This window comes from Allobosea sp. Root381, assembly GCF_001429395.1.
GTDB lineage: Bacteria > Pseudomonadota > Alphaproteobacteria > Rhizobiales > Beijerinckiaceae > Allobosea.
The window spans coordinates 1-110,736 of the sequence record NZ_LMJT01000001.1 but is presented as its reverse complement, the minus strand read 5'-3'; the positions used below and the strand labels follow the sequence as shown (position 1 = coordinate 110,736).

At 67.1% G+C, this 110,736-nt stretch carries 109 protein-coding genes, 3 tRNA genes, 1 pseudogene and 1 riboswitch (1 of these 114 only partly in view); of the genes and pseudogenes, 56 read left to right on the top strand and 57 right to left on the bottom strand.

Annotated elements, in window-relative coordinates; all coding sequences use genetic code 11:
* On the bottom strand, positions 1-291 hold the 5' portion of the coding sequence (locus ASE63_RS00555) for a glucan biosynthesis protein (RefSeq protein WP_082609533.1). Its footprint begins 1,317 nt before the window's first position; the window shows 291 of its 1,608 coding nt (coding positions 1-291); it begins with the start codon at positions 289-291; its stop codon lies beyond the left edge, outside the window.
* A 796-nt stretch (positions 292-1,087) separates the two neighbouring features.
* On the opposite strand from ASE63_RS00555, the gene ASE63_RS00550 reads away from it, so the two are divergent.
* The 4 genes from ASE63_RS00550 (at position 1,088) to ASE63_RS00535 (ending at position 3,610) form a co-directional block, all read left to right on the top strand.
* Entirely contained in the window at positions 1,088-1,459 is a 372-nt protein-coding gene (locus ASE63_RS00550; protein ID WP_056794961.1) for a metalloregulator ArsR/SmtB family transcription factor, read from the top strand.
* A gap of 27 nt (positions 1,460-1,486) precedes the next feature.
* Positions 1,487-1,927 (top strand): SRPBCC domain-containing protein, encoded by a 441-nt coding sequence (locus ASE63_RS00545; protein ID WP_082609532.1) that lies wholly within the window; start codon positions 1,487-1,489, stop codon positions 1,925-1,927.
* 119 nt (positions 1,928-2,046) lie between these two features.
* Positions 2,047-2,799: a thioredoxin family protein gene (locus ASE63_RS00540; RefSeq protein ID WP_056794956.1), complete on the top strand. Its 753-nt coding sequence runs from the start codon at positions 2,047-2,049 to the stop codon at positions 2,797-2,799.
* A gap of 100 nt (positions 2,800-2,899) precedes the next feature.
* The gene (locus tag ASE63_RS00535) at positions 2,900-3,610 is read left to right on the top strand and encodes a DUF1428 domain-containing protein (RefSeq protein ID WP_056794953.1); all 711 of its coding nucleotides are present in this window, start codon (positions 2,900-2,902) and stop codon (positions 3,608-3,610) included.
* 117 nt (positions 3,611-3,727) lie between these two features.
* Here ASE63_RS00535 and ASE63_RS00530 read toward each other — a convergent pair whose 3' ends face one another.
* Positions 3,728-4,969, bottom strand: coding sequence for an SMP-30/gluconolactonase/LRE family protein (locus tag ASE63_RS00530; protein WP_056794951.1), 1,242 nt, complete (start codon positions 4,967-4,969; stop codon positions 3,728-3,730).
* Positions 4,970-5,275: 306 nt separating this feature from the next.
* Here ASE63_RS00530 and ASE63_RS00525 point away from each other — a divergent pair, with 306 nt between their 5' ends.
* Complete coding sequence (locus tag ASE63_RS00525) at positions 5,276-6,109, top strand: sulfite exporter TauE/SafE family protein (RefSeq protein ID WP_056794948.1); 834 nt, start codon at positions 5,276-5,278, stop codon at positions 6,107-6,109.
* Positions 6,110-6,147: 38 nt separating this feature from the next.
* On the opposite strand, the gene ASE63_RS00520 is transcribed toward ASE63_RS00525, so the two are convergent.
* The gene (locus tag ASE63_RS00520; protein ID WP_056794945.1) at positions 6,148-6,336 is read right to left on the bottom strand and encodes a DUF1289 domain-containing protein; all 189 of its coding nucleotides are present in this window, start codon (positions 6,334-6,336) and stop codon (positions 6,148-6,150) included.
* Positions 6,333-7,199, bottom strand: a complete 867-nt coding sequence (locus tag ASE63_RS00515; RefSeq protein WP_082609531.1) for an adenosylcobinamide-GDP ribazoletransferase — start codon at positions 7,197-7,199, stop codon at positions 6,333-6,335. The genes ASE63_RS00520 and ASE63_RS00515 overlap by 4 nt, the downstream gene beginning before the upstream one ends.
* 96 nt (positions 7,200-7,295) lie before the next feature.
* Here ASE63_RS00515 and cobT point away from each other — a divergent pair, with 96 nt between their 5' ends.
* Both cobT and ASE63_RS00505 read left to right on the top strand, forming a co-directional pair.
* Positions 7,296-8,315 (top strand): nicotinate-nucleotide--dimethylbenzimidazole phosphoribosyltransferase, encoded by a 1,020-nt coding sequence (cobT, locus tag ASE63_RS00510; protein WP_056794943.1) that lies wholly within the window; start codon positions 7,296-7,298, stop codon positions 8,313-8,315.
* A gap of 138 nt (positions 8,316-8,453) precedes the next feature.
* Positions 8,454-9,122, top strand: a complete 669-nt coding sequence (locus tag ASE63_RS00505) for a hypothetical protein (RefSeq protein ID WP_056794941.1) — start codon at positions 8,454-8,456, stop codon at positions 9,120-9,122.
* 13 nt (positions 9,123-9,135) lie between these two features.
* On the opposite strand, the gene ASE63_RS00500 is transcribed toward ASE63_RS00505, so the two are convergent.
* Positions 9,136-10,653: a HAMP domain-containing sensor histidine kinase gene (locus ASE63_RS00500; RefSeq protein ID WP_056794938.1), complete on the bottom strand. Its 1,518-nt coding sequence runs from the start codon at positions 10,651-10,653 to the stop codon at positions 9,136-9,138.
* An 87-nt stretch (positions 10,654-10,740) separates the two neighbouring features.
* On the opposite strand from ASE63_RS00500, the gene ASE63_RS00495 reads away from it, so the two are divergent.
* The 5 genes from ASE63_RS00495 to ASE63_RS00475 all read left to right on the top strand — a co-directional run bounded on the left by ASE63_RS00495 (position 10,741) and on the right by ASE63_RS00475 (position 13,611).
* Positions 10,741-11,292, top strand: coding sequence for a thermonuclease family protein (locus tag ASE63_RS00495; protein ID WP_082609530.1), 552 nt, complete (start codon positions 10,741-10,743; stop codon positions 11,290-11,292).
* A gap of 156 nt (positions 11,293-11,448) precedes the next feature.
* On the top strand, positions 11,449-12,060 hold the full coding sequence (locus ASE63_RS00490) for a glutathione S-transferase (RefSeq protein ID WP_056794936.1): 612 nt from the start codon (positions 11,449-11,451) through the stop codon (positions 12,058-12,060).
* On the top strand, positions 12,060-12,530 hold the full coding sequence (locus tag ASE63_RS00485; RefSeq protein ID WP_056794933.1) for a hypothetical protein: 471 nt from the start codon (positions 12,060-12,062) through the stop codon (positions 12,528-12,530). The genes ASE63_RS00490 and ASE63_RS00485 overlap by 1 nt, the downstream gene beginning before the upstream one ends.
* Positions 12,531-12,556: 26 nt before the next feature.
* Positions 12,557-12,988: a hypothetical protein gene (locus ASE63_RS00480; RefSeq protein ID WP_056794930.1), complete on the top strand. Its 432-nt coding sequence runs from the start codon at positions 12,557-12,559 to the stop codon at positions 12,986-12,988.
* The gene (locus ASE63_RS00475) at positions 12,985-13,611 is read left to right on the top strand and encodes a uracil-DNA glycosylase family protein (RefSeq protein WP_056794927.1); all 627 of its coding nucleotides are present in this window, start codon (positions 12,985-12,987) and stop codon (positions 13,609-13,611) included. Before ASE63_RS00480 ends, ASE63_RS00475 begins: the two co-directional genes overlap by 4 nt.
* A gap of 23 nt (positions 13,612-13,634) precedes the next feature.
* Here ASE63_RS00475 and ASE63_RS00470 read toward each other — a convergent pair whose 3' ends face one another.
* The 3 genes from ASE63_RS00470 to ASE63_RS00460 form a co-directional block, all read right to left on the bottom strand.
* Positions 13,635-14,021, bottom strand: coding sequence for a hypothetical protein (locus tag ASE63_RS00470; RefSeq protein ID WP_056794925.1), 387 nt, complete (start codon positions 14,019-14,021; stop codon positions 13,635-13,637).
* Between the two features lie 207 nt (positions 14,022-14,228).
* Positions 14,229-15,314, bottom strand: a complete 1,086-nt coding sequence (locus ASE63_RS00465) for a TRAP transporter substrate-binding protein (RefSeq protein WP_056796467.1) — start codon at positions 15,312-15,314, stop codon at positions 14,229-14,231.
* A gap of 237 nt (positions 15,315-15,551) precedes the next feature.
* Complete coding sequence (locus tag ASE63_RS00460; protein WP_056794922.1) at positions 15,552-16,232, bottom strand: hypothetical protein; 681 nt, start codon at positions 16,230-16,232, stop codon at positions 15,552-15,554.
* Positions 16,233-16,516: 284 nt separating this feature from the next.
* Here ASE63_RS00460 and ASE63_RS00455 point away from each other — a divergent pair, with 284 nt between their 5' ends.
* The 4 genes from ASE63_RS00455 to ASE63_RS00440 all read left to right on the top strand — a co-directional run bounded on the left by ASE63_RS00455 (position 16,517) and on the right by ASE63_RS00440 (position 20,214).
* Positions 16,517-17,746 carry an MFS transporter gene (locus ASE63_RS00455; RefSeq protein ID WP_056794921.1) on the top strand — a complete coding sequence of 410 codons (1,230 nt, stop codon included), beginning with the start codon at positions 16,517-16,519 and terminating at the stop codon, positions 17,744-17,746.
* 163 nt (positions 17,747-17,909) lie between these two features.
* Positions 17,910-18,683 carry a transporter substrate-binding domain-containing protein gene (locus ASE63_RS00450; RefSeq protein ID WP_056794918.1) on the top strand — a complete coding sequence of 258 codons (774 nt, stop codon included), beginning with the start codon at positions 17,910-17,912 and terminating at the stop codon, positions 18,681-18,683.
* A gap of 89 nt (positions 18,684-18,772) precedes the next feature.
* A complete protein-coding gene (locus ASE63_RS00445) occupies positions 18,773-19,501 on the top strand; it encodes an ABC transporter permease subunit (RefSeq protein WP_056794916.1) in 729 nt (242 codons plus the stop codon).
* Positions 19,498-20,214, top strand: a complete 717-nt coding sequence (locus ASE63_RS00440; protein ID WP_056794914.1) for an ABC transporter permease — start codon at positions 19,498-19,500, stop codon at positions 20,212-20,214. Before ASE63_RS00445 ends, ASE63_RS00440 begins: the two co-directional genes overlap by 4 nt.
* An 8-nt stretch (positions 20,215-20,222) precedes the next feature.
* Here ASE63_RS00440 and map read toward each other — a convergent pair whose 3' ends face one another.
* Entirely contained in the window at positions 20,223-20,972 is a 750-nt protein-coding gene (gene map / locus ASE63_RS00435; RefSeq protein ID WP_056794912.1) for a type I methionyl aminopeptidase, read from the bottom strand.
* Positions 20,973-21,053: 81 nt separating this feature from the next.
* Here map and ASE63_RS00430 point away from each other — a divergent pair, with 81 nt between their 5' ends.
* Positions 21,054-21,965, top strand: a complete 912-nt coding sequence (locus ASE63_RS00430; protein ID WP_280137428.1) for an NAD(P)-dependent oxidoreductase — start codon at positions 21,054-21,056, stop codon at positions 21,963-21,965.
* Between the two features lie 30 nt (positions 21,966-21,995).
* Here the strand turns inward: ASE63_RS00430 and ASE63_RS00425 are convergent, their stop codons facing one another.
* Genes ASE63_RS00425 through solA form a run of 3 tightly spaced genes read right to left on the bottom strand, consistent with a single transcriptional unit; the run spans position 21,996 to position 25,242 of the window.
* The gene (locus ASE63_RS00425; RefSeq protein ID WP_056794909.1) at positions 21,996-23,183 is read right to left on the bottom strand and encodes a multidrug effflux MFS transporter; all 1,188 of its coding nucleotides are present in this window, start codon (positions 23,181-23,183) and stop codon (positions 21,996-21,998) included.
* On the bottom strand, positions 23,180-24,082 hold the full coding sequence (locus tag ASE63_RS00420; protein ID WP_056794906.1) for a DMT family transporter: 903 nt from the start codon (positions 24,080-24,082) through the stop codon (positions 23,180-23,182). Before ASE63_RS00420 ends, ASE63_RS00425 begins: the two co-directional genes overlap by 4 nt.
* Positions 24,083-24,102: 20 nt before the next feature.
* On the bottom strand, positions 24,103-25,242 hold the full coding sequence (solA, locus tag ASE63_RS00415) for an N-methyl-L-tryptophan oxidase (protein ID WP_056794902.1): 1,140 nt from the start codon (positions 25,240-25,242) through the stop codon (positions 24,103-24,105).
* A gap of 274 nt (positions 25,243-25,516) precedes the next feature.
* On the opposite strand from solA, the gene ASE63_RS00410 reads away from it, so the two are divergent.
* On the top strand, positions 25,517-27,217 hold the full coding sequence (locus ASE63_RS00410) for a methyl-accepting chemotaxis protein (protein ID WP_162261698.1): 1,701 nt from the start codon (positions 25,517-25,519) through the stop codon (positions 27,215-27,217).
* Between the two features lie 9 nt (positions 27,218-27,226).
* On the opposite strand, the gene ASE63_RS00405 is transcribed toward ASE63_RS00410, so the two are convergent.
* The 4 genes from ASE63_RS00405 to moaA all read right to left on the bottom strand — a co-directional run bounded on the left by ASE63_RS00405 (position 27,227) and on the right by moaA (position 31,197).
* Entirely contained in the window at positions 27,227-27,991 is a 765-nt protein-coding gene (locus ASE63_RS00405) for a hypothetical protein (RefSeq protein ID WP_056794898.1), read from the bottom strand.
* 39 nt (positions 27,992-28,030) lie between these two features.
* Positions 28,031-29,491, bottom strand: a complete 1,461-nt coding sequence (locus tag ASE63_RS00400; RefSeq protein ID WP_056794894.1) for a hypothetical protein — start codon at positions 29,489-29,491, stop codon at positions 28,031-28,033.
* Positions 29,481-30,056, bottom strand: a complete 576-nt coding sequence (locus tag ASE63_RS00395) for a hypothetical protein (protein ID WP_156410128.1) — start codon at positions 30,054-30,056, stop codon at positions 29,481-29,483. Before ASE63_RS00395 ends, ASE63_RS00400 begins: the two co-directional genes overlap by 11 nt.
* A gap of 127 nt (positions 30,057-30,183) precedes the next feature.
* Complete coding sequence (gene moaA, locus ASE63_RS00390; protein WP_244491260.1) at positions 30,184-31,197, bottom strand: GTP 3',8-cyclase MoaA; 1,014 nt, start codon at positions 31,195-31,197, stop codon at positions 30,184-30,186.
* 184 nt (positions 31,198-31,381) lie between these two features.
* Here moaA and ASE63_RS00385 point away from each other — a divergent pair, with 184 nt between their 5' ends.
* On the top strand, positions 31,382-31,750 hold the full coding sequence (locus tag ASE63_RS00385; RefSeq protein ID WP_056794889.1) for a DUF971 domain-containing protein: 369 nt from the start codon (positions 31,382-31,384) through the stop codon (positions 31,748-31,750).
* Positions 31,751-31,775: 25 nt separating this feature from the next.
* Here the strand turns inward: ASE63_RS00385 and ASE63_RS00380 are convergent, their stop codons facing one another.
* The 9 genes from ASE63_RS00380 to cyoA form a co-directional block, all read right to left on the bottom strand.
* Positions 31,776-32,180 carry an AtzH-like domain-containing protein gene (locus ASE63_RS00380; RefSeq protein WP_082609529.1) on the bottom strand — a complete coding sequence of 135 codons (405 nt, stop codon included), beginning with the start codon at positions 32,178-32,180 and terminating at the stop codon, positions 31,776-31,778.
* Complete coding sequence (locus tag ASE63_RS00375; protein WP_082609611.1) at positions 32,177-33,349, bottom strand: amidase; 1,173 nt, start codon at positions 33,347-33,349, stop codon at positions 32,177-32,179. The genes ASE63_RS00380 and ASE63_RS00375 overlap by 4 nt, the downstream gene beginning before the upstream one ends.
* A gap of 128 nt (positions 33,350-33,477) precedes the next feature.
* Positions 33,478-34,119, bottom strand: a complete 642-nt coding sequence (locus ASE63_RS00370; protein ID WP_244491233.1) for a L,D-transpeptidase — start codon at positions 34,117-34,119, stop codon at positions 33,478-33,480.
* A 242-nt stretch (positions 34,120-34,361) separates the two neighbouring features.
* Positions 34,362-34,598, bottom strand: a complete 237-nt coding sequence (locus ASE63_RS00365; protein WP_156410127.1) for a hypothetical protein — start codon at positions 34,596-34,598, stop codon at positions 34,362-34,364.
* 154 nt (positions 34,599-34,752) lie between these two features.
* Positions 34,753-35,472: an SURF1 family protein gene (locus tag ASE63_RS00360; RefSeq protein ID WP_244491259.1), complete on the bottom strand. Its 720-nt coding sequence runs from the start codon at positions 35,470-35,472 to the stop codon at positions 34,753-34,755.
* A 32-nt stretch (positions 35,473-35,504) separates the two neighbouring features.
* A complete protein-coding gene (gene cyoD, locus ASE63_RS00355) occupies positions 35,505-35,888 on the bottom strand; it encodes a cytochrome o ubiquinol oxidase subunit IV (RefSeq protein WP_056794876.1) in 384 nt (127 codons plus the stop codon).
* Positions 35,885-36,517 (bottom strand): cytochrome o ubiquinol oxidase subunit III, encoded by a 633-nt coding sequence (gene cyoC, locus ASE63_RS00350; RefSeq protein WP_056794873.1) that lies wholly within the window; start codon positions 36,515-36,517, stop codon positions 35,885-35,887. Before cyoC ends, cyoD begins: the two co-directional genes overlap by 4 nt.
* A 5-nt stretch (positions 36,518-36,522) precedes the next feature.
* Positions 36,523-38,502, bottom strand: coding sequence for a cytochrome o ubiquinol oxidase subunit I (cyoB, locus tag ASE63_RS00345; protein ID WP_156410163.1), 1,980 nt, complete (start codon positions 38,500-38,502; stop codon positions 36,523-36,525).
* Between the two features lie 40 nt (positions 38,503-38,542).
* Positions 38,543-39,715, bottom strand: a complete 1,173-nt coding sequence (gene cyoA, locus ASE63_RS00340) for a ubiquinol oxidase subunit II (RefSeq protein ID WP_056796453.1) — start codon at positions 39,713-39,715, stop codon at positions 38,543-38,545.
* Between the two features lie 182 nt (positions 39,716-39,897).
* Here cyoA and ASE63_RS00335 point away from each other — a divergent pair, with 182 nt between their 5' ends.
* Positions 39,898-41,220, top strand: coding sequence for an MFS transporter (locus tag ASE63_RS00335; RefSeq protein ID WP_056794866.1), 1,323 nt, complete (start codon positions 39,898-39,900; stop codon positions 41,218-41,220).
* A 132-nt stretch (positions 41,221-41,352) separates the two neighbouring features.
* Here the strand turns inward: ASE63_RS00335 and ASE63_RS28685 are convergent, their stop codons facing one another.
* The 3 genes from ASE63_RS28685 to gph all read right to left on the bottom strand — a co-directional run bounded on the left by ASE63_RS28685 (position 41,353) and on the right by gph (position 42,637).
* Entirely contained in the window at positions 41,353-41,484 is a 132-nt protein-coding gene (locus tag ASE63_RS28685) for a hypothetical protein (RefSeq protein WP_280137427.1), read from the bottom strand.
* 327 nt (positions 41,485-41,811) lie between these two features.
* Positions 41,812-41,886: transfer RNA gene (locus ASE63_RS00330), tRNA-Val, on the bottom strand.
* Positions 41,887-41,923: 37 nt separating this feature from the next.
* Complete coding sequence (gene gph / locus ASE63_RS00325; protein ID WP_056794863.1) at positions 41,924-42,637, bottom strand: phosphoglycolate phosphatase; 714 nt, start codon at positions 42,635-42,637, stop codon at positions 41,924-41,926.
* 219 nt (positions 42,638-42,856) lie between these two features.
* Between gph and ASE63_RS00320 the strand changes: the two genes are divergently transcribed.
* From ASE63_RS00320 to ASE63_RS00285, 8 genes are all read left to right on the top strand, one after another.
* The gene (locus ASE63_RS00320) at positions 42,857-43,207 is read left to right on the top strand and encodes a hypothetical protein (protein ID WP_244491258.1); all 351 of its coding nucleotides are present in this window, start codon (positions 42,857-42,859) and stop codon (positions 43,205-43,207) included.
* Between the two features lie 126 nt (positions 43,208-43,333).
* Positions 43,334-44,785 carry an NAD-dependent succinate-semialdehyde dehydrogenase gene (locus ASE63_RS00315; RefSeq protein WP_056794858.1) on the top strand — a complete coding sequence of 484 codons (1,452 nt, stop codon included), beginning with the start codon at positions 43,334-43,336 and terminating at the stop codon, positions 44,783-44,785.
* Complete coding sequence (gene rpiA / locus ASE63_RS00310) at positions 44,782-45,483, top strand: ribose-5-phosphate isomerase RpiA (RefSeq protein WP_056794856.1); 702 nt, start codon at positions 44,782-44,784, stop codon at positions 45,481-45,483. Before ASE63_RS00315 ends, rpiA begins: the two co-directional genes overlap by 4 nt.
* A gap of 108 nt (positions 45,484-45,591) precedes the next feature.
* On the top strand, positions 45,592-47,112 hold the full coding sequence (locus tag ASE63_RS00305; RefSeq protein ID WP_056794853.1) for an ATP-binding protein: 1,521 nt from the start codon (positions 45,592-45,594) through the stop codon (positions 47,110-47,112).
* Positions 47,105-47,848, top strand: coding sequence for a response regulator (locus tag ASE63_RS00300; protein WP_056794851.1), 744 nt, complete (start codon positions 47,105-47,107; stop codon positions 47,846-47,848). The genes ASE63_RS00305 and ASE63_RS00300 overlap by 8 nt, the downstream gene beginning before the upstream one ends.
* Positions 47,849-48,012: 164 nt before the next feature.
* On the top strand, positions 48,013-48,540 hold the full coding sequence (locus tag ASE63_RS00295; RefSeq protein WP_200962515.1) for a TRAP transporter small permease subunit: 528 nt from the start codon (positions 48,013-48,015) through the stop codon (positions 48,538-48,540).
* A complete protein-coding gene (locus ASE63_RS00290; RefSeq protein WP_056794848.1) occupies positions 48,537-49,967 on the top strand; it encodes a TRAP transporter large permease subunit in 1,431 nt (476 codons plus the stop codon). The genes ASE63_RS00295 and ASE63_RS00290 overlap by 4 nt, the downstream gene beginning before the upstream one ends.
* A gap of 287 nt (positions 49,968-50,254) precedes the next feature.
* Positions 50,255-50,770 (top strand): DUF2059 domain-containing protein, encoded by a 516-nt coding sequence (locus ASE63_RS00285; protein ID WP_162261697.1) that lies wholly within the window; start codon positions 50,255-50,257, stop codon positions 50,768-50,770.
* 76 nt (positions 50,771-50,846) lie between these two features.
* Here ASE63_RS00285 and ASE63_RS00280 read toward each other — a convergent pair whose 3' ends face one another.
* A complete protein-coding gene (locus ASE63_RS00280; protein ID WP_056794842.1) occupies positions 50,847-52,271 on the bottom strand; it encodes an APC family permease in 1,425 nt (474 codons plus the stop codon).
* Positions 52,272-52,380: 109 nt separating this feature from the next.
* Positions 52,381-53,325 carry a 2-hydroxyacid dehydrogenase gene (locus tag ASE63_RS00275; protein WP_056794839.1) on the bottom strand — a complete coding sequence of 315 codons (945 nt, stop codon included), beginning with the start codon at positions 53,323-53,325 and terminating at the stop codon, positions 52,381-52,383.
* A 199-nt stretch (positions 53,326-53,524) separates the two neighbouring features.
* Between ASE63_RS00275 and ASE63_RS00270 the strand changes: the two genes are divergently transcribed.
* Positions 53,525-54,559 carry an aldehyde reductase gene (locus ASE63_RS00270; RefSeq protein ID WP_056794836.1) on the top strand — a complete coding sequence of 345 codons (1,035 nt, stop codon included), beginning with the start codon at positions 53,525-53,527 and terminating at the stop codon, positions 54,557-54,559.
* 60 nt (positions 54,560-54,619) lie between these two features.
* Here the strand turns inward: ASE63_RS00270 and ASE63_RS00265 are convergent, their stop codons facing one another.
* The 3 genes from ASE63_RS00265 to ASE63_RS00255 form a co-directional block, all read right to left on the bottom strand.
* The gene (locus ASE63_RS00265) at positions 54,620-56,119 is read right to left on the bottom strand and encodes a tripartite tricarboxylate transporter permease (RefSeq protein ID WP_056794832.1); all 1,500 of its coding nucleotides are present in this window, start codon (positions 56,117-56,119) and stop codon (positions 54,620-54,622) included.
* Positions 56,120-56,131: 12 nt separating this feature from the next.
* The gene (locus ASE63_RS00260) at positions 56,132-56,611 is read right to left on the bottom strand and encodes a tripartite tricarboxylate transporter TctB family protein (protein WP_056796446.1); all 480 of its coding nucleotides are present in this window, start codon (positions 56,609-56,611) and stop codon (positions 56,132-56,134) included.
* Between the two features lie 98 nt (positions 56,612-56,709).
* Positions 56,710-57,579, bottom strand: a complete 870-nt coding sequence (locus ASE63_RS00255; RefSeq protein ID WP_244491257.1) for a tripartite tricarboxylate transporter substrate binding protein — start codon at positions 57,577-57,579, stop codon at positions 56,710-56,712.
* A 315-nt stretch (positions 57,580-57,894) separates the two neighbouring features.
* Here ASE63_RS00255 and ASE63_RS00250 point away from each other — a divergent pair, with 315 nt between their 5' ends.
* Entirely contained in the window at positions 57,895-59,166 is a 1,272-nt protein-coding gene (locus tag ASE63_RS00250; RefSeq protein WP_156410124.1) for an O-antigen ligase family protein, read from the top strand.
* 9 nt (positions 59,167-59,175) lie between these two features.
* A complete protein-coding gene (gene gor / locus ASE63_RS00245; RefSeq protein WP_056794823.1) occupies positions 59,176-60,543 on the top strand; it encodes a glutathione-disulfide reductase in 1,368 nt (455 codons plus the stop codon).
* Positions 60,544-60,638: 95 nt separating this feature from the next.
* On the opposite strand, the gene ASE63_RS00240 is transcribed toward gor, so the two are convergent.
* Both ASE63_RS00240 and ASE63_RS00235 read right to left on the bottom strand, forming a co-directional pair.
* Positions 60,639-61,367, bottom strand: coding sequence for a class I SAM-dependent methyltransferase (locus tag ASE63_RS00240; protein ID WP_056794822.1), 729 nt, complete (start codon positions 61,365-61,367; stop codon positions 60,639-60,641).
* A 109-nt stretch (positions 61,368-61,476) separates the two neighbouring features.
* Positions 61,477-61,866 (bottom strand): RidA family protein, encoded by a 390-nt coding sequence (locus ASE63_RS00235; protein ID WP_056794818.1) that lies wholly within the window; start codon positions 61,864-61,866, stop codon positions 61,477-61,479.
* A gap of 252 nt (positions 61,867-62,118) precedes the next feature.
* Here ASE63_RS00235 and ASE63_RS00230 point away from each other — a divergent pair, with 252 nt between their 5' ends.
* On the top strand, positions 62,119-63,504 hold the full coding sequence (locus tag ASE63_RS00230) for a 3-deoxy-7-phosphoheptulonate synthase class II (RefSeq protein ID WP_056794815.1): 1,386 nt from the start codon (positions 62,119-62,121) through the stop codon (positions 63,502-63,504).
* Positions 63,505-63,582: 78 nt separating this feature from the next.
* Here the strand turns inward: ASE63_RS00230 and ASE63_RS00225 are convergent, their stop codons facing one another.
* Positions 63,583-64,452 carry an outer membrane beta-barrel protein gene (locus tag ASE63_RS00225; RefSeq protein ID WP_056794814.1) on the bottom strand — a complete coding sequence of 290 codons (870 nt, stop codon included), beginning with the start codon at positions 64,450-64,452 and terminating at the stop codon, positions 63,583-63,585.
* A gap of 135 nt (positions 64,453-64,587) precedes the next feature.
* Between ASE63_RS00225 and ASE63_RS00220 the strand changes: the two genes are divergently transcribed.
* Positions 64,588-66,288 carry a nitrilase-related carbon-nitrogen hydrolase gene (locus ASE63_RS00220; RefSeq protein WP_056794811.1) on the top strand — a complete coding sequence of 567 codons (1,701 nt, stop codon included), beginning with the start codon at positions 64,588-64,590 and terminating at the stop codon, positions 66,286-66,288.
* 50 nt (positions 66,289-66,338) lie between these two features.
* Positions 66,339-67,679, top strand: coding sequence for a glutamate--tRNA ligase (gltX, locus tag ASE63_RS00215; RefSeq protein ID WP_056794808.1), 1,341 nt, complete (start codon positions 66,339-66,341; stop codon positions 67,677-67,679).
* A gap of 32 nt (positions 67,680-67,711) precedes the next feature.
* Here the strand turns inward: gltX and ASE63_RS00210 are convergent, their stop codons facing one another.
* Entirely contained in the window at positions 67,712-68,827 is a 1,116-nt protein-coding gene (locus ASE63_RS00210; RefSeq protein ID WP_162261696.1) for a DUF2865 domain-containing protein, read from the bottom strand.
* Between the two features lie 408 nt (positions 68,828-69,235).
* Here ASE63_RS00210 and ASE63_RS00205 point away from each other — a divergent pair, with 408 nt between their 5' ends.
* Positions 69,236-70,186, top strand: a complete 951-nt coding sequence (locus ASE63_RS00205; protein ID WP_056796443.1) for a phosphoribosylaminoimidazolesuccinocarboxamide synthase — start codon at positions 69,236-69,238, stop codon at positions 70,184-70,186.
* A gap of 9 nt (positions 70,187-70,195) precedes the next feature.
* On the opposite strand, the gene ASE63_RS00200 is transcribed toward ASE63_RS00205, so the two are convergent.
* Positions 70,196-70,684 (bottom strand): MarR family winged helix-turn-helix transcriptional regulator, encoded by a 489-nt coding sequence (locus ASE63_RS00200; protein WP_056794803.1) that lies wholly within the window; start codon positions 70,682-70,684, stop codon positions 70,196-70,198.
* 31 nt (positions 70,685-70,715) lie between these two features.
* Entirely contained in the window at positions 70,716-71,801 is a 1,086-nt protein-coding gene (gene dctP / locus ASE63_RS00195; RefSeq protein ID WP_056794800.1) for a TRAP transporter substrate-binding protein DctP, read from the bottom strand.
* A 63-nt stretch (positions 71,802-71,864) separates the two neighbouring features.
* Here dctP and ASE63_RS00190 point away from each other — a divergent pair, with 63 nt between their 5' ends.
* The 3 genes from ASE63_RS00190 (at position 71,865) to ASE63_RS00180 (ending at position 73,963) form a co-directional block, all read left to right on the top strand.
* A complete protein-coding gene (locus ASE63_RS00190) occupies positions 71,865-72,704 on the top strand; it encodes a fumarylacetoacetate hydrolase family protein (protein ID WP_056794797.1) in 840 nt (279 codons plus the stop codon).
* Positions 72,705-72,836: 132 nt separating this feature from the next.
* Entirely contained in the window at positions 72,837-73,370 is a 534-nt protein-coding gene (locus ASE63_RS00185; protein WP_056794794.1) for a hypothetical protein, read from the top strand.
* Between the two features lie 74 nt (positions 73,371-73,444).
* The gene (locus tag ASE63_RS00180; RefSeq protein ID WP_056794793.1) at positions 73,445-73,963 is read left to right on the top strand and encodes a CreA family protein; all 519 of its coding nucleotides are present in this window, start codon (positions 73,445-73,447) and stop codon (positions 73,961-73,963) included.
* A gap of 9 nt (positions 73,964-73,972) precedes the next feature.
* On the opposite strand, the gene ASE63_RS00175 is transcribed toward ASE63_RS00180, so the two are convergent.
* On the bottom strand, positions 73,973-74,308 hold the full coding sequence (locus tag ASE63_RS00175) for a hypothetical protein (RefSeq protein WP_056794790.1): 336 nt from the start codon (positions 74,306-74,308) through the stop codon (positions 73,973-73,975).
* A gap of 326 nt (positions 74,309-74,634) precedes the next feature.
* Between ASE63_RS00175 and cysS the strand changes: the two genes are divergently transcribed.
* The 4 genes from cysS to cimA all read left to right on the top strand — a co-directional run bounded on the left by cysS (position 74,635) and on the right by cimA (position 78,570).
* Complete coding sequence (cysS, locus tag ASE63_RS00170; RefSeq protein ID WP_056794787.1) at positions 74,635-76,095, top strand: cysteine--tRNA ligase; 1,461 nt, start codon at positions 74,635-74,637, stop codon at positions 76,093-76,095.
* Positions 76,092-76,475: a nucleotidyltransferase domain-containing protein gene (locus ASE63_RS00165; RefSeq protein ID WP_056794785.1), complete on the top strand. Its 384-nt coding sequence runs from the start codon at positions 76,092-76,094 to the stop codon at positions 76,473-76,475. Before cysS ends, ASE63_RS00165 begins: the two co-directional genes overlap by 4 nt.
* Complete coding sequence (locus tag ASE63_RS00160) at positions 76,472-76,855, top strand: HEPN domain-containing protein (protein ID WP_082609523.1); 384 nt, start codon at positions 76,472-76,474, stop codon at positions 76,853-76,855. The genes ASE63_RS00165 and ASE63_RS00160 overlap by 4 nt, the downstream gene beginning before the upstream one ends.
* A 116-nt stretch (positions 76,856-76,971) precedes the next feature.
* On the top strand, positions 76,972-78,570 hold the full coding sequence (cimA, locus tag ASE63_RS00155; RefSeq protein ID WP_056794781.1) for a citramalate synthase: 1,599 nt from the start codon (positions 76,972-76,974) through the stop codon (positions 78,568-78,570).
* A 115-nt stretch (positions 78,571-78,685) separates the two neighbouring features.
* Here the strand turns inward: cimA and ASE63_RS00150 are convergent, their stop codons facing one another.
* Positions 78,686-79,033, bottom strand: coding sequence for a hypothetical protein (locus ASE63_RS00150; protein ID WP_056794778.1), 348 nt, complete (start codon positions 79,031-79,033; stop codon positions 78,686-78,688).
* Positions 79,034-79,198: 165 nt separating this feature from the next.
* Here ASE63_RS00150 and ASE63_RS00145 point away from each other — a divergent pair, with 165 nt between their 5' ends.
* The 4 genes from ASE63_RS00145 (at position 79,199) to ASE63_RS00130 (ending at position 83,699) form a co-directional block, all read left to right on the top strand.
* Complete coding sequence (locus tag ASE63_RS00145) at positions 79,199-81,112, top strand: ABC transporter ATP-binding protein/permease (RefSeq protein ID WP_200962506.1); 1,914 nt, start codon at positions 79,199-79,201, stop codon at positions 81,110-81,112.
* 139 nt (positions 81,113-81,251) lie between these two features.
* A complete protein-coding gene (locus ASE63_RS00140; RefSeq protein WP_056794775.1) occupies positions 81,252-81,740 on the top strand; it encodes a hypothetical protein in 489 nt (162 codons plus the stop codon).
* Between the two features lie 190 nt (positions 81,741-81,930).
* On the top strand, positions 81,931-82,632 hold the full coding sequence (locus ASE63_RS00135) for a phosphatidylserine decarboxylase (protein ID WP_056794772.1): 702 nt from the start codon (positions 81,931-81,933) through the stop codon (positions 82,630-82,632).
* Positions 82,633-82,862: 230 nt separating this feature from the next.
* Positions 82,863-83,699 carry a phosphatidylcholine/phosphatidylserine synthase gene (locus ASE63_RS00130; protein WP_056794769.1) on the top strand — a complete coding sequence of 279 codons (837 nt, stop codon included), beginning with the start codon at positions 82,863-82,865 and terminating at the stop codon, positions 83,697-83,699.
* Positions 83,700-83,883: 184 nt separating this feature from the next.
* On the opposite strand, the gene ASE63_RS00125 is transcribed toward ASE63_RS00130, so the two are convergent.
* Positions 83,884-84,267 (bottom strand): hypothetical protein, encoded by a 384-nt coding sequence (locus ASE63_RS00125; protein ID WP_056794767.1) that lies wholly within the window; start codon positions 84,265-84,267, stop codon positions 83,884-83,886.
* A gap of 331 nt (positions 84,268-84,598) precedes the next feature.
* Between ASE63_RS00125 and ASE63_RS00120 the strand changes: the two genes are divergently transcribed.
* The 4 genes from ASE63_RS00120 (at position 84,599) to ASE63_RS00105 (ending at position 86,811) form a co-directional block, all read left to right on the top strand.
* Entirely contained in the window at positions 84,599-85,207 is a 609-nt protein-coding gene (locus ASE63_RS00120) for a Maf-like protein (protein ID WP_056794764.1), read from the top strand.
* Positions 85,208-85,424: 217 nt separating this feature from the next.
* Positions 85,425-86,246: a glucose 1-dehydrogenase gene (locus tag ASE63_RS00115; protein ID WP_056794762.1), complete on the top strand. Its 822-nt coding sequence runs from the start codon at positions 85,425-85,427 to the stop codon at positions 86,244-86,246.
* Entirely contained in the window at positions 86,218-86,448 is a 231-nt protein-coding gene (gene yacG, locus ASE63_RS00110) for a DNA gyrase inhibitor YacG (protein WP_056794760.1), read from the top strand. Before ASE63_RS00115 ends, yacG begins: the two co-directional genes overlap by 29 nt.
* Positions 86,449-86,526: 78 nt before the next feature.
* Positions 86,527-86,811, top strand: a complete 285-nt coding sequence (locus ASE63_RS00105; protein ID WP_156410123.1) for a hypothetical protein — start codon at positions 86,527-86,529, stop codon at positions 86,809-86,811.
* 198 nt (positions 86,812-87,009) lie between these two features.
* On the opposite strand, the gene ASE63_RS00100 is transcribed toward ASE63_RS00105, so the two are convergent.
* Positions 87,010-87,675, bottom strand: a complete 666-nt coding sequence (locus ASE63_RS00100) for a CatB-related O-acetyltransferase (RefSeq protein ID WP_056794753.1) — start codon at positions 87,673-87,675, stop codon at positions 87,010-87,012.
* Positions 87,676-88,017: 342 nt separating this feature from the next.
* On the opposite strand from ASE63_RS00100, the gene ASE63_RS00095 reads away from it, so the two are divergent.
* Both ASE63_RS00095 and ASE63_RS00090 read left to right on the top strand, forming a co-directional pair.
* The gene (locus ASE63_RS00095) at positions 88,018-88,803 is read left to right on the top strand and encodes an ABC transporter permease (protein WP_056794751.1); all 786 of its coding nucleotides are present in this window, start codon (positions 88,018-88,020) and stop codon (positions 88,801-88,803) included.
* A gap of 173 nt (positions 88,804-88,976) precedes the next feature.
* Positions 88,977-89,663 (top strand): capsular polysaccharide synthesis protein, encoded by a 687-nt coding sequence (locus ASE63_RS00090; protein WP_056794748.1) that lies wholly within the window; start codon positions 88,977-88,979, stop codon positions 89,661-89,663.
* A gap of 356 nt (positions 89,664-90,019) precedes the next feature.
* On the opposite strand, the gene ASE63_RS00085 is transcribed toward ASE63_RS00090, so the two are convergent.
* Positions 90,020-90,811, bottom strand: a complete 792-nt coding sequence (locus ASE63_RS00085) for a class I SAM-dependent methyltransferase (RefSeq protein ID WP_156410121.1) — start codon at positions 90,809-90,811, stop codon at positions 90,020-90,022.
* Positions 90,812-91,114: 303 nt separating this feature from the next.
* Positions 91,115-91,190: transfer RNA gene (locus ASE63_RS00080), tRNA-Phe, on the bottom strand.
* Positions 91,191-91,379: 189 nt separating this feature from the next.
* On the opposite strand from ASE63_RS00080, the gene ASE63_RS00075 reads away from it, so the two are divergent.
* Positions 91,380-91,470: transfer RNA gene (locus tag ASE63_RS00075), tRNA-Ser, on the top strand.
* A gap of 538 nt (positions 91,471-92,008) precedes the next feature.
* On the opposite strand, the gene ASE63_RS00070 is transcribed toward ASE63_RS00075, so the two are convergent.
* The 6 genes from ASE63_RS00070 to phnA are packed head-to-tail and all read right to left on the bottom strand — an operon-like array spanning position 92,009 to position 99,677.
* Positions 92,009-93,673 carry an ABC transporter ATP-binding protein gene (locus ASE63_RS00070; RefSeq protein ID WP_082609518.1) on the bottom strand — a complete coding sequence of 555 codons (1,665 nt, stop codon included), beginning with the start codon at positions 93,671-93,673 and terminating at the stop codon, positions 92,009-92,011.
* Positions 93,673-94,581, bottom strand: a complete 909-nt coding sequence (locus ASE63_RS00065; protein ID WP_056794743.1) for an ABC transporter permease — start codon at positions 94,579-94,581, stop codon at positions 93,673-93,675. The genes ASE63_RS00070 and ASE63_RS00065 overlap by 1 nt, the downstream gene beginning before the upstream one ends.
* 11 nt (positions 94,582-94,592) lie before the next feature.
* Positions 94,593-95,534, bottom strand: coding sequence for an ABC transporter permease (locus ASE63_RS00060; protein WP_082609517.1), 942 nt, complete (start codon positions 95,532-95,534; stop codon positions 94,593-94,595).
* A gap of 20 nt (positions 95,535-95,554) precedes the next feature.
* Entirely contained in the window at positions 95,555-97,105 is a 1,551-nt protein-coding gene (locus tag ASE63_RS00055) for an ABC transporter substrate-binding protein (RefSeq protein WP_056794741.1), read from the bottom strand.
* 28 nt (positions 97,106-97,133) lie between these two features.
* On the bottom strand, positions 97,134-98,414 hold the full coding sequence (locus tag ASE63_RS00050) for an alkaline phosphatase family protein (RefSeq protein WP_056794739.1): 1,281 nt from the start codon (positions 98,412-98,414) through the stop codon (positions 97,134-97,136).
* A 3-nt stretch (positions 98,415-98,417) separates the two neighbouring features.
* Positions 98,418-99,677, bottom strand: coding sequence for a phosphonoacetate hydrolase (phnA, locus tag ASE63_RS00045; protein WP_056794736.1), 1,260 nt, complete (start codon positions 99,675-99,677; stop codon positions 98,418-98,420).
* A 111-nt stretch (positions 99,678-99,788) separates the two neighbouring features.
* Here phnA and ASE63_RS00040 point away from each other — a divergent pair, with 111 nt between their 5' ends.
* Both ASE63_RS00040 and metE read left to right on the top strand, forming a co-directional pair.
* Positions 99,789-100,655: a LysR substrate-binding domain-containing protein gene (locus ASE63_RS00040; protein WP_082609516.1), complete on the top strand. Its 867-nt coding sequence runs from the start codon at positions 99,789-99,791 to the stop codon at positions 100,653-100,655.
* A gap of 165 nt (positions 100,656-100,820) precedes the next feature.
* Positions 100,821-101,025: riboswitch (cobalamin riboswitch) on the top strand.
* Between the two features lie 110 nt (positions 101,026-101,135).
* Positions 101,136-103,481, top strand: a complete 2,346-nt coding sequence (gene metE, locus ASE63_RS00035) for a 5-methyltetrahydropteroyltriglutamate--homocysteine S-methyltransferase (protein WP_056794730.1) — start codon at positions 101,136-101,138, stop codon at positions 103,479-103,481.
* 203 nt (positions 103,482-103,684) lie between these two features.
* Here metE and ASE63_RS00030 read toward each other — a convergent pair whose 3' ends face one another.
* Positions 103,685-104,671: a saccharopine dehydrogenase NADP-binding domain-containing protein gene (locus ASE63_RS00030; protein ID WP_348271329.1), complete on the bottom strand. Its 987-nt coding sequence runs from the start codon at positions 104,669-104,671 to the stop codon at positions 103,685-103,687.
* A gap of 142 nt (positions 104,672-104,813) precedes the next feature.
* On the opposite strand from ASE63_RS00030, the gene ASE63_RS00025 reads away from it, so the two are divergent.
* Positions 104,814-105,440: a TetR/AcrR family transcriptional regulator gene (locus ASE63_RS00025; RefSeq protein ID WP_056794725.1), complete on the top strand. Its 627-nt coding sequence runs from the start codon at positions 104,814-104,816 to the stop codon at positions 105,438-105,440.
* 60 nt (positions 105,441-105,500) lie between these two features.
* On the opposite strand, the gene ggt is transcribed toward ASE63_RS00025, so the two are convergent.
* The 5 genes and pseudogenes from ggt to ASE63_RS00005 all read right to left on the bottom strand — a co-directional run.
* Positions 105,501-107,120, bottom strand: coding sequence for a gamma-glutamyltransferase (gene ggt / locus ASE63_RS00020; RefSeq protein ID WP_056794722.1), 1,620 nt, complete (start codon positions 107,118-107,120; stop codon positions 105,501-105,503).
* 99 nt (positions 107,121-107,219) lie between these two features.
* Positions 107,220-107,402 (bottom strand): annotated as a pseudogene (locus tag ASE63_RS28160) (peptide ABC transporter ATP-binding protein); the annotation flags it as partial.
* Position 107,403: 1 nt separating this feature from the next.
* A partial coding sequence (locus ASE63_RS00015; protein WP_244491232.1) for an ABC transporter ATP-binding protein occupies positions 107,404-108,986 on the bottom strand: 1,583 nt, incomplete at its 3' end.
* Positions 108,983-109,801: an ABC transporter permease gene (locus ASE63_RS00010; protein ID WP_056794717.1), complete on the bottom strand. Its 819-nt coding sequence runs from the start codon at positions 109,799-109,801 to the stop codon at positions 108,983-108,985. The genes ASE63_RS00015 and ASE63_RS00010, both read right to left, overlap by 4 nt.
* A partial coding sequence (locus ASE63_RS00005) for an ABC transporter permease (protein WP_244491231.1) occupies positions 109,798-110,736 on the bottom strand: 939 nt, incomplete at its 5' end. The genes ASE63_RS00010 and ASE63_RS00005, both read right to left, overlap by 4 nt.

The following is a 110,736-nucleotide window of genomic DNA, read 5'->3' as shown; positions in this document are numbered from 1 at the left end:
ATGGAATGGCAGCAGCCGGAAATCCGACTCTCCATCGCGCCAGAGAGCCTTGTCGCGTCGGAACCGGATCTCGCGATAGCTGTCATATGTCAGCTTGGATAACTCGGCCGGAATCTTTGCGCTTTCCTCATCGAAGGGCTGCTTGGCCAATGCCGTCGCCTGCTGGATAACGTCGTCGTAGCTGAACCCCGCACTGGCTCCCGGCTTCGGCTGAGCCCGTACAGAGGGCGAAGCCAGCGCGCACGCGCTCGACAAGAGAGCCAGGATCAGGCGACGGGAAGGTTGCGGCAATAGCTTGCTCCTGTTCCGAAATGGCGAGGCCAGCGGCTGGCCAAGCCAATTTAGAACGATTGCCGTGTGCAGGGGTTCCGATCCAAAAAACCGAAGGCCCGACTGAAGCCGCCTGGAAACCTAAGAAGTCTGGATGGGGGTGGCACGTTACAGTTTGCGGCGACCGCACTGGTCATTGCGCTTACCGATCGGCCGTCTGACCAAGATTGTACCGGTTGGTCACCTTCACATCCGCATCGTCAACGTGATGCGCTCGGAGGCCGTCCTCGATCGAGAACTGACGGACGCCAAGAGCAGGCGCGATCGCGCAGGCGAACCTGATGCTCTTCTGACATCGCGATCTTCTCCCGTCCCGGGAGCGCCTGCGTCGCCGCAGCCATTCTCCATCCGCCCCCAGGCGCGGGCTTCAACGGCTGCTCGAAAACTGACCGGAAAAAATCCTGCCGCGAGGGTGCGGCAGACTGATGCGTCATTTGCGGTGCGCCGATGCGTCACTAAGGCAAATTATGGTTCCACTCACATTAGTGGTGAGGCAGATCTCCGCTCACATTGGGACGCGCTTTAGGCAGGTAAATCTGACCAAATTTCCGGAGCGCCTACAAATGAGCCAACGACCGGAAAATCTTCGCTCCGATTGCGGACCAGCAGTCTTCCATTCTGGACAGGTCCCGGTGCGCTCCAGCAGGATTGCGGTCGCTTTCTTACACTGCGGCAAACTTCGCCTTTCCCTACAGCGTTTCCGACTGAATCGATTTCGGGCTTGACGTCCCCTGAGTGTCTGCGATAACTTAACTTTATGGTTAAGTTTCAGCAGGCGCAGCTCGACCGCACCTTCTCCGCCCTGTCGGACCCGACGCGGCGGGCGCTGCTCGCGCGGCTGGAGGGCGAGGAGGCCTTGTCGGTCAGCGAGTTGGCGCAGCCCTTCGCGATGTCGCTGCCGGCCGTGATGAAGCATCTCGACGTCCTGTCCCATGCCGGGCTCATCACGCGGACGAAGACGGGACGCACCGTCTCCTGCCGTCTCAATGCCGATCCGATGGAGGAGGCGATGAGCTGGCTCGCACGCTACCAGCGCTTTTGGACGCAGCGCCTTGATGCGCTGGAAGCCCTATTGAACGAACGTCGCCGCGATCCCGCTCCCGGGGAGGGCGGGAGCGGCGGCGCCTGACCGCGAACACTGGGGAAGGCAAGCCCAATGGACAAGAAGCTCGAGACTACGCCGAGCCTGACCCTGAAGCGGCGCCTGAACGCGACGCCTTCCGAAGTCTTTCAGGCCTGGACGGATCCGGAGCTGCTGATGCGCTGGTTCGGGCCCGAGAATGTCGAGACGATGGAGGTGCAGGTCGACCCGCGCCTCGGCGGTTCCTACCGGGTGGTCATGCTGGAGAACACGGGCGAGCGACATGAGGTGTCGGGGACCTATCTCGAATTCGTCCCGGATCAGCGCCTGGTCCTCAGCTGGTCCTGGGTGACGACGCCGGAGCGTGTCTCGCGCGTAACCGTCACGTTCAAGGGCGAGGGCGACGGCACGATTCTGACGCTTCTGCATGAGAAGCTCTTCGACGAGCAGGCGGTCATCGGCCACACCCATGGCTGGACCGGCTCGCTGGTCAAGCTGGAGGCGCTGTTCGCCTGAGCAATGCGATAGCGGCTGGGCGACGCGGGACGAGCACTCCCGTTCGTCGGCTCGTGCCGCAACGATGCCAAAGGGGGAAACCGCCGGGCGAAAGGCCCGCATCACGAGGAGACGCAACGATGCAGCATCAGGTCGTATCCCGAGAGGCATGGATCGCCGCGCGAAAGGCGCATCTTGCCCACGAAAAGGAGTTCACCCGCCAGCGTGACGCGCTCAGCGCCGAGCGCCGCGCCTTGCCCTGGGTCAGGATCGACAAGAACTATGTCTTCGAGGGCGCGAACGGGCGCCGGACGCTCGCCGAGCTCTTCGGCGCCAACAGCCAGCTTGTGATCTACCATTTCATGTTCGGGCCGGGATGGAAGGAGGGCTGCCCGGGCTGTTCGTTCCTGGCCGACCATTTCGACGGCCCCAACCAGCATCTGAGACATCACGATGTCAGCCTCGTCGCGGTCTCGCATGCGCCCTATGCCGAGTTCCAGCCGTTCCGGAAACGCATGGGCTGGGAATTCGACTGGGTGTCCTCGGCCGGCAGCGACTTCAACGCCGATTTCCACGTCTCGCCCAGCCCGGAGGAGAAGGCCGCCGGGCGCTACGAGTACAACTACGAGATGCATGACGGCGAGGGCGGCGAGATGCCGGGCTTCAGCGTCTTCTATCGCGACGACAAGGGCGATATCTTCCACACCTACTCGACCTATGGTCGCGGCGGCGACCTCCTGATCGGAGCCTACAACGTCCTCGACATGACGCCGAAGGGCCGCAACGAGCAGGAAATCATGGACTGGATGCGCCATCACGATCGCTACGAGGACAAGCCGGCGTCGCGCGCCAGGATCATGCCTGTGGGGTCGGTCGCGTCCTGCTGCGGCTGACGAACCTATCGCGGCAAAGCGCGTTATCCGGCGACTTGCCTTCATCCACCGAGAGATGCGGCCGGCGTCCGGCTGGCCGCCAGCAAGGGAGATCGATGCAATGTCTTATGTCGATGGTTTCGTCGTGGCCGTCCCGGCCGCGAACAAGGATGTCTACCGCGAGCACGCAACGAAGGCCTGGGACCTGTTTAAGGAATTCGGAGCGACCCGCATGGTCGAGGCCTGGGGCGACGATGTCCCGGACGGCAAGCTCACGGACTTCAAGGGGGCTGTGAAGGCCAATCCCGACGAGGTCGTGGTGTTCTCCTGGATCGAGTATCCCGACCGCGCCACCCGCGACAGCGTCGGCGAGAAGATGATGGCCGACCCGCGCATGAAGCAGATGGGCGAGATGCCGTTCGACGGGAAGCGCATGATCTATGGCGGCTTCGCGAATCTCGTCGAGGAAGGCCGGGGCGGCACCATGGGCTATGTCGATGGCATGCTCGCCGCCGTGCCCAACGAGCGGAAGGGCGATTATCAGGCCTTTTCGGCGGAATGCGCAGCCTTGTTCAAGGAGCACGGCGCGACGCGCGTCGTCGATGCGTGGGGCGACGACGTCCCCGACGGCAAGGTCACGGATTTCAAGGGGGCGGTGAAGGCCGAGCCCGGCGAGACCGTCGCCTTTTCGTGGATCGAATGGCCCTCGAAGCAGGCGCGCGACGAGGGCTGGGGCAAGCTGATGCAGGACCCGCGCATGGCGTCCAAGACCATGCCCTTCGATGGCAAGCGCATGATCCATGGCGGTTTCGCGCCGATCCTCGACGCTTGAACCGAAAGCACACGCCGTCATTGCGAGCGAAGCGAAGCAATCCAGGGGGACGTAGAGCGCTGCCGCCCCTGAATTGCTTCGTCGCAAACTCTCCTCGAATGACGGCTATCTCGCGCCTCAGGCCGGCGCCGCGCCCTGGGTCGCGAGATAAAGCGCGTAGATCGACTGGCTCGCGGCCATGAACAGCCGGTTCCGCTTCGGCCCGCCGAAGCAGACATTGCCGCAGACCTCCGGCAGGCGGATGCGGCCGATCAGCTTGCCGGCGGGATTGAAGACGTTGACGCCGTTATAGCCGACATTGCGCCCGGCATTGGACGAGGCCCAGAGGTTGCCTTCGACATCGCAGCGCAAGCCGTCGGGCCCGCAATTGATGCCGTCGAACATGCAATCCGAGAAGACCCGGCCGTTGCTGAGCTTGTTGTCGGTGCCGACGTCGAAGACATGGATGTCGCCCTTGCCGCCGGGGCCGGAGTCGCCCGGGCCCTTGCCGGTCGAGGCGATGTAGAGCTTCTTGAAGTCTGGCGAGAAGCACAGGCCGTTGGGGTCGGGCACCTGCGATTCCGGCACGACGAGATCGACGCGCCCGCTCGGATCGAGCCGATAGGTGTTGGTCGGCAGCTCCCGCTTGAACTCGCCGATACCGGGCAACTGGCCGAGGCGGGGATTGATCTTGCCGTTGGCGTTGCTCGGGCCGCCGGCCGCATCGGGGGCTCCCTCATAGAGCTGGCCGCCATAGGGCGGATCGGTGAACCAGTAGCTTCCGTCGGGGTGGGCGACGATGTCGTTGGGCGAATTCAGCCGCTTGCCGTCGAAGCGCTCGGCAATAACGGTCGCCGAGCCGTCGAGCTCATAGCGCACGACGCGTCGGTTGAGGTGTTCGCAGGAGAGCTGCCGGCCCTGGAAGTCGAAGCTGTTGCCGTTGCTGTTGCCGGACGGCGACCGGAAGACGGTGACGTGGCCGTCATCCTCGATCCAGCGCATCTGCCGGTTGCGCGGGATGTCGCTCCAGACAAGGTATTTGCCCTGGGCGTTCCAGGCCGGTCCTTCGCACCAGAGCCCGCCGGTCCAGATCCGCTGGATAGGAGCGTTGGGCTGGGCCAGCCCGTTGAAGACCGGATCGACGGCGATGACGTCGGGATCCCAGAAATAGGTCGTCGGCGCGCCGCGCCGGCTGAAGTCGCGTGGCGGGGTGGTGATCGTGGTCGGAGGGGCGGCCGGCGCCGCGGCGGGCTGGGCGAGGGCGGAGCCGGCGGTCGCGGCGAGCGCTCCGAGCCCGGCCGCATGGATCAGCGTCCGTCGGGAAAGCACCGCAGCTTGCGGCGGCATGAGGTCGCAGTCGTGAGCAGATTGGCCTGTCATACTTTACCTCCCGTGATTTGTGGTTGTCCGAGCCGGCGTCGTCCCGGGTCGCTGTTGCTCCTGCCCTTCTCCTTTCACGCGCGCCCGACCTACCGGCACGGCCAGCAGCCTATAGATCATCGCCCTGTCTGTCCCGCCGCCAGGTGACGTAGGGTCCGCATGCGGAGCATTGGCGTCTCCGGTCTCGGGCACCGTTCTTGCTTCCCTCGAAGGACTGCGTCGCTGCATACCGCTCAAGCTCAGGCGTGCTTGCCCCGGGCCGGGAAATCGCCCACAGCAGCGGCGAATTATTTCGGATCGGGTTACATGTTTGCTGGAATATCGGTCGAGGAACTCGTTTTCCTCGCTGCCTCTCTTGTTGCCGCCGGTGCCGCCACTGGCGTTCTGGCGGGTCTCTTCGGCGTCGGCGGCGGGGCGGTCATCGTGCCGATCCTCTACGAGGTCTTTCGCGTCATCGGCGTGCCCGAGGATATCCGCATGCCTCTCTGCGTCGGCACCTCGTTGGCGATCATCATCCCGACCTCGATCCGCTCCTTCAACGCCCACCGGGCCAAGGGCCTGGTCGATATCTCGATCCTGAAGATCTGGGCGCTGCCCGTTGTGCTCGGCGTCATGGCCGGCAGCTACATCGCCCGCTTCGCGCCGGCCGACCTGTTCAAGATCGTCTTCGTGGTCGTCGCCGTTGCCAGCGCGCTGCGTCTTCTCTTCGCCTCCGACCGCTGGAAGCTCGGCACGGAGATGCCGGGCAAGGTGCTGATGTCCGTCTATGGCTCGGTCATCGGCGTGCTCTCCGCCCTGATGGGCATCGGCGGGGGCCAGCTATCGAGCCTGTTCATGACCTTCTATGGCCGCCCGATTCATCAGGCAGTCGCGACGTCGTCCGGCCTCGGCGTGCTGATCTCGATCCCGGGCGCGCTCGGCTACATCTATGCCGGCTGGCCGAAGATGGACGTGCTGCCGCCGCTCTCGCTCGGCTATGTCTCGCTGATCGGCTTCCTGCTCTTCATCCCGACCTCGATCTGGACCGCTCCCATGGGCGCACGCCTCGCGCACCGGCTTTCCAAGCGCAAGCTGGAGGTTGTCTTCGGGCTGTTCCTGCTGGTGGTGGCCAGTCGCTTCATCTGGTCGCTCCTGGCCTGAGCGAAGGGGAGCGGCGACGTTCCATTGGCGCTATGGCGTCAGCGGAAACGTTCCGGTTCACTCGTCGCCAAGCGACCCGGCAGTTCCCGCATGATCTCGAGCCGCTCCGCCTCGCTCATCCGCGGCCAGCCTGCAATCTCGGCTAACGTTCGCCCGCAGCCTTCACACAGCCTGCGGGCCTGATCGATCACGCAGATCCTGATGCAGGGCGTGGAAACGCCGCTCATTTCCCGGCAAGTCCCAGCGCCAACGCGAAGCCGAGATAGATCGCGATCTCGGCGAGTTGCTGGGCCGCGCCGAGGATATCGCCGGTCTGGCCGCCGATCAGCCGCCTGCTCGATCCTGCGATGACCCTGGCGGCCAGGCTGGCGAGCAGGAGGCCGCCGACAAGGCCTGCGATCGGCAGAGCGGATGCAAGCGTGACGGCGCTGGCGAGGGCTGCCGAAAGCGTCAGCGCGAAGAATGCGGTGCTCCGCGTCGGTTGGCCCACAGCCGCGGCCGTGCCGACGCTGCGGGCAGGCGGCTCGGTCGCCAGCAGGCGCAAGCCCTCGGCTCGGGACCAGGGCGCGGCGGCGATGACCGCCACCGCCGCCGCCCAGGCACCGGCCGCCTCCAGGATCGACGCGAGCGCCGCTACCCGCAGCAGCAGCGAGAGCACGAGCGCGATCGCACCATAGGAGCCGACGCGGCTGTCCTTCATGATCTCGAGCCGGCGCTCCGGCGTATGGCCGCCGAACAGCCCGTCGGCGCTGTCGGCGAGGCCGTCCTCGTGAAGGGCGCCCGTCGTCAGCGCAAACACCGTTACCGCAAGCCCGGCGGCGAGCGCCGCGCTGACGCCGGCAAGCGCGGCGCCCAGCAGAACCAGCGCCGCCGGCAGCGCGATCACGACTGCCGCGAAGGGCAGCGCGCGCGGCACGATGCGGAAATCCGGCAGGCCGTGGAGATCGTTTTCCCCGTGCAGGCGTGGCACCTGCAAGCGGGAATAGAAGCGGATGCAGATCGCGGTCGCGACCGGCCAGCCCGGCCATGACGGGGGGCTCGGCGTATCCTCCGGCGTTGCGCCTGCGATCTCGTCCTGCGCATCGGCCATGGCGCCGTCCTCGATTGTCTTCGCGAGCCGCAGCCTATAGCAGCAGCCACGGCCCCGCCGCCACGCCCGGCCGCCCTTTCCATCTGGATCACTGCCATGGCCGCTTCAGGACTTCCCTTCGACGACATTCGCGAACTCATTGCCGCGATGCCGGGCCCGGACATGGCCGCCGCCAATGCCGTCCGCGCCCGCGACAAGGACCTGACCAAGCCGGCCGGAAGCCTCGGCCGCATGGAGGAGATAGCCGAATGGCTCGCCGCCTGGCAGGGCAAGGCGAAGCCGAGCGTCGACCGGCCGCTGGTCTGCGTCTTCGCCGGGAACCACGGTGTCGTCGCGCAGGGCGTCTCGGCCTTTCCACAGGCCGTGACCCGCCAGATGCTGGAGAATTTCGCTGCCGGCGGCGCGGCCATCAACCAGATCTGCGCCGCCTTCGACCTCGGCTTCAAGGTCTTCGACCTCGCGCTCGATCTGCCGACCGGCGATTTCACGCAAGGCGACGCCCTCGACGAGCGCGCCTGCGTCGCCACCATGGCTTTCGGCATGGAAGCGCTGGTCGGCGGCACGGACCTGCTCTGCCTCGGCGAGATGGGCATCGGCAACACCACCTCGGCGGCGGCGATCTATGCCGCGCTCTATGGCGGCGATGCGACCTTGTGGTGCGGGCGCGGCACCGGCCTCGACGACGCCGGCCTGAAGCGCAAGGTCGCGGCCGTGGAGGCCGGGCTCGCGTTGCACGGCGCCCATCTCAAGGACCCGCTGGAGGTGCTGCGCCGCCTCGGCGGACGCGAGATCGCGGCGATCTGCGGCGCCATCATCGCCGCCCGCTCGCAGCGCATCCCGGTGATCCTCGACGGCTATGTCGTGACGGCCGCTGCCGCGATCCTGCACGCGCTCGACCCGTCCGCGATCGACCACTGCCTCGCCGGCCACCTCTCGGCCGAAGGCGCGCATCGCGATGTCCTGGCCCATCTCGGCAAGCAACCGTTGCTGGCGCTCGACATGCGGCTGGGCGAGGGGACGGGCGCCGCGCTGGCGGCCAGCCTCGTCAAGGCTGCGGCAGCGATCCATGGCGGCATGGCGACCTTCGCGCAGGCCGGCGTCGCGGGCAAGGAGTAGCCACGGCACCGCGCGGCGAGGGGTAGTCCGGCCGTCGCCTTGCCGATCCCGGGATATGCTGACACGCTGACTGCGGTCGTCCCGAGCGGCCGCATCCGCGAGACCGCTCCCGGGGACGCGAAGCCACGGGAGAGACACATGACGCGCGCAAGCTGTTTCGGCCTGGTTGCGGCAGCCGGGCTTTTGGGACTCGTCGCCGGTCCGGCAGACGCCCAGACGGCCGGCATGACCTTCTTCGTCACCAGCGCCGGCTCCGGTAAGGGGGCCGATCTCGGCGGGCTCGCCGGAGCGGACGCCATCTGCCAGCGGCTCGCCCAGGCGGCGGGCGCCGGCGGCAAGACCTGGCGGGCCTATCTCTCGACCCAGGCCGCGGGCGGCGTACCGGCGGTCAACGCCCGGGACCGCATCGGGGCCGGACCGTGGCAGAACGCCAAGGGCGCGGTCGTCGCCGCGAGCCTCGCCGATCTGCATGGCGGCGCCGCCAATCTCACCAAGCAGACCGCGCTCAACGAGAAGGGCGAGCCGGTCAACGGCCGCGGCGACACCCCGAACCAGCACGACATGCTGACGGGTTCGCAGGCGGACGGCACCGCCTTCGGGCCGGGCGAGGATCGCACCTGCGGCAACTACACCCTGAGCGGCACGGAGGGCGCGGTGATGATGGGCCACCACGACCGCACGGGGCTGGACGATACGCCGCCTTCGAAATCCTGGAACACTTCCCATCTGTCGCGTGGCGGCTGCAGCCAGGAGGCCCTGCGCGGAACTGGGGGCGGCGGCCTGTTCTACTGCTTCGCCAGTAACTGACGAGGCTGCCGGCTCACGCCGCCCGCGTCGCCGGCTGCGGCAGCGCCGCGAGCGTGTCCATCACGCGCACCGGCGGCAGCGTGACTGTCACCTCCGTTCCGGCGCGTGGCTTCGACTTCAGGTTGAAGCCGCCGCCATGCAGGTCGATCAGCCCCTTCACGATCGGCAGGCCGAGGCCCGAGCCCTGCTCGGCGGTCTTGATCGCCAGCGAGCCACGCCCGAAGCTCTGCAGCACGATCGGGATCTCTTCCTCGGGGATGCCGGGGCCGGTGTCCGTGACAGAGACATATTGCCCGCCGTTGACGGTCCAGCCGACCTTGACGGTGATCTCGCCGCCGGGGGGGGTGAACTTGATCGCGTTGGAGAGCAGGTTGAGGACGACCTGCCGGATCGCGCGCTCGTCGGCCCAGACGCGCGGCAGGTCCGGCTCGACGGCCTCCCGAATGCTCTGGCCCTTGGTCTTGGCACGCAGCTTGAGCATGTGCCGGCAATCATCGACGATTCCGGCGAGCGAGATCGCCTCCTCGTTCAGTTCGTATTTGCCGGCCTCGATGCGCGACAGGTCGAGGATCTCGTTGATCAGTTCGAGCAGGTGCTGGCCCGAGCCGTGGATGTCGGCCGAATATTCCTTGTAGGCCGCATTGGCATGCCCGCCGAAAACCTCGTTCTTCATGACCTCGGAGAAGCCGAGGATCGCGTTGAGCGGGGTCCGCAGTTCATGGCTCATCGTCGCGAGGAAGCGCGACTTGGCGAGATTGGCTTCCTCGGCCTTGCGCCTGGCCTCGTCGGAATTGGCGTTGGCGGTCTCGAGTTCGGCGATCAGTGCGTCCTTTTCCGCCCGGAAGGCGATGGTCGAGACGGAGCTGACATGGAGCCGGTGCGCGAGGAAGACGAAGAAGAGCTGTGCCGAGCCCGCCATGACCGCGGTGGTCAGGCTGTCGATCTCGGTGCGCCCCCAGAAGAAGGCCGCCGTCCCGAATGTGATCGGTGCGAGGCCGGCATAGACCGCGACGGGGATGGATGCGGCCACCATCACCGTCAGCGCGCTGACGATCAGCAGCGTGGTGGTGACGAAGATGTTGGCGCCCGGCGCATCGACCTGCGCGAACACGACGAGGATCAGCGCCCAGGAGCTGCCATGCAGGCATTCGCCGAGCGCAAACATCCGGCGCCAGCGGCGGATCGCGAGGTCGCCGGCGGGTTGCGCCAGGAAGCGGCGGCACATCAGCAGCATCACGGTGGTTGCGAGCAGCACGGCGCCGATCCAGGGAACCGCCTGGTAGACCGGTACCCAGAAGCACGACGCCGCAGCGATGCCGACGGCCAGCACCAGCGTGCCGACCGAGCCGCTGATCCGGTATTCGGCGAAGACGCGCAGCAATTCGTAGTCGAAGGCGCGTTCGAGGCCGGTCGACGAGGTCAGGCGCTCGCGGATCGATTTGACCTCGCGGCTGACATGCTTGCGGCGCGCAAGGGCGCGCGGGTCCGGACCCCGCCCACGCTGCACCTGTTCGGCCGTCACTTCAGGCATGACGAAAGACGCAACTCTTCCTCTTCCCGTGCGCAGGATGCGCTACGGGCTCGCTATCATGGTCGGCAAATCGTTAAGCTCTTCCTGATGACGCGCTTCGGAATCAACCATTCGAAATTCGGTCCGCTCGGCTGGCGGCGCGTCAGCCGTCCGGTGGACATCGTCGTGGCGCTCGGCCTCGTCGGCCTGCTGGCGATTGCCGGGGGCGTGCTGCAGTACCGGCTGGGCCCGGCGCGAACGCTCGTCGGCGCGGCGCGTGTCATCGATGGCGATTCGCTCCGGCTCGCCGGCGAGGAATTGCGCCTGCAGGGCCTCGACGCGCCGGAACTGCGGCAGAGTGGCACCGACGGCTCCGGCCGGACGGTCGATTGCGGCCGCATGGCCCGCCGGGCGCTCGAGCGGCTTCTGGCGCGCGGCATCGTTACCTGCGAGATCGGCAAGGTCGACCGCTATGGCCGCGGCCTCGCGCAGTGCCGCCAGGGTGAGACCGATATCAATGCGACGCTGGTGCGCGAGGGGCACGCCGTGGCCTATGGCGGCTATCGCGCCGAGGAAGCGCAGGCGAAGGCGGCCGGGCGCGGCATCTGGGCCTACCGTTTCGAGCCCCCGGAGAGTTGGCGGCGGGCGCAGGGGCGTTGATACATCGGCCCGAAAAGTCGAGGCCGGTTTTCGGAAGAAGCCGATGCTTGAGATCAGCGGGTTGCTGCCACAGAACCATCACGAAAGCCCCTGAAAGGATTGACGCTCCGGGCTCGGGCATGGTCGGGTCGCGCGGCATTCGCGGAGAGAACCACGATGAAGCTCTATGATGGCGGTCGCGCGCCCAATCCGCGACGGGTGCGGATATTCTTCGCCGAGAAGGGCGTGCCGCTTCCGGAACTCGTTCCGGTCGACATCGCCAAGAAGGAGCACAGGAGCGAGGCCTTCACCCGGCTGAACCCGTCCCAGCGCCTGCCGGTTATGGTGCTCGACGACGGCACCGCTCTCGCCGAGACGATCGCGATCTGCCGCTATGTCGAGAGCCTGCACCCGCAGCCGCCGCTCTTCGGCAGGGATGCCAGGGAACAGGCCCTGATCGAGATGTGGAACAGGCGCGTCGAGCTTGGCCTGTTCACGGCTGTCTCGGCGGTGTTCCGGCACTCCCACCCGGCGATGGCCGAGCTCGAGGACCAGGTGCCGGAATGGGCGGAGGCCAATCGCGAGCAGATCGACGACCATCTCCTGCTTCTCGACCTGCAGCTTGCCGCCAACCCCTATCTCTGTGGCGAGGAACTGACGGTCGCGGATATCACCGCCGGCATCGCCATCGACTTCATGAAGCCCTCGCGCATCCCCCTGCCGGAGGATTTCGCTCATGTCCGGCGCTGGCATGGCGAGCTCTCGGCGCGGCCGAGCTGGAAGGCCTGATGCTGATACGCCTGCTCATGCTGGTGGCGCTGGCGCTACCCTTCGCCCCAGCGTCGGCCGCCGAGCGTCTCGGCGGCGAGGCGATCCGGCGTGCCTTCGAGGGCAATACGGTCAGCGGCCGTTACACCAATGGCGGCTTCTTCACCGAATATCACGAGCCCGACGGGCGTGCGCTCGGCCATAATGGCTGGCAGCCCAACCGCGATGCCTGCTGGACCACCAGGGCCGACCAGGTCTGCTATTATTACGGCCCGCAGAGCGACCGAACGGTGCATTGCTTCACGGTCGAGCAGAACCGCGACCTCTACGTGCTGCGCAATGCCGGCAATGGCCAGATCAATGCCCTGGCAACCGTCGAACTCGGCAATCCGCGCAAGCACGGCGACAATGGCGAGGCCTGGTATTGCGACGGCCTGATCTCGAAGGCACCGGAGCCGCCGATGTCGCGCCGGCGCTTCGCAGCGCGCTGATGCGGGGCCTTGCCGTTGCATTGGCCATGCTCCTGTCTGTCGCCGACGCCGCGGCGGCCGAGCGGCTGGACGGCGAGGCGATCCGTCGCGCCTTCGAGGGCAACACGGTCGCGGGGCGCTATTCCGGCAGCAACCAGCCCTTCAGCGAGCATCACCACCGCGATGGCCGCGCCACCGGCCATAACCGCGGCGTGCCGAACCGCGACGCCTGCTGGACGACGACGAGCGATGCGGTCTGCTACTACTACGGGCCGCATGAGACCCGCCGGACGTACTGCTTCACCGTCGAGCGCAGCGGACGCCTTTACATCCTGCGCAGCCGCCTGAGCGGGCGCATCAACGGCATGGCGACGGTCGAGCCGGGCGATCCCGAGGGCGCCAACGCGGGGCCGGCGACCTGGAGCTGCGACGGGCTGATTTCGCGCGTTCCTGGCGGGGCGCTTCTGGCCAGGCGATGACGGAAGGGGAAAGCCTCGACGCGGTGCTGCACGCCCTGCGCGCCTGTCGCATCTGCCGCGATGCGCCGCTCTATCTGCCGCCGCTGCCGCACCAGCCCCGGCCGGTGATCCAGGCTTCGGCTACAGCGCGGCTGTGCATTGCCGGCCAGGCTCCCGGCACCCGCGTCCATGCCAGCGGGCGGCCCTTCACCGATCCGTCCGGCGTGCGCCTGCGCCGCTGGCTCGGCATCGACGAGGCCGTCTTCTACGACGCGGCCAAGGTCGCGGTCGTGCCGATGGGCCATTGCTTCCCGGGGCTCGATGCGAAGGGCGGCGACCTGCCACCGCGGCGCGAATGCGCGCCGACCTGGCGCGCCCGTGTCTTTGCCGCGATGCCTTCCGTCGAACTCGTCCTTGCGATCGGCCGCTATGCTCAGGCCTGGCATCTCGGCCCGCAGGCGGGGGCGAAGCTCTCGGCGACCGTCGGGGACTGGCGTGCGATTCTGGAACGGCCGGGCCGACCGCGGGTCCTGCCCATGCCGCATCCGTCCTGGCGCAACAACGCCTGGCTGAAGCGCAATCCCTGGTTCGAGGACGAACTCGTGCCCGTGCTGCGAGAGGAAGTGGCGCGGCTCGTCGGATGACGGTCGAGCGCCGAAGCCGGCGGTCAGCGGTACTGGTAGCTGCCCGATTCCAGGTTGCGGTCGATCTGGCCGCGCATCCGCACCACCGTCCTCACCTCGCCGATGCCGGACTGGCCGCGGCCTTCGAACTGGACGAGGCCGCCGACGTTCGAGCCATAGCCGCTCCGCGAGCTCTTGCCGAATTCAACCCGGACCGAACCGCCGGCCCGCACGCAGAAGGACGAACCCTCGACGCGTAAGAAGCCCGGCCCGTATTCGGGGCAGGGCCGTGCCGCATTGCGCTCGGCATGGGCAGGCTTGAACCGCTCCTGGACCTGGGCGCGCCCCGGCAGTGGTTGGCCGATCGACTGCGCCTGCGCCCCCGCGGCGGCGAGAAGGACGGAGAGCGAGAGGCCGGCGAGACGGAGCATGGCGAGGATCCGGAATCAGATGATCGCCGGATAGCGCCCCGGAAGGGCGGGATCGTGGCGACACGCAGAACATAGGCGCCGCGCCGGCGGCAGGAAACCCGGCCTCGCGCAATTGGCATCGGGGAGGGCGCCGGCACGAAAAAGCCCGGCCGAAGCCGGGCTTGATCGGTGCCGTCCCGGCGCGGCAAGCGCGCCGGCCAGCCTGTGTCAACGGGCGCGGGTGCGCACCTGGAACACGTCGAAGGACAGTTCCGCAACCTGCCACCAGAGGTACTGGTCGTTGCGGAAAGTCTGCATCGCCTCGATCATCTTCTTGAAGTCGGGGTTCTTGGCCGAGATCTCGGTGTAGAGCTCGTTCGACGCCTTCAGCGAGGCTTCAAGGATCTCCTGCGAGAACGGGCGCAGCTGCGCGCCAGCGCCGACCAGGCGCTTGAGCGCGGGCGGGTTCTGCACGTCGTAGCGCGCGGTCATATGCGTGGTCGCATAGGCGCCCGCCGCCTTGAGCGCGGCTTGGTAGTTCTTCGGCAGCGAGTTCCACTTCTCGATGTTGATGAAGGAGTGGACCGCCGGGCCGCCTTCCCAGAAGCCGGGATAGTAGTAGTAAGGCGCAACCTTGGCGAAGCCGAGCTTCTCGTCGTCATAGGGGCCGACCCATTCGGCGCCGTCGATCGTGCCCTTCTCGAGCGCAGGGTAAATGTCGCCGCCAGCGAGCTGCTGCGGCACCACGCCGAGCTTCTGCAGCACGTTTCCGGCGATGCCGGCGATGCGCATCTTCAGGCCCTGCAGATCGGCGACGGTCTTGATCTCCTTGCGGAACCAGCCGCCCATCTGGCAGCCGGTGTTGCCGGTCTGGACGCCGACGACGTTGAACTTCTTCCAGAACTCGTTGAACATCGCCTCGCCGCCGCCTTCCGCGATCCAGGCGTTCTGCTGGCGGGTGTTGAGGCCGAACGGCACGGAGGAGGGGATCGCGAAGGTCGGGTCCTTGCCGACATAGTAGTAGGAAACGGTGTGGCAGCACTCGACCGTGCCGTTCGACACCGCGTCGAGCGCCTGCAGGCCCGGGACGATCTCGCCCGCCGCGAAGACCTGGATCTGGAACTTGCCGTCGGTCAGCTCGGAGACCATCTTGGCCATCGTCTCGCCGGCGCCGTAGATCGTGTCGAGCGACTTGGGGAAGCTCGACGCCATGCGCCATTTGATCTCCGGATTCGCTTGCGCGATCGCAGGCGAGGCGATCGTGGCGGCGGCTGCGCCGGCGGTTGCGGTCTGCAGAAACTGACGGCGCTTCATAAAGGGCATCTCCTCGATATGCCTCGGATTTCCGAGCATTTGTGGCATTGGCAGGCAGCTCGATGGCGCTCGCCGGAAACTTGGACACGCGCTGCGCATTTCTAGAGGAACGGCGTACCAATCGCGAGCGTTTTCAAAGCCGTGTCTTTCGACTTTCGGCTAGTGTCGCGTGAAGTTGCGTTGTGCTGCGAAGTGCCGAGCGGCTCACCCGGGCCGCCTTCGCGATGCCAGAGCGGATCAGGACCGGCGCGCCAGCCAGATCACGTGCCGCGCGCCGCTGCGGCCACGATGCGCGCGCACCATCACCTCCTCGACCGCGAAGCCCGACCGCTTCAGGCGCTGCGTGAAGCTGCGGTCCGGCCCCTGCGACCAGACCGCCAGCACGCCGCCCGGCCGCAGCCCCGCCTTTGCCAGTCCGAGGCCGCCCTGGTCATAGAGCCGGTCGTTGGCGGCGACGGTCAGCGCTTCCGGGCCGTTGTCGACATCGAGAAGGATCGCATCGTAGCCGCCGGCATTCTCCGCGATGACCTGCGCGACGTCCCGCTCCGTCACGGTGACGCGAGGGTCGTCCAGGCTGCCGGCGAAGAGCTCGGCCATCGGCCCGCGAGCCCAGGCGACGACGGCGGGAACGAGTTCGGCCACCGTGATCCGTGCGCCGGGGCCGAAGCTCGCCAGCGCCGCCCGCAGCGTGAAGCCCATGCCGAGCCCGCCGATCAGTATCCGCGGATCCGTCCGCCCCGCGAGCCGCGCGGCGACCAGTGTCGCCAGCGCCTCCTCCGAGCCGCTGAGGCGGCTGTTCATCAATTCGATCGACCCGAGCCTGATCGAGAATTCGGCGCCGCGGCGCTTCAGCCGCAATTCGCGGTCGGGGCCGCGGCCGGGCAGGGTTGCGGTGTCGAGGTGAATCCAGGGGATCATCGGCGGTCTTTAGCAGGATCTGCGAGGGCGTGCGCGGCTTCTAGCTGATCGGGCCGAACACGGCATTCGCTCTGATGATCCAGGCCTTTGATCTCGCATCGACTTTTCCCGGGAGCCGCATGCCGCTTTTCGAGCCGATGCTTTATAAGCGTTGCGCGCCATCCATGCATACAAATCATGTCGACGCTCCTCACGCCGTGTTGATCCGACGGAGAATGCATGGCTATGGCATTATGCTGCGGTGCAGTGTTTTTTGCTGCGGTGCCATAGAAGATCGAAGAGCCATGACCATTGCGACCGACGCCGGGACTTGTGGAGCGCATGCCGAGGCGGCGGCCGAGCGGCCGGGCGCCCATGTCGGGCTCGTCCTGTTCGCTCTGGCGATGGGCGGCTTCGCCATCGGCACCGCCGAATTCGCGGTGATGAGCCTCGTCCCCTATTTCTCGGTCGGGCTCGGCATCGACGAGCCGACGGCGGGCCATGTCATCAGCGCCTATGCGCTGGGCGTCGTCGTGGGCGCGCCGATCATCGCCGTGCTGGCGGCGAGGGTTGCCCGCCATACCCTGCTGATCGGGCTGATGGCGGTCTTCGCCGTCGCCAACCTGCTCAGCGCGCTCGCCCCGAGTTATGGCTGGATGCTGGTCTTCCGCTTCTTCAGCGGCCTGCCGCACGGCGCGTATTTCGGCGTGGCGGCGCTGGTCGCGGCCTCGCTCTCGCCGCCGAATCGGCGTGCGCAGGCGGTGGCGCGGGTGATGCTCGGGCTCACAGTCGCGACCATCATCGGCGTCCCCTTCGCCAACTGGATGGGGCAGGCGCTGGGCTGGCGCTGGGGTTTCGGCATCGTCGCGCTGCTCGCGCTGGTCACGGTGCTGCTGGTCTTCGCCTATGCGCCTCGCGACAAGGTCCAGCCGGGCGCGAGCCCCCTGCGCGAGCTCGGCGCGCTCGGCCGCCGCCAGGTCTGGCTGACGCTGGGCATCGGCGCCATCGGCTTCGGCGGCATGTTCGCCGTTTACACCTATGTCGCCTCGACGCTGATGGAGGTCACGCTGGTCTCGCCGGCGGTAGTCCCGGTCATCCTTTGCGTCTTCGGCCTGGGGCTGACCGCCGGCACGCTGGTCGGAGCCTGGCTGGCCGACCGCGCGCTGATGCCGGCGATCGGCGGGATGCTGCTCTGGACCGCCTGCGCACTCGCCATCTTTCCCTTCGCCACCGGCAATATCTGGGCGGTCGGTGCCGTAATCTTCCTGATCGGCACCAGCGGCGGCCTCGGCCCGATGCTGCAGACAAGGTTGATGGACGTGGCAGAGGAGGCGCAGACGCTCGCAGCGGCGCTCAACCACAGCGCCTTCAACGCCGCCAATGCGCTTGGCCCCTGGCTCGGCGGCATGGCGATCGCGGCGGGCTATGGTTGGTCGTCGACCGGCTGGGTCGGTAGCGCGCTGGCGCTGGGCGGCTTCGCGATCTGGGTCGTCGCGGTGCTCGACGACCGCTTGGCCCGCGCCGGCTCCCGCTGACAGCCCCGGCGCAGCTCTGTCGCTGCTGCCGAAGAATTCGCCATGGCGGCAGCCATATGCGCCTAATCTCCGCTTGCGGCCAGTGCGCGGCATCGCACAATCTGCGGGCAGAGTCGGACGGGAGAAGAGGGAATGCCCGCCGGCCGAACCTAGTGGAGGTCCTATGAACGGTTTCGCGCGATTCATCGCCACTGCGTTGTTGACGGCAGTCGGCGCCTCCGGTGCCCTGGCGCAGGCCAAGGAGTGGAAGGAGATCCGGATCGGCACCGAAGGCGCCTATCCGCCGTACAACAACCTCAATGCCAAGAAGGAGCTGGAGGGCTTCGAGATCGATCTCGGCAACCTGCTCTGCGAGAAGATGAAGGTGAAATGCACCTGGGTGGTGCAGGATTGGGACGGCATCATCCCGGCCCTGCAGGCCAATAAGTACGACGTCATCTTCGCCGGCATGAACGCCACCGACGAGCGCAGGAAGCAGGTCGATTTCACCGCCGTCTACAGCAAGACCCCGATCTGGGCGGTCGGCCCGAAGAACACCAAATCGGACGACATCTCGCCGGCTGCGCTCAAGGGCAAGACGATCGGCACCCAGAGCTCGACCATCCACGCCAACTATCTCGAGAAGTTCTACAAGGATTCCGACATCCGCCTGTACCCGACGCAGGAGGAGGCCAATCTCGACCTGATCAACGGCCGGCTCGACTACAACGTCGCCGATGCCCTGGCGCTCGCCGATTTCCTCAGGGGCCAGGGCAAGGATTGCTGCCGCAGGATCGCCGAGGTCAAGCGCGATGATGCCATCCATGGTGCCGGCGTGGCGGGCGCAGTGCGCAAGTCGGATACGGCGCTGAAGGAGCTGATCAACAAGGCGATCGCCGAGGCCATCGCCGACGGCTCGCACAAGAAGCTCGAGGACAAGTGGTTCAAATACGACTGATCCGAGCCGTCTCGTGATCCGCTCGTCCTGAACCCGTCGGCCGGCCCGTCCGGGCCGGCTGCGTTCGCCCCTCCCGCATCGGCGGCGCCATGCTCGAAAAATTCGCCCTGCTCGGCTTCGGGCCCGGTGGCTGGGGCTGGGCCCTGCTGCAGGGCGCCTCCATCACGATCTCGATCGCACTCGCGACGCTGCCCTTCGGGCTGGCGCTCGGTCTGGCGATCGCTCTCGCCAAGCGTTCGGAGAAGGCCTGGCTGCGCCGGCTGGCGACGATCTACACCACGGTGTTCCGTGGCGTGCCGGAGCTGCTGACACTCTACATCGTCTATTTCGGCGTCCAGATCCTGCTGCAGCAACTTTGGGTGAAGCTCGGCCTGGCGGGCTCCTTCAGCATGCCGCCATTCGTCGCCGGGATGATCGCGCTCGGGATGGTGCTCTCCGCCTTTTCCAGCGAGGTCTGGATGGGCGCGCTCAATTCGATCCAGCCCGGCCAGCGCGAGGCTGCAGCGGCGCTGGGCCTGAGCAAGGCGCAGGCCTTCCGGCTCGTCGTCTTCCCGCAACTGATGCGCGTGGCGCTGCCGGGGCTCGGCAACAACTGGATGGTGCTGCTCAAGGAGACCTCGCTGGTCTCGGTGATCACGCTGCCCGACATCATGTTCATTACCACCCGCGCCAATGTCGTGACCAAGGAGCCCTTCCTGTTCTTCGGCGCGGCGATGGCGATCTACCTGTTCTTCTCGCTGATCTCGGCCTGGAGCATCGGCCGGCTCGAAGCCCGCGCCAATCGCGGCTATGCCGCCTTCGGGGGCGCGACGCGATGAACTGGTGCGAGTATCCGGGCTACATCGTCGGCAGCGAGGTTTTCCAGAACTACGGCTGCCGCATGTTCAGCGGCCTGTGGATCACCTTCCAGCTCGTCGCGATCTCGGTGACGATCGGCTTCGCGCTGGCCGTCGGCCTGGCGGTTGCGCGGCTTTATGGGCCGCGCTGGGCGCAGGTCGCGATCAACGGCTACACCACCTTCTTCCGCGGCACGCCGCTGCTCTGCCAGCTCTTCCTGGTCTATTACGGGCTCGGCCAGTTCCGGCTGTTCTGGCAGGATGCCGGGCTGTGGTGGTTCTTCCGCGAGCCGTTCTACTGTGCGCTGCTGACCTTCACCATCAACACGGCGGCCTATCAGGCCGAGATCCTGCGCGGTGCCATCCAGTCGATCCCGCGCGGGCAGTTCGAGGGTGCGCTGTCGCTCGGCCTGCACCGCTGGGCGAGCCTGCGCCTCGTCATCATGCCTCAGGCGATGATCCTGGCGCTGCGTCCGCTCGGCAACGAGCTGATCGTGATGATCAAGTCGAGCGCCATTGCCTCGCTGGTGACGCTGTTCGACCTGATGGGCGCGACGCGGCTCGCCTTCGCCCGCTCCTTCGACATCTCGATCTATCTCTACGCCGCGCTGATCTACCTTGCCGTGGTCGAGGTGGTGCGGCGCGTCTGGGACCGGCTGGAACTGCGCCTGACGCGGCACATGGCGCTGCGCTGAGCCTGGCTTCAGCCCGGCAGGGTCAGGATCAGCGGCCCCTGCGCGGTTGCGACCACGGTGTGCTCGTATTGCACGGTGGGCGCACGCGGCTCGCTGTAGAGCGTCCACGGGTCGTCGCCGTCCTCTGCCCAGGCCGCGCCGAGCGAGAGGAACGGCTCCACGGTGAACACCAGTCCCTTCTCCATCCGGCGACGCTCGCCGCGGTCCGGCCATGTCGCGAGCTCGGTCGGCTCCTCATGGAGCGAGCGGCCGACGCCGTGGCTCGCGAGATTGCGCACGAGCGTATAGCCGTTCTTGGCCGCGAAGCGGCCGATCGCCTGCCCGATACCGGCCATCGGCCTGTCGGCTCCCACCTGGCCGAGCCCGGCGAAGAGCGCGCGGCGGCCGTCGCGGCATAGCCGCGCCGTCCTGGCCGAGACCGGAGGAACGCCGAAGGACGCGCCGGTATCGGCGAAGAAGCCGTTCTTCTCGGCGGAGACGTCGATATTGACGAGGTCGCCGGCCTCGATCCGGCGCGGGCCGGGAATGCCGTGGGCGATCTCCTCGTTCACGCTGATGCAGGTCGCGCCGGGAAAGCCATAGGCCAGCTCGGGCGCTGGCTGCGCGCCCTCGCGTTCGAGCAGCGCGCGGCCGATGTCGTCGAGTTCCGCCGTGGTGATGCCGGGCTCCAGCGCCTTGGCCATCGCCGCGAGCGCGTTGGCGACGATGCGCCCCGTCTCGCGCAAGCCCGCCAGTTCGTCTTCGTTCGATATCGTCATGGTACAGGACGTAGTCTCTTGGGCCCCGGCCGGCAATCGTTGCGGCGACGCAGAGAGGCGGCGTGGCTTTCCACCCGGGCGATGGCAGGCTACATCGGCCAGGCAGCGCAAGCGGGAGAGCATCGCATGGCAAAGGTCGCCTTCATTGGTCTGGGTGTCATGGGCTATCCCATGGCGGGGCATCTCAAGGCCAAGGGCCACGAGGTCACGGTCTACAACCGCAACCCGACGAAGGCGCAGGCCTGGGTCTCCCAGCATGCCGGCATCTCGGCGCCGACCCCGGCCGATGCGGCGCAGGGCCAGGAGATCGTCTTCGCCTGCGTCGGCAATGACGACGATCTGCGCTCGGTGACGCTGGGCGAGCAGGGCGCTTTCGCCGGCATGGCCAAGGGCGCGCTCTTCGTCGATCACACCACGGCTTCCGCCAATGTCGCCCGCGAGCTGGATGCAGCCGCGAAGGCCGCCGGCTTCGGCTTCGTCGATGCGCCCGTCTCGGGCGGGCAGGCCGGCGCCGAGAACGGCGTGCTGACCGTGATGTGCGGCGGCGGGCAGGCGGACTACGCCCGAGCCGAGCCGGTGATCGCGGCTTACGCCCGCATGTGCAAGCTGATGGGCCCGGCCGGCTCCGGCCAGCTCACCAAGATGGTCAACCAGATCTGCATCGCTGGCCTCGTCCAGGCGCTCTCCGAGGGCATCCATTTCGCCAAGCGTTCCGGGCTCGATGTCGAGGCGATGCTGGAGGTGATCTCGAAGGGCGCGGCCGGTTCCTGGCAGATGGAGAACCGCGGCAAGACCATGAATGTCGGGAAGTTCGACTATGGCTTCGCCGTCGACTGGATGCGCAAGGACCTCGCCATCGTGCTGGACGAGGCTCGCAGCAACGGCGCGCAACTGCCCGTCACCGCGCTGGTCGACCAGTTCTATGCCGAGGTCCAGAAGCTCGGTGGCAAGCGCTGGGACACGTCGAGCCTGCTCGTTCGCCTCGAGGACTGAAGGCCTGCCGCAAGGCGCGGTCGGTTCGCGTCAGCGGCCGACCCGCGCGCGCCGGCCGAGTTCGACCGCGATCAGTCCGATCGTGGTCAGAACCCACATCATCACGACGAGCGACATCGGCCATATCGTCACCAGCCAGCTGATCGCGACCGTCATCAGGGCGCTGAAGCCGAGCTGGATCGCGCCCATCAGGCCGGAAGCCGAGCCGGCGAGCTCCGGCCGGGCCGACAGGGCTTCGGCCGTCGAGCCGGGAATGGTCATGCCGTTGCCGAAGGCGTTGAGCGCGAGTGGCAGGAACAGCATCAGCGGCGACCAGTCCGCCCGTAGCGCCAGCGGCACCGCGATCGTCATTGCGATGAAGGAGATCACCAGCCCGAGATGGACCATGCGCGGCGCGCCGAGGCGCCTCACCAGCCGTGCCATGGCGAAGTTTCCGGCCATGTAGCCGAGCGCGTTCAGGATGAAATAGCTGCCATAGACGTCGCTCCCGCGCCCCATCGTCTCGACGACGATGAAGGGCGCCGCCGCAATGAAGGCGAAGAAGGCGGACGCGCTGGTGGTGACCGCGGTGACGTTGAGCAGGAAGCCACGGTGGGCGATGAGCTGCGGGAAGGCGCGGAAGACGCCGAGCAGCGGCGTCTTCTGCCCGAGATTGGGGGCGGTCTCCGGCAGCCCTGCCATCGTCATCACCAGCACGAGCGTGCCGACGACGGTCATGAACCAGAGGATCATGCGCCAGCCGAACAGGGTTTCGATCTGGCCGCCGAGCCAGGGCGCGACCATCGGCGCCACCACCATCACCATGGTCACGGTGGCGATCTGGCCTGCGGCCTCGTCGCGGCTCGCCGTGTCGCGGATGATCGCGCGAGAGAGCGCGAAGACCGAGCCGGAGCCGGCGCCTTCGAGGATGCGCGCCAGCAGCAGCATCTCGATCGAGGGCGCCAGCGCGCCCAGCGTCGAGCCTGCGACGAACAGCACGATGCCGGCGATGACGCAGGGCCGCCGGCCATAGCGGTCGGAGAGCGGCCCGCTGACCAGCTGCGTCAGCGCCACCGCCACCAGGAACAGCGTCAGCGTGAGCTGGATCGCCGCATAGCTCGAGCCGAAATGGCGCGAGAGCGCTGGAGTGGCCGGGGCGAGCAGGTTCAGCGCGATCGGCTGCAGCACCGACATCGCGACCAGCACCGTCAGGGTGGGCTTGGAGGCGATGTGGGTCATGAGGGCGAGCGGTCCAGGGGCTTGAGCCTGGAATCGGCCAGCATGCGCTGCCGGTGCATGGTGTAGAGCCCGCTTCCGACGATCAACGCGATGCCGAGCCCGGCGATCGGGTCGGGCACATGGCCCCAGACCAGATAGCCGACGATGACGGCGAGAATGACGACCGAGTAGCGATAGCCCGAGACGACGCCGACATCGGTGTTGCGGTAGGCGCTGATAATGCAGAGGCTTCCGCCAGCGAGCAATGTCGCGGCGGCGGCGAGATAGAGCGTCTCGTGCCGCCAGACCGGCTGCCAGACCTCGAAGACGCCGAAGCACAGCGCAACGAAGCCGACGATCGCCGTCGTCATCAGCGCGATCACGGTCGACGGGATTTCATTGCCGATGCGGCGCGTCAGCAGGTCGCGACAGGCGGCGAGCGTGGCGCTGGCGAGCGCGGCCAGGGCCGCGACGTCGAAGGACTCGGTTCCCGGCCGCAGCACCACGAGGACGCCGCAGAAGCCGACGAAGATCGCGACCGTGCGCCGCCAGCCCACGCTCTCGATTCGAAGCACGACCGCAAGGACCACGATGATGATCGGCGCGGCCAGCAGGATCGCCGTCACATCGGCCAGCGGCAGCATCTTCAGCGACCAGATGAACGTCAGCGTTACGGCGGCGTCGATCAGCCCGCGCGCCAGAACGATCGGCCGCAGCGCGAGCGGGAGCTTGCGCGTCTCCTTGAAGGCGATCACGAGACCGAGCGAGGCCAGGAGCGCGAAGGCGGTGCGCAGCGCAATCGCCTGGCCGGCCGGATAGACCTCGCGCGCGAGCTTCATCAGCGCGTCGTTGCAGACGAAGAACGTCATAGCGGCCAGCATGGCGAGGATGCCGCGGCGGTTTTGTTCGAAGCTGGCCACGGCGTCTTCCGGTCAGGGCTTCAGGCGGCGAAGCGGCTGAGCGAGAAGGGTCGCAGGTCGAAGCCGGAGTGGCCCGAGGTCGAAAGGTCCGCCAGGATCTCGCCGATGGCGCTGGCGAACTTGAAGCCGTGGCCGGAGCAGCATGAGGCGAAGACCGCCTGCGGCACGCCGGGGACGCTGTCGATGATGAAATCGTCGTCCGGGGTCACGCTGTAGACGCAGCCCTTCAGCGTCAGCGGCTCGCCCGCGGCGTCCGGGATGTAGCGCGCCAGGCATTCGCGGATCAGCGCGACCTGCTTGGGGCTCGGCGTTCGGTCGTCCTCGCGCGGATCCATCGGTTCGCGCCCGAAATGCGGCCCGCCCAGCTTGAAACCGGGATGCTCATAGAGCGGGAAGCCGTAGAAATTGCCTTCCTCGACGCTGAGGATGAAGACCGGGAACACATCCGGACGGAACAGCTCCGGCCGGCGTGCCGTGAACCAGCCGATCGCCTGCCGCACGGTAGTGACCGTCTTCGCCAGCGCCGGAACCGCATCGGCGATCCAGCCGCCCGAGGTGATCACCAGCCGTCCGGCCGAGTATGTACCGCGTTCCGTGCGCACCGTGACGCCGCCATCGGCCGTCGGCGCCCAGTCGAGCATCGGCTCGTTGGTGCGGATCTCGGCCCCGCGCGCCTGCGCCAGCCCGACATGGGCATAGATCGCCTTCTCCGAGGCGACGAAGCCGCCATCCGGCTGCCACAGGCCGATATGGCCTTCCGGCAGCTGGAAAGTGGGGAAGCGCCGCGCGATCTCACGGCCGTCGAGCACTTCATGCGTCAGGCCGTGGTCGAGGCAGGATTGCAGGGAGGACTCGACAGGCCCGCTGTTTTTCGGTGCCAGATCGAGCGAGCCGGTCACATGCAGGAGCTGCATCCCGGCCTCGGCCCCGGTTTCCTGCCAGAGCTCATGCGCGCGCCGGACGATCGGCACATATTGCGAGCCCTCGAAATAGGCGAGCCGGATGATCCGGGTCAGCCCGTGCGAGGAGCCCATCGCATGGCCGAGGTCGAAACGCTCCAGTCCGAGAACCTTCAGCCCGCGCTTCGCCAGTTGCCAGCACGCAGCCGACCCCATGGCGCCGACACCGGCGACGATGACGTCGTAAATGTTGCTCGTCATGGCAGCCTCGCTGGGCGGGTCACGGCTGGGAGGATTGGGCCAAAGGCTCGCGGCGGGTATCGCGCGCCCTCGTTCCGGAGCCTTACAGGCGCTCCCTGCGTGGGTCCATGCCTGCCGGCGCCCGGTCCTCCTGCTTGCGGCGCAGTGGTCAGCTTTTCTTAACGATGTCGAACCATAAAGAGGCGACCAAACGTAATAGGGTGGGCTGATGCACCGTGGCGTTCGACGCTGGCTGAGCAGTCGAAGCCGCGCGGCTGCGGTCGAGCCCGCCGTGGTGGCGGAACCGGTCCCGGCTGCCGCTGCCGAGGTCGCCGATGCGGTAGCCGCCGCCGGCCGCGAGGCTGTAGGCGTGCTGGAGCAGGACGTGGTGGCGGCGATGCGCCGTCTCGCGACCGATCTCGCCAGTGCCGAGCAATTCTCTGCCGAATCCGAGGCGCGCGCCTGCGCCATCCATGCGAGCGTTCCCGCGATCAGGGCCGCGACCGCGACCGCCAGCGCCAATTCGGTTTCCCTCGTCTCTGCCTCGCAGCAGCTCGCAGACGCCGCCGACCAGATCGGCTCGTCGATGAGCCATGCACAGGAGCGGCTCGACGCCGCCGCCACCCGCGCCGGCGAAGCGACCGAGATGATGGGCGGGCTCGCGGTCGCGACGACTGAGATCCGCAGCATCGTCGACTCGATCGCCGAGATCGCGCGCCAGACCAACCTGCTGGCTCTGAATGCCTCCATCGAAGCGGCCCGGGCGGGCGAGGCGGGGCGCGGCTTCGGCGTCGTTGCCCAGGAGGTCAAGCTGCTCTCCGTCGAGGTGCGCGAAGCGGTGGAGCATGTCCGCCGCCGGGTCGACCGGCTGACGCAGGCAGCCCATGGCTCCGCCCTCATCGTCACCGACGCCTTGCAGATGGTCCGCGAGGTCAATCCGGTGATTGCCGCAATCGGCGACGCCGCGCAGGAGCAGGCCGCGGCGACGGCCGAACTCTCGCGCAACGCCGGTGCGACGGCGCGTTTTGTCGATACCGTCGTGCAGCATGTCGACGAGATCGATCGAGCGGCGCTGTCCGCAGCCACCGAAAGCGCCAATGCCCGCCGGGCGGCCTCCAAGGGCGCCAGCCAGGCCGGCGGCATGCTGCGCCGCTTCATCCCGACGATGCGGCATTCGTCCTTCGCCGACCGGCGCACGCATGATCGCTTCCCGGTCGAGCATCGTGTGCGAGTGCAACTCGGCGGCGTCGATATCGTCAGCCGGACGATCGACCTCAGCCGCGGCGGTGCCCTCTTGGCCAATCCCCAGGACCGCAAGCTGGAGCCAGGGCTTTCCGGCACGATCGAGATCGCCGATCTGCCGCCGCTGCCCTGCCGCATGACAGCGACAAGCGACCTTGGCCTGCACATGGCTTTCGATCGGGCGGCGCTCGACGAACTGCGGCTGCTCGACGGCCTGCTCGAGACCGTCGAGGGTTCCTACCGGCCGCTGATCGAGCGGGCGCAGGCCTTCGCCGCCGAGCTCTCCGCGCTGATGGCCGACGCACTGGCCCGCGGCCTCGTCAGCCAGGCCGATCTGTTCGACGTCGACTACGTCGCCTTGCCCGATACCGACCCTCAGCAATACGGCAACCGCGCCTTGTTGCTGCTCGAGCAGATCCTGCCGCGGGTGATGGCGGGCATGCTCGCAAGCGACCCGCGCCTGCTCTTCACGGTGCCGATCGACCGCAACGGCTATATCCCGGTCCACAACGCCGCCCAGGCCCTGCCGCAGCGCAGCGGCGATCCAGTCTGGAACGCCTCTCATGCCCGCAATCGGCGCATCTTCGACGACCGCGCCGGCATTGCTGCGGCACGCTCGGTGCGGCCTTTCCTCGTCCAGTCCTATCTGCGCGATATGGGCGGGGGCGTGACCGAGATGGTGCGCGAGGTCGATGCGCCGTTGCGGGTCGCCGGTCGCCACTGGGGCGGCGTGCGCATGGCCTACCGGATGTGAGGGCCGGCCCTACAGCCGCTCCCAGACGAAGGGTACGTTGAGGCCGCGCAACGTCTGCTGCCAGAGCGATCCGGCCTGTTCGAGGCGCTGCGGATCATAGACGCCCTGGACCTGGTGGACCTGCAGTTGCCAGCCCTTGGCGCCGGAATCCTGCCAGATCTTGCCGACGAGTCGCTTCAGCCGCTCCGGGTCGCGCGCGGCCTGGTTCGAGCCGAACACCGTGAACTGGCTCGAGTTCTGCAGCATGTCGGAAACCAGGACGAGGGCCTTGTCGCCGTCGCGCACGCGGGTTTCGGGCCGCGAGACGACATCGCCCACGGCTTCCGCGATCGGCGACAGGTTGCCCTTGGCGGGCTGCGACAGCACCGCCAGCGCCTCGTCGAGCGGGCGGCCGAATTTCTCGGTCCAGCGGACATATTCGCGGCGTGGATTGCCGATCAGCTCGCTCGCCGTGCGTCCGGGATTGCACAGCGAGAGCAGCGGCGGGAAGCCGGGCTCGAATGCGTCGTTGAAGACGTAGATCGACAGCATCCGCTCGGCCGGCAGTTCGTCGCCGATCTTCTTGACGAGCCGCTTCAGCCGCCCGGCCTGGACCTCGCTCCAGGGGTCGCTCTTGTCGACCAGAACCAGCGTATGCCCGACGGCACCGGTCTTGAGGCAGAGCGACTCGTCATCCCGCGGCGGCCCTCGCAACAGCGACGGCGCTGCAAAGAAACCGACCAGTGCGACGCCCGCCAGCACGGAGGCGACGATCGCCCAGCTCTCGCTCTTCATCTCTTGCTCTTCATCCTGCCGATGGGCCGCCTGCGCCGGTTAGCGCTGCATTGCGGCGAATTCCGCATTAGCTTGCTTGCGCGCCGCCTCGTCCTGCTCGAAGGCGTCGCGGCCGGCCTCGGCGGCGCGCGTCTTCAGCCGCTCGACCTCGCCGGCGAGATCGAGCCCGCGCACCAGTGCGAGACGCTCCCGGAGCTTCATCTCGACGAGGGGCGGCATATTGGCGAGCTGCCGCTCGTAATCGTCGATCAGGGCCCTGACCGCTCCATATTCGGGCAGCTCCGTCGGCTGGTCGATCTCGGCGACGTTCAGCGACTGCGAGAAATAGGCGGGCGGCATGTCCGTGCGCACGCGCAGATTGGCCTCGCGATACTGCATCAGCGCCGCATCCTTGGCGCTGCGCAGCTGCGCCAGCCGCGCGGCGTAGAGAGCCCGCGCCTGTTCCGCCGCGGCCTTCGAGCTCTGCAGCCGGGCGAGTTCGCGTGCGCAATCCTCGGTGAAGCCGCCGATCCCGGAGCGGATCGCCTCCAACTCGGGCAGCAGCGTGACATCGAGCCGGCGGCGCTCCTCCTCGACAGCGCTCCAGCGTTGCCGCCACCGCTTGTAGGCGGCGCCATGGCCGGGATAGCTGCCGAAGGCGGAATAGCCCTTCACTGCGGCGGCGAAGGCGACGATGCAGCCGATGAGCACCAATGCCGCCGATTTCAGCTCGGTGATGGCGAACGGGCTCTCCAGCACGCGCGGCAGCACCTGGAGCGAGCGCGAATCGGGCGAGGCGATCAGCATCTCGCGGTAATGCCCGACCGCGAGATTGAACCAGATGATCAGCGCGATCATGCCGGCATAGATCGGCAGCGCCCAGAACAGGTGCGAGGCGCGCACATGCTGGCAATAGCGCGCCGGCCACATGCCGACGAGGAAGCCCAGCGAGATATTGAGGGCCGAGATGATGACGGCCGTCGCCGCGCCGCCGACAAGCCCGAATTCGCTCGCCTCGGCGAAGAAGTTGCCGTTCAGCAGGCTCTCCAGCGCGAGCGGAACGACCAGAAACAGCATGATGAACTGCCATTTGTCGACCTTGGGGTCGGCCGTGCGGCGATGCGCGTAATTGAAGTACTCGTATTCGCGCTTGGCCTTGAGCGCGTCATACACCCGCTGTTCCAGTTCGCCGCCATGGCGGTTGAGCAGCGCCCGCATCGAGGCCTCGATCGAGCGGACCCGCCCCTCGTAGCGCTCCTGGGTGAACAGCTCGCGCCGCCCGGCGATCTCGGCATGCAGCGCGTTGAGCGCGACCGCCGCCTCCTGCCGGATCGCGCCGAAGATCTCGATGACGCGCGCCAGCAGCGTCAGTTCGGTCTGTGAGAGCAGGGCCGAATGCGGCGGCGGATTGTTCTCCAGCGCGTCGCTGGCGCCGCGATCCCCGGCCTGGACGAGTTCGGCCAAGTGATGGGCGGTGATCGGCGGCAGCGCGCCGCTGCCGTGGCGTGGTTCAGACGTCATGGGCGGCTCTCGCCAGGAAGTGCCGCGCTTCGACGACATCGGCATGGAAATCCCGGAAGCCGCGCCATGCCGGCCGGCGATAGGCCCGCTGGAACCAGCCGGTGATCGCGATCAGCATCGCGGCGATGCCGGTTGAAAACCAGGCCGTCACGGACAGCGCGGCGCCATCGGCCAGCGAGCCAGCCGCGCCGGCTGCCGCGAGGATCGTCGCGAGCGTCAGCAATGCCCCGGAGCGATGCCGGCCGGTATCATGGGCGAGCTGCAACACGGCCTCGATCCCCGCGAGAGCCACCACCGCACAGAGTTCGAGCAGGACAAGTCCGACGAGACCGGCCGCGATCCCGGCGCCAATGCCGCTCGGCGAAGCGGGGGCTAGGGTGACGAACACGAGGCGGGCCGACAGGCCGGCGAGGCTGGTGCAGCCCAGGACGAGCACCGCAAGGGCGATGGAGAGGAGCCGCAGCGACCGCCAGAGCTTCACGGCCATGATCGCCAGCCTGACGATGTGCGTCTCCCGCAGGAAGCGCCAGACGCCATCGGCGATCGACCTGAGCCGAATAAGCACGCCTCTGATCATCGAACGCCCGCAACGCTTGCCATAAAGGAACCGTTAAGGCTTTGCGGAAGCGCGTCAAGACACGTGCTTCGACACCGAGCCATCGTCCCCATGTCGAACCGAGGGGCAGGAGCGCTCAGCCGCCGGTGACGCTCATATGCCGCCCGACGGCCGGCTTGTTGCCGCGCCGGTCGATGATGAAGTCGTGGCCCTTGGGCTTGCGCGCGATCGCCTCTTCCATGGCACGGTGGAGCAGGGCGTCGTCGGCGGAGGCGCGGATCGGCGCGCGCAGATCGGCGGCGTCCTCCTGGCCGAGGCACATGTAGAGCGTGCCGGTGCAGGTCAGGCGCACGCGGTTGCAGCTCTCGCAGAAATTATGGGTCATCGGTGTGATGAAGCCGACGAGGCCGCCCGTCTCCTTGACGCGGACATAGCGCGCCGGCCCGCCCGTGCGATAGGGGTCCTCGACGAGGTTGTACTTGTCCATCAGCCGCGCCCGGACGATCGAGAGCGGCAGAAACTGGTCGATCCGCCCGGGCTCGATCTCGCCGAGCGGCATCACCTCGATCAGCGTCAGGTCCATGCCAAGGCCATGGGCCCAGGTCATCAGCCCCTCGATCTCGTCCTCGTTGACGCCCTTGAGAGCGACGGCGTTGATCTTGACCCGAAGCCCCGCCTTGCGCGCGGCCTCGATGCCGCCGAGCACCTTGCCGAGGTCGCCCCAGCGCGTGATCTTGCGGAACTTCGCGGCATCGAGCGTATCGAGCGAGACGTTGATGCGGCGCACCCCGTAATCTGCCAGCTCCTGCGCATAGCGGTCGAGCAGCGAGCCGTTGGTCGTCACGGTGAGCTCGTCCAGCGCGCCGGACACCAGATGCCGCGAAAGCGAGCGGAACAGGCTCATCACGTCGCGCCGGACCAGCGGCTCGCCGCCGGTGAGGCGCAGCTTGCGGGTGCCGCGCGCGACGAAGGCGGAAGCGACGCGGTCGATCTCCTCCAGAGTCAGCAGGTCGCGCTTCGGCAGGAAGGTCATGTCCTCGGACATGCAGTAGACGCAGCGGAAATCGCAGCGATCCGTCACGGAGATGCGCAGATAGGAGATATCGCGGCCGAACGGGTCCGTCAGCACGGGCCGCGTCAGCGGCTTGATCTCGTGCCGCGTCGTCTCTGGTGTGGTGCTGTCGAAAAGCACGGCCTGAATTCCGTCCCGGTCACGCTGAACGCCGCGCCCTTAAAACGGGCCGGCGCCATTGCCATCAAGGCAGGACATTGGCATTGCTGCGCCCAAGGTCAAGCGCAGCCTTGTCGCGGCCTCACCCTAGCGAGCCAAGCCCATGTCATCCTGGCCGACCGAAATCCGCCTCTCGAAGGACCGCCGGACCCTTCACGTCAGCTTCGATGACGGCGCGAGCCACGCGCTCTCCGCGGAACTGCTGCGTGTCGAGAGTCCGTCCGCCGAAGTCCAGGGCCACGGGCCGACGCAGAAGAAGACCGAGCCGGGCAAGGCCGAGGTCGAGATCCTTTCGGTCGAGCCGGTGGGTCACTATGCCGTGAAGCTCACCTTCGACGACATGCACGACACCGGTATCTTCGGCTGGGACTATCTGCGCGAGCTCGGCGAGACGGGCGAGGCGAAGATGCAGGCCTATCTCGACGCGCTGGCGGCGCAGGGCCTCTCGCGGGAGCCGCTGCGCCGAAGGTGAGCGGCTTTGGCCGCTCTCCACGGCCTCAATAGAGCGCTTCGTCGTTCATGGTCGAGACATGGGCCGCGATCACCTTCCAGCCGAGATCGGGGAATCGCACCCAGTTCTGGCTCTGCCGGCCGATCAGATCGCGCCCTCGCACCTTGAATTCCAGGTTTACCGTGGCGATGTCGCGCCCGAGCGTCAGGATTTCGAGCCTGATCCGCTTCTCCTTGATGCCCGGCCCTGGCGGGCGCCTGACGCGATGGCCGTGGATCTCGTCGAAGCCGTAGCCGTTCTCGTGCAGGGCGTAGCGGATCGTGTAGGGGCTGTTCCAGAAGGTCGCGTCGAGCACCTCGACGTTCTTGTCGACCAGGGCTTGCTCGTAAGCCTCGAACAGCGCCGCCACCTCGGCGACGATCTCGGGCAGGTTCGGCGTCAGGTCGGTCACGCGGCGTTCTCCATGGCTTGGGCAACGGCGACGAGCGCGGCATCCGTGCCGCGCCCGCCGATGATCGAGAGGCCGACCGGCGCGCCATCGACGGTCGCGCCGGGCAGGCTGACCTGCGGCGAGCCGGTCAGGCCCCCCTGTGCGCAAAGGCAGTTGATCCGGTCGCGCAGGGGTTGCAGGGCGGGGAGGGGCAGGCCGCGCTTCGGCGCCGGGAAGGGCGTGGTCGGCAAGCAAAGAATCGTGCCCGGCGGCAGCAGGTGGCGCAGCCTCGCGCGAGCTTCCTGCCGCATCAGCGAGGCCCAGCTTCTGTCGGCGGCCGGCATCTGCGCGCCGTTGAGCAGCCCGGCGACGACGCTGAACGCCATGCGCGGATTGGCGCTCTCGACCCAGGGCTGGAAGGTCGCCCACGCCTCGACCGGCTGCAGCGTGCGCTGGGCCTTCGACCAGACCGAAAGCCCCTGCGGCGCCATGATTTCCTCGCGCACCTCGCCGACGATCCCGGCCAGCCGCGCGACCATAGGCTGCAGCGCTTCCGCGACCTCCGGGTCGGCGAAGCCGAAGGCATCGACGGCGATCAGCAGTCGCGTCGGTAGCGGGCCGGGCTCCTCGCCGAGCATGACGGAGGAAACCCGGACAAAGGTCTCGGCGTCGCGCGCGAACCAGCCGGTGGTGTCGGAACTCGGCGCCTGCGGCATCATCCCGGTGACGTCGATGCGGCCATGGGTCGGGCGGATGCCGTAGAGGCCGCAGAAGCTCGAGGGCACGCGCACGGAGCCGCCCGTATCGGTGCCTAGCGCCGTGTCGCAGAGCCCGGCCGCGACTGCGGCGGCCGAGCCCGAGGAGGAGCCGCCGGGCACGCGGTCGGGCGCTGCGGGATTGGTCGGCGTGCCGTCGAAGGGGTTCTCGCCGAGGATGCCGAGCGAGACCTCGTCGGTGATGGTCTTGCCGACGAAATCCGCGCCGGCATCGAGCAAGGTCTGGACGGACCAGCCATGGCTCTCCGGCACGGGATTGAACTTCACCCAGTCATGGTTTCCGCCGCCTGTCGGCAGCCCCGCGACGTCGAAGAGGTCCTTGGCTGCGAAGCTCAGTCCCGCCAGCGGTCCGCCTGCTCGACCTGGGATTCTGACCCGCGGCCCGGGCACGAAGGCATTGACGACATCATCCACGTTCATTCTCGCAAGACAGTGACATGCTGCAGCGAGGGATACCGGCGCGGTCCGGCACAGGCAATGCAGCCGTCCGAAACGAGAAAAGCCGGCGTCGCCGCCGGCTTTCGTGCTGCTCGGAGATATCTTCAGCGTGCGACGACGACGCGGGTGCCGACTCTCACGCGCTCGTAGAGGTCGATGACGTCCTCGTTCAGCATGCGGATGCAGCCTGAGGAGACTGCCTGGCCGATCGTCTCCGGCTCGTTCGAACCGTGGATGCGGTAGAGCGTCGAACCGAGATAGAGCGCGCGCGCGCCCATCGGGTTTTCCGGGCCGCCGGGCATGAAGCGCGGCAGGTCGGGGCGGCGCTTGAGCATCTGCGCCGGCGGGGTCCAGGTCGGCCATTCCTGCTTGCGGGTGATCGTCTGGGCGCCGGCCCAGTCGAAGCCCGGGCGGCCGACGCCGACGCCGTAACGCATGGCCTTGCCATCGGGCATCACCAGGTAAAGGCGGCGCTCGCTCGTGTTGATCACGATCGTGCCGGGGCGGTGCTTGCCGTCATAGGAGACGATCTCGCGCGGGATTGCGGTCGCCTGTGCCTTCGCCGGATCCTCGTACTGGAAGAGCGGCTGGCGGGTCAGAGGGTCGATCTCGGCGCGGGCGGATGTCGCGAGCGCGAGCATGCCAAGGCCAGTGTAGATGGCCATACGGAAGGAGCGGTTCATCGGGACCTCGGGCAGGCGGGCGAAGGGGGCGCGGACACGAAGCTGACCAGAAAAAGTCAACATCTCCTCAATGTCCTGTCAGAGAGCCGTAAGCCGTGCAATCGAGCCGTCTTCACAACGATGCGACCATGCGGGCTTTCGCCGCGCCCGTTGCGCGGGTGCAACATGGCCGTTTGGAACGCGTGGAAGCTGCCGCGATTACGAGCGCCCGGGCCCGACGCGCCTGCCGCAGCTATGGCATCGCCATGGCTGCGGCGCTGGCGCTGCTTACCGCCAGGTGACGATGCAAGGCTTCAGGCCTGGAATCAGGCGCTGCGATCGGCGATGCCGAAATTGTCCTGCAATTGCTGGCGGCTCATGCAGCTGACGTCATAGGTCACTTCGCGACCCTTCAGCTCCAGCCGTTGCCCCAATTCCTTCGTCATCGATGCGGTGATCGCGTCGACACGCGCCTCGCAGGCCTCGACACTGGTGAACTGCGCGTCCGCAACGCGTGCGGTCGTGCAACTGGGCTCGCCCGTCACGCAGGCGAGGATGATCATGGTGAAAGCGTCCATCACCCCTCTTGAGCGATATGCGGTGGCTCCCCCAGCCGGAAAGAATGTAACCCGTCTGCGGCGCCTCGACAGTGTCGTCGGTGCCACGGGGCGGAACAATTTCAATTCCGGGCCGTTCGCGCGCGAAGATTTGCCGCCGTCAGCGCGAACCAGCGCCGCGCCGCAGCCGATATTCGCTCCGCAGCACCAAGAGAGCGCCGCCCGCGAGCATCAGCGCCAGCGTGAACCAGGTCACGGCATAGACCAGATGGCTGTTCGGAAAGCGCAGCACGGTGAGGCCGCCGATCGGGAACCCGCCCGCATTCGGCGTGGCGTCGGCGTCGACGAAATAGGGCGCGGCCCCCGCCAACTTGCGCGTTTCGGCAATCGCGGGGACGTCTCGCGAATGCCAGCGGTCCTTTGCCGGAGCGTTCGCGCGCAGGAAGCCGCCGCCGGGCTCGGATAGGCGCAAGAGTCCGGTGACGGTGACGTCGCCTTCCGGCAACCCCTCGCTTCGGCTTGTCCGCTCGCGCCGCTCGGACGGTACGAAGCCGCGATTGACCAGCACGGCGAAGCCGGCATCGGTCAGCATCGGTGTCAGCACCCAGAAGCCGCCGCCGCGCGCGGTCACGGCCTGCGTCAGCGTCTCGCGCTCGTGCTGGAAACGCCCCCGCAGGGCGACCCGGAGATATTCGTCCTCTTCGGCCCGCGCCCAGCGGTCCGGCCCGGGAGCGGCGACCGGCGCGGCATGGATTCGCGCCTCCACACGCTCGATCAGCGCCCGTTTCCACGCGAGGCGCTGCACCTGCCAGACACCGAGCCCGGCCAAGCCCACGATGCCGATCAGCGCGAGCAGGGTGGTGACGACAACGACGGGCAGCGACCGCGGCGCTCTCGCCGCGGCATGCGCGGTCACGGCATCTGCTTCATGTCGTGGACGGGCATCATGTTGGTGTTGAGGTGGTACATCACCCATAGCGAGCCGGCGAGGGCGATCACCACCAGGATCAGCGTGAAGACCAGCGCCAGCAGGCTCCAGCCGCCTTCCGCGCGCCCGTTCATGTGCAGGAAGTAGACCATGTGGACGATGATCTGGACCACCGCGAAGCCCATGATCACGAAGCCGGTGAGCTGGTTGTTGTCCAGCACGTTGTTCATCACCAGCCAGAACGGGATCGCGGTGAGGAACACCGAGAGCACGAAGCCGGTCATGTAGCCGCGGAAGGAGCCGTGCGCCTGCTCTTCCGAGCCGTGATCGGCGTCGTGCTGGTGCTGGGCGTTGGTTTCGGAGCTCATCGCAGCATCCCCAACAGATAGACGAAGGTGAAGACGCCGATCCAGATGACGTCGAGGAAATGCCAGAACATCGAGAGGCACATCAGCCGGCGGCGGTTCGCGGTGATCAGCCCGTGCCGCGCCACCTGCACCATCAGCGTGAAAAGCCAGATCGTGCCGAAGGTGACGTGCAGCCAATGCGTGCCGACCAGCACGAAGAAGGACGACAGGAAGGCGCTGCGCTGCGGCGTCGCGCCGATGCTGATCAGGTGATGGAACTCGTAGAGCTCGATGCCGAGGAAGGCGAGGCCGAACAGCGCCGTCACCGCAAGCCAGCCCTGGGTTGCCGCGACCCGACCCTGCACCATGGTCAGCATGGCGAAGCCATAGGTGATCGAGGAGAACAGCAGCATCGCAGTGTTGAGCGCGACGAGGTTCAGGTCGAACAGGTCTTTCGGCCCGGGGCCGGCGGCATAGTTCGTGCCGAGAACGCCGTAGATCGCGAACAGCACCGCGAAGATGAGGCAGTCGCTCATCAGGTAGATCCAGAAGCCCAGCGGCGTGCTGTGGCCCTCCGGATGCGGATGCTCGTCCTTCAGGTAGAAGACGGGCGCTTCGCCGGTCTGCGAAGCGGTGATCGTGCTTGCCATGACGATCAGGCCCTCGATCCGGCGAGGCGGCGCGTGCGCTCGTCCTCGGCTTGCACGACGTCCGCGGCGGGGATGTGGAAGTCGCGGTCATAGTTGAAGCTGTGCGCGATCGCCGTGACGATGATCGCCGCGAAGCACAGCGCCGCCAGCCACCAGATATGCCAGATCAGGGCGAAGCCGAGCGCCAGCGAGATGCCGGCCAGGATGATACCCGTGCCGGTGTTGCGCGGCATGTGGATCGGCTTGAAGCCGCTGAGCGGCCGCACATAGCCGCGGCGCTTCATGTCGGTCCAGGCATCGTTGTCGTGGATCACGGGAGTGAAGGCGAAGTTGTAGGCCGGCGGCGGCGAGGAGGTCGCCCACTCCAGCGTGCGCCCGTCCCAGGGATCGCCGGTCTCGTCGCGCAGCTCATGGCGCTTCCAGATGCTGTAGGCGATCTGCAGCAGGAAGAAGACGATGCCGAGGAAGATCAGCGCGGCGCCGAAGCCGGCGATGACGAACCAGATCTGCAGCGACGGATCGTCGAAGACCCGCATCCGCCGCGTCACGCCCATCAGGCCGAGCACATAGAGCGGCGTGAACGCGACCCAGAAGCCGATGACCCAGAACCAGAACGAGATCTTCCCCATCGTCGGGTGCAGGCGGAAGCCGAAGGCCTTCGGCCACCAGTAGACGATGCCCGCGAGCAACCCGTAGAGCACGCCGCCGATGATGACGTTGTGGAAATGCGCCACCAGGAACAGGCTGTTATGCAGCACGAAATCGGCCGGCGGCACGGCGAGCAGAACGCCGGTCATGCCGCCGATGACGAAGGTCAGCATGAAGGCGACCGTCCACATCATCGGCTCTTCGTAGCGGATGCGGCCGCGATACATGGTGAACAGCCAGTTGAAGATTTTCGCGCCGGTCGGGATCGAGATGATCATCGTCGTGATCCCGAAGAACGAGTTCACGCTCGCGCCCGAGCCCATCGTGAAGAAGTGGTGCAGCCAGACCAGGTAGGACAGGATGGTGATGACCACCGTCGCATAGACCATCGAGGTATAGCCGAAGAGCCGCTTGCCCGAGAAGGTCGAGGTCACCTCCGAGAAGATGCCGAAGGCCGGCAGGATCAGGATGTAGACCTCCGGATGGCCCCAGATCCAGATCAGGTTCACGTACATCATCGGGTTGCCGCCGAAGTCGTTCGTGAAGAAGTTGGTGCCGACATAGCGGTCGAGCGTCAGCAGGGCCAGCGTCGCCGTCAGCACCGGGAAGCTAGCGACGATCAGTACGTTGGAGCAGAGCGCGGTCCAGGTGAAGATCGGCATCTTCATCAGCGACATGCCGGGCGCCCGCATCTTCACGATCGTGCAGATCAGGTTGATGCCCGATAAGGTCGTGCCGACGCCGGCGACCTGCAGCGCCCATATGTAATAGTCGACCCCGACATCCGGACTGTAGGCGATGCCCGAGAGCGGCGGGTAGGCGAGCCAGCCGGTGCGCGCGAACTCGCCGATGAACAGCGACATCATCACCAGCACGGCGCCGGCCGTGGTCATCCAGAAGCTGAAATTGTTGAGGAAGGGGAAGGAGACGTCGCGCGCGCCGATCTGCAGCGGCACGACATAGTTCATCAGCCCCGTCACCAGCGGCATGGCGACGAAGAAGATCATGATCGTGCCGTGCGCGGTGAAGATCTGGTCGTAGTGGTGGGCGTTGAGGTAGCCCTCGGAGCCGTTGAAGGCCCAGGCCTGCTGTATCCGCATCATGACCGCGTCGGCGAAGCCGCGCAGCAGCATGATCAGGCCTAGCACCATGTACATGATGCCGATCTTCTTGTGGTCGACCGAGGTGAACCACTCGCGCCAGAGATAGCCCCAGAGCCGGAAATAGGTCAGCGCGCCGACGACGGCGATGCCGCCGAGCGCCACGACCACGAAGGTCGCGACCACGATCGGCTCATGCAGCGGGAACGACTGCAGCGTGAGCTTGCCGAGGATCATCGAGGTTTGGGTGGACGCTTCAGACACCGGGACACTCGCTTCAGGAATTGGACGGCCGGCTCGGCACGGCGAGCTGCGACAGCGATGGCGTGCCGCGCGGTGAGAACAGCGGCAGCGGCAGGCCGAGCCCGCGCATCGGCGTGAGGTTGCGCGGCGTGGTGTCGGCGGGCGCCTGGGCCATCATCGCTTCCGCCTCTTCGGTCGTGCAGATCGAGGCGATGTAGCGTGGCTCGTCCCCGAAGACGGCGCCGCGGCGGGTGGTCTTGTCGTAGGTCAGCGGCAGCGTGTTGTGGATTCCGGCGAGGCCGAGGCCGCCCTTGGCGTCATGGGCCATCATCTCGCTCATGCACATCTTGCCGGGCTGAACGCAGAGATTGCGGATCGCGTCGAACAGCTTCGCCTCGGCCGAGGCGAAGAACCTGACCGGCACGTTCTCGCTCGGGCGTTCGAGTTCGAGATAGGCGGCGCGGTCGAGCGTGCCGCCGGCTTCCTTCGCTTTCGCGACCCAGCCCTCGAAATCGCCGTCCGACAGGCCGAGGAACGAGAAGCGCATGCCGGAGAAGCCGGCGCCGCTGTAATTCGCCGAGAAGCCGGTGTAGCGGCCGGGATGGTTGATCACGGCGTGGAGCCGCGTCTGCATCGCAGGCATAGCATAGATCATTCCGGCCAGCGCCGGGATGTAGAACGAGTTCATCACCGAGGAGGCGGTGATGCGGAAATGGATCGGCCGGTCGACCGGCGCCGCGAGCTCGTTGACGGTCGCGATGCCCTGCTCGGGGTAGATGAACAGCCATTTCCAGTCGAGCGCCACGACCTCGACCTCGAGCGGCTTGACGGTTTCTGGAACCGGCTTGCCGGCGGCGATGCGGTCCAGCTTGCGATACGGGTCGAGCAGATGCGTGCCCATCCAGGTGATCGCGCCCAGGCAGATGATGATCAGCAGCGGCGCCGCCCAGATGACGAGCTCGAGCCCGGTAGAGTGGTCCCAGTCCGGCTTGTAGGTCGCCTCCTTGTTTGCGGCGCGGTAGCGCCAGGCGAAGAAGACGGTCAGCGCCATCACCGGGACGATGATCAGCAGCATCAGCACCGTCGAGATCACGATGAGGTCGCGCTGCTGGGCGGCGATGTCCCCGGCCGGAGCCATGACGACGAAGTTGCAGCCGCCGAGCACGACTAGGAGCGGGATCAGGGCGGCCAGACGCAGACGGTTCAAGGCATCCACCTTTCGCACGGCTATGAAGGCGAGACCGTTAGCTGCAATGCAGCAAAGGCGACATTGGACAATTTGCCCTATGTCGCGTTCCTGGTTGATACTGCACTACGACACGCTCCGCGGCAAAGCGCTGCGGCGCTCATTCCTCGGAACCACGCGCGACGGTGCAGAACATGGCTCACATGCCAGCCACGGCGGAACGCGATTCCAGCCATCTCAGCGAGACGCACGGAGCAGTCAATCCCGGTGAGATGGCGATCGGCGTCATCATCGGCCGCACCTCCGAGTTCTTCGATTTCTTCGTCTACGCCATCGCCTCGGTCATCGTCTTCCCGAGGCTGGTCTTCTCCTTCACCGATCCGCTGACGGGCACGCTCTATTCCTTCGCCATCTTCGCGCTGGCCTTCATCGCGCGCCCGCTCGGCACGGTCATCTTCACGGCGATCGACCGCAAGGTTGGCAAGAGCGCCAAGTTGACCATCGCGCTCTTCCTGCTCGGCACCTCGACCTGCTCCATCGGTTTCCTGCCGAGCTATGAGAGCATCGGCGTCGCCTCGATCTGGCTGCTGGCGCTGGCGCGGATCGGACAGGGCATCGCGCTGGGCGGCACCTGGGACGGCCTGGCCTCGCTGCTCGCGCTCAACGCGCCGCAGCGCCATCGCGGCTGGTATGCGATGATCCCGCAGCTGGGCGCGCCCTTCGGCCTCATCGTGGCGAGCGGGCTCTTCGCCTTCTTCGTCGGCAATCTCTCGGCCGAGGATTTCTACGGCTGGGGCTGGCGCTATCCCTTCTTCGTCGCTTTCGCGATCAATGTCGTGGCGCTGTTTGCCCGGCTGCGCATGGTGGTGACGCCTGACTACCAGAAGCTGTTCGAGACCCGCGAGCTGCAGCCCGCGCGCGTCCGCGACACGCTGCGGGCCGAGGGGCGCCATGTCCTGATCGGGGCCTTCGCGCCGCTCGCGAGCTTCGCCATGTTCCACATGGTCACGGTGTTCCCGCTCTCCTGGGTCTATCTCTTCACGCAGGAGGGTCCCGCGCGCTTCCTGGTGATCGAGGCCGTCGGCGCCGTCTTCGGTGCTCTGGCGATCGTCGCCTCGGGCGTGATCGCGGACCGGATCGGCCGGCGGGCGCTGCTCGGCGGCTGCGCGATCGCCATCGCGGTCTTCAGCGGCTTCGCCCCGCAACTGCTGGATGGCGGCTTCGCCGGCGAGATCGTCTTCATGATCGGAGGCTTCATCCTGCTCGGCCTGTCTTTCGGGCAGTCCTCCGGCTCGGTCGCAGCCGCCTTTTCGCCGACCTATCGCTACACCGGCTCGGCCCTGACCTCGGACCTCGCCTGGCTCTTCGGGGCAGGCTTCGCGCCGCTGGCCGCGCTGGTGCTTTCGACCCGCTTCGGCCTGATCTCGGCCGGCGCCTATCTGCTCTCCGGCGCCGTCGTGACTTTGCTGGCGCTCAGGCTGAACCGCCAATGGGAAATGCGCCAGGCGGACGAGGAGCGCGGCTGAGACGACCGTCTCCCGCGGTCGAGGCGGCGCAGCAGCAATCGAGCTGGAAAAGCTCTGATGCCGGCATGAGCGAAACGATGACGCGCGGCCGCTGTCGAGCAGGGGGCGCAGACCCTGCCGGATCAGCGAACGTCAGGCCTGGTCGGCCGGCGCCAGGACTTTGGGGACGGTCGGCGCAAAAGGCTTGGCAAGGAAGTCGCGAAGGTCGAGCGCGCGATGAGACGAATCGGCGACCAGCCAGGCCAAGCCGGCGGTGCCGACCATAAGTGCCGCAATGAAAAGGGCCTGAGCCATGACGCCAACCAACACTGACTGGGGTGGCATTAGCTAAGATTTTAACGATTTGTAAACCAGTCTTTTAGGGTAGGTCACAGTTTAATGTTAATTTTCTCTGCGATGCCCACGCGGCGGCGTCCATGGCCTGTGCCGCCGTCAGGCCGAAGCAAGCTGGATGCTGGTCGATCAGGCGCGGGAGGCAATTCGAAGACCGCGACGGGAACAGGCCCCCCGGATGCCTCCAGCGCTCGGCGCGCGTTCCATCCAGCGGCCTGCGCGCTGATGCGCGGCGAGGTCTGTCATTACTGAGGAAAATGGTGGGCGACACAGGGATCGAACCTGTGACCACTCCCGTGTGAAGGGAGTGCTCTACCGCTGAGCTAGTCGCCCGGACCGGCGCCTCTCCTAGTCGCCGCGCGCGGCGACGTCAAGGATGCGCTGCGACCTCGTCGCCGACCTTCTGCGGCACCCGGCCGAGGATTTGCCGCACGGCGCCAGGCAGGGCGTCGAAATGCTGGATGACCAGATCCGGCTCCAGCGTTTCGATCGGCACGTCGGTGTAGCCGAAGGGGACGCAGATGGTTGGAATGCCGGCTGCGCGCGCGGTCGCGATGTCGGTGCGCGAATCGCCGATCATCACCGCCCGCGCCGGGTCCGCCTTGGCGGCCTCGATGGTCAGCGTCAGGTGCCGCGGATCGGGTTTGTGGTAGGGGAAGCTGTCGCGGCCGGCGACAGCCGAGAAACGCTCCGCGATGCCGAAATGGTCGAGGATCAGCCGCGTGTGCAGGATCGGCTTGTTCGTGCAGACCGCGAGCGCGTAGCCATCGGCCTCGAGCGCATCCAGGGCCGGCAGCACGCCGTCGAAGAGATGGCTGGTGGAAGCGACGTCCTCGGCATAGATCAGCAGGAAATCCGCGAAGAGGCGCTCCAGCGTCTCGCCGTCGAGCGGCCGGCCGGAGACGCGGAAGCCGCGCTCGATCAGCGCGCGCGCTCCGGCGCCGACCAGTTCGCGTGCCCGCTCCAGCGGCAGCGCCGGCAGGCCCTCGCGCTCCAGGATGACGTTCAGCGTCTGCATGATGTTGGGGGCCGTTTCGGCCAGCGTTCCGTCGAGATCGAAGACGACGATCGGGGGCAGGCTCATCTGCTGGCTTCTCCTGGCGGCCGGGCTGCCTGCTTAAAGGCGTTCGGGCGGGGCTTTGCAAGCGCTGCGGCTGCACGGTGAGCCTGGCGCGACGAACTCCGACCACGCGCGAGGCCGGTCTCGCAAAGCGCCGTGCGGCGGCCATCCTTCGGCCGGACAATGGTGTATTCTTCGCTCGATTCGTGGAGGAATGTTGCGGTGTCGAAAACCCTGGGACGATTGACGGGCCTGGCTCTCGGCGGCCTGCTGGCACTGGGTGGCGCGGTTTTGGCTGCGCCCTTCGAATTCGCGCCGGCGCCGCAGAGCGATCTCAACCGCGTCTACCGCATCGACAAGGCGACTGGCGAGGTCGCCGCCTGCCAGTTCCAGCTCAAGGAAGGCGGCGTAGGCCTCACCGTCTGCTTCCCGGCTGGAGAAGGGGCCGGTCCCCAGCCGCCGAGCGACTACTCGCTGATGCCGTCGCGGCATGAGCGCGAGGGCGGCATCTTCCGCGTCAATATCCGCACCGGCGAGATGAGCGTCTGCTACGTCTTCGACGACAAGACCGTGTGCACGCCACAGGCGAAATAATCCACCGCTCGCGGTGGCGAAAAGCGCAGGAACGATTGTCGCCATGCGCCTCTGGCCGGTCGTCAGCGGCGGGGCCGGCGTGCTAGAGCAGGCGCGAATTCACCCCTTCGCGTCACCGAGGCTGCCATGCTGAAGCTGAACGATCCGACCCTCCTGAAATCTCAGTGCCATGTCGGCGGCGCCTGGATCGGCGAGGGCGTCGACGTGGTCGACAACCCCGCGACCGGCGACGTGCTCGCCAAGGTGCCGCGCTTCGGCGAGGCCGAGACCACGGCTGCTGTCGAAGCCGCCTCGCGCGCGTTCAAGCCCTGGGCCAAGAAGTCCGCCAAGGAGCGCTCCGGCATCCTGCGCAAATGGTTCGAGCTGATCATGGCGAACCAGGAGGATCTCGCGCAGATCATGACGGCCGAGCAGGGCAAGCCGCTGACCGAGTCGCGCGGCGAGGTCGCCTATGCCGCCTCCTTCGTCGAGTTCTACGCGGAAGAAGCCAAGCGCATCTATGGCGAGACGATTCCCTCGCCTTTCCCGAACTCGCGCATCATCATCCAGAAGCAGCCCGTCGGCGTCTGCGCCGCGATCACGCCCTGGAACTTCCCGGCCGCGATGATCACCCGCAAATGCTCGCCCGGCCTCGCCGCCGGCTGCACCTTCGTGGTCAAGCCCGCGCCGGACACGCCGCTGACGGCGCTGGCGCTGATGGAACTCGCCATCCGCGCCGGCTTCCCCGAAGGCGTGCTCAACATGGTCACGGGGGATGCGGTCGCGATCGGCAAGGTCATGACCTCGCACCCTGCGGTGCGCTTCATGGGCTTCACCGGCTCGACGCCGGTCGGCAAGCTTTTGATGCAGCAGGCGGCCTCGACCGTGAAGAAGGTCGGGCTCGAGCTCGGCGGCAACGCGCCCTTCATCGTCTTCGACGACGCCGATGTCGACGCTGCCGTGCAGGGCGCGATCGCCGCCAAGTTCCGCAACATGGGCCAGACCTGCGTCTGCACCAACCGCCTCTTTGTGCAGGACGGCGTCCATGACGAGTTCGTCGCCAAGTTCTCGGGCGAGGTCGCCAAGATGAAGGTCGGCAACGGCACCGAGGTCGGCGTCGTCCAGGGCCCGCTGATCAACGAGCGCGCGGTCGAGAAGGTCGAGCGCCATGTCGCCGATGCGCTCAGCCATGGCGCCAAAGTGATGGTTGGCGGCAAGCGCCATGCGCTGGGCCGCACCTTCTACGAGCCGACCGTGCTTGCGGGCGTCACCACCAAGATGCTGGTAACGAACGAGGAGACCTTCGGTCCCGTAGCCCCGGTCTACCGCTTCAAGACCGAGGACGAGGTCGTCGCGATGGCCAACGACACGCCCTTCGGGCTCGCCGCCTATTTCTATTCGAAGGATCTCGGCCGCGCCTTCCGCGTAGCCGAAGAACTCGAATACGGCATGGTCGGCATCAACTCGGCCATGCTCGGCACCGAGGTCGCGCCCTTCGGCGGTGTCAAGGAATCCGGCCTCGGCCGCGAGGGCTCGCTCCACGGCATCGAGGAGTTCGTCGAGATCAAGTACATGCTCATGGGCGGGCTCGGCGCATGAGTCCGGACGATCTGAAGAAGCTGGCGGCCGCCCGTGCGCTCGAACTGGTGCGCCCGGGCATGCGGCTGGGCCTCGGCACCGGCTCGACGGCGAAGCACTTCGTCGATCTGCTGGGTGAGCGCGTTGCGAAGGGGCTCGACGTCATCTGCGTCTCGACCTCGGAGGTGACAGAGGCGCAGGCACGCGGGCTCGGGATCCCGATGTCGACGCTCGAGGAGACGCCGGAGCTCGACCTCACCATCGATGGCGCCGACGAGGTCGACAGCAGCCTTCGCCTGATCAAGGGCGGCGGCGCGGCGTTGCTGCGCGAGAAGATCGTCGCCTCGGCCTCGGCCCGGATGGTGGTGATCGCCGATGACAGCAAGCTGGTGCCGCAGCTCGGGCGCTTTCCGCTGCCGATCGAGGTCGTTCCCTTTGGGCTCGAGGTGACGCGCCGCGCCGTCCTCGCCGCGATCGCAGCGGCCGGCGCTTCGGGCGATCTCGTTTTGCGCCGCAAGCCGGACGGCAGCGTGCTGCTGACCGATGGCGGCCACTACATCCTCGATGCGCATCTCTGCGCCATCGCCGAGCCCGAGGCGCTGTCGGCTGCGCTGGCCTCGATCCCCGGTGTGGTCGAGCACGGCCTGTTCCTCGGCCTCGCCACGGCCGCGATCCTGGCGGCTGGCGCTGGCCTGACCATTCTCGGAGATCTGGAATAGCGAGCGCCGGGGCCGCCAGGGCGGCTCCGACGCAGGCCGATTGCGCGCGATGGGCGCCTCGTCCAGTAAAGCCCGGATAACTGTGCGGTCGCTGGAAGAGCGCGTTTCATGGCACTGACCAGCTGGGCTTCGATACGCGGCTACGCCCTCGCCAGCGGCTTCGTGCTGGTGGCGACCGGCTTTGCCGCAGCGATGCTCTGGTTCACCCCGCTCGACAGCGTTTCCGCCATCTACATGCTGCCGGTGCTGCTGGCGGCCGTGCGCTACGGGACGGGGCCGGCTGTGCTGGCCGCCCTGCTCGGCGCGATCATGACGACGCTGCTCTATCCGCCTCTGTTCCGCGTTCTGGTCTTCACGCCCTCGCGGCTGATCGACCTGGTGACCTCGCTGCTGGTCGCCCTGACGGTCGGGCAGCTCGCCGGGCGCCTGCGCCGCCATATGGTCGCTGTGCGCGCGCGCGAGCAGCATATCAGGCAGGTCTATGCGCTCAGTGACGCCATCGCCTCCGCGCGCGATGTCGATGCCGTCCTCGCCATCCTCGCCGAGCATCTAGCGACGAGCCTCGATCGGCCGATCGCCCTGTTCGCTGGGACGGAGGGCAAGACGCGCGTGGTCAACTCGGCCTTCGCGCCTGATGTCACCGGGCGGTTGTCGGAGGCGGCGGTCGCGTTCCTGCGTGAGGAGCGGGAGACCACTGAAAGCATCGAACTGCCCGGCATCGGCCGCTGGCTGCTCTGCCGCGCCGCGAGCGGCAGCGATCTCGCGTTGGTGCTCGCCGTCGAGCTGCCGGCGCAGGATCAGACCGGCGGCACCCGGATGGGCGAACTGGCGCGCGGCCTGCTCGGCGAGGCCGCGGTTTCGCTGGAGCGGCTCGGCGTCCGGAAGGTCCTGGACGAGCGCCGCCTGCGGCAACGGACCGACGAGTTGCGGGACATCCTGGTCGAGGCGGTTTCGCATGAACTGCGGACGCCGCTCGCCGGCATCACCGGCTCGGCCAGCGTGCTCGCGCATGTGCCGGATATCAATGAGCGGCCGCAGCTTCGCGAGCTCGCCACCGGCATCGAAACCGAGGCGAGGCGCCTCGACCGACTGATCCAGGATGTGCTCGATCTCGGCCGGATCCGTGCAGGCGCCTTGCAGCCGCGCCTGCAGGAGACGGACCCGGCCGATGTCGTCAACGACGCGCTGATGACCGTCGCCGAGCGGCTGGCGGGACATCCGCTCCGCCGCCGCTTCGACCACGGGCTGCCGCTGATCCGCATCGACCCTGTCCTGCTGGCGCAGGCGCTCGTCAACATCCTGGAGAATGCCGGCAAGTACACCCCGCCCGGCGGCGCGATCGAAGTCGCCATCCGGCGCGATGGCGAGGAGCTCGCCATCGAGATCGCCGATGCCGGCCACGGCCTCGAGGCGGGGGAGGCCGAGCTGGTGTTCGAGCGCTTCCAGCGCGGCCGCCGCTATGCCGATGTCGCCGGCGGCAGCGGGTTGGGCTTGACGATCGCCCGGGTTTTCGTGGAGGCCAATGGCGGGCGTGTCACCGCGATCAGCGAAGGTCCGGGCAGGGGCACGACCATGCGCATCACGCTTCCGGTCAGCGAAGCGACGGGGGATGACGAGGACCATGACTGACGCTGCGGAGCATTCCCAGGCACCTCTGGTTCTCGTTGTCGACGATGAGGCGCCGATCCGCCGCTTCCTGCGGGCCGGGCTTGAGATGAACGGCTTCCGGGTCGTCGAGGCCGACACGGCCCAGGCGGCCAACGAGATTGCCGTGATGCGCCAGCCCGATCTGGTCGTGCTCGATCTCGGCCTCCCGGACGCCGACGGCGCGAGCGTGGTCGAGACGCTGCGCGGCTGGTCGCAGGTTCCGGTCATCGTGTTGTCGGTCCGAAAGTCCGAAACCGAGAAGATCAAGCTTCTGGAAAGCGGCGCGGACGACTACATCGTCAAGCCCTTCGGCATGGGCGAACTGCTGGCGCGGGTGCGGGTGGTGCTCCGGCGCGTCGTTCGCCAGGAAACCGCCGATCCGGTGGTCAAGGTCGGCGGCCTCGCCATCGATCTGGCCCGGCGCCTCGTCAGCCGCGACGGCGCCGCCATCATACTTTCGCCCAAGCAGTTCGCCCTGCTGCGCCTGCTGGCGGTCCATCACGGCAGCGTCATGACCCATCGGCAGTTGATGCGCGAGCTTTGGCCGCAGGAGCCGGACGAGGATGTGCAGTATTTGCGTATCCTCATGAAGAAGCTGCGGAACCGCATCGAGCCCGATCCTGCCCGCCCGATCTATCTGGTGACCGAACTGGCCATCGGTTATCGGCTGCGCACGCAGGAGCAACTCGATGCTTTTGGTTATGTCGCGGCTATATGATCAGCCTCTCGCAGTAATGGAACGGCTAATCCCGTAGCTGCTAGCTGCTGCCCCGAGGGATTCCGGCGGCGCGGGGCGCGATGTTCAAGATTTGGTTGGCTCTGGCCACTGTCGGCGGCATGGCCGGCATGGTGGCAGTGGCCTGGTACTTCTGCCGCCAGCTGATGCCGCTGGCCCGTGCGATCGACCGTCTCGGCGGCTGGCTCGGCGTCGTTGCGAGCTGGCTCGTGCTACTCGCCTGCCTCGTCAGCGCCGGCAACGCCACGGTCCGCTACCTTGTCTCCTATAGCTCCAATGCCTGGCTCGAGCTGCAGTGGTACATGTTCGCCGGCATGGTGCTGCTCGGTTCGGCCTACACGCTGCGCGTCAACGAGCATGTCCGCGTCGACCTGTTCTACGGCGCCGTTTCCGACCGCACCCGCCACTGGATCGACCTGCTCGGCGGCGCCGTCTTCCTGATGCCGATGTGCCTGATCATGATCTGGTTCACCTGGCCCTGGTTCGTCCAGTCCTGGACGCTCAACGAGACCTCCAACAACGCCGGCGGCCTGATCCGCTGGCCGGTCATCCTGCTGCTGCCGGTCGGCTTCGCCCTGATCCTGCTGCAGGGCATCTCCGAGATGATCAAGCGCGCCGCGGCCCTGCGTGGCTTCCACCAGCACGAATACGCTTACGAGAAGCCGCTGCAATGATCGACGCGATCCGCGCCAATCTTGGCCCCATGATGTTCGGGGGCCTGATCCTGTTCCTGCTGATCGGCTACCCCGCAGCGTTCTCGCTCGCGGCGGTCGGCCTGTTCTTCGGCCTCATCGCGATCGAGATGGGGGTGATCGCGCCCCAGTACATGGGCAACCTGACCTTCCAGCTGTTCTCGATCATCTCGAACGACCTGCTGCTCTCGATTCCGTTCTTCACCTTCATGGGCGCGGTGCTGGAGCGCTGCGGCCTGGCTGAGGACTTGCTCGACTCGATCGGCCAGCTCTTCGGCAAGGTGCGCGGCGGCCTGTCCTACGCCGTGATCTTCGTCGGCGCGATCCTGGGTGCGATCACCGGCACGGTCGCGGCCTCGGTCATCGCCATGGCGGTGATCTCGCTGCCGGTGATGATCCGCTACGGCTACAACATGCAGCACGCCACGGGCGTCATCGCGGCCTCCGGCACGATCACCCAGCTGATCCCGCCCTCGCTGGTGCTGATCGTCCTGGCCGACGTGATGGGCAAGTCGGTCGGCGACATGTATGCCGGCGCCATCGGCCCCTCGATTGTGCAGGTCGTGCTGTTCTGCCTCTGGGTGATGTTTCTCAGCATCTTCCGCCCGGCGCAGGTTCCGGCCCTGCCGCCCGAGGCGCGCACCCTGACGGGCTGGGCGCTGGCCTGGAAGTGCTTCCGCGGCATCGTCCCCTCCGGCGCGCTGATCTTCCTCGTGCTCGGCACGATCTTCATGGGCCTGGCGACGCCGACCGAGGCCGGCGCCATGGGTGCGGTCGGGGCGCTCGTGCTGGCGGCGATGTACCGGACGCTGAGCTGGAAGCTGACCTATCAGGCGATGTCCTCGACCATGCGCATCACCGCCATGGTCACGATGATCCTGATCGGCGCGCGCGTCTTCAGCCTCGTCTTCCAGGGCGTCGGCGGCGGCCTGTGGATTGAGCACATCCTCACCGGGCTTCCGGGCGGTCAGGTCGGGTTCCTGACCTTCACGATGATCTTCGTCTTCTTCATCGCCTTCTTCCTCGACTTCTTCGAGATCGCCTTCATCATCATCCCGCTGCTGGCGCCGGCCGCGACCAAGCTGAACATCGACCTGATCTGGTTCGGCCTGCTGATCTGCGCCAACATCCAGACCGCCTTCATGCATCCGCCCTTCGGCTTCGCGCTGTTCTATCTGCGCGGTGTCGCCCCGGCGACGGTCAAGACGCGCGACATCTATCTCGGCTCGATTCCCTGGATCGGCCTGCAATTGCTGCTGGTCGCGCTGATGATCGCCTTCCCCCAGATGGTCACCTATTGGCTGGACAAGCCCGCGGTGATCGATCCTGCTGCGCTGCAGAAGCAGTTCGATGCGATCCCATCCTTCGGGACGATCGAATTGCAGGGACTGACGCCACCAAAGCCCTAGCCCCCTGGGCGGCTGGGTCCGGCGAGCCACGGTTTCGGGCTTTCCTGCGAGTGCCTCTCGGCCGGTTTCCGATGCTGCCGGCTGCGACATCGTCGGGCCGAAAACCGGTTTCACCTTTACGCAGCGATGCTCTATGGAGGGCCGCTATGCGAAATCCGGTATCGGGGCTGGCTTGAGTCGCGCCGGACCGGACGCTACCGAGACAAGCGGGCGGCCGCCGCGCCATGGGGCGCGGGCCGCGATCCAGTTTAATGCGCGAACCGGCGCACGATGAAGGGGCCTACGCGATGATCCGTCACCATTTTGCCGGCGCGGCCGTCAGCCTCGCACTTTTGCTGGCCGTGCCTGCCCAGGCTCAGACCGCCCAGCCGGCGCAGCCCGACATTCCGCAGAGCCATCTCGCCGCCGGCAGGGACGTCGTCATCGTCTCGGGCCTTGCCGACTCCTTCGATTCGATCTTTCTCGAGTTCAGTGAGCGGGTATCCCAGACCGTCGGCACCACGCGCCCCGAGGCCCGCAAGGATATGGAGGAGATTATCGCCTCGCTGCGGCCCGAGGCCGATAAGAAGCGCGAGGAGATCGTCGCTTCCGCCGCCTTCATCTTTGCCAAGCGCATGTCCGAGACCGATCTCAGGGATGTCGCGGCTTTCTTCAATTCGCCCGTCGGGCAGCGCTACAACGCCGCGCGCCCGCGTGCGATCGACGAGATCTACGCGCTGCTGCAGCCCTGGAGCATGCAGACCAGCAATTTCCTGTTCGACCGCTTCAGCGAGGAAATGCGCAAGCGCGGCCACCAGATGTAATCACGCGGGTGCCATTGCCGCCGTTATCGTCAGAAAGCCGCCGGCCATGGGCCGGCGGCTTTTTTCATCGGTGGCTTCAGTTCACCGGACCGGCGCGGCCGAAATCCTCCCGGTCCGGGACGGCAGGCTTCACGCCGGTCGAGCGGTTGACCATCACGGTCACGAACCAGAGCACGATGCCGATGCCGATCAGCACGGCGGCGATCTGGTACTGAACGCCGTCGCGGCCGGTCCAGGGTCCGGCGAAGAAGGCGCAGGCTAGCGCGCCCAGGATCGGCAGGATGGTCGGCGTGCGGAAATGCTCGTGCTCGACCTTGTCCTTGCGTAGCACCAGCACGGCGATGTTGACGACGGTGAAGACGCAGAGCAGCAGCAGCGCCGTGGTGCCGCCGAGCGCCGGCACCTCGCCGACGAAGGTGATCAGCGCAAAGGCGAGCAGGGTCGTGAAGCCGATTGCGATATAGGGCGTGCGCCGCGTCTGGTGCACCTTGCCGAGAACCGGTGGCAGAACATGCTCGCGGCTCATGCCGTAGACCAGCCGGCTCGCCATCAGCATGTTGATCAGCGCGCTGTTGGCGACCGCGAACATGGTGATGAAGCCGAAGATCCAGATCGGGAAATTGGGCGCCCCGGCCTGGACGACCTTGAGCAGCGGCGTCTCGCCCTCGCCGAGCTCTTCCGGCGATACCAGCGTGATCGAGGAGATCGAGACCAGCACATAGATCACGCCGGTGATGACGAGGCCGGCGAGCAGCACCTTCGGGAAGATGCGGGTCGGGTTCTTGCACTCCTCGGCCATGTTGACCGAATCTTCGAAACCGACCATCGCGAAGAAGGCGAGCGTCGTCGCCGCGATGACCGGCCAGAAGACGCCGCCATCCCCCGTCGTCTTGAACTCGAGTACGCGCGAGACGTCGCCCTGGCCGGCCATGATCGCCATGAAGCCGATCGTGATGATGATCAGCAGGCCGGTGAGCTCGACGCAGGTCAGTACGACATTGGCTTTCACGCTCTCGCCGACGCCGCGCAAGTTGACCGCCGCGACCAGCGCCATGAAGCCGAGGCCGATGGCGGTGATGCCGAAGGTGCCGGTGAGCCCGAGATTGAGCGCATTCGACATGTTGGCTGCGAAGGCGCGCGAGGCGGTCGAGGCCGAGGTGATGCCGGAACACATCACCGCGAAGGCGACGATGAAGGTGATGAAATGGATGCCGAAGGCCTTGTGGGTGTAGAGCGCCGCGCCAGCGGCCTTCGGATATTTCGTGACCAGCTCGAGATAGCTGAAGGCGGTCACCATCGCGACGATGAAGGCGACCAGGAAGGGCAGCCAGACCACCCCGCCGACCTGCTTGGCGACCTGGCCGGTCAGCGCGTAGATGCCGGTTCCGAGGATGTCGCCGACGATGAAGAGCAGGAGCAGCCAAGGGCCCATGACCCGATGGAGGCTCGGTTCTGCTTGTGGTGAACTGCCGGCGGTCTGGGTTGCTGCGACGTCGCTCATGGCTCGCCCTCGCTCCGCCGGCATTCGGCGCCGGCCGACAAGCAACACGATTGCGCCGCAATGGTTCACGCGCAAGCGTGCTGCGTTTCCGGAAGGGCAGCGCGTGGCTTCATGCCATGTCGCGCATCTCGGGTACCGGGGTTTCCAGGCGACGGCCGTCGAGCCAGCCGCGGATGTTGCGGATGATCAGCTCCGCGCTGAGCGCCTGCGCCTCCGGTGCTCCGCCGGCGACATGCGGCGTCAGCACGACATTGGCCAGATTGCGCAGGGATTCCGGCACGCCGGGTTCGTTCTCGAACACGTCGAGCCCGGCGCCCGCGATGGTGCCGTCGCGAAGCGCCGCGACCAGCGCCTCGGTATCGACCGTGCTGCCGCGCCCGACATTGACGAAGAAGCCCGCCGGGCCCAGCGCTTCGAACACCTCCGCTCCGATCAGGTGGAAGGTCGAGGCATCGCCGGGCAGGGCGCAGATCAGGAAATCGACCGCCTCGGCCAGAGCCGCTGGCGTCGGCAGGCGCGTCGCGCCCGGAAAATCCTTGGCGCTGCGGGAATAATAGCTCACCGCCATGTCGAAGCCGGCGCCGCGGCGGGCGATGCCTTGGCCGATTCCGCCGAAGCCGAGCACGCCGAGGCGCTTGCCCGCGAGCATCGGCCGCGAAGTCAGGCCCTGGCGCCAGCCGCCGGAGCGCGCGACCGCATCGCCGCGCGGCACGTCCCTGACGACCGCCAGCAGCAGCGCCATCGCATGGTCGGCGACGACGGGCGCATTGATGCCGGCGGCATGGGTGACGGGGACGCCGCGCTCGCGCGCCGCCTGCAGGTCGATGCTCTCATAGCCGGTGCCGACCGTGCAGATCAGCTTCAGCGCGGGCAGGGCGGCGATCTCCGCTCGGCTCGCCCCGGCGCTGCCCGACGTCACCAGAACCTCGGCCTTGGCCGCGACGTCGGCCGGGAGCCGGTCGAGCGGCAGATCGAGATCGTGGACGGTGAAGTCCTGCGCGAGCCGTTCGATAAAGGAGGGGAAGCGTTCCTTGAAGACGATGTTCACGGTCATGACGGCTCTCGGCAACTGAGGCGAATGGTATTGCCGCAACCCATAACCAAGCCTCGTACCAACCGGCGCGCTCGTGGCGCAGGGCGGTAGCGCGCCGGACTCATGCCTGACGATGCGCGGTGCGGCGGCAGCTGCGCTTTCATGATGCGCCGGTTTCGGCCTATCTGCGTCAGCTTAGCCTTTGCCTTCCGGAGAACACATGTCGTCCGAACGCATCCTCGTCACCGGAGGCTCCGGCTTCCTCGCCGGTCACTGCATCCTGATGCTGCTCCAGGCCGGCTATGCCGTGCGCACGACGCTGCGCGATCCAGCTCGGGAAACCGCGCTGCGGGCTGTATTGCTGGGCGCCGGCGTCGAGACGGCGGGTCGTCTCGAAGTCGCGCGAGCCGATCTCATGGCCGATGACGGCTGGGCGCAGGCCGCGGCCGGCTGCGATGCGGCGCTCCATGTCGCCTCGCCCTTGCCGGCAGGCGTCCCGCGTCATGAGGACGATCTGATCCGTCCGGCGCGGGAGGGCACGCTGCGCGTCCTGCGGGCGGCGAAGGCGGCCGGGCTGCGTCGTGTGGTGCTGACTTCGTCATTCGCCGCGATCGGCTATGGCCGCCCGCTCAAGCGTCCCTATGACGAGCGCGACTGGACGGATCCCGACGCTGCGGGCGTCGCCGCCTATCCGAAATCGAAGACGCTGGCCGAGCGTGCCGCCTGGGATTTCGTCGATGGCGAAGGGCAGGGGCTCGAACTGGCCGTGGTCAACCCCGTCGGCATCTTCGGCCCGCTGCTGGGCCCCGACCTCTCGGCCTCGATCGTCCTGGTTCGCGCCATGCTCGAAGGCCGGCTCTGGGCCGTGCCGCGGCTGATGTTCGGCGTCGTCGACGCGCGCGACGTGGCCGACCTGCATCTGCGCGCCCTGCGCGATCCGGCGGCGGCCGGGGAACGTTTCGTGGCGGTTGCCGACAACTTCCTCTGGATGCGCGAGATTGCCGCGATCCTGCGCGAGCGGCTCGGCGAGGCTGGGGCGAAGGCGCCGACGAGCGAGCTGCCGGACTGGCTGGTGCGCCTCGCGGGGCGCTTCAGCGCCGCGGCGCGTCAGGCGGCGACGCCCGAACTCGGCCGGAGCAAGAACGCCTCCAGCGCCAAGGCCCGCGCCATGCTGGGCTGGCAGCCGCGCTCGGCCGCCGATGCGCTCGCCGCGACGGGCGAGAGCCTGATCCGGCTGGGGTTGGTCGGCAGATAGGCGACATCGTCATTCCGGGCTTGAGCGCTCCGCGCTCGCCCCGGAATGACCGAGGAGGGCTCAGTCCTCCTCGGCCTTGAACCGGTTCAGCCCCTTCATCACGAAGGGCGCGACCAACGCAATGAAGGCAAGGCCGAGCAGCGTCGCCGAGATCGGGTTCTCCAGCAGGATCATCGGATCGCCGAGGCTGATCTGCAGCGCGCGGCGCAGTTGAGCCTCGGCCATCGGGCCGAGGATCAGTCCGACCACCATGGGTGCGACCGGATAGTCGTAGCGCCGCATCAGGTAGCCGATATAGCCGAACAGGAAGAGCATGCCGAGCTCGACCGGCGAGGCATTGACCGCAAGCGTGCCCATCGTGGCGAAGACCAGGATGCCGGCATAGAGCCAGGGCTGCGGAACGGCGAGCAGCTTTACCCAGAGCCCGATCAGCGGCAGGTTCAGCACCACCAGCATCACATTGGCGATGAACAGCGAGGCGATCAGGCCCCAGACCAGATCCGGCTTCTCGGCGAAGAGCAGCGGCCCTGGATTGAGCCCGTATTGCTGGAAGCCGGCCAGCATGATCGCCGCCGTCGCCGAGGTCGGCAGGCCGAGGGTCAGCAGCGGCACGAGCGTACCGGCGGCCGAGGCGTTGTTCGCTGCTTCCGGCCCGGCGACGCCCTCGATCGCGCCCTTGCCGAACTCGTCCGGGTATTTGCAGAGCTTGCGTTCGGTGGAATAGCTCAGGAAGGTCGGCACCTCGGCGCCGCCCGCCGGCAGCGCCCCGATCGGGAAGCCGAAGGCGGTGCCGCGCAGCCAGGGCGCCCAGGAGCGTTTCCAGTCCTGCTTGCTCATCCAGAGCGAGCCCTTGATCGGGATGATCTCCTCAGGCGCGTGATAGCGCTTCGAGGCGACATAGAGCGCCTCGCCGACCGCGAAGAGCCCGACCGCCAGCGTCGTCACCTCGACGCCGTTCAGCAGTTCCGGGACGCCGAAGGTCAGACGCGCCTGGCCGGTCAGCTTGTCGATGCCGACGAGGCCGAGCGTGATGCCGAGGAACAGGCTGGTCATGCCGCGCAGGGGCGAGTCGCCGAAGGTCGCCGAGACGGTGACGAAGGCGAGGATCATCAGAGCGAAATAGTCCCACGGCCCGAACTTGATCGCGACCTCGACCAGCCAGGGCGCCAGGAAGGCGAGCCCGATGGTTGCGATCAAGCCCGCCACGAACGAACCGATCGCGGCGGTCGCCAGCGCCGGGCCGCCGCGGCCGGCCTTGGCCATCTTCGAGCCTTCCAGCGCGGTGGCGAGCGAGGCACTCTCGCCCGGCGCGTTGAGCAGGATCGCGGTGGTCGAGCCGCCATACATGCCGCCGTAATAGATGCCGGCGAACATGATCAGCGAGCCGGCAGGATCGAGCTTGAACGTCACCGGCAACAGCAGCGCGACCGTCAGAGCCGGGCCGATGCCGGGCAGCACGCCGACGGCGGTGCCGAGGAAGACGCCGATCAGGCAGAAGACGAGCTTGGAGGGCTCGAGCGCGACGCTGAAGCCGTTGAGCAGCGACAGAGTGGTTTCCATGACCGGCGCTCCTCAGATGAACAGGCGTTCGAGCGGCCCGGCCGGGAGCAGCAGGGTCAGGAGCTTGGCGAAAACGAGGAAGATGCCGAGGCCCATCACGAAGCCGATGATGGCATCGACGACCAATGCGCGCCGGCCGAAGCCGCGCGCCGTGCAGGCGAAGAGGATCGTGATCGCGATGCTGAAGCCGGCGCCGAGCGCGATGCTGGCGATCAGCCCGACCAGCCCGCCGACGATCCAGAGCAACGCGCCACCATCGGCCCGCTCCGGCTTCGGCAGGCCCTCGCGGAAGGCGACGAAGAGGTGCGCCAGCCCGAGCACGACCAGTCCGCAGCAGACCACATAGGGCATGGCCGTCGGCCCGAGGCCGTAATTCGAGGTGATCGTCTGTTTCGATGCGTCGTAATAGACCGTCGCCGCCAGCGCGAGCAGCACGAGGCCGACGAGGAGGGCGGGCCGGTCGGGCCCACGAGCCAGCTTTTCGTTCGTCATCGGCGTTCCCATCGTCCGGCGCGATTTTCGTTGATCTGAGGCGCGAAAGGGGCCGATTTCCGGCCCCTTCGTTGATTGTCGTGGTGCTGCGAAGCGTCTTACTTCACCAGGCCGACATCCGTCATGACCTTGGCGACGCGGGCCTGCTCGGCCTTCAGGAAGGCGTCGAAATCGGCGCCGCCGAGATAGGCGTCGTCCCAGCCGCGGGCCTTGAGGATCTCGGCCCATTCCTTGGACTTCACCATCTTCTCCATGGCGTCGGACAAGGTCTTGGTCTGCTCGGCGCTGAGGCCGGGAGGGGCGACGACCGAACGCCAGTTCATCAGCTCGAGATTGACGCCGCCCTCCTTGAGCGTCGGCGCATCAGGCGCATTGGCGAGGCGGGCCGAGGACGAGACGCCGACGACGCGCAGCTTGCCGGCCTTGATCTGGCCCTCGAACTCGCCATAGCCCGAGATGCCGGCCGTGACGCGCCCGCCCAGCATCGCGGCCAATGCCTCGCCGCCGCCCGAGAACGGGATGTAGTTGATCTTCTTGGCATCGCCCCCCGCGGCCTCGGCGAAGAGGGCGGCGAGGATATGGTCGGCGCCGCCGGCCGAGCCGCCGGCCCAGGTCACCTTGGCCGGGTCGGCCTTGACGCGCTCGGCCAGGTCCTTGGCGGTCTTGATCGGCGAATCCGCCGGCACGACGATGACCAGAGCTTCCGCGGTCAGCCGCGCGATCGGCGTCGTCTGCGACAGGTTCACCGGCGACTTGTTGAGCAGGATCGCGCCAACCATGACGAAGCCGTTGACCATCAGCTGATGGCCGTCGCCCTTCGCGCCGATGAGCTGGGCGAGGCCGATCGTGCCGCCGGCGCCGGTCACGTTGGTGACCTGCACGCTCTTGGCGATGCCGGAGGCGGTCAGCGCCTGCTGCATCGAGCGGGCCGTGCCGTCCCAGCCGCCGCCCGGCGCGGCGGGGGCCATGATCTTGAGTTCGAGCTGGGCGAAGGCCGCGGTCGAGAGACCGGCGAGCGCGACGGCGGCGATGGCGCCCCGCTTGAATATGGATGTCAGCATGTTCTTCCTCCGCACGCGGCTGGTCCGCGCATCCTCCAGACGTCCCCTCTGGCACTGCTGGCTGGGCGCGTCATGGTGGATTGCGCATGAATGCACAATCGCGAGTCAAGAGTTTTCCCGTGATGAGACGGGCGGGCCAGATGCTCTCCCGGGCATTTTGCGTTGCACCCCACGCGCGACAAGCCTCTGGTTGCAGGCCCGCCGATCGCGTATGCGCTCGGCATGAGCACTGCCGCCCCGCACGAAGCCGGATTCGAGCGCACCGACGGCGCGCCGCCGCTGGCCGGGCGGCTCGCTGCCCTGGGCATGGCGTTGCTCGTCGTCACGCCGCTGGCGATGTGGCTCGCCAACCGCTCGGCACCGCTGATCCTCGGCCTTTCGGCTGCGGCCTTCGTCGTGGCGGCCCTCGTCGCGGAAGGCTGGAGGCCGCTCCTGCGGCGCTTGCTCGCATCTCTGCGCGGCCCGATCGCGCTGTCACTCTGCGCCTTCCTCGCCTGGTCGCTCGTAACGCTGGCCTGGAGCCACCGTCCCGCGCAGGGGCTGGCCGCCTGGGGCGAACTGATACTGCCGCTGGCCTTTGCCCTAGCGATCGCAGCCAGCGGTCGGTTCCGCCCGGGCCTTCCCGATGATCGCTGGCTGGCCTTTGCTGTCATCGCCGCCGTCGCCTTGATGATCGCTGAACTGTCCAGCGGGCTGGCGGTGCGGACCATGCTCGATATCGGCAAGCAGGCCGGCTTCGTCTTCAATCGCCCGGCGCTGACCTGCCTGGTCTTGTCCGCAGCCTTGCTGCCCGCGCTGCTGCGGGCGCCGATCCTGCCGCGCGATCGCCTGCTCGCAGGGCTCGTCATGCTGGCGGTCGTCGTGATCGCCGCATTTTCGCACAGCGGCGCTGCCGCTCTCGGCTTGGCGATCATGGTCGCCTGCTGGCTCGCGGCTCTGCTGCTGCCGCGGCTTGCGCTGGCAGCCGTTGCGCTGGCCTTCGCCGCGACGATGCTGCTCGCGCCGTTCCTGGGGCGGCTCGGCGACTCGGCGCTGCCCCCGGCGATGCATGAAAGGTTGGCCGGTTCCCACTCGCGCGAGCGGGTCGATATCTGGCTGAGTTTCGGCGAGGCGATCCAGCTGCGCCCGTTGCTCGGCTCCGGCTTCGGGACGTCGCCGGCGCTGGACCGCCACCCCATGGCCATGGCGGTCTCCGAAGCTCATCGCCCCATGCTCGCGGTCGGCCATCCCCACAGCGCGCCGATGCAGGCCTGGGTCGAGACCGGCGCTATCGGCGCCGCCTTCCTCACCTTTGCCGGGCTCGGGCTGCTGTTTCGCCTGCGCCACCTGCCGGCCGACCAGTCGGCGCCGCGGCTGGCGCTGTTCGCAGCTGCCTTCGGCATCGCTTCGCTGGCGCATGGCGCATGGCAGGGCTGGTGGATAGCGTCGCTGGCGCTCGCCACCCTATGGCTTTTCTCCGATCGGCCCGCGAGGATCGACCGGTCGCGCGATTGAGAGGACATCATGGCTGAATTCGACGTCGATCTCTTCGTCATAGGCGCCGGCTCCGGCGGTACCCGGGCCGCGCGCATCGCGGCAGGCCACGGCGCCCGCGTCATGATCGCGGAGGAGGACCGGATCGGCGGAACCTGCGTGATCCGCGGTTGCGTGCCCAAGAAGCTCTTCGTCTATGCCAGTCGCTTCGCCGAGGATTTCGAGGATGCCGCCGGCTTCGGCTGGACGGTTCCCAGGCCGAGCTTCGACTGGCCGACCTTGCGAGACGCGGTCTCGAAGGAGGTCGCGCGCCTGTCTGGGCTCTATCGCAAGGGCCTCGAGAGTGCGAGCGTCGCGATCCGTGAGGAACGCGCGACCGTAGCCGGCCCTCAACTGGTCAAGCTGATGCCGAGCGGCGAAACCATCCGCGCCCGCCACATCCTCGTCGCGACCGGCGGCTATCCGGCCTTCGACCCGCCGATCCCGGGCGGCGAACTCGGCATCAGCTCCAACGAGATCTTCCATTTGCCGAGCCTGCCAAAGCGGATGCTGGTCGTTGGCGGCGGCTATATCGCGCTCGAATTCGCCAGCCTCTTTGCACGCCTCGGCGTCGAGGTGACGGTGCTGCACCGCGGCGACAACATCCTGCGCGGCTTCGACGAGGACATCCGCGCCCGCCTGCGCGACGCGCTGGAGCATGCCGGCATTCATTTCCGCCTCGGCTGCACGGTCGAGCGCATCGAACTGCTTCCGGATGGCTGCCGCCGCGCCCATTGCGCCAAAGGCGAGCCGATCGATGCCGAGGTCATCCTGATCGCGACCGGCCGCCGCCCCAATACGGTCGGGCTGGGCCTGGCCGAGGCGGGGGTCGAACTCGGTTCCTTGGGGGAGGTCGAGGTCGATGCGAATTCGGCCAGCAGCGTGCCCTCGATCCATGCCGTCGGCGACGTCACGAACCGGATCAACCTGACCCCGGTCGCGATCCGGGAGGGCCATGCCTTCGCCGACAGCGTCTTCGGGGGCAAACCCTGGCAGGTTCAGCATGGCTGTATCGCCTCCGCCGTCTTCACCACGCCGGAGGTTGGCACTGTCGGCCTCTCGGAGGCGCAGGCCGCTGCCGGCGGCCACGAATTGCGGATCTTCGAATCCGCCTTCCGCCCGATGAAGGCGACGATCTCCGGCCGGCAGGAGCGCATCTATATGAAGCTCGTCGTCGACGCGCAGACGGACAAGGTGCTTGGCGCCCATATCCTCGGCCACGACGCGGGCGAGATCATCCAGGCGGTCGCCATCGCCGTGACCATGGGCGCGACCAAGGCCGATTTCGACCGGACCGTCGCGCTGCATCCGAGTGCGGCCGAGGAACTCGTGACGATGCGGACGCCGCGCAAGCCGTGAGCGCCTTCGCCGTCATGGTCGGGCTTGTCCCGACCATGCACGTCGTCGTGCATCGAGGGCGAACAGGACGCACCCAATGCCCGTGAACGCCGCCCTTACTTCGTGCAGACAAAGATCCGGTCGAGGCCCTGCAGGGCCAGTCCGTGCCGCTCGGTCAGGCGGTGGCGCTCGCCTTCCTCCGGCGTGAATTCGATCTGCCGGACTGCGAAGCCCACCGCGGCCAGTTTGTCGGCGAAGTCGCGTCCGTAAAGGCGCAGATGGTCCCAGCCGCAGATCTTCTCGATCTCCGCAGCCGGCATGCCCGGCGGCGGCTCCCAGGTCTCGGCGCGGGTCTGGTCGAGCGGGACGGAGAAGAAGGCGGTTCCGCCCGGCTTCAGCACGCGGAAGCACTCACGCATGCCGGCCGCATCGTCGGGCACATGCTCGAGGATGTGGTGGCAAATCAGGTAGTCGAAATGCCCGTCGCCAAACTGGATGCTGGTGATGTCGACGACGGCATTGGCGACCTTGCTGATCTTCACGTCGCCGGCGACATAGGCGGGATTGTCCTTCCAGAGCCGGAAGAACGGGCGCTCCGGCGAGAAATGCAGCACCTTGGCGCGGGCCATGTCGATTGTGTTGCGCCGCAGATAGAGCCCCATGATCCGGTCCCGCTCCTTGGAGGAGCAGTTGGGGCAGCGTGATTCGGGCCGCGGGCCGACGTCGAGGAAGCGGCCCTGGTAACCGCAGATGGTGCACTCGCGTGCCGGGCGGGAGGCGAGGAACTGCCGCGGCTTGCGGACGGCGGCACGCAGATATTCCTGCGCGAAAACGCTGAGATTCATATCTCTGGAGTCCGTCCACTTGCGGCATGCGGGATCGCGCGAGCGCTACGGGCTGCCGACGTGCCTGTCAATCGGACCGCGCACAACGCCCGGGCCACCGCAAACCGGGTCAGGGAACCTCGCCAAGATAGGCGGTCGCATCGATCTCGACGATGCAGTTTGGCGAGCCGAGCCCGTTGACGATGCAGGAGACCCGGTGTGGCGCGGCTTCGCCGAAATTCGCGAAGAAGACCTCGTTCATCGGCTCCCAATAGGCGCGGTCGGTGACGTAGACGGTGCACTTCACGACGTCGGCCAGGCTGGCCCCGGCCTCCTCCAGCAGGGCCTTGATGTTGTCGATGCATTGCTGCGTCTGCCGCCGCGCATCGCCCAGCGCGTATTGCCCCTGCAGGTCGGCGCCGACACAGCACACGAACATGAAGTCGCCGGCGATGGTCGCCTGGGCGAAGGGCAGCCGGCTCTTGTAGACGCGGTCGGAGGAAACGCTGCGTTTGGGCATGGAGGGGGCCTTTGCGGAAGAGCCGGAATGTCCGGGCCGGTTGAATCGATCTCTGAGCGCGTTGAATCGCCTTGGCAGCGATTACGGCCAAGAGCCTGACGCGATTCAAGTAATAGCGCCGCGACATCGCGGGCATGCGGCTGGCGCGCTCGTAACGGTGGCCTTCCCGGCGCCATGGGTGTATAGGCGCGCCTTCGCGCCGAGAAGGAGTTCTGAACAGCGCGTTTTTCTCATCAGGAGCTTTGAGTGACAATGTCCGAGCGGTGGACGCCCGAGAGCTGGAGGGCAAAGCCCGTCCAGCAGATCCCGGAATATCCGGACCAGGCAGCCCTTAAGGCGGTGGAGCAGCAGCTCGCCGGCTTTCCGCCGCTCGTTTTTGCAGGCGAGGCGCGCAAGCTCAAACGGGCGTTGGGCAAGGTCGCGGCCGGCGAGGCCTTCCTTCTTCAGGGCGGCGACTGCGCCGAGAGCTTCGGCGAGCACTCCGCCGACAACATTCGCGATTTCTTCCGTCTGTTCCTGCAGATGGCGGTGGTGCTGACCTTTGCCGGCGGCTCGCCGGTGGTGAAGGTCGGGCGCATAGCCGGCCAGTTCGCCAAGCCGCGCTCGGCTCCCACCGAGTCGATCGGCGGCGTCGAGCTGCCGAGCTACAAGGGCGACATCGTCAACGACAACGCCTTCACGCCTGAGGCGCGCATTCCCGACCCGCGCCGCCAGCTCGAGGCCTATCGCCAGTCGGCGGCGACGCTGAACCTGATCCGCGCCTTCGCGACGGGTGGCTACGCCAATCTCGACAACGCCCATCGCTGGATGCTCGGCTTCGTCAAGGATGCGCCCGCCTCCTCGCGCTACAACGAGGTCGCCGAGCGCATCACCGAGGCGCTCGACTTCATGCGCGCCATCGGCATCGATCCGGAGACCCATCCGGAGATGCGCACGACCGATTTCTACACCAGCCACGAGGCGCTTCTGCTCGGCTACGAGCAGGCGATGACGCGCACCGATTCGACGACGGGCGAGTATTACGACACCTCAGGGCACATGCTCTGGATCGGTGATCGCACGCGCCAGATCGACCACGCCCATGTCGAGTTCTTCCGCGGCATCAAGAACCCGATCGGCCTGAAATGCGGCCCGTCGACCACGGTCGACGGCCTGCTCAAGCTGATCGACGTGCTCGATCCGCAGAACCAGCCGGGCCGCCTGACGCTGATCGGCCGCTTCGGCGCCGACAAGGTGTTCGACAACCTGCCGGCGCTTGTGCGCGCCACCAAGCGGGAAGGGCGCAACGTCGTCTGGTCCTGCGACCCGATGCACGGCAACACGGTCAAGGCGGCGAGCGGCTACAAGACAAGGCCCTTCGACCTGATCATGACCGAGGTGAAGAACTTCTTCGCCGTCCACCAGGCAGAAGGCAGCCATGCCGGCGGCCTGCACCTGGAGATGACGGGCAAGAACGTCACCGAATGCACGGGCGGTGCCCGCGGCATGACCGATGCGGACCTGAACGACCGCTACCACACGGTCTGCGACCCGCGTCTCAACGCCGAGCAGGCGCTGGAACTCGCCTTCCTCGTCGCCGAGCTGGTCAAGCGCGATCGCGCCGGCCGGGCCCGGCCCGAGGTCGAGGCGGCCGAGTAAGCTCCGCCCGCAGCCTTGACGAAAACGAAAAAGCCGGGGTTTGCGCCCCGGCTTTTTTGCTTCTGGCTGATTGTCGCTTCAGAACTTCAGGCCGGCGGCGACACGGCCCGTATTGACCGTCGTCGTCGTGCCTTCGACATCGGCGAACCGGACGAGCTGATATTCGGCCCTGAGGAAGAGGTTCTCGGTCAGCGCCATGTCGACGCCGAGACCGGCGGTCAGGCCGAAACCGTACACATTGCGCTTGGTCTCGCCGACCGCCAGCGGATAGCCGGCCGCCGGGCCCTGAAATACGCCGCCGGTGACCGGGTTGGCCTGCGTCAGGTCGTTGGTCGCCACGATGGTGGAGACGGTGTTGAACCGGCCGACGGCGGCGCCGAGCGTCGCAAAGGGCATGATCCGGCCATAGGCCCAGCCCATGCGGATGCGCGCCGTGGCGTAGTCGAGAAGCTCGGCGCCCTGCCGGGTCGAGAGCGAGAAGTCGTTCACGGTGCCGGTCGAGTCGACGAAGCGCCGCGCGATATAGTCGGTCAGAAGATAGGAGTGGTTCGAGCGCGTGTAATCGGCCTCGATGCCGAGCACCGCGTCGCCGAATAGGAAATTATAGCCCGCGAAGCCGAAATACTGTGCGCCGCTGTCGCGCTTCGAGGGCAGCTCGTTGACCAGTCCGCCCATGTCGATTTCGTTGCCGAGCACCGTGTTGCGGAAGGAGAAGCGCGCGAGCTTCTGCAGGCCTTCGCCGCCGGGCTCGAACTTGGTCGAGGAGACGCCGGCGCCACCGCCGAAATAGAAGCCGGACCAGCTGATATAGTCCGGCGCCGGCGGAGCGTCCTCGATCTGCGAACCGCGCAGTACGGGGAAATCGGCGGCCTCGATGGAGGTGGTCGTGGTCAGGGCACAGGCGACGAGGGCGGCGGTGCCCATCATGGTGATCTGGCGGCTACGCATCTCGCTTCTCCGAACGGAGGCCTGCTGTCGTGCAGGGGCGGCTCCGCCAGCATTCATGCGCGATTAACCCTAACGTCAGGTTAAGCCGCGGCGGGCGCCGTTGCCCGGGCGCCGGCGTCACGCTACAGCCGCGCAATGATCGCGACCTCCTTCCGCCTCGCCCTTGCGCAATCGAACCCCGTCCTCGGCGACGTAGCCGGCAATGCCGGGCTTGTCCGGGAGGCCCGGCGCCGGGCAGGGCAGGCGGGCGCCGAGCTGGTGATGTTCCCCGAGCTGTTCCTCAGTGGCCACCCGCCGGACGATCTCGCGCTGAAATCGGCTTTCCAGGACGCCTGCCGCAAGGCCTGCGAGGAGCTCGCGCGCGAGACGGCGGATGGCGGCCCGGCCGTGCTGCTCGGCCTGCCCTGGCTGGAGGGCGGCAAGCTCTACAACGCCTGCGCCTTGCTCGATGGCGGCGTGATCCAATCCGTGCGCTTCAAGGTGGCGTTGGCGGATGACGACCTTCTCGACGAGACGCGCAGCTTCGCAGCCGGCCCGCTGCCGGGCCCGGTGCCGTTTCGCGATCGGGTCCGCCTGGGCCTGCCGATCGGTCATGACCTCGGGCATGAGGAGGTCGTCGAATGCCTCGCCGAGACCGGGGCCGAGATCCTGCTTTCGCCGCAGGGCTCGCCCTTCCGCCGCGGCGCCGGCGACGAACGCATGAATGCCACGGTCGCGCGCGTGGTCGAGAGCGAGCTGCCGCTGGTCCATCTCAACCAGGTCGGCGGCCGGGGCGAGCTCGTCTTCGACGGTGCCTCCTTCGTCCTGGATGACGGACGCAACCTGACGCACCAGCTCCCCGCCTTCCGGGAGACCCTCGTCATGGTCGACTGGGTCCGCGAGGCCGGGCGCTGGAGCTGCCGGCCCGGCGAGATCGCCGCCGTCGAGACCGGAGACGAGGCGGACTATGCCGCCTGCGTGCTGGGCCTGCGCGACCATGCCGCCAAGTCGGGGCGCCCCGGCATCGTGCTCGGGCTGTCGGGCAGCATCGACACGGCGCTCGCGGCTGCCATGGCGGTCGATGCGCTGGGGCCGGAGAACGTCACCTGCGTGCTGATGCCCTCCCGCCGCACGGCCCCGCAGATCCTGGCCGCTGCGCAGGCCTGCGCACGGGCGCTGGGCGCGCGCTGCGAGATCCTCGGGATCGAGGGCGCGGTCAAGGCCGTCGAAGCGGCTCTGTCAGGCGTCGTCGGCACCGGTGGAAACGTTGCCCTGGAGTCGAGCCTGGAGAGCCACGTGTGCGGCACGCTGCTCGCGGCGCTGGCCGACAGCCTCGGCTGGGTGCTGGCGGTCCCGGCAGGACGGTCCGGGATGGTTTGCGGCGATGCTGCGCATCCCGGCGAGGCGGCTGGCGGCTTCAATCCGCTCAGGGATCTCTATGCGACCGAGTTGGTGCGGCTCGCCGCGCTGCGCAACCGCTGGAAGCCGGCCGACGCGCTGGGCCCCGACGGCATCGTCATCCCGGACGCGCTCCTGGCCGGCGGGCAAGCGCTGCCGCCTCATGACGTGCTCGACGCGATACTGGCCGCCTTCGACCGTGGGCAGCGCGTTTCAGAGATCGTTGCCGGGGGGCATGATCGCGAGGCGGTGGTTGCCGTCGAACGCGCGCTCGCATGCCCCGCCTACCGGCGCCGCCGCGCCGCGCCCGGAATCAGGATCGCCGCGCGCAAGCCGAACGGCGAGCGGTTCGATCCCATCGCTCCTGGCTTCGTCGACACGGGCGAGGCGGCGTATCAACCCGATCCGGCCTTGGTCAGGGGCGTGGGCCGGGGCGGCGGCGAGAGCTTCGATTTCTGAAGGACCAGCCGGCGATTGTCGCTGCCGCGCAAACGCGCCATAAGCCGGGCATGACCGCTCCGCTCCTGCGCTTCGCTCCGTCGCCAACCGGCTATCTGCACATCGGCAACGCCCGCTCGGCGCTGTTCAACGGGCTCTATGCGCGCCGCCACGGCGGCCGCTTCATGCTGCGCTACGACGACACCGATCTCGCGCGCTCGAAGCCGGAATTCGCCGAGGCCATCGCCGAGGACCTCGCCTGGCTCGGCATCGTGCCAGACGTCGTGATCAGCCAGTCGCAGCGGCTTGCGCTCTATGACGCGGCGGCGGAGCGCCTGCGCGCGTCAGGCCGGCTCTATGCCTGCTACGAGACGGCCGACGAACTGGACCGTCGTCGCAAGCGCCAGCTCGCGCGCGGCCTGCCGCCGATCTACGACCGCGCCGCGCTGAAGCTGACCGCCGAAGAGAAGGCGAAGCTGGAGGCCGAGGGGCGGAAGCCGCATTGGCGCTTCCTGCTGGAGCCGCGTGTCGTCGCCTGGAGTGATCTGGTGCGCGGCGAAGCCCATGTCGATTGCGCCTCGCTGTCAGACCAGGTGCTGATCCGCGAAGATGGCAGCTATCTCTACCATCTGCCGTCAGTGGTGGACGATACCGAGACCGGCGTGACCCACATCATCCGCGGCGAGGATCATGTCACCAACACGGCGGTGCATATCCAGATCTTCGAGGCACTGGGCGCGAGCCTGCCGGCCTTCGGCCACCATAACCTGCTGACGACGGCAAGCGGCGAAGGGCTCTCCAAGCGCCTCGGCCATCTCTCGCTGCGCGGGCTGCGCGAGGCGGGCGTCGAGGCGATGGCGGTTGCATCGCTCGCCGTGCTGACCGGCTCCTCGGATGCGGTGCGCCCCGTCGCCAGCCTCGACGAGCTCGCGCGCCTTGTCGACCTCGGCCATATCTCGCGCGCGCCGGCCAAGTTCGACGAGCACGACCTCGAGACGCTGAGCGCCCGCACCCTGCATCAGCTTCCGCATCAGGCGGTCGCAGCACGGCTGCAGGCCCTCGGCGTCGACGGCAGTGAGGCCTTCTGGCTCGCGATTCGCGGCAACCTTGCCAAGCTCGACGAGGCACGCATCTGGGACGAGGTGGTGCAGGGTCCGCTCGCACCCGACATCTCTGACCCCGCCTTCGCCGCCACTGCCGCCTCGCTGCTGCCGGCCGAGCCTTTCGACGCGACCACCTGGAAAAGCTGGACCGGCGCCGTCTCCGCCGCGACGGGGGCCAAGGGCAAGGCGCTGTTCATGCCGCTGCGCCGAGCGCTGACCGGGCTCGATCACGGTCCCGAACTGGCGGCGCTGCTCCCGCTCATCGGCCGGGAGAAAGCGCTGAAGCGGCTTGCGGGCGATAGCGCCTGAGCGGCGTCCTGCTGCCGAAATGCTGATCGCGATCAGGGCCGCGCGGCTGCCGGTCCGAGATTGGGCGCCAGATTGGGCGCGACGATCCGCACCGTGCGCCGTTCGCCGGTGACGCTGCGCGTCTCCTGCTTCAGCCCGTCGCCCTTGTCGAGCACGCGTTCGCCGACCGAGTTCGGCCCGACGCCGGCCGATTCGGTGCCGGCCGTCGGCGAGTTTTCGGAGGGCATCGGCTTTTCGTCGGGGGTCTCGGGGATGCCCGCGGGCTGCGTCGCAGGGGCCGGGGTCGGGGCGCCGCCGCGCCGCTTCGGGTCCGCTTTCGGCTCCCTGGGCCGCGAAAGCTCGGCTGCCCGCTGCTCGGTGACGATGATGTCGCCCTTGCGCTTGTCGAGCAGGTATTCGGCTTCCCTGAGGGCCTGCGCCCAGCTCTGGCCCTGGGTCCTGCAGGTGCAGGCGGCGTCGAAGCTGCGCTGGAACTTGCCAGCGTTCGGCAGCGAGGAATAGGGCTGGCCGGTGCTCCGGGCGACGGCGTTCTGGATGTCGCCGCCATTGGTCATGCCGTAGGCGGAGGTTTCGGTGCCGGGGCAGAGCGCCTGGCACATCTCGTCGCCATTCCCGGAACTGTTGTTCGAGAGCGGAAAGAAGTAGCCGTCGCAGCTGCGAACGCAGACGGTGTAGGGGCCGCCCATCCGCGGCTTCTGCTCTTCGAACGGCTGCTCGGGGTCGAGCTCAGGCAGCGTCGAGTCGATCTCGCCGCGGCGGGGCTCGAGGCCGAAGATCGTCTCGAAGAAGCCGCGCTCCTGACCACCGCCACGGCAATTGTTGTTGATGGCGGCCGCGAGCTGGGCGCGGCGCTGTTCGACCCCGCCGCCCTCGGCCTGCTGCTGCAGACGGCCATACTGGGCCTGCAGCTGTCCGATCTGGCTCCGGAGGCCATTGCATTGCGGCGGCGGCGCCTCGCCGAAGAAGAGGAAGCCGCCACGCTCGCAGCCCATGGAGCGATACTGGTTCGTCGCCTGAGCGAGCTGGGAACCGACGCGCTGTGCCGCCTGGGCCGCCCGCGCGTCGCCGCCGCGCTGGCCCTGCAGGCTCGCGAGCTCGGAACGCCATGCATTGCACGATGGCGATTGCGCCACGGCCGCGCCACTCATGGAAGCCAGCGCCAGCAACGCAATTCCGAGGCGTCTGCCGTGCCGCAGCCAGAAAGGTCTCGATGTCATAGCGGGTCGCGTCACGTCACCTGCTTGTCGGTCTTGCTCTGCCGGATGATCCTTGCCCAAGGCTGGCCTTGTTCACCCTGGCGGGTTCGCCCTGGGGCGGAACAACACCCGCCAAACGCGACGGAACTAAGGAGGGACGCCTCGCCAGGCGCAAACGACCGGCTCGGCGCGGGACCCGAATGCCACATTCGCCGCGGCCGGGCAATCGCCACGCCGGATTGAGCGGTGCAGCATTGACGATCCAGCATCGACGCGGTTGGCGCGCAGCCCGCGACTGTCTAGAAGGCAGCGATGCTGCCCGCGCACGCCGCGCGGGTGCCGCAAGCGGGCGAAGCCGACATGAACCAACCTCTGGCCCTCGAAGACGCCTTCATCCCCGAGCTTCCCAGTTATTATCGCGGCAAGGTCCGGGAAAACTACGATCTTCCGGACGGGCGCCGCATCCTGATCTCGACGGATCGGCTGAGCGCCTTCGACCGGGCGATCGCGGCGATCCCCCTCAAGGGGCAGGTCCTGACGCAGACGGCGCGCTACTGGTTCGAGAAGACGGCCGACATCTGCCCCAACCATGTGCTCGAATACCCCGATCCCAATGTCGTGATCGGCACGCGGCTCGACATCTTGCCCGTAGAGATCGTGGTCCGCGGCTATCTCGCCGGCACCACCGGCACCTCGATCCTGACAATGTACAAGCAGGGCCAGCGCGAGATGTACGGCGTGCGCCTGCCCGACGGCCTGCGCGACAACGAGAAGCTGCCCGAGGCAATCATCACCCCGACGAGCAAGGCGTTCGACGGCGGCCATGATGAGCCGCTGTCGGCAAGGCAGATCGTCGCCGAGGGGCTCCTGACCCAGGAGCAGTGGGACACGGTCAGCCGCTATGCGCTTGCCCTGTTCGCGCGCGGCCAGGCCATGGCCGACGAGCGCGGGCTGATCCTGGCCGACACGAAATACGAGTTCGGAACGGACAAGGACGGCCGGATCCTGCTGGCCGACGAGATCCACACGCCGGATTCGAGCCGCTACTGGATGGCCGCCAACTATCCCGCGCGCTTCGCGGCAGGCGAGAAGCCGGAATCCTTCGACAAGGATTTCGTCCGGAGCTGGGTGGTCGCGCGCTGCGACCCCTACAAGGAGGAGCTGCCGCCGATCCCGCAGGAGCTGATCGCGCAGACCACGGACGTCTATGTCCGGGCCTTCGAGACCATCACGGGCCAGGATTTCGTGCCGCCGCCGGCCGGCGAGCCGCCGTTGGAGCGCATCCGCCGCAACCTCGCGCGGTTTTTCTGAACGGGATGCTCAGCCCTCGTCGTCGCGGTAGCCGCCGGCAAGGTGGCGGCTGCGTTCGGTCAGCGTCGAGAGCACGCGCTCGAAGACCTTGAGCTCATCGGCCGCGATGCCTTCGGTCCAGCGCGCCTCGAAGGCCAGCGCCAGCGGTGCGATCTGCGCATAGATGCGCTCGCCGGCCGCCGTCAGCGCCACGAAGGACTCGCGCCGGTCCTGCCTGTTCTCGGCGCGCGAGACGAGCCCGCGCTGCTCCAGCTCGGAGACGGCGCGCGAGACCTTGGTCTTGTGCATCTGCGCGAGCTCGCCGATGTCGCGCGAGGTCAGCCGGCCGAACTCGCCGAGCTGCGCGACGACCCGCCATTCCGGGATGCCGATGCCGAATTGAGCATCGTAGATCCGCCCGAGCGCCCGCGCCGAATGGAAGGCGACGACGTTGAGGCGGTAGGGCAGGTATTGCTCGAGTCGCAGCGGCCGGTCCGGCGCAGGCGGTTTCGTCGACATGGTCGGTTCGCGCCTCCGCTGCCGCAGTCGCTCAGCGCGCCCGAAGCCGGTTCATGAACGAGTCGTAGGACAACTCCGCCACCTGCCACCAGAGCAGGTTCTCGCCGCGGAAGGCCACCATCGAATCGTAGCCCTTCTTGAAGTCGGCGCTCTTGGCGCCGGTCTCCGCATAATACTCGTCGGCCGCCTTGAGCGCCGCTTCCATCACCGGCATCGGGAAGGCCTTGAGCTGGGCGCCCTGGCCGACGAGCCGGCGCAGGCCGCCCGGATTCACGAAGTCGTACTTCGCCAGCATCCAGTTATTGGCCGCCTCGCAGGCGTTCTGGACGATCGCCTGGTAGTGCTTCGGCAACTTGGCCCAGGCCTCCTTGCCGATCAGCAGGTGCAGCATCGCGCCGCCCTCCCACCAGCCGGGATAGTAGTAGTATTTGGCGACGCGGATGAAGCCGAGCTTCTCGTCGTCATAGGGGCCGACGAATTCGGCGGCGTCGATCGTGCCGCGCTCCAGCGCCGGATAGACGTCGCCGGGTGCGATCTGCGTCGGCACCACGCCGAGCTTCGCCAGAACCGCGCCGCCCATGCCGCCGATGCGGAACTTCAGCCCCTTGAGGTCGTCGACGCCCTTGAGCTCGTTGCGGAAGAAGCCACCCATCTGGCAGCCGGAATTGCCGCAGGGGATGCCATAGGCGCCGAACCGGTCGAGCACGCCGTTCACGATCTGCTCGCCGCCGCCGAAATACCACCAGCTGTGTTGCTGGCGCGCATTCAGGCCGAAGGGGATGCCGGTGCCCAGCCCCAGCGTCGGGTCCTTGCCGATATAGAAATAGGTCGGCGAATGCGCGCATTCGACCGTGCCGTTCTGCACCGCGTCGAGCGCCTGCAGGCCCGGCACGATCTCGCCCGGCGAGAAGACCTGGATCTGGAACTTGCCGTCGGTCGCCTCGCCGACCAGCTTGGCGAATTGCTGCGCGGTGCCGAAGATCGTGTCGAGCGACTTCGGGAAGCTCGAGGTCAGCCGCCACTTCACCTCGGGCTGCGACTGCGCGACGGCCGGCATCGCGACGGGCGTGGCGGCGGCCGCCAGCGCGCCCGTTTTCAAAAAGTCGCGACGTTTCATAAGGTAGTCCTCCCGCGGGCTTGTTGAGCCCTTATTGGCGCGTCGTGCGAGGAATGAAAAGACATGAAACTCGCTTCGCTTATGCATGGCCGGGATGGCCGGCTCGTTGTCGTGTCGCAGGATCTGACGCGCGCCACGGATGCGTTTCCCATCGTGCCGACGCTGCAGCGCGCCCTCGACGACTGGGATCGGCACGCTCCGCGCCTAGCCGACCTGGCCGAGAGCCTCGAGCACGGCGCGGTGCCGTCCTTCCGTTTCCACGAGCATGACTGTGCCGCGCCGCTGCCGCGCGCCTATCAGCGCCTGGCCGTGTCGACCGCCGGCGCGCAGCTCCGGCAGGAGAGCGCCGACACCCCGCTCGGTCCCCGCCAGCCGTTCCGCGCGCCGAGCGACGAGGGTGGTATCGATTTCCAGGCCGAGATCGTGGTCGTGACGGGCGATGTGCCGATGGGCGTGACGGCAGAGGCGGCGCTGGACCATATCCGCCTTGTCATGCTCGCGAACGGCGCGGGCCTGCGCAGCCTCGCCGGGCCGGACGCAGCGAGCGATCCCGGCGCGTTGCAGAAGCCGTCCGGCGCCTATTCGCCGGTTGCGGTCACGCCCGGCGCGCTGGGCGCCGCCTGGCGGAACGGTCGGGGCATTCTGCCTCTCCAGGCCCAGATCAATGGCAAGCTCATCGGCAAGCCCGATGCCGGCACCGACATGACACCCGGCTTCGGCGCGCTGATCGCGCAGGCCGCCCGCCGGCGCCCGCTTAGTGCCGGCACGCTCGTCGCGGCGGCGGTCGCAGGGCACGGCTCCGACGGCCTGCGCTTCGGCGACACGGTCCGCATCGAAGTGAAGAACGCCGCCGGCCATTCGATCTTCGGGGCGATCGAGCAGGAGATCCTGCCGAGCGGCTGAAACGCCGGCACATGCCGGAAGCAGGGTGTCGAGCGCGCGGCTCGCAAGGTTCGCTCTCGGCGGGCTTGGCGCCTGCCGGGGCGGCGGATAACGTGACGCGACGACGCCCCTCCGCCGCGAGAGCACCGCCCGATGATCGACCCCGTCACCTTCTATCCCGCCACCGTGCCGCTGGCCTTTTTCGTCTGGGGCCCGGTGCTGGTGGTCGTGCTGTTCTGGGCTGTCGGCTTCTGGTCGAGCCGGCAGGGCGTGCCGCGCCTGCTGGAGAACGACTGGAACGGCTTCAACGTCGCCGATGTCGAGAAGCTCTTCGCGATGTATGGCGAGAGGCAGCGCGCCCGCTATCGCAACCGCGTCCTGCCGGCGGATGTCGCCTGCGCCGTGACCTACGCCATCGTCGGCGCGATCCTGATTGCGGGCCTGTCGATGCGCGGGCAGCCCTGGTGGGTGGCGGCGCTCTGCGGCGGCGGCTGGCTGCTCGGCGGCCTCTTCGACGTGGTCGAGAACTTTGCCGTCGCCCGACTGCTCGACAAATATCCGAAGGTCGAGGCCGGCGATGTCGCCTTCGCCAGCCGCGTGACCCAGGTAAAGCTCGTGCTGTTCCTGCTCGGAACGGTCGGGGCGCTCGCCGCCGCCTATCTCGCCTTCAGGCCGCTGGCCGCCTGAACATTCGGCCTCTGGCGGGGGCGGGGCCTGCTTCCCATATCCCGGCGGCGGCGCGCTGCCGCAGGAGTTCGCCCATGCGCCTGAATGCCATCGCTTCCGCTGTCATCGCCGGCACGCTCGGCCTAACGGCCCTCGTTGCGCCGGCGGCCGCGCAGGAGGACCTGATCTTCAAGAAGTCGACGGTCTGGAAGATGATGACGCCCGACGACAAGCTCGCCGTCTACGGTGTCGACGATCCGCTGGTCGAGGGCGTCGCCTGCCACTACACGATCCCTGAGAAGGGCGGCGTCGTGGGCATGTTCGGCGTCGCCGAGGAGGTCTCCGAGATCTCGCTCGCCTGCCGCCAGATCGGCCCGATCAAATTCAAGGAAAAGGCCGAGCAGGGCGATGTCGTCTTCCGCGAGCGCCGCTCCCTGGTCTGGAAGAAGATGCAGATCGTGCGCGGCTGCGACGCCAAGCGCAACGTGCTGGTCTATCTGGTCTATTCCGACAAGCTGATCGACGGCTCACCGCAGAACTCGACCTCGACCGTCCCGATCATGCCCTGGGGCGGAGTCGGCGATGCGCCGAAATGCGCCGACTGGATCAAGTGAGAACGGGGCTCAGCTGCTGCAGGTGATGGTCAGCGGCTGCTCGGCCACCGCCGCGGGTGCGGTGCTCGCCTTGGACAGCGTGCCGGTGAAATCCTCCCGCTCGGCGATACCGAACGCGCTCGCCTTGGCAAAGCCCTGCGCCTCGCACCAGGCATCCGCGACGATCTTGCCGCATTCGGACCGGCTGGAGATGCAGTCCGCTACGCCGTAGCCGTCGCTGGAAGGGATCAGGAAGGTGCGCTGGTCGCTGGGGGCTGCGACCGTTCCCGTCGTCGGCAGCACCGAGAGCGAAAGCCCGGCCCCGACAATCCCGAACAGGCCGATCAGGGCAACGGCGCGGCGCATTCTGCTCATATCCTCGTGAACGATGGTCGCTCAACCTTCGAATCGCGAGGATGGTTCCCGTCGATTAAAATTGAGTGAAGTGCCGGCCTATTGATTGTGCAATGCGGCAAAAGCCGGGCGCCCTCTTGACGCAATGCCTGCGCACAGGCAAGCATTTTTCGGATGACGCGAGCCCTGAACCTGATCTGCATTATTTGCCGCTAGCTTTCGCTGGCCGGCTGCTCACGTCCTCATCCTGAAACGGAAAGACAGACAGCGCCCCGGCCAGCGGCCAGGACAGCCTCGCCGTCGTCACGCCTTTTCGCCGCTTTCAGGATGCCACCCCGATGTCGCCGACCCTCAGGCTCTACAACACGCTGACGCGGACGAAGGAAGACTTCGCGCCGATCGATCCGCAGAACCTGCGGATGTATGTTTGCGGCCCCACGGTCTACGACTACGCCCATATCGGCAATGCGCGCCCGGTCATCGTCTTCGACGTGCTCTACCGGCTGCTGCGGCATCTCTACGGCGAGAGCCACGTCACCTATGCCCGCAACCTCACCGACGTCGACGACAAGATCAACGCGCGTGCCGCCCGCGACTATCCCGCCTTGCCGCTGAACGAGGCCATCGCGAAGGTCACGCAGGCGACGACGGCCCAGTTCCACGCGGATGTCGATGCGCTCGGCTGCCTGCGGCCCGACGAGGAGCCCCGCGCGACCGACCATATCGAGGAGATGAAGGCGATCATCGAGCGCCTGATCACGCGCGGCGTTGCCTATGTCGCCGAGGAGCATGTGCTCTTCCACGTCCCGGCCGTGGCCGGGCTGAAGGGTGCGCCGAAATACGGCTCGCTCGCCCGCCGTTCGCTCGACGAGATGATGGCCGGCGCGCGCGTCGATGTCGCTCCGTACAAGAAGGACGCGATGGACTTCGTGCTCTGGAAGCCGAGCCGCGAAGGCGTCGATCCGGGCTGGCCGTCGCCGGCCGGCATCGCCACGCCCGGCCGCCCCGGCTGGCACATCGAATGCTCGGCCATGTCGATGGCGAAGCTGCTCGAGCCCTTCGGCGGCGGGCTCTCCTGCGACGACCCGCAGAAGAACGTCTTCGACATCCATGGCGGCGGCATCGACCTCGTCTTCCCGCATCACGAGAACGAGATCGCGCAGAGCTGCTGCGCCTTCGGCGATGCCGGCGGCACGGGGCGCATGGCGAATGTCTGGATGCATAACGGCTTCCTGCAGGTCGAGGGCGAGAAGATGTCGAAATCCCTCGGCAACTTCGTCACGATCAACGAATTGCTGGCGACGGAAACCTTCGGCGGCCGCAAATGGCCGGGCGAGGTGCTGCGCCTCGCGATGCTCAAGACGCATTACCGCCAGCCGATTGACTGGACGGTGAAGGCGCTGGAGGAAGCGGAAAAGACGCTCCACGACTGGGCGGATATCGCCCGTCTTGGCGCACCGTCGCAGCCTTCTCCGGAATTGCTGGATGCGCTCGCCGACGACCTCAACACCGCTCGTGTCTTCGCCGAGCTTCACGCGATGCGGAAGGCCGGCGACGGCCCGGCCCTGCGCGCAAGCCTGGACCTGTTGGGCATCGCCCTGCCGGCCGAGGAGCAGGCGAGCGTCGCCGTCGCAGAAATCGAGCGCCTCATCGCCGCCCGCCTCGAAGCCCGCCGCGACAAAAACTTCGCGGAATCCGACCGTATCCGTGACGAGCTCGCCGCGATGGGCATCGCATTGAAGGACGGCAAGGATCCCGCCACCGGCGATCCGACCACGAACTGGGAGGTGAAGCGATGAGCATCGCTGCCGACCTGCTTTCGCCGCCCGACGACGCGACGGCTGCTGCCGCGCTGGAAGATTACGCCGAGCGCGTGCGCGAAAGTTACGGCGCCCGTCTGGTCGAAATGCATCTGTTCGGCAGCCGCGCGCGCGGCACCGCGCGGCCGGACAGCGATGCCGACGTAGCCGTCGTCCTCTCGGCTTTCGAAGGCGGCGCGCTATCGGAAAAGATGCATCTCGTCGATCTCGGTTTCGACGCGCTGACGGATGCCGGCCTGATGATCCAGCCCTGGCCCTTCACCGAACGCGAATGGCGGGCGGCGGAGCCGCAGGGACGCTTTGGCGCCCTGCTTGCGGCTGCACGCCGTGATGCGCGCCCGTTGGGAGCGGGGCGATGAGGCCCCATGCCGAGAAGGCGTTGCAGTCATTGCGCTCGGCCGAGCTTCTGCTGGCCGCCGAGGATTTCGATGGTGCGGTCAATCGCGCCTATTACGCCTGCTTCGATGCGGCACATGCGGTCTTGTCGGATCGCCTCGGCATCGACACCTCCGAGATCAAGACCCATGCCGGGCTCATCCGGCTTTTCAACCTCCGGGTGATCAAGGCGGGTTTGATGCCGCTCGAGATCGGCCGCCTCATCGCGCGCGAGGAACAGCTGCGCCTCTTCGCCGATTACGGCGACGGGGTTCAGCATCGCTCCGAAGCCGAACTCGCATTGTCGCAGGCGCAGGAATTCGTCTCTGCCTGCATCGCTCTCGTCAATACCAGGAAGAACTAGGGAACAACCGTGTCCAACAAGATCCGCCCCGCCGGCTCGCTCTCCTTCGCCATCAAGTTCGTCATGCTCGCGATGGTCATGCCTCGTCTTGTCCGCTTCAAGCTGAAACGCGACCGATGACTGCCGCGCGCATCCACCTCTTCGACACCACGCTGCGCGACGGCGCGCAGACCACGGGCGTCGATTTCTCGCTCGACGACAAGCGCGCCGTCGCCGCCATGCTGGACAGGCTCGGCATCGACTATGTCGAGGGCGGCTATCCCGGCGCCAACCCGCTCGACACTGCCTTCTTCGAGCAGAAGGCGACGAAGCGCGCGAAGTTCGCCGCCTTCGGCATGACCAAGCGGGCAGGGCGCTCCACTGCCAACGACCCCGGGATCGCCGCGCTGCTGGATGCGAAGGCCGACGCCATCGTCTTCGTCGCCAAGGCCTCGGACTACCAGGTCAAGGTCGCGCTCGAGATTTCGCTGGAGGAGAACCTCGCCGGCATCGCCGAGAGCGTCGCTGCCGTGAAGGCCGCCGGCCGCGAGGTCATGCTCGACTGCGAGCACTTCTTCGACGGCTACAAGGCCAATCGCGACTACGCCCTCGCTTGCGCCCGTGCCGCCCATGAGGCCGGGGCGCGCTGGATCGTGCTCTGCGACACCAATGGCGGCACGCTGCCGGACGAGGTCGCGTACATCGTCGCCGACGTGGCCAAGACCGTGCCGGGCGATCATCTCGGCATCCACGCCCATGACGATTGCGGCTGTGCCGTCGCCAATTCGCTCGCGGCGATCGAAGCCGGCGCCCGCCAGATCCAGGGCACGCTGAACGGCCTCGGCGAGCGCTGCGGCAACGCCAATCTGGTGACGCTGATCGGCACGTTGAAGCTCAAGGACCGCTATAGCGGCCGTTTCGAGCTCGGCGTCGACGATGCGCAGCTTGCCGAGCTCGCCCATGTATCGCGCGCGCTTGACGAGATGCTCAATCGCGCTCCGAACCGCCATGCGCCCTATGTCGGGGCCTCCGCCTTCGCGACCAAGGCCGGCATCCATGCTTCCGCCGTGCTCAAGGACCCCCGCACCTACGAGCATGTCCCGCCCGAGGCAGTTGGCAACACCCGCAAGGTCCTGATCTCGGACCAGGGTGGCAAATCGAACCTCATCGCTGAGCTGGAGCGCATCGGCGTCACGCTCGGCCGCGACGATCCGCGGCTCGGCCGCGTGCTGCAGGAGGTCAAGGACAAGGAGGCGCAGGGTTACGCCTTTGAGGGCGCAGACGCCTCGTTCTTCCTGCTTGCCAAGCGCATCATGGGCGAGGTCCCGGCCTATTTCGAGGTCGAGCGCTTCGCGGTGAATGTCGAGCGCCGCCACAATGCGCTCGGCCAACTCGTCACCTTCTCCGAGGCGATCGTGAAGGTGAAGGTCGGCGGCGAGGTGCTGATCTCGGCAGCGGAGGGCGATGCCGGGCCCGTCAATGCGCTCGACATGGCGCTGCGCAAGGACCTTGGCCGCTACCAGTCGCTGATCGGGGGCTTGCGCCTCGTCGACTACAAGGTCCGCATCTTTCAGGGCGGAACCGACGCGGTGACGCGCGTGCTGATCGAGTCCGCCGACGAGACCGGCGAGCGCTGGACCACGGTCGGCGTCAGCGCCAACATCATCGACGCCTCGTTCCAGGCGCTGACCGACTCGATGATCTACAAGCTGATGCGGGCCGGCGCGACGGCGTAGCTCGCCAGATCCGTCATGGTCGGGCTTGTCTCGACCATCCACGCCTTCGCTGGGCGAATGTGGTGTTCAAGGCGTCATGCTCGCCACAAGGGAGAGCATGACGCCTCCACCCGCCTCACTCGGTCAGGCGGATCACCTTGTCCCTGCAGAGATCCATGTCCTCCGCGTCGCTCTCGACGTCGTCGCCGAACTTCGCGAGAATCGCATAGCTGCAGCCGGCCGGCTTGTTCAGCTTCACGGTGGCGCGCTTGCCCGGCTCCAGCGGCTTGGCGAGCTTGCCGATGAGGCGGGGCTGCTCGCCGCCGGTGGCGATCTCGAAGGTCGTCAGCGGCGCGGAGCGCATGTTGTGGATCGTGATCTGCCCCGGTGGCTTGGCGCTCTGGGCGAAGGCGGGAAGGGCGGCAGGCAGAAGTCCGGTAGCCAGTCCGAGCAGTCCGGTCGCGATGATACGCTGGATTCTCATGGTGGTTTCTTCCCCGGTGACGCGCCTGGGGCGCTGGCCGCGATCTGACACCCGGCGTTCGGCCTAAACAAGGCAGCATTTGTTGCAATGCTGCTCTCTTCCCCCGCCACATGCATTCGCCTGCGATTGGGCCTATATCAGCGGCCAAACTGGAATCGTCCCAACATGTCTTCGCCTGCCGCGCCGCCACCGGTGCAGAGTTTCGCGCGCTCCGCCGTGCTCCAGCCGGGCTCCGGCTTCGTCGCGACCTTCCGGGCGCTCTGGCCCTATCTGTGGCCGGCGGACCGGGCCGATCTGCGCCGGCGCGTCGTCATCGCCTTCGCCCTGCTGGTGGTGGGTCGCCTGATCCTGATGGGCGTGCCCTTCACCTTCAAATGGGCGACGGATGCGCTCGCGAACGTGCCGACCACGCTGGAGCGCTGGCTGCCCTGGCTGGTCGGCGCGCCGCTGCTGCTGACGGCGCTCTATGGGCTTGCCCGCGTCGGCTCGGCGGCCTTCATCCAGCTGCGGGACGCCATCTTCGCGCCGGTCTTCATGCATGCGGTGCGCACGCTGGCGCTGCAGACCTTCGGCCATCTGCATCACCTCTCGCTGCGCTTCCATCTCGAGCGCAAGACCGGTGGCCTCACGCGGGTGCTCGAGCGCGGCCGCAACGGCATCGAGGAGATGGTCCGGCTCGGCCTCAACCAGCTCGTGCCGGTCGCGATCGAGCTGGTGCTGATCATCACCGTGCTGCTGGTGATGTTCGACTGGGTCTATGTCGTCGTGCTGGTCGCGATGGTGACGACCTACATGGCCTACACCATCAAGGCGACCGAGTGGCGCATCGCCATCCGCGCCCAGATGAACGAGTCCGATACGGACGCGAATTCGAAGGCGATCGATTCGCTGCTGAACTACGAGACGGTGAAGTATTTCGGTGCCGAGGCGCGCGAGACCGCCCGCTATGACGTGTCGATGGCGCATTACGAGCGCAACTCGGTCAAGGCCTACACCTCGCTCGCCATGCTCAACTTCGGCCAGGCCGCGATCTTCGCGGCAGGGCTGACGGTCTCGATGGTGATGGCGGTGCAGGGCGTCCGCGCCGGCACGCACACGGTCGGCGATTTCGTGCTGATCAACGCCATGCTGGTGCAGCTCTACATGCCGCTGAACTTCATGGGCACCGTCTATCGCGAGATCAAGCAGGCGACGCTCGACATCGAGCAGATGTTCTCGCTGATCGGCCGTGATCCCGAGATCCAGGACAAGCCGGGTGCAGCCCCGCTTTCCGTGCCAGCCGGCGAAGTGCGCTTCGAGGACGTGCATTTCGCGTATGTGCCGGAGCGGCCGATCCTGAAGGGCATCTCCTTCACGGTGCCGGCGGGCCGCACCATCGCGATCGTCGGCCCGTCCGGCGCCGGCAAGTCGACGATCTCGCGCCTGCTCTTCCGCTTCTACGAGCCGCAGAGAGGGCGCATCCTGATCGACGGCCAGCCCATCGCCGATGTGCAGCAGGTCTCCCTGCGTGCCGCCATCGGCATGGTCCCGCAGGACACCGTGCTGTTCAACGACACGATCGAATACAACATACGCTATGGCCGCCCGGATGCGACCTCGGAAGAAGTCGAGGAGGCCGCGCGCCTCGCCCAGATCGACCGTTTCATCAAATCCCTGCCGGACGGATACGCCACCTCCGTCGGCGAGCGCGGCCTCAAGCTCTCCGGCGGCGAGAAGCAGCGCGTCGCCATCGCCCGCACCATCCTCAAGGGCCCTCCGGTGCTGGTGCTGGACGAGGCGACCTCGGCGCTCGATTCCTTCACCGAGAAGGAGATCCAGGATGCGCTCGACCGGGTCAGCGAGGGCCGCACCACGCTGGTCATCGCACATCGGCTCTCGACCGTGATCAACGCCGACGAGATCATCGTGCTCGACAAGGGACAGATCGCCGAGCGCGGCCATCACCGCGACCTGTTGGCGGCGGACGGCATCTACGCCGCGCTCTGGAACCGCCAGCGCCAGGTCGACGAGGCCAAGGCAACGCTGCAGCGCGCCACCGCCGAGGAAGAGCCGAGCGTGCGCGTCAGCCTGGCGGAGTAGCGCTGCTCGCAAAAACGATTGCCGTTCGGAACGACCAAGGAGCGACTTCATATCGAAATCGCTCGCATCGATGGTCCCGTTCCTGCATCCTGACGTTAGGGGAGTTTTTCGCTCCGGAGCATGAGGCGGGGGCCTTGCGATGTTTGATCCGACCACCTTCGTAGGCTTTCACACCTGGCTCAGCCTGATCGCCATCGTGGCCGGATTTCCGGTCGCGGCCGGCCTGCTGGCGGGGCATATCCGCCCAGGCTGGACCGGGATCTTCCTCTCCACGGCCTTTGCCACCAGCGCGACCGGCTTCGGTTTTCCCTTCAATGGTATCCTGCCGTCCCATATCATCGGGGCGATCTCGCTCGCTCTGGTCGGGACCGCGGGCTACGCTCTCTATGCCCGCCTGCTCGAAGGGGCATGGCGACGCGTCTACGCGATCACGGTGATGCTCACCTTCTATCTGCTGCTCTTCGTGCTGGTGGCGCAGCTGTTCTCGAAGGTTCCGGCGCTGCACGCCCTGGCGCCGACGCAGTCGGAGCCGCCCTTCGCAGTCGCCGAGGCCCTGCTGTTCGCGGTGTTCGTCGTGCTGACCTGGCAGGCGGCGCGGCGCTTCACGACATATCACGCGCCGGCCTGAGCCGCGCGGCGCCTGCAGCGCGGGCGAAGCGCGATTCCGACGTGGATGGCTGGGGTTGGCGGCGCCGCTGCGGCGACGTCGCTCTTCCCCCCGCGCGCCGAACCACCTAAACAGCGCACGAAATGCGGCCGCAGTGCCGTCGACCGCTTCTCGCGCGGATACCGCGCCAGCCATCACGGGACCCACGCCCATGTCGCTCGTCGATTCCGTCCGCAAGGTGATCGTGCCCATCCACAAGGAGGGCTACGTCTTCATCGCCATCGCGCTGGTCGCGACGATCGTGCTCGCCAATCTCTGGTCGCCCTTCGGCTGGATCGGCGCGATCATCACGGTCTGGATCTGCTATTTCTTCCGCGATCCCGTCCGGATCACGCCGCAGCGCGAGGGGCTGGTGATCTCGCCGGCCGATGGCCGCGTCAGCCAGGTCGCCTCGGCCCTGCCGCCGCCGGAGCTCAATCTCCCGGCCGAGCCGATGACGCGCATCTCGATCTTCATGAACGTCTTCGACTGCCATGTGAACCGCGCGCCGGTGCCGGGCCGCATCGTCAAGATGGCCTATACGCCCGGCCTCTTCCTCAATGCCGAGCTCGACAAGGCGAGCGACGACAACGAGCGCAATGCGCTTGCGATCGAGACCACGGCCGGCATCGTCGGCGTCGTCCAGATCGCCGGGCTGATCGCGCGCCGCATCGTGCCCTTCGTCAAGGAAGGCGACGTGATCGGCACCGGAGAGCGCTTCGGCCTGATCCGCTTCGGCTCGCGCGTCGACGTCTACCTGCCGATTGGCGTGACGCCGCTGGTGGGCGAGGGGCAGACGGCCTTCGCCGGCGAGACGGTGCTCGCCGATTTCGCCGGCACCCAGGTGGCCGACCGGACCTTTCGCGGGATCTGAGCTTGCGAGCTGAGGGCGCGGGGAACCCTCTCCTGTCAGGAGAGGGCAGGGTGAGGTGACGGCCGCTATCCGGTTGGCCGCGACCTCGCCGCCGCTAAGCCGTTAGGCGATACTCTGCCGGTCCAGGGGCCTACACCTCATCCCTACCCCTCTCCTGACAGGAGAGGGGATCCCGCGCCTTCGCGTTCCCCTGCCTAGCCTCCCGCCCGAAAACCGCGTATCCCGGCTGCATGAGCGACCTCTTTCCCCCCTTTGAGCCCGAGCGCGTCGAATCGAAGCGAGCCCGCTTCAAGCCGATCCCTTTCCGGCTGATCGCGCCGAACGTCATCACCCTGCTGGCGCTTTGCCTGGGGCTGACCGCCATGCGACTCGTCGTCGAGGGCAAGCTCGAGACGGCGACGATCTGCATCCTGATCGCGGCCGCGCTCGACGGCGTCGACGGGCGCCTCGCGCGCATGCTCAAGGGCACCTCGCGCTTCGGCGCCGAACTCGATTCGCTGTCCGACTTCGTCAATTTCGGCGTCGCCACCGGCTATGTACTGTGGATCTTCGTGCTGCATGACCTGAAGTCGTTCGGCTGGATCATCGTGCTCACGCTTGCCTGTGCCATGGCGCTCAGGCTCGCGCGCTTCAACGTCATGATCGACGATCCGGACCGGCCGGAGTGGCAGAAGAACTTCTTCGTCGGCATGCCGGCGCCCGCCGGCGCCATCACGGCGATGCTGCCGCTCTACCTGCATTTCATCGGCGTGCCGGTGCAGGATTACGGCGCCGTCCCCGTCGGCCTCTACATCCTGTTCATCGCCTTCCTGACGATCTCGCGCATCCCCTGCTATGCCGGCAAGACGTTGGGCGTCCGCATTCCGCGCGAGCGCGTGCTGCCGATCTTCGTGGCGGTCGTGGTGCTCGCCGGCCTGTTCTTCGCCTATCCCTTCGAGATGCTGGCGCTGATCGTGATCGCCTACCTCGCGCTGATCCCGGTCAGCGTCGCGCGCTATCGCAAGCTCGAGCGCGACCATGCCGCGGCCATGGCGCTGCCGCCCGAGGCTCCGGCCGAGCCCGTCTGATCGGGTAGGAAAGCAGGGCGGCGGCTGCGTCTCCATCGAAATAGGCGGGTCATCCCGGACAAGCCGCGAAGCGGCGCCGATCCGGGATCCATGCCTGAACCTTACTCGGATGCGCTCCGTAATGGGTCCCGGGTCAAGCCCGGGACGACCGCGAGGTTCAGCTAGAAAACCGGAAGACCGGGTTTCAGCGCTTGCGAACGGTCAGCCGTGCCGCATTCGCGCGGGTACGCTTGGAAAAGGGCTCCAGCGTGCTATTGGCGACCTTCGCGGCTTCCTCGGCCAGATCGACGCCGGCGAGCGGGTTGAGCGCGAGACCCCACCAGAACATCGCCGCGGCCTGGCTCGCCGCCAGCCCGCTTTCCATCACCGCCGACACCTTCTCGCTGACGGCCTTGGCCGCTTCGCGCTGGCCGCGGCTGTCGCCGAGCGCCCCCCTCATCAGCAGCGGCATGCGCATGGCGATCGTGAGGCCGGCATCGGCCTGCAGCGTCAACATCCGGTTCGCGAGCGCCTGCGCCTGCACGCCCGCCGCTGCGGCGGAGCGCGGCTTCCTGATCGGTGGCGCCATAGGGCGAACAACTCCGGGGCTTGGGGGGCGGATGTCCGCTGGAAAAAGTCCCTCAGGACGGCCGTGCGGCCTGCAGGGCAGGAATGTGGCCGGTCCAGCCACTATGTGCAATGCAGTATGACACGTTTCGATTGCGTGACTCATGCTTATCGAGAATGGTTGGCTTAAATTTCGGGAATGCTCCCGCGTAGAGCGCATGGGTTCGAGGTGGATTTATCCGTGGCCGAAAATGCTCTAGAGCCTGTTGGCGCAGCGCGGCGCTGAGGCCGCTCAACCCGTCGGATCGTCCTTGAGCTTTTTCGCTTCTCCCAAACATCCTGGCTGGCGGCCGATGCTGGTCCTGGCTTCGGCCTCTCCGCGCCGCCTCGCTTTGCTCGAGCAGGCCGGCCTGAAGCCCGATGCGATGCTGCCGAGCGATCTCGACGAGGCCCCGCTGAAGGGCGAGCGCCCGCGCGACCTTGCGCGCCGGCTCGCCCGCGAGAAGGCCCAGGCCGCGCGCATTGGCGTCGCCGGCCGGCCCGACCTTCAGGGCTGCTATATCATCGCCGCCGACACCGTCGTCGCCGTCGGCCGGCGCATCCTGCCCAAGGCCGAGATCGTCGACGAGGCGGCGGCCTGCCTGCGCCTGCTGTCGGGGCGGGCGCACCGCGTCTACACCTCGGTCGCGCTGGTGACGCCGGGCGGGACCGTCCGCGAGCGCGTGGTCGAGACCAGGCTGCGCTTCAAGCGGCTCTCGAACGAGGACATCGAGACCTATCTCGCCTCCGGTGAATGGCGCGGCAAGGCGGGCGGTTACGCCATCCAGGGCATCGCCGGCTCCTTCGTCGTCAAGCTCGTCGGCTCCTACACCGCCGTCGTCGGCCTGCCGCTGCACGAGACGGTCAATCTTCTCGGCGGCGAAGGCTTCCCGGTGCGCTTCGGCTGGCTGAATGCCGGCTGAGTTGCCTTGCGGATGATCGGTCGTTCGACGAGCGCCGCGATGCATCCGGGCGCCTGGGCTCCCGCGGCATGGCCGCAGCCGCCGCTCACGCGCTCGGAATAGTCGATATCGCAACGGCTACGGCGACAGGCCGGGTCTTGCGCACATCTCCCGAAGCCTCGATCCTTGCGGGCGGGCAAAGGCGCCGGGACGCGCGCCGCAGGGGAGTGGAACAGGCATGTCGGGACGTCTCAACGGCAAAGTCGCGATCGTGGCGGGCGCCGGGTCGATCGGGCCCGGCTGGGGCAACGGCAAGGCGACGGCCACGCTGTTCGCCCGCGAGGGCGCGCGGGTGATCTGCGCCGACATCAACCGCGATGCGGCCGAGGAGGCCGCCGCCATCATCCAGGACGAGGGCGGGCAGGCCTTCGCGATCGAGGCCGACGTGACGAATGCGGAGGCGGTCGTCGATCTGGTCCAGCGTGCGCTCGGCCGCTATGGCCGCATCGATATCCTCGACAACAATGTCGGCATCGCCGAGGTCGGCAGCGTCGTGGACCTGCCGCTCGAGACCTGGGAGCGGGTCTTCAGGGTCAATCTCACCGGCGCCTTCCTCGCGATGAAGCACGTCATCCCGGTGATGCAGCGCCAGTTCGAGGAGAGTGGGCAGGGCGGCTCGATCATCAACATCTCGTCCATCGCCTCGATCCGCCATACCGGCGTGCCCTATGCCAGCTATTCGGCGACTAAGGCGGCCCTGAACCAGCTCACCCGCACGACCGCGGCGCAATATGCCGCCCAGAAGATCCGCGTGAACGCGATCCTGCCCGGGCTGATGAAGACGCCGATGGTGGAGCATTCGGCCGGCCTCGCCCAGGTCTACGGGCAGGGCGACATCGAGGCGATGTGGGCGGCGCGTGACGCGCAGGTCCCGATGGGCCATATGGGCGAGGCATGGGACGTCGCTTACGCGGCCCTGTTCCTGGCGAGCGACGAGGCGCGCTATGTGACGGGCCTCGAACTCGTCGTCGATGGAGGAATCACGCTCAAATATGGCTGACAACGAGAATACGCCGCCTGCCGCCAAGCCCTGCCCGATCTGTGGCAAGCCCGCAGCGCCGCGCTTCAAGCCCTTCTGTTCTGCCCGCTGTGCCGATATCGATCTCGGCCGCTGGCTCAAGGGCAGCTATGTCATCCCCGGCGAGCCGGTCGAGGAGACCGAGACCGGCCTGCCGCCGCGCGAGCGCGACGAGGACGCGTGAGCGATATCGGCGAACTGCGCAAGAACGACATCATCCAGTCGTGCCGCCGTGCGGCCTTCGGGCAGGGAGGTCGAGACGATGTCCTACAGGGATGAGCTCGAATCCGTCCTTGAGGCTGAGCAGGCTTTCCGCAGCCGGATCGCGTTGCGCCTGGCTGAGGAGCGGGGCGAGCCTGCCGGCGATGCCCCGTCCGCGGCGCAGATGCAGGCCGCCGACGAGGCGATCGCCGCCTGGGTGGACGAGGGCGAGGAGGAGCAGGACAGCCGCGCCTTCCGCCCGCTGACGCCGCTCCAGACGCTGCTTGCAGAGCACCGCGCGATCTGCGAGCGCATCCTCGACATCCGCGACCGGCGCCTGTCCTGAGAGGCGTTTTTCTCGGAGCCGCGCCGTCGTCCCTGGCTTGCCGCGGGGCCCATCGGAGGACGGAGCTCGACGATGGATGGACCCCGGATCTGCTCTGCGTTGCAGCTTGTCCGGGATGATCTCTCGTTTCCGTGCGGGGAGGCGGCCCGTAAAAGGTGCAGCGACCACCCGCTCCCACATGTAGCCAACCGGCGCTGGTCAGCCCGCCAACCTGACGAAGTCATGCGGATCGGCCCCGCCCGCTTCCTTGAGCAAAGGGACCTGTGACAGGCAACCCTCGATGTCGTTGACGTCGAGTTGCTCGACCGCTCGCCTGCTGAGCATCCACCATTCGCTCGAGAGAAGCCTTGAAACCAGTTCGGCCGGGAACCGCATGCGGATCAGCCGAGCTGGAACGCCCCCGACAATGGCATAGGGCGGCACGTCTTTCGTCACCACCGCATTGGCGCCGATCACAGCACCGGTGCCAACGTGAACTCCCGCCATGACCACGACGTTATCGCCCATCCAGACATCGTGGCCGATTTCGGTGGTCGGATGCTTGCGGCTCCGCAGGCTTGTCGGTGGACGAAGATTGGGACGAGCCTTCGCGGACCAGGCCACGGGATGTGTCGTCAGGCAGTCGAGCGGGTGGTCGCCGGCTCCGAGCATGACGTTGCGGCCAATCGAGCAGAAGCGGCCGATGCGAACCCGCGATCGGATCGTGCCGGCGTTCATATATGAGTGGCGGCCGATTCTGACGTCAGCGAAACAATAGGTGCCTCCGAGGCTTATCGGTGGCTCGAACTCGAACGGCAACACGATGCCGGGCGCTCCGTCGATTCCGAGTTGAGCGATTTCGGCCTGATTCGCATGCGTCGCCATTTGCGCATCGGTAACGCAGCGTTTGCGAAAATCAATCCAAGTCGTCTCAGAAAATGCGACTTGCGTGGGAGGATGATTCGTTTCCCAATTGGGCCCTGGGGAGCAGGTCAGGGCCACAGGGCGCACGACTCGACAAGCCACGTCGACGTGAGGGCAAAAGCGCGCCGGGCCCGACGCCTCCCCGGACGCCGAACGGCGACGCGCATAGCACCGCCAAACGCCGCACGGAGCGGGATTGCAGCCGGTCCGACCTCCTGCTACGCGGAGCTTTCCTTAAGGTCGGGGAGAGCGATGGCATCCGCAGCGTCCAGCAGCGCCCCATCTTCGGATAGGCGTCGTCCTTTGCCGGAGGTTTCGGTCTGGACGCGCCTGGACATCCAGCGAAACGTCATTGCCGCCTTGATGATCCGCTATCTGATGGCGCGATACGGCCGAGGAAATCTCGGTTTCCTTTGGGTCGTGGTCGAACCGATCTTCCTGGTGGGCGGCATCATCGCCGTCTGGTCGCTTCTGTACCCAGGAACCAAGCACGGCCTGAACCTGGCCTCTTTCGTGCTCGCCAGCTACATCCCGCTGACGCTCTGGAGGCACCTGTCGTCCTCGGCCAACTTCATGTCGGCAAATGCGGGGCTGCTCTACCACCGGCGGATCACGGTCCACGACATCCTGATCGCACGCGCGCTGACGGAGATCGCTGCCGTCAGCGCCGCCGCTGTTCTGGTGTATCTGGTGCTGCTGTCCGTAGGTGTCGTCCAGCTTGTCGAAGACCCGTCGATGATCCTCTTGGGATGGCTGGCGATGTGTGCGTTCGGCTTCAGTGCAGGCCATTTGATCGCAGGATTGTCGGAAAAATCCGAAGCGGTCGTTCACCTGATTCAGCCGGCCCAGTATCTGCTGCTGCCCCTGTCCGGCGTATTTTACATGGTGTCCTGGCTCCCGAAAGGAGCTCAGGAATATGCTTTGCTGGTGCCGCAAGTACATATCTTCGAAATGATTCGCTCAGGCATGTTCGGGGACGCCGTGGAGACCCATTACTCCGTTTGGTACATCGCTATCTGGTCGACCGTGCAGATGGCTTTGGGGTTCTGGGCCGTCGACTCATCACGGAAGCGCCTCAAGACGAGGTGATGGCCGTGAAAGCGACGGCATGCACGGCGTGATCCTGCCAGTCGCGGATTGCCAGGGATGGTCCGGTAGACGACGGATGGCCGTGCAGGTGGCGGTGGATAGCAAGCTGCCCGTCACCGACAGCAACACCGTTTGCGATGCAAGATATTGAGGCCGGGCGAGGCACAAGTAGCATGAAGATCTGGACCTATTGGGAGAACAAGTACAGTGATCGGATGCCGGCCTATCTGGAGATGTGCCTGGAGAGCATCGACCGGAACAAGGGTGCTGCGGAGTTCATAATCGTTTCGCCCGACAATCTGCTGAGCTACGTCCCAGAGAACGATATCCCGGAAAACTTCCACCGGCTCGTACCCGCGCACAAGGCGGACTATCTCCGCTCGACGTTGCTGCGAATCCATGGGGGAATGTGGATCGATGTCGACACGATCGTCTTCGGCGACCTGACTGAAAGCGTCCTGCGCCACCTCGACGATCACGAGCTCGTCTCGGTTGGTTCTCTGTCGATGGCGTTCTTCGCGTCTCGGCCGAATGGCGAGTTCGTGACGAGATGGTCCGAGGCGGCGCGAGCCCAGATCGAACAACGGCACGATTTCTATTGGACCGCGATCGGGAAAGCTATTTTTTCAAATCTCAAGCCGGAGCCTTTCGACATTGGCATGACTATATTCGGTTATCGTTGGGCCAATTGGAAGCGGTACCTTGAACCGGCCGAGATGGACATGAGAAACCGTTTGGCTTGCATCCTCTACAACAAGAGCATGTTCCCGTTACTCAAGGATTTGAGCCGCGAAGAGGTTCTGGGCCGGGATTGGCTGGTCTCTGACCTACTCCGTCGAGCTCTGGCCGAGGCCGGTTAGGAAGCGCCGCATTTGGCCGAACGCCAACAGTCCCGTCGCAGGTGCCTGGTGCCGGAAGCGAGTCTTGAGCCCCTTGCGGCCGGGTTGAAGGCGCCGCAGCAGGGTTGCCGGCGTACCGTCTGGCTGAATCCGAAGGATAGCCCGGTTGCGTTGTCGATCCAGTGGTCGTCTTCGCTCCTATTTGCCCGGCATGCGCATGCCGGGCGTCCGCGTCGGCTCGCCGCGGGAGTACCGCAGTCATCGCCTCTGATTGTCGGAGGAGCCGGCCTGAAGCCAGACCGCCTAGCCTCGAGCTTATCCTCACATGCGGAATGTCAGGCTCGAAGCAGATTTGAATCGATGTCGAGCTGCGCCGCCTATGATTGCTGTCGAGCGCGTTTGCGATAGAGCGCGCGTCGCGGCGACACGCGCCCGTCAAGATAATCCCGCTCGAACTCAGGGTCACCGTCGAGCAGCGCCTCGCACACCAATTTGATGTGTGGCGTCTCGAGTTGCTCTTGCGAGTACCAGGTCGCTACTTGCGGCATCTTCTCGGGGTTCATTGTGGGCGATGTATTGAATGTCCAGTTGTAGTCGTCCATCAAGAGATAGCCGCCCGGCTTGACGAGCTTCTTGCAGAGCGCCGTCGAGCCGACATCATGGATAAACGTGTGGGCGCCATCCAGATAGATCAGATCGAAGAATCCGTGTGGGCTCAGGCGTTGATGGAATTTGGCCAGCTTCAAGAGTTGCCACGTGTAGCTGTCATAGGTGTGTTTGGACGAGCCATGCAGCCGCAGATTCGTAAACCCAAGGGCTTTTAGATCGTCGCCGAGCTGGGCCACGTTATGGTTGAAATCGAATAGGTAGAGCTGCCCTCTATTCGCCAATTTTTCTGCGATCTTGACGCTGGTCGCTCCGATGCCGACGCCCACTTCAGCGATTTGCGGATCGCCGTTGTTTTGTAGGATCTGTTCGAGGAGCAGGATCATCTCCGCGCTGTGCTCAGAAAGAGACGCGTACTCAGGCTTTCCGATCCGCTCCAGCATTCCATTTCCCCCGTTATCGACATCCCTCCCTAACAGCACGGCGCTATCTCCGCCAAGATGGGAAGATGACTTCGACCAACGGCACTGTTGGTGCAGCGCATTCGCGAGATCGGCGAACACCGCATCGATCACGAGGGTCGGGAAGAGAGGGCTTCGAGGCTACCGCCGAGCCGGCCGACGTGCTGACGACCGCGATCCGCACTGGATCATCGGACCGGATGTCGCATTCGGTCTGATGCCGTCTTCGGTCTCGCATGGGGCGAGATACTTAAAGGGTCGGGCACCAGAGGTTAAGATCGCAGTGGCGTCGCTTGGTCAAGCCGCGTAACCAAGCAGGAGCGCCCGCCAGAACAGGCGGCGGCAACGATGGTAACAAGCCTTATTTTCAGGCGAGGCGGCCACTTCTAGACGTTGAGAAGAAAATGGTGCCCAGAGCTGGAATCGAACCAGCGACACTGCGATTTTCAGTCGCATGCTCTACCAACTGAGCTATCTGGGCGCCGGGGAGGCGTTCGATCGCGTCCCTGTTGGTGGCTGCGGTATAGTAGGAGACGCCCGGGCTGTCCAGTCGCTTCGGCGGCTTTGCGACAGGAATATGTGCATGAGGCGGATGGATGCGGAAACCCGGGGGAATTGTCACTCGGACGGCTTGTCAAAGCGCGAGACAATCGGGCATAGAGCGTCCAACGGAGACGTGGCCGAGAGGCTGAAGGCACTCGTTTGCTAAATGAGCATACCCCACAAGGGTATCGAGGGTTCGAATCCCTCCGTCTCCGCCACTTTCAAGCCCCGCGCGCGCAATGGCTTCCGGAGGCCTCTCCGCCAATCCCTTCTCCGGGCTGCCCCACCCTAGGCTCGTGAGCCCTGAGTCTCCGTGAATCGTCGCCGCGCGCGGGAGCGGTTCCGCATCCGGGAACCATTCGTCTGGCCGCAATGAAAAGGTCGATCCTTCCGATCCCAGGTTCCGGACATGAGCGCCTAGCGCGGCAGCCTTGCCTCTCCGCGCGCGAGGCCTGCTGAATCCAAATTGCCGACGTAATTTCTTCCGCCGGCGCCAGGGCTTTGACCGCGCGAGGCGGATCCAACAAGACGCGATTTATGGATACCGTTTTCGCCGAGGATCAGGACTTCCTTCTGGCATCGAGGCAAGCGGCATCATGCGAGGGCGGCATCACCGAACGGTGACGAATACGCGATAGAATGCTTGCATCGAGGGAGCGCGCCAACAGCAGGCGCGGGAACCCAGCCGGTAAGCTGACGCCGCACAGACAGGAGTCTTACACCCATCCCGCGGGGGGGTCTCGCCCCCGGACCACCTCAATGGTTCTCCAGTGAGGCCGCACCATTCGGGAGTGCCTCGGAATCGATGATGAGTTTCGTCATTTCAGGGCGCCGTGGCATCGCGGCCATGAGCCTCTGCGTATAAGACTCTGCCGGCGCCTCGACGATTGTGGCCGCCGGCCCCTGCTCGACGATCCGGCCGCGATGCATCACGGCGATGCGGTCCGAGACCCAGCGCACGATCTCGATGTCGTGGCCAACGAACATCATGGCGAAGCCGCGCCTGGCCTGGAGCGCCTTGAGCATGGCGATGACATGCATCTGGACCGTGGCGTCGAGCGCTGAGACGATCTCGTCGCAGATCAGCAGCTCAGGCTCCGACAGAAGCGCCCTTGCGATGCAGACGCGCTGGCGCTGCCCGCCGGAGAGCTGGTGCGGATAGCGGGCGAGATGCTCGGGGCCAAGCGCCACATCGCTGAGCGCGGCCTCGATCCTGGCACGGTCGTCGGGGCCTGAAAGGCCGAGCAGCTCGAGCGGCTCGCGCATCGCCGCCTCGATGGTCAGCCTCGGGTTGAGCGCGCCATAGGGGTTCTGGAAGATGATCTGGCAGCGACGGCGCAGGTTCCGGTCGAGCCGCGCCAAGCCGACGATCGGCGTGCCGAAGAGCGAAATCTCTCCCGCTGCCGCGGGGGCCAGGCCGATGGCGAGCCGTGCCAGTGTCGATTTCCCGGAACCGGATTCGCCGAGGATGCCAAGGGTTTCGCCCGGCGCGATCGTGAGCGAGACCCCGTTCAGCGAGCGGAAGGGCCGGCCGAAGAGGCGCCTCGCCGGGTAGTCGTGGACCAGCCCCTCGATCCGCAGCACCGGCTCCGCCGGCTTTGGCAAGGTTACCCGAGCGACAGGTGACGCCTGCGGCGGCGTGGCGAGCATTTGCCGGGTCGAGACCAGCTTGCGCGTGTAATCCTCGCGCGGATCGTCGAGGATAGCCGCGGTCGGCCCGCGCTCGACGACGCGGCCGGCCTGCATCACCACGATCCTGTGCGCGAGTTCCGCCGCCGCCGCCAGGTCGTGTGTGATGAACAGCAGGGCATTGCCGAGCGTCCGCTGAAGGTTCTTCAGAAGCGCCAGGATGTCAGCCTGTACGGTGGCGTCGAGCGCGCTGGTCGGCTCGTCGGCGATCAGCAGGCGCGGCTTGGCGGCGAGCGCCATCGCCAGCATGACGCGCTGCTGCTGCCCGCCGGAGAGCTCATGCGGATAGCGCCCTGCGATGGCCTCGGGATCGGGAAGCTCGACCAGGGCGAGCAGTTCGAGGAGGCGGCCGTGGCGTTGCCGGGCGGCGGCCGCGGTGCCGAGCCTCTGCAGAGCCTCGTCGATCTGTCCGGCGACCGTCATGAACGGATTGAGGCAGCTCATCGGGTCCTGGAAGACCATGGCCATGGCGCGCCCACGCAGCGGGCGCATCGCCGCGTCGTCCTCCGGCTTCAGCAACGCGCCGTCGAAGCGCAGCCGCGCATGATCGGCGATGCGGGCCCCAGGCGGCAGCAGCCCCATGACGGCGGAGGCGGTCATCGATTTGCCGGAGCCCGATTCCCCGATCAGCGCGAGCGTTTCGCCCGGTGCGATGGTGAGCGAGAGATCCCGGACCACCCGCCGGCCGGCGATGACGATGTCGAGATCGGCGATGTCGAGGAGCGGGCGCATCAGGCAAGCCTCGGGTCGACCAGGCGGTGGAGCATGTCGACGATCGTGTTGATGGCGACGAGCGCAACCGCGATCAACGTCACCGCGGCGAGGATGATCGGATAGTCGCGGCCATGGATCGCATTGAGCGTCAGGCTGCCGAGGCCCGGCAGGGCGAACAGCACCTCCATGGTCAGCGAGCCGGCGACGAGGCCGCCCAGCACGAGGCCCGACAGGGCGAGGACGATCGGCATCGCCGCCGGCAGCACATGGGCGAAGGCGATGCGCCAGGGCGACAGGCCCTTGGCGCGGGCCGTGCGCACATGCGGCAGCATCACAGCCTCGCGCAGCTCCTCGCGCAGGGATTTGACCACCTGTCCGGCATTGTCGACGCCGATGACCAGAACGGGAACCAGCAGCCCGCCGATCACCGGCAGCCAGCCCAGCCAGATCGAGAAGACGAGGATCGCCGCGACGCCGGCGCAGAAGGTCGGCACGGCGATCGACCAGGTGTTGACGAAATCGATGGTCGCATCGAGCCAGCGCGAGGGCCGCGCCGTGGCCGCGATCGCGAGCAGGAGGGCAAGGCCGATACCGAAGCAGAAGCTCAATGCGGCGAGCTTCGCCGTGACCGGCAGCGCCGTCGCCAGCATCTCCCCGACCGGGCGGTCGAAGCGGATCGAGCGGCCGAAATCGCCGTGCAGCGCCTGCCCGGCCCAATCAGCGAATTGCCGCGGCAGCGACTGGTCGAGGCCGAGGCTGCGCCGCATCTCGACCTGCTGCTCGACCGTCAGGCCGCCTTCGAGGCCAAGCACGTCGACGACATCCCCCGGCATGACCCGGCAGAGAAAGAAGGTCAGCATCACGATGAAGGCGGCCTGGAGCAGGCCCCGCAGAAGGCTGGCGAGAACGGCGACGATGCGTGCCATGACGGCCCTCCCTAGGCGGTCGCGAGCTGCGGGCGGGCGCGCTCGGCCGGTTGATCGTCATCCGCGTCCTCGGCCGTGCGATCGGCAGCGTCGCGGACAGGGTCGAGACTGCGCCGCAGATGGTTGCCGATGGTCGAGAGCGCGAGCGTCAGCAGGACCAGCGCGACCAGCGGCACCAGGATCGCGTGCGGGGCGCGCTCGACGAAGCGGCTCGAGTCGGCGATCATCCGGCCCCAGGTCGGCGCGTCCGGCGAGGAGCCGACGCCGAGAAAGCTCAGCACCGATTCCGTGACGATGCAGCGCGGCAGGATGATCGCGGCCTGGGTCACGAGCGCGCCGGCGATGTTCGGCAGGATATGGCGCTGCAGGATATGCAGGCGGCCGCCGCAGAAGCTCGCCGCCGCCTGGACATAGTCCCGCGCCGCCTCGCGCCGGTAGGTGGCGCGCGTCACATAGGCGACCAGCGGGGCAAAAGAGATTCCCAGCGCGAGCGTCAACGGACCGGGGCCGCTGCCGAGGCCGACGATCAGCAGCAGAGCGAGCAAGGTGCCGGGCAGCGCGCGGACGAGGTCGATCAGCGCGAACAGCACCGCGGCCGGCCAGCGCCCGAACGTCAGCGCAAGCAGGCCCGCGCCGGCGCCGATGGCGAAGGCGATCGCCGTGCCGGCCAGCGAAATGCCGAGTGTCGAGCGCGCGCCGTAGAGCAGCCGCGCGAAGACGTCGCGGCCGAGATGGTCGGTGCCGAGCGGGAAATCCCCGCCCGGAGCCTTGTTGAGCTGGAGCAGGTCCTGGTCGAGCGGCGAGTTCGCCGTGAGCCAGGGCGCCGTCAGGCCGGCCGCGACGACCCCCAGCACGATGGCGCAGGACAGGATGAGCCCGGCCGGCCAGTGCCGCCGCGGGGAGGGAGCCCGGCCAAGGCCGGGCTCCTGTGCTGAAACAGCCTGGATCGCCATGGCGGGCGCCCCTTGTCCGCTCAGGCGTCGAGCGTGGTATGGGCGATGCCGCCGCTCGCCCAGTGGCAGGCCCAGGTGAAGCCGGGGTCGTAGCCCTTCACGCCCTTGCGGATCGCGATCAGGCTCGGGGCATGGCCCAGCACGTAGAAATAGCCCTGGTCGATGACGCGCTGGGAAGCCTTGAGATAGGTCGCCTTGCGGTCGGCGGCGTCGGGCTCCTTGACGGCCTCCTCGATCAGCTTGTCGAGCTCGGGGTCCTGGATGCCGCCCCAGAGCACCGGATTCGGGCCGTCGCTCATCAGCCGGACATAGCGCAGGAAGATGTCGGAGCGCGGGCCCGACGCCATCGCATTCATGTCCCAGTCGTACTGGCCGAGGCGCTTCTGGGCGCCGATATCGTCGAGCGCGACATGGTTCACCTTGAAGCCGAGCTTGCGCACCATCTGGACGACGACCTGCGCATAGGGCTCCTGCCAGGAGACGAACTCGATCGTATGCTCGGCAGGCTTTACGCCGGCTTCAGTGAGCAGCTTCCGCGCCTGGTCGAGATCGGGCTTGCGGAAGGCGTCGCCGTCATGGCTCTTTTGGTCGAAATAGACGTTTCCGGGCGCGACGATCTGGTTGGTCACGACGCCCTTGGCGCCGCCGACGAAGTTCATGAAGGCGGCCTTGTCGACGGCCAGCGCCAGCGCCTTGCGCACGCGGACGTCGTCGAAGGGCTTGCGCGGCTTGCGATTGTTGAAGGCGACGAAATACCAGGTCGTGTCCTTCAGTCCTGCGATGGTCGCGGCGCCGGCCTTCTCCAGGCCTTCCGCCGCCTCGCGCTCGGCGCTGATGATGTGCATGTCGCCGGCACGCAGGGCGAGGCTCTTGTCGATGCCGTCGCGCAGGTCGAACTCGACCGCCTCGAGCTTCGGTGCGCCGCTCTTCCAGTAGTCGGCGAAAGCGGGGGCGACGAGCTTCACCTTGGGCTGCCAGGTGCCAAAGGTGAAGGGCCCGGTGCCGACCGGCGTCTTGATCGTCTCGTCCCAGCCTTCGGATTTCGGCGAGAGAACCCAGAGCTCGGAGAGCAGGTTGAGGAAGGGCGCATAGGGCTCCTGCAGCGTCACGCTCAGCGTGGTCGCATCCGGCGTCTCCAGCTTGGTCACGCGCTTCATCGCGGAGACGAGCCAGCCGCCCTTCACCTTGGTCTTGACGCGCTCGAAATTGGCGGCGACGTCCGCCGCGGTCATCGTATCGCCGTTGTGGAACTTGACGTTCGGCCTGAGCTTGAACCGGTAGGTCAGCCCGTCCGGCGTCATCTCGAAGCTCTCGGCCAGGAACGGCTCCACCGAGCCGTCGGCCGCGATCGAGGTCAGCGTCTCGGCATAGCATTGCTGCACCGCGATGCTGCCGGTGTGGCGATGCGGGTCGGAGGTGTCGAGGCCGAGCGTGGCGTATTTCAGCACGCCCTTGCGGGCGGCCTGGCCAAAGGCCCCGGCGGGCAGGACGGCGAGGGCTGCGGCGAGGCTCGTTCCGCCGACGAGGAGGTTGCGGCGGTCGAGGCCGCGATGGGTGGTGAATCGGGTCATGGTCTGCGTGTCCGATCGTGGTGGTGGGTCAGGGGCGAAGCTGCAGCGGACGGCCGTCGAGGCCGGCCGCGGGATGTCCGAGAAAGGCGAGGAGCGTCGGGGCGAGATCGATCGCCGACGTCGCCTCGGCGATCGTGGTGCCGGGCGCGAAACCGGCACCGTCCAGCATCAGGACCGGCGATTGCTCGTAGCGCCCGAGCCCGCCATGCTGGCCGCAGCCGAGCCGGTCGGCCTTGCCGCCGGCCGGCTTGGCCGCGAGGCTGAGGCCGGGTACGCCGTATTCGTTGACCGCCTCGTCATCGGCGGCCATCGCCACGGCGAAGGCGAGGTCTTCGCTGGCCGGCACACCGAATTCCGCGAAGTCGGCGGGTGCGATCAGGCGGCCGACCCAGGGCCGACCCTCAAGATAGGTGCCGAGCCGCTTAATGCGGCCCTGCTGCCCGTCGGCGACATAGATCAGTGCGGCAGTCCCGTTGGGCGCGACCACGACATCGGTCGAATCGGGGGCGTCCTTGAGGCCGGCCTCGATGAGCTCACCGGCGATGTCGACCACGCCCGAGACGGTCTGGTGGCCGTGGTCGGAGCCGATCAGCAGCAGGATGTCCTCGCCGCGCCTGCGCGCCGCCGCCACCGCATCGATGACCGCACCGGCATAGGCATCGGCCCAGCGCAGCGCGTCATGGTGCAGGGGAGATCCGAGCGCGCAGTCATGCTGGGTCGTGTCGGGATGGCCGAGCCAGGCCAAGGCGAGCGCCGGGCGTCCTTCGTCGATCGCTTCCGCGACGAAGCGCCGGACGAGGGCCGCGTCGCCATCGAGGTCGCCGGCGATCGTCAGCGCGGCTTCGCCGGTGATCGGCTCACGTCCCGGCCCGAAGCTGCCGGCCCGGTGATAGACATGGCCGTGGCCGAGCGGATCATGCAGATAGGCCGCGCCCGGCGAGACATTGTTGTAGATCACGACACCGCCCAGAGGAGCGAGGCGCTCGGCCAGCGTCGGCATGGCGAGCGCCGCGCCGGTGAGGCGCTGCTTATGCGTAATGAACTCCGGCTTGCCGGCGTCGAACAGCGCGAGCGTGCCGTTCTCCGCCATCGCGATGGTGTTGCCCGCGAGCCCGTGCCTGGATGGCCGGCACCCCGTCGCCACGCTCGACGAGACGACGCGCGTCACCGAGGGAAAGACCGAGCGGTGCTGCTCGCACCAGCTCGCCTGCTCGCGGAATGCGGCGAGCCTCGGCATCAGCGCCGGTGTGACGAAATCCCGGCGCAGGCCGTCGAGCATGAGGACGACGGCACGTCGTTGCGCGGTCATGGCTCAGGCCTCCTCGCGACGCGTGCCGTTCAGCACGAAATCGAAGATGTCGTAGTTGTGGAGCTGCTGGCTCCGCGCCTTCTGCCGATAGGTCGCGTTCAGCGGATGCGAGACGAGAAAGGGCACGTCGCGTTCGGCGAGGCTTCCGTGAGAGCGCAGCCGCGCGCCCGCGAGCTCGCCGAGCGCATGCGCGCCCTGACGGGTGCCGAGCGCGACCCCCTTGCCGGCGATGACGGCGACGTCGCCCTCCCGCTCCATCGGCAGGTCGAAGCGGCGGCAAACCTCGTCGCGCAGCAGCGCATGCTGGACGCCCGGCAGGCCGGCCAGGAAGTCGCGGACCTCGCCATGATCCAGCGCGGACAGGATGTGGACACGGACGAAGCCGCCCAGCGCGCCGTGATGGCGCACGAAGGGGTCGGTGATCGGGCAGATGACCCGCGTCGTGCCGGCGCCGTAGCGCGCATCCAGCCGGTCGCCGAGATACAGGATGTTCGGCGAGCCGTCGGCGAGAGAGAGATCGGTCATGCCGTGATCGGCGACGATGCCGACCGTCGCGCCGGCGTCGATGAACGCCCCGACGCGCGCATCGACGGCGCGGATGAAGGCATCTGATTCCGGGGCGCCCGGCGCATGCGCATGCTGGACGAAGTCCGACAGCGAGAGGTAGAGGACCTGCGCCCGGCCGCTCTGCAGAAGGCGGAGCCCCGCATCGAGCACGAACAGCGAGAGGTCCGGCGAGTACTGGTCCGGGATCGGCCGGCCCGCCTGGGCCTCCTCGCCCAAGATTCCATGTTCAGTCAGGGTGCAGGTCGAAGCCTTCTCGGCCGAGAAGGCGATGCCCCGCCGCCCCTCGCCAGCCAGGCCGACGGCGAGCGCCTTGCGCAGCTTGTCCTTCGCCGTGACGGCGGCGACCTTCACGCCCGCCTCGGAAAGTCCGGCCAGGATCGTCGGCGCGCCGAGCGGCCCGGCATCGGTCATCATGACCTCCTCACCGGTCTCACGGTCATACCAATAGTTGCCTGAGACCCCGTGCACGCTGGGCGGTGCGCCGCAGACGATGGAGACGTTGTTTGGGTTGGTGAAGCTCGGCATCGCGGAATGCGCGCTGCCGTAAAAGCCGCGCTCGGCCATGGCGGAGAGGTGCGGGGAAATACCCCTTATCGCCGCATCCGCAAGGTAAGATGGGTCCATTCCATCGTAGCAGATCACAACAATCGGCGAATTTGGTACGTAATAAGCGCGGCTATTAATGAGAATTGACATGATATTTATGAGTTCTCTTGGCTTTTCGTTTCTGCCAAGATCGTATCTTCTTATTTACGCGAACATGAAAGCGACTTATATTCGCGTTGATTTGAGGTGAGGTCACATTCTATGTCGCATTTACCTTCTTTGCGGGCGCTTGCGACTTTCGAGGCTGTCGTGCGCACCGGCAATATCGTTGCAGCCGCGGATGAACTCTGTGTGACACCCGGCGCCATCAGCAAGCAGCTCGGGCAGCTGCAGGAGGCGATCGACGAGCCGTTGTTCGAGAAGGGGCACCGTCTGCGCCCGACGGCGCTGGCATCCGAACTTGCTCAGGCTATCGGTGCGGGCCTGCAGCAGATCCGCGTCGGCTGGGAGGCCGCGTCGGAGAAAGGGCAGCAGCGCGTCCTGACCCTGGCTGCGAATGCGACGCTATCGGTGCACTGGATCATGCCGCGGCTGGTGGATGCGGAGGTGGCGGCCGGAGGGCGTGCCATACGCGTCTCGGCGCTGCACAGCACCGACGACTGGCAGCAGGCGCAGTTCGACATCGCCATACTCCGCAACGCGTGGAGGCCCGAAGGCTGGCAGCAGCGCGAGATCGGCGTAGAGCGACTGACCTTGCTCGCCCGCCCCGACCGCGCGGAGGCGATGCGGAAAGCGGGACCGGCCGGAGTGTCGGCCGAAACAGTCTTCGTGGCGGATACCCGCAGCGGCGAACTCGAGAGCTGGCTCGAAGCCGCCGGCATCGAAAAGCCGGCGGTCATCCGCACGACGCCGCACTTCTACATCGCGGCTCAGGCGGCCATGGCGGGCCAGGGTAGCATCATCGCGCCGCCCGTCGTCCTGACCGATCTCATCGAGCAAGGCCGGCTCGCTGCGCCCTTCTCGGATATCGTCGCGCAAGGCGCGACCTTGACAGCCGTCTTCGACCCGGACCGATGCAAGCCCGCATTTGTCGAAAAGCTCTTGAATGCGCTGTTTCGAGACTTTTGAGGTCTTCTTCCGCCCCCGAAGGCAAGGGCTTCGCCATTGTCCGTCAGGATTGCATCCACGGAGTCAGCGGCGTCCGCACAGCGCTTCCGCTCAATAGCTCGCAAAGATCAAACATAGAGACATAAGGATGTCTTTATATCTCCATTGACGACCGCGCGATCATGGTCATAATGCCAGTGTCGTGGTTCTCCGGGGTGGCTTGCTGCTCCGGAGCTAAGAGGGAAGCCGGTGTAACACCGGCGCTGCCCCCGCAACTGTAAGCGGCGAGTTCGTTGCCCAACGATGTCACTGAGGCCGATCGGCCTTGGGAAGACGGGCTACGGACGACGACCCGTGAGCCAGGAGACCTGCCCCGACAGCATGAACGTCCTCGGGCGGGGTGTCCCGGTGGTGCGCTTGGCGTTACCGCCCGGACTCCATCCGGCTGGTCCTCGTCCCGCGTCCGCTTTGGCCTTTGCCCCCAATTTTGGGGTTAAGCCTATGTCTCAAACAATCTCCGTTGCCGCTCTCGGCACGCCACGTATCGGCCCCCGGCGCGAACTCAAGACCGCGCTCGAAGGCTTCTGGGCCGGAAAATCCGACGAGAAGTCTCTCCTCGAAACCGCCGCCGCCCTGCGCGCCGTCAACTGGGCACGCCAGAAGGCTCAGGGGATCACAGTGATCCCGTCCAACGACTTCTCCTTCTACGATCAGGTGCTGGACACCAGCGTCATGGTCGGTGCGATTCCGAAGATCTATGGCTGGAAGGGCGGGCCGGTTCCGCTGGGCACTTACTTCGCTATGGCCCGTGGTTCGCAAGGTGAGACCGCGCCGCACACCTCCTGCGGCCATGCCCATCATGCCCACGAGCATTCCCATGGCGTCCCCGCCCAGGAGATGACCAAGTGGTTCGACACGAACTACCACTACATGGTTCCGGAATTGGAGGCTGGGCAGAGCTTCGAGCTGTCCTCGCTGAAGCCGGTCGAGGAATACCGGGAGGCAAAGGCGCTGGGATACGAGACGCGCCCCGTCCTGCTCGGTCCGGTCACCTTCCTCAAGCTCGGCAAGGCCAAGGACCCGTCCTTCGATCCGCTCTCGCTGCTGGGCGAGCTGCTGCCGGTCTATGTCGATGTCCTGCGCCGGCTCTCGGCCAACGGTGCCGAATGGGTGCAGATCGACGAGCCTTGCCTCGTGCTCGACCTCGATGAAGCTGCCCACGAGGCGCTGCGCCGGAGCTATGCGACGATCGCGCACGCGCTGCCGCAGCTCAAGATCATGCTGGCGACCTATTTCGGCGCGCTCGGCGACAATCTCGACACCGCGCTCGCTCTGCCCGTCGCGGGCCTGCATCTCGATCTCGTCCGCGCGCCCGAGCAGCTCGAACCGGTTCTGGCGAAGGCGCCGCGCGGCCTCGTACTCTCGCTCGGCGTCGTCGACGGCCGCAACATCTGGCGCACCGACTTGGAGAAGGTGCTGGCGTGGATCGAGCCCGTCGCAGCCAAGCGCGGCACCGACCATGTCCAGATCGCGCCATCCTGCTCGATGCTGCACAGCCCGATCGATCTGGAACTGGAAGCGAACCTTGATCCGGAAGTGAAGGGCTGGCTCGCCTTCGCCGTTCAGAAGATGGACGAACTCGCGACGCTCGGGCGCGCGCTCGGCGGTGGACGCGACAGCGTGAAAGACAAGCTCGCGGCCTCGACCGCCTCGGCAGCCGCGCGCAAGGCGTCGCCGAAGGTGAACGACAAGGCCGTCGCCGCGCGCATGGCGCAGGTCACCGAGGTCTTCGCCCGCCGCAAGAGCGGCTTCGGCGAGCGATCCAAGGTGCAGCGTGCCCGCTTCAAGCTGCCGGCCTTTCCAACCACGACGATCGGCTCCTTCCCGCAGACGCCCAAGGTCCGCAAGGCCCGCGCCGCCCATGACAAGGGGCAGCTCGGCCATGCCGAATATGAGCAGTTCCTGCGCGAGGAGACTGCCCGCGCCGTGCGCTGGCAGGAGGAGATCGGCCTCGACGTGCTCGTCCATGGCGAGTTCGAGCGCAACGACATGGTGCAGTATTTCGGCGAGCAGCTCGCCGGCTTCGCCTTCACGCGCGGCGGCTGGGTGCAGAGCTACGGCTCGCGCTGCGTCCGCCCGCCGATCTTGTTCGGCGACGTCTCGCGTCCAAAGCCGATGACGGTGGAATGGTGGCGCTATGCGCAGTCGCTGACGGACAAGCCGATGAAGGCGATGCTGACCGGCCCGGTCACGATCCTCAACTGGTCCTTCGTGCGCGACGACCTGCCTCGCAGCGAGGCCTCCAAGCAGATCGCGCTGGCGATCCGCGACGAGGTCATCGACCTCGAGCAGGCCGGCGCGGCGATGATCCAGATCGACGAGGCGGCGCTCCGCGAGGGGCTGCCGCTGCGCAAGGGCGACTGGAAGCATTATCTCGACTGGGCAGTCGAAAGCTTCCGCATCTGCGCCTCCGGCGTCGCCGACCAGACGCAGGTGCACACGCATATGTGCTATTCCGAGTTCAACCAGATCATCGACGCCATCGCTGCGATGGACGCCGACGTCATCTCGATCGAGACCTCGCGTTCGAAAATGGAGCTTCTGGAGGCTTTCCGCAGCTACAAATACCCGAACGAGATCGGCCCCGGCGTCTACGACATTCACTCGCCGCGCGTGCCGGATATCGCCGAGATGATCGAACTGCTGAAACTTGCCCGTCAGCGGCTCAAGGATGAGCAGCTCTGGGTCAATCCGGATTGCGGCCTGAAGACGCGCAAATGGGAAGAGGTCCGGCCTGCCCTGGTGAACATGGTGCAGGCCGCGCGATCGCTCAGGGCGAGCGCCTAGTCGCAAGGCTCGCGGCACGAGGAGGCCTGCTTCGAAGCGGGCCTCCAAGCTCGTTCGCCGATGCTCGCAAGTGAAATTGCAGGCGCGGCGGCGGGCCAGCTTCGTGCGATGGCGCGGCCGGATCGCATCTATCAAAAGGCAGGTGGCTCACAGACATTCGAGGCCGTGCGCTACGGGCTCTCTGATCGGGCGGCAATCCGTGATCAGGACAGGACATCGGGGGCGAGCGCCGCCAGGAAGCCTTGGGCGTCGAAAAGCGCGCCTGGAGCGAAGACGCCGCCCTGCGCTCTCGCGTCGTTCAAGACTCTCTCGACGGCTTCGACCACCAGAGGCGCGGTGACTGCGTAGATGTCTCGTCCGCGGGCCGCCGCCCGGCGCACGCTGCTTCCCTGGCGGATTTCGACCTCGACGAGGAATGTCTGCGCCGAGCGTCCGGACGCGTCAGCCGCGACCGGGGGAGGGGTGGTGGCGTCCCGAAGATCGCGTAGCGGTGCCGTGTTCAAATAGGTGTGGAGTTCGGACACCTGAAGATGGCGTCCGATCAGGATGGCCTCGGTGAACGGCAGCTCGACCATCTCTTGCGCGCCGAAAGGTTCTGCGAACGGCCAGACGGCGTTGGGGGCCGGATCGGCCAGCGGCTGCAGCTTTCCCTGGGAGATCGTCACGCGACGGGCTGTGTTGCGCCGCCCTGTGACGCGCGTCCCCTCGGTCGGTTCCCAACTGTCCAGGGCGATCCCGATGCGAACCTCATCGGCGCGCGTCCAGTCGCCCATGGCGGCCGTCGCCAGGAGGTCGCTCAGGCCGCCGTAGAAGCCCATGGCGGGGATGACGGCGACGCCGGCCTCTTCGGCGGTCGGGGCGTATCGCGCAAAGGTCGCCAGGGCGCTGCCTTGCTCCGCCGTCACGTCGAGATAATGGATGTGCGCCTGCAACGCAGCCGAGACCAGGGGATCGGCCGTGTCGAGGAACGGCCCAGCGCAGTTTATGACTGCGGCGGCTTCGTCGAGGGCGCGGGCCAGCGAGGCGGGATCGTCGAGGGCGGCGACGACTTGTCTGACGCCCGTGGGGAAGTCGGCCGCCGCCAGCTTCGCTGCGTCGCGCCCTATCGCGACGGCCGTGAAGCCGCGTCGCGACAGCTCGCGAACCACGAAGCGGCCGGTATGTCCGGCCGCCCCGTAGACCGCAACCACCGGCCCGACGCTCTCTGCCCTCGAAAGCCGAACAGTCATGTCTTTCTCGCGCTACAGACCTGTCTGTTCTCTTTGTTACAGACAGGTCTGTAGCGCGTCAAACTGGAGCCTGCTAGCCTTGTCGATGCGAGGAGGACTGCACATGAGGACAGAGCAGGAGGGCCGGCCTGGCGAGAACACAGGTCAGGCCGACATGCGCGAGCGGATCCTCGAGACCGCCTCGGACCTCTTCTACCGCCGGGGCGTGCGCGCTGTCGGTGTCGATCTGGTCGTGGAGGCGGCGGGCATCGCGAAGACGAGCCTCTACCGTCACTTTCGAACGAAGGACGACCTCATCGCGGCGTTCCTGCAGCGGGAGGACGAGGACTTTTGGGCGTGCTGGGATCGCGTGGCGGCGGGCCACGGGCAGGACGGCGAAGCCGAACTCGAGGCGCAGATGGCGTGGATTGGCGAGCGGGTTGGTCGGCCCAATTATCGCGGCTGTCCCCAACTCAACGTTGCAGCCGAATTTCCCGACGAGGATCACCCTGCCCGGATCGTGGCCCGAACCCACAAGCAGCAACTACGCCGCCGTCTGCGGGACATCGCCGAGCGACTGCAGGTCGACGAGCCCGACGACCTTGCCGCCCAGTTGTCGGTGGTCGTCAACGGGGCATTCGTCAGCTCCCCGATTCTGGCCGCTGGCGACGCTACGTCGATCCTTCTGCAAATGACGCGCGCCCTGATCGTGGCGGCTCGGAAAGCTCAGCCGAGGTCGCAGCGGCCGTAGTCATCGGCCGGCTGTGCTGGCGGGGCACGGCTCAGCGACGAGAGTTCCGCGGCTATGTCGTTACCCCTTGGCGGGTACGCCGATCGCCATGCCGTCGCGCTGTGGATCGGCACCGCCATGGCAATGCCCGTCGACGATCTGGATCCCGTGCAGCGCCGCGAAGGGGTAGCTCTGGGCCGAGCGCTTGATGTCGTAGCCCATTTCCGACAGCTCGGCCGAGACGCTGCGCCGGATGCGGTTCGAGATGTCGATGCTGTCGGACACCGCGACGATGCGCGGCGCTGAGACGGCCTCGAGCATCGACATGCCGAAATCGATCACGTTCATGATCCCCTGCGCCATCGCCGGCGCGATGTAGCTGCCGCCCGGTGCGCCCATCACGATGAAGGGCTTGTCGTCCTCGAAGACGATGGTCGGGGCCGCCGAGGAGGCGCGGCGTTTGCCCGGCGCGATCGAGGCGGCATGGCCCGGGCGCGGGTCGAAGCGGCTCATCGTGCCGTTGTAGATGAAGCCGAGCCCGTCGGTGATGGCGCCCGATGGCGAGCCGAGGGTGTGGGTCATCGCCACCGCATTGCCGTGCCGGTCGACGACCGAGACATGCGTGGTCTCGCGCTGCGACTTCTGCTCCAGCCGCTTGACCTGCGCCCGCTCGCCCCGGCGGATCGCCTCGGCCTGCTCGGCGGCGTATTCCGTCGACAGCAGCCGCTCGACCGGCACCTCGACATAGGCCGGGTCGCCCATGAAGCGATCCTTGTCGATGGTCATGCGCTTCATCGCCTCGGCCAGCAGGCGGACATGTTCGGCCGAGCCATGCGTCAGCGAGCCGATGTCGAACTGGTCGAGCATCTGCAGGATCTGCAGCATCAGCACGCCGCTCGCCGGCGGCGGGCTGGTCGAGATGCGCTTGCCCCGATAAGCGCCCCAGACCGGCTCTGCCACCGAGAGCTCGTAGGCGGCGAGGTCCTCGCGCGAGATCAGCCCGCCATGGCGAGCGAAATCGGCGGCGATCTCTTCGGCGAGCTCGCCATGGTAGAACAGGTCGGCGCCGCCCTTGGCGAGCCGCTCCAGCGTGTTCGCCATGTCGGGGTTGGTCAGGATGTCGCCGACGCGCTTCACGCTGCCGTCGGGGCGGAAATAGAGCCGCTTGCCGGTTTCGCTGTAACGCAGCTTGTCGGGGGTGTTCTGCTGGCCCGAACCCTTCTGGTCCTGGCTCCAGAACCAGTGCATGTGCGGCCGCACCAGCACGCCTTCGCGCGCCTGGCGGATCGCTGGGGCGATGATGTCGGCCCAGTCCATCGTGCCGTAGCGCGACAGCGCGAAGTCGTAGCCCTTGACGCTGCCGGGCGTGCAGACGGCGAGATGGCCGAACTCGCTGATCCCGCCCTCGAGCAGGAAGGCGAAGCCGTCGCGTGACTGGCCGAGCAGCTTGTCGGCCCACATGTCCGCCGTCGCCGAGAGCGACGCCTTGGCATAGAACTCGACGATCTCATGGACGCCGCGGCCCGGCATGTAGAGCTGCATCGAGCCGAAGCCGCCGATGCCGCACATCAGCGGGTCGACCACGCCCTGCATGAAGGCGCAGGCGATCGCGGCATCCACCGCGTTGCCGCCGCGCTCCAGAACCTCCGCGCCGGCCTCAGCGGCCTCGGGCTGCGGGCAGACGATCATGCCGTTTTTCATGGTGCTAGGCCTCGATGAAAGATCGTCATTCTCGGGCGCAGCGAAGCGAAGACCCGAGAATCGCGTGACGGGAGGACACTGGTTGCCGGGATGGTCGGGTCAAGCCCGACCATGACGCTCGCCATCGGGCTCCCCCAGCCTCCAGAACAGCCTGACGCCGCCTTCCGGCGTGGATTCCAGCCCCGGGACGGCGGAGAGGAGCTTCTTGGTGTAGTCGTGCCGGGGTGCGTCGAAGATGGTGTCGCGGGGGCCCTGCTCGACGATGCGGCCCTCGTTCATGACNGGGACGGCGGAGAGGAGCTTCTTGGTGTAGTCGTGCCGGGGTGCGTCGAAGATGGTGTCGCGGGGGCCCTGCTCGACGATGCGGCCCTCGTTCATGACGACGACGCGGTCGGCGACCTGCTCGACCACGCCGAGATCGTGGCTGATGAACAGGCAGGAGAAGCCATGCTTCTTCTGCAGCTCGGCGAAGAGCGCGAGCACCTGGGCGCGGACGGTGACGTCGAGCGCCGAGACCGGCTCGTCGGCGATGACGAAGCTCGGGCGGCGCACGATCGCACGCGCGATGGCGATGCGCTGGCGCTGGCCGCCGGAGAGCTCGTGCGGATAGCGCTCGGCAAAACCGTCCTGCAGCCCGACCTCGGCCAGCACCTCGGCGAGGCGGGCCGCCCGCTGGGCCCGGCTCAGGCCCTTCACCAGCCGCAGCGGCTCGGCGACGAGCTGCCCGATCGTCATGCGCGGGTCGAGCGAGGAGTAGGGGTCCTGGAACACCATCTGGCAGTTCAGCCGGTAGTCCCAATACGCCGTCTCGCTCTTCGCGATCGCCTTGCCTTCGAACAGGATCTCGCCGCCGCTCGGCTTGACGAGGCCGGCGATCGACTGGCCGAGCGTGGTCTTGCCCGAGCCCGAGCCGCCGACCACGGCGACGACCTCGCCGGGCTTCACCTCGAGCGAGATGCCGTGCAGCGCCCGCTTCGGCTGGCTCTTGCGGAAGAAGCGCTGGCGCCCGGGATAGTCGACGACGAGGTCGCGCACCGCCACGATCGGGGTCGGCCCGGTCTCGAAGCTGCGCACCGGGCCGCGCAGCGGCATCGCCGCCAGCAGCTTGCGGGTATAGGGGTGCTGCGGCCGGGCGAGGATCTCCTCGCTTTGGCCCTGCTCGACCACGTCGCCCTGGCACATCACGACGATGCGGCTGCAGTAGCGCGCGACCATGCCGAGATCATGCGAGATCAGCAGCACGGCGGTGCCGTTCTCGCGGGTCAGCTCGACCATCAGTTCCATGACGTCGCGCTGGACCACGGCGTCGAGCGCGGTGGTCGGCTCGTCGGCGAGCAGCAGCGCGGGCTTCAGCAGCATCACCGAGGCCAGCATGATGCGCTGGCGCATGCCGCCGGAGAACTGGTGCGGATAAGCCTCGAGCGCGCCTTCCGGATCGGTCAGGCCGACGCGGCGCAGCATGTCGAGGATCAGCGCCTTGCGCCCGGCGGCGTCGAGGTCGCGGTGCAGCGCGAGGCCCTCCTCGAGCTGCCGGCCGATCGTCATCGACGGGTTGAGCGAGGTCATCGGCTCCTGGAAGACCATGCCGACGCGGGCGCCGCGGATCGACCGCAGGCGCTTGTCGGCCATGGTCGTGACCTCCTCGCCGTCGAAGCGGATCGAGCCGGCCTTGCGCTCGACCGCCGGCGGGACGAAGCCCATCACGGCCCGCGCCGCGAGCGTCTTGCCCGAGCCGGACTCCCCGACGATGCCGACGATCTCGCCGGGCGAGACGGTAAACCCGACCTGGTTGACGACGATGCGCCCGGTCGCGCGGATGGCCAGCGTCAGGTCGCTGACCTCGAGAAGCGGCTTTTGGGTGGTCATCGCGCACCCCTCATCCGCGGGTCGAGCTTGTCGCGCACGGCGTCGCCGAGCAGGTTGATGCCGAGCAGCGTCAGCGAGATGCACAGGCCCGGGAAGATGCCGAGCCACATCGCCTGGCCGATATAGGGCCTGGAACCGGCGAGCATGTTGCCCCAGGTCGGGGCCGGCGGCGGCACGCCGAGGCCGAGGAAGGACAAGGCGCTCTCGGCCAGCAGCACATAGCCGAACATCGAGGTCGCCAGCACCGTCAGCGGCGCGATGCAGTTCGGCAGGATGTGGCGGGCCATGGTGAAGCCTTCCGAGTTGCCCATCACCCGCGAGGCGGCGATGAACTCGCGCTCGCGCAGCGACAGCACCGTGCCGCGCACGACGCGGGCGACGGAGGGCGTGTAGGCGATGCCCAGGGCTACGATGATGCCGTATTTGTTGGCGCCGACGACGGCGAGCAGGCCGAGCGCCAGCAGGATGCCGGGGAAGGCGAGCAGCGCGTCGTTGAAGGCCATGATGACCCGGTCGGTCCAGCCGCGCATATAGCCGGAGAACAGGCCGATCAGGGTGCCGAGCACGACCGCCAGCGTCACGGTCAGGATGCTGATCCAGACGGAGGCCGCGGCGCCCGCCATCAGCCGCGAGAGCACGTCGCGGCCGAACTCGTCGGTGCCGAGCCAGAACAGCTCGGAAGGCGGCGCCAGCTTGTGGCGGAAGGACAGGCGCAAGGGATCGTAGGGCGTCCAGAGCGCGCCGGTCCCGGCGACGACGAGCAGCGTGCCGATCAGGCCGCCGCCGATCAGGGCGTTGAGCGGGGGCAGCTTCATTCGGCCGTCACCCTTGGGTCGAAGAGCGGATAGCAAAGGTCGATCACGAGGTTCACCAGCACATAGGTGAAGGCGATGAAGAGCATGCAGCCCTGGATCACCGGGTAGTCGCGGGCGAAGATCGAATCGACCAGCAGCCGGCCCAGGCCGGGGATGGTGAAGACGGTCTCGACCACCGCGATGCCCCCGAGCAGGTTGCCGAGCACCAGGCCGATCAGCGTCCAGGTCGGGCCGAAGGCGTTCTTGAAGGCGTGGCGCCAGAGCACCGCCATCTCCGAGAGGCCCTTGGCGCGGGCATGGGTGATGTAGTCGAGCCGCAGCACCTCGAGCGTCGAGGCCCGGGCCATGCGCAGCAGCACGCCGATCTCGTGCAGGAACAGCGTCATGATCGGCATGACGAGATAGAGGATGCCGCGCCAGGGATCGTCGCCGATCGCGACATAGCCGACGACCGGCAGCCAGCCGAGCTTGAGCCCGAAGAACAGCAGGAGCAGCAGGCCGAGCCAGAAGGTCGGGATCGAGAGCAAGAGCGTCGCCACGGCGACGAGGCCGATATCGAGGGGCGAATCCTGCTTCCAGGCGGCGATCACGCCGGCGGGAATCGCGACCAGGCTCGCCAGCAGAACCGCGACCAGCACGATCTGCGCGCTGATCCAGAAGCGCGAGACGATCAGCGGCAGGATATCCTGCTGCGACGAGATCGACTGACCGAAATCGCCGGTCAGGACATTGCCGAACCAGATCCCGAACTGAACCGGCAGGCTCTGGTCGAGCCCGAGCCGCGCCCTGAGATCGGCCAGGCTCGCCGGCGTCGCCAGGTCCCCCAGCATCAGCTGGGCCGGGTCGCCCGGTATCAGGCGGATCAGGACGAACACAGACACCGCGACAATCAGCAGCGTCGGTATCGCCATCCCTATCCGCGTCAGCGTGAAACG

Coding starts and splice junctions, on each gene's coding strand:
- ASE63_RS00550 (WP_056794961.1), top strand. CDS start 1,088: ATGGTTAAGTTTCAGCAGGCGCAGCTCGACCGCACCTTCTCCGCCCTG.
- ASE63_RS00545 (WP_082609532.1), top strand. CDS start 1,487: ATGGACAAGAAGCTCGAGACTACGCCGAGCCTGACCCTGAAGCGGCGC.
- ASE63_RS00540 (WP_056794956.1), top strand. CDS start 2,047: ATGCAGCATCAGGTCGTATCCCGAGAGGCATGGATCGCCGCGCGAAAG.
- ASE63_RS00535 (WP_056794953.1), top strand. CDS start 2,900: ATGTCTTATGTCGATGGTTTCGTCGTGGCCGTCCCGGCCGCGAACAAG.
- ASE63_RS00530 (WP_056794951.1), bottom strand. CDS start 4,969: ATGACAGGCCAATCTGCTCACGACTGCGACCTCATGCCGCCGCAAGCT.
- ASE63_RS00525 (WP_056794948.1), top strand. CDS start 5,276: ATGTTTGCTGGAATATCGGTCGAGGAACTCGTTTTCCTCGCTGCCTCT.
- ASE63_RS00520 (WP_056794945.1), bottom strand. CDS start 6,336: ATGAGCGGCGTTTCCACGCCCTGCATCAGGATCTGCGTGATCGATCAG.
- ASE63_RS00515 (WP_082609531.1), bottom strand. CDS start 7,199: ATGGCCGATGCGCAGGACGAGATCGCAGGCGCAACGCCGGAGGATACG.
- cobT (WP_056794943.1), top strand. CDS start 7,296: ATGGCCGCTTCAGGACTTCCCTTCGACGACATTCGCGAACTCATTGCC.
- ASE63_RS00505 (WP_056794941.1), top strand. CDS start 8,454: ATGACGCGCGCAAGCTGTTTCGGCCTGGTTGCGGCAGCCGGGCTTTTG.
- ASE63_RS00500 (WP_056794938.1), bottom strand. CDS start 10,653: ATGCCTGAAGTGACGGCCGAACAGGTGCAGCGTGGGCGGGGTCCGGAC.
- ASE63_RS00495 (WP_082609530.1), top strand. CDS start 10,741: ATGACGCGCTTCGGAATCAACCATTCGAAATTCGGTCCGCTCGGCTGG.
- ASE63_RS00490 (WP_056794936.1), top strand. CDS start 11,449: ATGAAGCTCTATGATGGCGGTCGCGCGCCCAATCCGCGACGGGTGCGG.
- ASE63_RS00485 (WP_056794933.1), top strand. CDS start 12,060: ATGCTGATACGCCTGCTCATGCTGGTGGCGCTGGCGCTACCCTTCGCC.
- ASE63_RS00480 (WP_056794930.1), top strand. CDS start 12,557: ATGCTCCTGTCTGTCGCCGACGCCGCGGCGGCCGAGCGGCTGGACGGC.
- ASE63_RS00475 (WP_056794927.1), top strand. CDS start 12,985: ATGACGGAAGGGGAAAGCCTCGACGCGGTGCTGCACGCCCTGCGCGCC.
- ASE63_RS00470 (WP_056794925.1), bottom strand. CDS start 14,021: ATGCTCCGTCTCGCCGGCCTCTCGCTCTCCGTCCTTCTCGCCGCCGCG.
- ASE63_RS00465 (WP_056796467.1), bottom strand. CDS start 15,314: ATGAAGCGCCGTCAGTTTCTGCAGACCGCAACCGCCGGCGCAGCCGCC.
- ASE63_RS00460 (WP_056794922.1), bottom strand. CDS start 16,232: ATGATCCCCTGGATTCACCTCGACACCGCAACCCTGCCCGGCCGCGGC.
- ASE63_RS00455 (WP_056794921.1), top strand. CDS start 16,517: ATGACCATTGCGACCGACGCCGGGACTTGTGGAGCGCATGCCGAGGCG.
- ASE63_RS00450 (WP_056794918.1), top strand. CDS start 17,910: ATGAACGGTTTCGCGCGATTCATCGCCACTGCGTTGTTGACGGCAGTC.
- ASE63_RS00445 (WP_056794916.1), top strand. CDS start 18,773: ATGCTCGAAAAATTCGCCCTGCTCGGCTTCGGGCCCGGTGGCTGGGGC.
- ASE63_RS00440 (WP_056794914.1), top strand. CDS start 19,498: ATGAACTGGTGCGAGTATCCGGGCTACATCGTCGGCAGCGAGGTTTTC.
- map (WP_056794912.1), bottom strand. CDS start 20,972: ATGACGATATCGAACGAAGACGAACTGGCGGGCTTGCGCGAGACGGGG.
- ASE63_RS00430 (WP_280137428.1), top strand. CDS start 21,054: ATGGCAGGCTACATCGGCCAGGCAGCGCAAGCGGGAGAGCATCGCATG.
- ASE63_RS00425 (WP_056794909.1), bottom strand. CDS start 23,183: ATGACCCACATCGCCTCCAAGCCCACCCTGACGGTGCTGGTCGCGATG.
- solA (WP_056794902.1), bottom strand. CDS start 25,242: ATGACGAGCAACATTTACGACGTCATCGTCGCCGGTGTCGGCGCCATG.
- ASE63_RS00405 (WP_056794898.1), bottom strand. CDS start 27,991: ATGAAGAGCGAGAGCTGGGCGATCGTCGCCTCCGTGCTGGCGGGCGTC.
- ASE63_RS00400 (WP_056794894.1), bottom strand. CDS start 29,491: ATGACGTCTGAACCACGCCACGGCAGCGGCGCGCTGCCGCCGATCACC.
- ASE63_RS00385 (WP_056794889.1), top strand. CDS start 31,382: ATGTCATCCTGGCCGACCGAAATCCGCCTCTCGAAGGACCGCCGGACC.
- ASE63_RS00370 (WP_244491233.1), bottom strand. CDS start 34,119: ATGTTGACTTTTTCTGGTCAGCTTCGTGTCCGCGCCCCCTTCGCCCGC.
- ASE63_RS00365 (WP_156410127.1), bottom strand. CDS start 34,598: ATGATCATCCTCGCCTGCGTGACGGGCGAGCCCAGTTGCACGACCGCA.
- cyoD (WP_056794876.1), bottom strand. CDS start 35,888: ATGAGCTCCGAAACCAACGCCCAGCACCAGCACGACGCCGATCACGGC.
- cyoC (WP_056794873.1), bottom strand. CDS start 36,517: ATGGCAAGCACGATCACCGCTTCGCAGACCGGCGAAGCGCCCGTCTTC.
- cyoB (WP_156410163.1), bottom strand. CDS start 38,502: ATGATCCTCGGCAAGCTCACGCTGCAGTCGTTCCCGCTGCATGAGCCG.
- ASE63_RS00335 (WP_056794866.1), top strand. CDS start 39,898: ATGCCAGCCACGGCGGAACGCGATTCCAGCCATCTCAGCGAGACGCAC.
- ASE63_RS28685 (WP_280137427.1), bottom strand. CDS start 41,484: ATGGTCGGCACCGCCGGCTTGGCCTGGCTGGTCGCCGATTCGTCTCAT.
- gph (WP_056794863.1), bottom strand. CDS start 42,637: ATGAGCCTGCCCCCGATCGTCGTCTTCGATCTCGACGGAACGCTGGCC.
- ASE63_RS00315 (WP_056794858.1), top strand. CDS start 43,334: ATGCTGAAGCTGAACGATCCGACCCTCCTGAAATCTCAGTGCCATGTC.
- rpiA (WP_056794856.1), top strand. CDS start 44,782: ATGAGTCCGGACGATCTGAAGAAGCTGGCGGCCGCCCGTGCGCTCGAA.
- ASE63_RS00305 (WP_056794853.1), top strand. CDS start 45,592: ATGGCACTGACCAGCTGGGCTTCGATACGCGGCTACGCCCTCGCCAGC.
- ASE63_RS00300 (WP_056794851.1), top strand. CDS start 47,105: ATGACTGACGCTGCGGAGCATTCCCAGGCACCTCTGGTTCTCGTTGTC.
- ASE63_RS00295 (WP_200962515.1), top strand. CDS start 48,013: ATGCCGCTGGCCCGTGCGATCGACCGTCTCGGCGGCTGGCTCGGCGTC.
- ASE63_RS00290 (WP_056794848.1), top strand. CDS start 48,537: ATGATCGACGCGATCCGCGCCAATCTTGGCCCCATGATGTTCGGGGGC.
- ASE63_RS00285 (WP_162261697.1), top strand. CDS start 50,255: ATGATCCGTCACCATTTTGCCGGCGCGGCCGTCAGCCTCGCACTTTTG.
- ASE63_RS00280 (WP_056794842.1), bottom strand. CDS start 52,271: ATGAGCGACGTCGCAGCAACCCAGACCGCCGGCAGTTCACCACAAGCA.
- ASE63_RS00275 (WP_056794839.1), bottom strand. CDS start 53,325: ATGACCGTGAACATCGTCTTCAAGGAACGCTTCCCCTCCTTTATCGAA.
- ASE63_RS00270 (WP_056794836.1), top strand. CDS start 53,525: ATGTCGTCCGAACGCATCCTCGTCACCGGAGGCTCCGGCTTCCTCGCC.
- ASE63_RS00265 (WP_056794832.1), bottom strand. CDS start 56,119: ATGGAAACCACTCTGTCGCTGCTCAACGGCTTCAGCGTCGCGCTCGAG.
- ASE63_RS00260 (WP_056796446.1), bottom strand. CDS start 56,611: ATGACGAACGAAAAGCTGGCTCGTGGGCCCGACCGGCCCGCCCTCCTC.
- ASE63_RS00255 (WP_244491257.1), bottom strand. CDS start 57,579: ATGGCCCCCGCCGCGCCGGGCGGCGGCTGGGACGGCACGGCCCGCTCG.
- ASE63_RS00250 (WP_156410124.1), top strand. CDS start 57,895: ATGAGCACTGCCGCCCCGCACGAAGCCGGATTCGAGCGCACCGACGGC.
- gor (WP_056794823.1), top strand. CDS start 59,176: ATGGCTGAATTCGACGTCGATCTCTTCGTCATAGGCGCCGGCTCCGGC.
- ASE63_RS00240 (WP_056794822.1), bottom strand. CDS start 61,367: ATGAATCTCAGCGTTTTCGCGCAGGAATATCTGCGTGCCGCCGTCCGC.
- ASE63_RS00235 (WP_056794818.1), bottom strand. CDS start 61,866: ATGCCCAAACGCAGCGTTTCCTCCGACCGCGTCTACAAGAGCCGGCTG.
- ASE63_RS00230 (WP_056794815.1), top strand. CDS start 62,119: ATGTCCGAGCGGTGGACGCCCGAGAGCTGGAGGGCAAAGCCCGTCCAG.
- ASE63_RS00225 (WP_056794814.1), bottom strand. CDS start 64,452: ATGCGTAGCCGCCAGATCACCATGATGGGCACCGCCGCCCTCGTCGCC.
- ASE63_RS00220 (WP_056794811.1), top strand. CDS start 64,588: ATGATCGCGACCTCCTTCCGCCTCGCCCTTGCGCAATCGAACCCCGTC.
- gltX (WP_056794808.1), top strand. CDS start 66,339: ATGACCGCTCCGCTCCTGCGCTTCGCTCCGTCGCCAACCGGCTATCTG.
- ASE63_RS00210 (WP_162261696.1), bottom strand. CDS start 68,827: ATGAGTGGCGCGGCCGTGGCGCAATCGCCATCGTGCAATGCATGGCGT.
- ASE63_RS00205 (WP_056796443.1), top strand. CDS start 69,236: ATGAACCAACCTCTGGCCCTCGAAGACGCCTTCATCCCCGAGCTTCCC.
- ASE63_RS00200 (WP_056794803.1), bottom strand. CDS start 70,684: ATGTCGACGAAACCGCCTGCGCCGGACCGGCCGCTGCGACTCGAGCAA.
- dctP (WP_056794800.1), bottom strand. CDS start 71,801: ATGAAACGTCGCGACTTTTTGAAAACGGGCGCGCTGGCGGCCGCCGCC.
- ASE63_RS00190 (WP_056794797.1), top strand. CDS start 71,865: ATGAAACTCGCTTCGCTTATGCATGGCCGGGATGGCCGGCTCGTTGTC.
- ASE63_RS00185 (WP_056794794.1), top strand. CDS start 72,837: ATGATCGACCCCGTCACCTTCTATCCCGCCACCGTGCCGCTGGCCTTT.
- ASE63_RS00180 (WP_056794793.1), top strand. CDS start 73,445: ATGCGCCTGAATGCCATCGCTTCCGCTGTCATCGCCGGCACGCTCGGC.
- ASE63_RS00175 (WP_056794790.1), bottom strand. CDS start 74,308: ATGCGCCGCGCCGTTGCCCTGATCGGCCTGTTCGGGATTGTCGGGGCC.
- cysS (WP_056794787.1), top strand. CDS start 74,635: ATGTCGCCGACCCTCAGGCTCTACAACACGCTGACGCGGACGAAGGAA.
- ASE63_RS00165 (WP_056794785.1), top strand. CDS start 76,092: ATGAGCATCGCTGCCGACCTGCTTTCGCCGCCCGACGACGCGACGGCT.
- ASE63_RS00160 (WP_082609523.1), top strand. CDS start 76,472: ATGAGGCCCCATGCCGAGAAGGCGTTGCAGTCATTGCGCTCGGCCGAG.
- cimA (WP_056794781.1), top strand. CDS start 76,972: ATGACTGCCGCGCGCATCCACCTCTTCGACACCACGCTGCGCGACGGC.
- ASE63_RS00150 (WP_056794778.1), bottom strand. CDS start 79,033: ATGAGAATCCAGCGTATCATCGCGACCGGACTGCTCGGACTGGCTACC.
- ASE63_RS00145 (WP_200962506.1), top strand. CDS start 79,199: ATGTCTTCGCCTGCCGCGCCGCCACCGGTGCAGAGTTTCGCGCGCTCC.
- ASE63_RS00140 (WP_056794775.1), top strand. CDS start 81,252: ATGTTTGATCCGACCACCTTCGTAGGCTTTCACACCTGGCTCAGCCTG.
- ASE63_RS00135 (WP_056794772.1), top strand. CDS start 81,931: ATGTCGCTCGTCGATTCCGTCCGCAAGGTGATCGTGCCCATCCACAAG.
- ASE63_RS00130 (WP_056794769.1), top strand. CDS start 82,863: ATGAGCGACCTCTTTCCCCCCTTTGAGCCCGAGCGCGTCGAATCGAAG.
- ASE63_RS00125 (WP_056794767.1), bottom strand. CDS start 84,267: ATGGCGCCACCGATCAGGAAGCCGCGCTCCGCCGCAGCGGCGGGCGTG.
- ASE63_RS00120 (WP_056794764.1), top strand. CDS start 84,599: ATGCTGGTCCTGGCTTCGGCCTCTCCGCGCCGCCTCGCTTTGCTCGAG.
- ASE63_RS00115 (WP_056794762.1), top strand. CDS start 85,425: ATGTCGGGACGTCTCAACGGCAAAGTCGCGATCGTGGCGGGCGCCGGG.
- yacG (WP_056794760.1), top strand. CDS start 86,218: ATGGAGGAATCACGCTCAAATATGGCTGACAACGAGAATACGCCGCCT.
- ASE63_RS00105 (WP_156410123.1), top strand. CDS start 86,527: ATGTCCTACAGGGATGAGCTCGAATCCGTCCTTGAGGCTGAGCAGGCT.
- ASE63_RS00100 (WP_056794753.1), bottom strand. CDS start 87,675: ATGGCGACGCATGCGAATCAGGCCGAAATCGCTCAACTCGGAATCGAC.
- ASE63_RS00090 (WP_056794748.1), top strand. CDS start 88,977: ATGAAGATCTGGACCTATTGGGAGAACAAGTACAGTGATCGGATGCCG.
- ASE63_RS00070 (WP_082609518.1), bottom strand. CDS start 93,673: ATGCGCCCGCTCCTCGACATCGCCGATCTCGACATCGTCATCGCCGGC.
- ASE63_RS00065 (WP_056794743.1), bottom strand. CDS start 94,581: ATGGCACGCATCGTCGCCGTTCTCGCCAGCCTTCTGCGGGGCCTGCTC.
- ASE63_RS00060 (WP_082609517.1), bottom strand. CDS start 95,534: ATGGCGATCCAGGCTGTTTCAGCACAGGAGCCCGGCCTTGGCCGGGCT.
- ASE63_RS00055 (WP_056794741.1), bottom strand. CDS start 97,105: ATGACCCGATTCACCACCCATCGCGGCCTCGACCGCCGCAACCTCCTC.
- ASE63_RS00050 (WP_056794739.1), bottom strand. CDS start 98,414: ATGACCGCGCAACGACGTGCCGTCGTCCTCATGCTCGACGGCCTGCGC.
- phnA (WP_056794736.1), bottom strand. CDS start 99,677: ATGTCAATTCTCATTAATAGCCGCGCTTATTACGTACCAAATTCGCCG.
- ASE63_RS00040 (WP_082609516.1), top strand. CDS start 99,789: ATGTCGCATTTACCTTCTTTGCGGGCGCTTGCGACTTTCGAGGCTGTC.
- metE (WP_056794730.1), top strand. CDS start 101,136: ATGTCTCAAACAATCTCCGTTGCCGCTCTCGGCACGCCACGTATCGGC.
- ASE63_RS00025 (WP_056794725.1), top strand. CDS start 104,814: ATGAGGACAGAGCAGGAGGGCCGGCCTGGCGAGAACACAGGTCAGGCC.
- ggt (WP_056794722.1), bottom strand. CDS start 107,120: ATGAAAAACGGCATGATCGTCTGCCCGCAGCCCGAGGCCGCTGAGGCC.
- ASE63_RS00010 (WP_056794717.1), bottom strand. CDS start 109,801: ATGAAGCTGCCCCCGCTCAACGCCCTGATCGGCGGCGGCCTGATCGGC.